This window comes from Mesorhizobium sp. P2_D5, assembly GCF_056404355.1.
In genome coordinates this window covers 1-109,819 of the sequence record NZ_JBFUEE010000005.1, presented here as the reverse complement: position 1 = coordinate 109,819, position 109,819 = coordinate 1, and the positions used below count along the sequence as shown (strand labels likewise).

Below are 109,819 nucleotides of genomic sequence, written 5' to 3'. Positions count from 1 at the left end.
GACAGAGACCAGACTCACCAAGCGCTCGTTACCCGCCCTGCTTGGTGCCGAAATCGACCTTCGGCGTCTGCAGCTTGTCATCGTCGATGGTGAAGTTGGCGAAGGGCTGGTTGCTGCGGAACCAGAAGGTCGCCCACAGCACCGAGGGGAAGGTCTTCAGCGTCAGATTGTAGTCCTTGACCGCCTGGATGTAGTCGCGCCGTGCCACCGCAATGCGGTTTTCGGTGCCTTCGAGCTGTGCCTGCAGCGCCAGGAAATTCTGGTTGGCCTTGAGGTCGGGATAGGCCTCCGATACCGCGATCAGCCGCGACAGCGCGCTGGTCAGCCCCGCCTGGGCATCCTGGAACTTCTTGAGGGCTTCGGGATCCTTCAGCGTTTCCGGCGTCACCGTTATCTGCGTTGCCTTGGCGCGGGCCTCGACCACCGCATCGAGCGTGTCCTTTTCGTGCGAGGCATAGCCCTTGACCGTCTCGACCAGGTTGGGGATGAGGTCGGCGCGGCGCTGATACTGGTTCAGCACCTCGCTCCATGCCGCCTTGGCGTTTTCCTCCGCCGTCGGGATGGTGTTGTAACCGCAGCCGGCCAGCAGCGGCAGCACGATCGCCATCATCAGGAAGGCGGGCAGCGTGCGGAACATGGATGGTGGAGCAAGGCGCTGGGCAAACATGATGGGGTCCCTCGGGAGAAGTTGCATGCGAAGCATTACCACAATCAGCGGGCAAGAAAACCGCCCGACCGGCTGCCGCTTGCCTGGCACGCCCGGTGCCGTTGCAAGGCCCTGTGATTGGCCGCGCGAACGCGATAAGATCTTGACGAAACGGGACATCATCATGGCGGACCGCCAGGACAGCGAGAGGGAATCGCGCCGTATCCTCGAGCGCATCGCGCGCGAGACGGATCCGGCCGGCAATTCGTTTGTGGCGCGCAGCACGAAAGGCATGCGCGACCACGTCACCGCGGCCGATGCCGACCGTGCCGACCCGATCGAACTCTGGGGCACACGCATTGGCCGCACACTCGGCCTGCTGTTGACGCTGGGCCTGATGGTCTGGCTCGTGCTTTACGTCATCCGGGGCAGTTAGGAATCAAAGAACAATGAGCGCCGAAAAAACCGACGCGCCGCGTGCGGTCATCGTCATTTCCAGCCATGTCGCGCGCGGCTCGGTCGGCAACCGCGCGGCTGTCTTTGCGCTGGAAACACTGGGCTTTCCGGTGTGGGCGGTGCCGACGATCATCCTGCCCTGGCATCCCGGCCATGGGCGGGCGACGCGGATCGTGCCACCGCTCGACCAGTTCAAGGCGCTGATGGCCGATCTCGAGCGTGCGCCATGGCTGGGCGAAGTCGGCGCCGTTCTGTCCGGCTATCTCGGCGAGGCCGGCCAGGCCGAGGCCGTCGCCTCGCTGGTCGCCGCGGTCAAGGCAAAGACGCCTGACGCCGTCTATATCTGCGACCCGGTGATGGGCGATTCGGGTGGCCTCTACGTGCCGGAACTGACTGCTGCCGCCATGCGTGATCGGCTGATGCCGATCGCCGACATCGCCACCCCCAACCGGTACGAACTGGAATGGATGGCCGGCGCACCCTTGCCCGACCTGAAATCGGTAATCGCAGCCGCCCTTCACGCCGGGCCATCGACCATGCTGGTCACCTCGGCGCCGTCGCTGATGACCGGTGGCACGGGCAACCTGCTGCTCGACGGCAACCAGGTGCTGCTGGCCGAGCACCGCCTAATCGACAAGCCGCCGAACGGTCTCGGCGACCTGACGGCGGCCGTCTATCTGGCGCGCATCCTGTCCGGCCAGCCGGCGATCAAGGCGCTGCAGTCGACCACGGCGGCGGTCTACGAGATCCTGGCGCGCACCGCCAAGCGCGGCGGCGACGAACTGCAGCTCGAAACCGATGCGCAGAGCCTAGCGAACCCTATGGCGATGGTGCAGCTTCGCCACCTCACGCATCCGGGGAGGGACCGGCGGGCGTGACCCTGGCCACGACCGCCGTGACCGTCGGCGTCGACGGCTGCAAGGCCGGCTGGATCGCAGTACGGCGCGATCCCGGCTCGATACCTCGTTGCCCCGGTTCCACACCCTCTGTCGATGTCTTTGCAAGCTTCACAGCCCTGCTTGCATCACTGCCTGCCGACGCGGTTCTCGCCGTCGACATGCCGATCGGTCTGCCCGAGTTTTCGAGCAAAGGCGGGCGCGGACCGGAAGCGCTGGTGCGGCCATTGCTCGGGCAACGGCAATCCAGCGTCTTTTCGATCCCGTCCCGCGCCGCGCTCTATGCCGATGCGGGCGACTTCACCACCATCGAAGCATGGTATGCCGCGCATCGCCGGGCAAGCGAGGTGGCCATGACCACATCAGACCCGCCGCGCGGCGTTTCGATCCAGGCGTTCGGTATTTTTGCCAAGATCCGCGAGATCGGCGCCTTGCTCATCGCCCGGCCCGAATTGCGTGGCCGCATCTTTGAATCGCATCCGGAAGTCGCTTTCTGCCGGCTGAACGGCGACCAGGCCATGCAGCTGCCGAAGAAGATCAAGGGCAGCATCAATCCGGCCGGCATGGCGGAACGCAAGGCGCTGCTGAGCCGGCACGGCTATGAGATGGGCTTTCTCGATCAGCCGCCGCCGCGCGGTGCAGCCGCCGATGATTTTCTCGATGCGGCGGCGATGATGCTGATTGCCGGTCGCATTGCCGGCGGTGAGGCACGGCCATTTCCCGACCCGCCGGGCCGCGACGGTTTTGGCATCCCCGTCGCCATCTGGGCGTGAACCCAATAGCTCAAGCCATGCGTCTTGGATGGCGATTGGCGGGCAGCCATCTGCAATTCGGCATTGCCCGCAAGAGGCTTTTGCCGTTAGAGGCTCTCTGGAGCAATTCTAGGAAAAGTGTGAAGCGGTTTTCCGTTCGGAATTGCGCCAAAGCAAAACAGAAAGAGCGGTTCGACGTTTCCGTGAAACGGTGACCCGCTCTAGACCGCAACGAGCTGCCGCATCCAACCCGGAAAGGCTCCAGACGCCACCCATGCCCCATCTCCCCGACCACCTTCTCGCCGGCTACCGCAGTTTCATGAGCGGCCGCTATCTCACCGAGAGCGGACGCTATCGCGAGCTTGCCCGCGAAGGCCAGGCACCGGAAACGATGATCGTCGCCTGCTGCGACTCCCGCGCGGCCCCCGAAGCGATCTTCGACGCCGGCCCGGGTGAACTCTTCGTGCTTCGCAATGTCGGCAATCTGGTGCCGCCCTACGCGCCGGACGGAGAGTTCCATTCGACCTCTGCCGCACTTGAATTCGCCGTGCAGAGCCTCAAGGTCAAGAACATCGTCGTCATGGGCCATGGTCGCTGCGGCGGCATCCGCGCCGCGCTCGACACCACGTCCGCACCGCTGTCTCCCGGCGACTTCATCGGCAAATGGATGAGCCTCATCGCCCCAGCGGCCGAGACCGTGTCCTCCAGCACCTTCATGACGGCGTCGGAGCGCCAGACCGCGCTGGAGCGTATTTCGATCCGCTATTCCATCGCCAATCTCAGGACCTTTCCTTGCGTCTCGATCCTCGAAGGCAAGGGGCGGCTGTCGCTGCACGGCGCCTGGTTCGACATTTCGACCGGCGAACTCTGGGTGATGAACAAGGAGACCGGCGATTTCGAACGACCGGAGTTGGCATAGACACATGATCCAGAACCGAAGGAACGCGCCAGCGAAAGGTGACAACCGGCTCTTCGGGTAGCTGATAGCCGATAGGAAGACGGAGGCAGCACATGATGGGAGATCGCCGTTCGATCACTTTCGTCGCGGCAGCGTTGCTGTTTTCGATCATTCCAGTCCATGCCGACGATGGCGCCATCATCAGCCGATGGTATTCGGCCCTCCTGGTCGCCGACCGCACTGAACTGTCCGACCTGCTCGCCGACGACGTCCGCATCAAGCTGGACGACCTCGGCATCGTGCAGAGCAAGCAGGAATTCATCGCCTCGATCGATGAATGGCAAGGCGCCGTCGCGGGTGCGGAGATCCGGCACCGGATCGAAAAAAGCGAAGGCGGCGTCACCACCGTGATCGCCTGCTATGATTTTCCCAACAACGACATGCTGATGCAGGAAACCTTCGCGGTGACCGACAATCGCATCACCGCGAGCTCGCAAGCGGCGATCGCCGAGAATTGCGACGGTTACTGACGAAAACCTGACCGGTGGCACTGTTGCGCGCGGTAAACCTGCGCCCTACATCGGTACCAACTCACCCTGCCCACCGCCTTCACTGGCGCCCGGCCTGCCTTCACCAAGGAAAGATTGTCCATGCATTCCACGAAAGCCGTCGACCTCGCCATCCATCCGCTGACCGCTTGGCAAGGGCCGCTCGGCCTGCCTGATTTCACCCGCATTGGCGACGACGACTTTGCCCCGGCCTTCGACGCGGCGCTGAAGGAGCATGAGGCGGAGATCGAGGCGATCGCCGGCAACAAGGACGCGCCGACCATCGACAACACGCTGCAGGCGCTGGAACTCGGTGGCGAGGCACTCGACCGTGTCTCGTCGATCTTCTGGTGCCGCGCCGGCGCACACACCAATGACACGTTCCAGGCACTGGAGCGCGACATCTCGCCAAAAATGTCCAGACATTTCTCGGCAATCTCGATGAACGAGCGGCTGTTTGCCCGCATCGACGACCTTTACCAGCGCCGGAAAAGCCTGAAGCTCGATGCCGAGACGCTGCGGGTGCTGGAGAAGACCTGGAAGGGGTTTGTACGCTCCGGCGCGAAGCTCAGCGCCGACGGCAAGAAGCGGCTGGCAAAGATCAACGAGGAATTGTCCTCGCTTGGCACGAATTTCGGCCAGAACGTGCTTGCCGACGAGCGCGACTGGGCGCTGTTCCTCGACGCGGTCGACCTTGCCGGCCTGCCGGACTTCCTGAAAAGCTCGATGGCCGAAGCCGCCGAGATGCGCGGCCAGAAGGGCCGCTATGCGGTCACCCTGTCTCGTTCGATCTACGAGCCGTTCACGACCTTCTCGGAACGCCGCGACCTGCGCGAGATCGCCTTCCGCGCCTTCACCATGCGCGGCCAGAATGGCGGCGCCACCGACAACACAATCGTCGTGCGCGACATGCTGAAGCTGCGCGCCGAAAAGGCAAAGCTGCTCGGTTACGGCTCGTTTGCCGCGCTGAAGCTCGACGACACCATGGCCAAGACGCCGAAGGCAGTGCATGCGCTGCTCGATCCGGTCTGGGAGAAGGCAGTGGAAAGAGCCGCCGCTGACCAGAGCGAATTGCAACGGCTGGCGACGGAGGCCGGCAGCAACGAGACATTCGCCGCCTGGGATTGGCGCTTCTACCAGGAGAAGCTGCGCGCCGAAAAGTTCGCCTTCGATGAGGCCGAACTAAAACCCTATCTGCAGCTAGACCGCGTCATCGACGCCTGCTTCGACGTGGCGACAAGGCTGTTCGGCATCACCTTCGAGGAAAAGCAAGGCATTGCCGTATGGCATCCGGACGCACGCGTCTTCGTGGTGAAAAATGCCGATGGCAGCGAGCGCGGCCTGTTCCTCGCCGATTATTTCGCGCGGCCGTCAAAGCGCTCCGGCGCCTGGATGAGCGCGCTCAAGTCCGGGTACAAGCTTGGCCACGGGTCGAAACCGGTGATCTACAACATCATGAACTTCGCCAAGCCGCCGGCCGGCGAGCCGGCCTTGCTGTCGGTCGACGAGGCGAGAACGTTGTTCCATGAATTTGGCCACGCGCTGCACGGCATGCTGACCGACGTCACCTGGCCGTCGGTTTCCGGCACCTCGGTCAGCCGCGATTTCGTCGAATTGCCCTCGCAGCTCTACGAACACTGGCTGACGGTGCCGGCGGTTCTGGAAAAGCACGCGCTGCATGTGAAGACCGGCAAGCCGATGCCCAAGGCGCTGCTCGACAAGATGCTGGCGGCGCGCACCTTTGGCGCCGGCTTCGCCACGGTCGAATTCACCTCTTCGGCGCTGATCGACATGGCCTATCACGCGCGGCCGGATGCGCCAGAATCGCCACTTCGTTTCGAAGCCGAAACGCTTGATAAGCTCGACATGCCGGACACCATCGCGATGCGTCATCGCACTCCACATTTCGGCCATGTTTTTTCCGGCGACGGTTATTCGGCTGGCTATTACTCCTACATGTGGTCGGAAGTGCTCGACGCCGACGCCTTCGCCGCCTTCGAGGAGACCGGCGACCCCTTCAACCCCGGTCTCGCCGAGAAGCTGAGGAAGAACATCTATGCCGCCGGCGGCTCGAAGGACCCCGAAGAGCTCTACACAGCGTTTCGCGGCAAGATGCCATCGCCCCATGCGATGATGGTCAAGCGCGGGCTGGTGTAGCGCCTGCTTCTTCCTTCTCAGGGGGAGAAGGACAGGCCGCGCAAGGTCGCAACACTGGCAAACCCTTATCCCGGCTCTATACCGCCCACGGGTCCGCCACCCTAGGCCACACCGGCCGCGTCAGTTTCTTGTAATCGGTCACCGCCGGATTGCTCGGATACGAACTCGGCGCCGAGACATAGATGATCTCGGCGGCGATCGGCTCGAAGCCGGCGTAGAAATGATTGGTCGACTTGATCAGCAGGATGTCCTTGGCCATCGGATCGACACCGATGTTGGAAAAAATATCCGGCTCGAAGGCCTGCGTGCGATTGGTGTTGAGGATGATGTCGACCTCGGTGCCTTCGATGCGCACCAGCGCCGTCGGCCCGAGCGTCACCCGGCTTGGCCCGAAACTCTGCCAGCCCTCCGGAACGGCCTTCAGCACCCGCACCCGCGCGTCGATCGGCTCGCCGGCCTGCGGGCCGGCCTTGCCGCCGAAACGCAGGTCGATGACGGCACCCTCGCCTGCCGCCAGGCAGAAGGTCACCGCGATCGGATCCCAGATTGTAGCAACGCCGACATTGCTCAGGCCGCGCGACAGCATCTGACGCAGCACGACGGTGCCGTCGCCGGGCACACCGCCGCCGGGATTGTCCCAGATGTCGGCGATGACCACCGGCTTGCCCGGGTTTTCAGTGCGCGCGGCCAGCGCCCGATCGATGCCGTCGGCGGCGCTCAGCATCGTCATCGCCGTCTCTTCGCGCAGCGCGTAGAGTTCTCGCCCCAGCCGTTCCGCCAGCGCATCGCCCTTGGCCTTGTCGTTGTCGGTGACGACCAGGATGCGCGTGCCCATTTCGGCCACGTCGGCCGCCATGAAGCCGTGGACGATCGAAATCGACAGCACGCCATCTCTGCCGTGCAGCGCCTTGATGCGATCGACGAAGGAGCGCATAGGCTCGCGGCTGGTCGGCAGCACCTGGATCATGCGGCAGTCGAAGGTCGAGATGACAGGCCTGATCTCACCACGCGCCGCGGCGAGGCCAAGCTCGACGACATGTTCGCCACGCTCATAGAAATCGGTGTGCGGGAACTCTAGGAAGTAGGTCATGATGTCTGACGCGGCGACACGCTTGGGTGTCAGATGGCTATGCGGATCGAACTCAGAGGCGATCACCACCTTCGGACCCACCATCTCGCGGATGCGCTCGAGCAGGTCGCCTTCGCAATCGTCATAGCCTTGCGCCACCATGGCACCATGCAGGCCGAGAATGACGGCATCGACCGGCAGTGCCGCCTTGAGCTGGCCGAGGATCTCGTCGCGCAGCGCCTCGTAGGTCTGTCGCTGCACCAGGCCCCCGGGCTCCGCCCAGGTGGCGGTGCCCTCGATGACGGTCAGGCCTTCGGCCGCCGCGCGCCGGCGCAGCGCGACCAGCGGCGAGGAACACAGCGTCGGCGTCTCCGGATGCTTGCCGGGTCCGGCATAGAACGCCATCTCGAACGAGGCCCGATCTGTCGGCACCGGCGAGAAGGTGTTGGTTTCCGTCGCCAGCGAGGCGGTGAAGATGCGCATGAGAACTCCGTCGATGCTGCAGCAATTCCAGGAAAAGTGTGAAACGGTTTTCCATCCGGAATTGTGTCAAGACAAAGAGATAGAGCGGTTCTGCGTTTCGGTGAAACGATGAACCGCTCTAGCGGCTATTTGACCGCCCCGAGCGCCAGCCCCCTGACGAGGTAGCGCTGCAGCCAGATGAACAGGATCGCCACCGGCAAGGTCGCCAGCAACGTGGCGGCCATGACGTGGTGCCATTCGATGGTGTAGCGGCCGGCGACCAGCGAAAACACCTGGATCGGCAGCGTGTAGCTTTCCTGGCTGCGCAGCATCGTGAGCGCCACGACGAATTCGTTCCAGGCGTTGATGAAGGTGAAGATGGCGGTCACCGCGATCGCCGGCAGGCAGAGCGGCAGGAACACCTTGCGCAGGGTCAACCAGCGGCCGGCACCCTCCATCCAGGCCGCTTCCTCGAGATCGCGCGGGATGGTGTCGAAATAGCTTTGCAGCATCCACACCGTGAAGGCGACGTTGAAGGCCATGTAGATGAAGCCGAGCGCAGTGGTGCTTTCGACCAGGCCCCAGGCCGCCATCAGCCGGAACAGGCCGAGCACCAGCACGATCGGCGAGATCATCTGCGAGATCAGCAGGAACTGGCGCAAGGCGCCGTAGCCGGAAAAGCGGAAGCGCGACATCGCATAGGCCGCCGGAACCGAGATCAGGATGGCGCCGACGGTGGCGATAACAGACACGTAGAGCGAATTGAGCAGCGCCTGGCCGAAGCCGGTCGCCACCCACATGTCGGAGAAATTCGACCAGCGGAATTCGCTCGGCCACCAGGTCGGCGACAGCACTTCCTGTCTTGGCTTGACCGCGGTCAGGAACATCACCGCAAAGGGAAAGATCGTCACCACGATCAGCGGCGCCAGCAGCAGCCAGGCAATGATCGAACGCTTCAGCTTACTCGTCATCCGCGTTGCTCCCGCATCGCCAGCCGCACATAGATCATGGTGAAGACCAGCAATATGGCGAACATCACCAGCGAGACCGCGGAAGCTTCGCCCAGTTTGCCGATGCGGAAGGCCAGCTTGTAGAGATGCGTGACCAGGATGTCGGTCGAATTGGCCGGCCCGCCCTGCGTCATCACCCAGATGATCGGGAATGAATTGAAGACGTAGATGGTGTTGAGCACGATGGCGATGTTGATGAACGGTTTCAGCAGCGGAAAGGTGATCTCGCGGAACTGCTGCAGCGGTGTCGCGCCTTCGAGTGCTGCCGCCTCGTAGAGGTCGTCGGGGATCGACGACAGGCCGCCGAGGAAGATCGTCGTCGTGAACGGCACCGTCACCAGGATGCCGATCAGCACCTGCATCGGAAAGGCGGTCTCCGCGCTCGCCAGCCACTGGATGTTGTGGTCGATGAGGCCAAGGCCGATCAGTGCCGAATTCAGCATGCCGCTTTCGCCGCTCAGCGCCCAGCGCCAGACCACGGCGGTCATGGTCAGCGACACCGCCCAGGGCAGCATGATGATGACGCGGGCGATGCCGCGACCATAGAAATCGGTGTTGAGAATCATCGCCACCGGGATCGACAGCAGCAGCGCACCACCGACGACCAGCACCGTCCACTGTCCGGTGCGCCAGAGCGCGGCCATGAAATCGGGGTCGGCAGCGAGCGCCGCGAAATTGGCGAAGTCGTTGAATTCGCGAAGCTGGCCGAAGCGGCTGACTTCATGCGTCGAGATCTGGATCAGGTCCCACACCGGCCAGAAGATGACGACAGCCGCCAGGAACAGGCTGGGCAAGGTCAGGAGATAGGGCAAGAAGCGATTTTGCATCGGCTGACCTAGACCAATTCCAGGAAAAATGTGGAGCGGTTTCCGTCCTGGATTGCGTTGAAAACGGAGAGATAGAGCTGTCAGGCGTTTTCTGTTGAACGATGACCCGCTCCGCGGCGAATTCGAAATTCGCCTCGGAAAAGTGTGGCGCGCCCGATCGTCGGGCGCGCCACGGGCGCGGGAGAGACGCCCTATTTCCTCAGCACTATTTCTTCAGCACTGCATTGGCCTTGGCCGCGGCGTCCTTCAGCGCCGCCTCGGGCTCGGCGCTGCCGAGATAGATCTTCTGCATGGCGTCCGACGTGATCTGGGCGACTTCTTCCCAGCCAGGGATGATCGGTGCGAAGCGGGCGTCGGGCAGCAGGGCGGTGAACGCTGCCAGATCGGCATTGTTCACATAATAGTCCATTTTGGCTTCTTCCTTGTTCACCGGCAGGAAGCCTTCGCCTTGCGTGAACTTGGCGCGCTGCTCGGTGGTGAACAGGAAATCGAGCAGCTTCCAGGCCTCGTCTTTGTTCTTGGAGTTCTTGAACATGATGATGGAATCGGTCACGCCATAGGTGCCGCGCGCACCGGTCGGTCCGGCCGGAATGGCCGCCACGCCATATTTCAGCTTTGGCGCCTCGTCCTTGATCTGGTTGGACAGGAAGGGGGCGGTGATCATCATGCCGACCTTGCCCTGCTTGAACAGGTTTTGCACATCCTCGCGGTTGTTGGAGGTGACGCCCGGCTCGGTCAGGCCTTCGTCGATCATCGCCTTGTAGAGCTTGGCGGCTTCGAGCGCGCCCGGCGTGCCAAGGCCGGAAGTGCCATCCTTGTTGAGGATTTCGGTGCCTTGGGACCACATCGCATAGTAGTAATAGACGTCGGTCTCGATCTCCTTGCCCTGCAGGCCGAAACCGAAGGTGCCGGAACCGAGCGCCTTGATCTTGCGCGCGTCTTCCTGCAGCTCGGTCCAGGTTGCAGGCGGATTGGCGATGCCGGCTTTCTCGAACAGCTCCTTGTTGTAGTACAGCGCGCGCGCCGAGGCCGCGATCGGCAGGCCGTAGGTCTTGCCGTCCATGATCGAAGGCGACAGGAAGGTGTCGATGAAGCGGCCCTTGAAGTCGGGCGTGATGTAGCTGTCGAGCGGCGCGGCGACATCCTGCTGGACGAAATCGATCAGCCAGCGCGTGCCGATGATCGACAGATCCGCATTGGTGCCGGCGGTGATGTCGGTGGTCAGCTTCTGCAGCAGCACTTCCCACGGCACCACTTCGAACTTGACGGTGATGCCGGGGTTTGCCGCCTCGAATTCCTTCTTGACGCTGTCGAAATAAGGGCCAGTCTTGGCGCTGTACTCGGCAACGGTGACGCGCACCTCGCCCGCGTTCGCCTGCGCCGCAAATGCCAGCATGCTCATTCCGGCCATCAGGCCGACAGTCCATTTTGCAAGGCTCATTTGATGTCTCCCGTTTTGATTTTGCGCCTGCGCGCCTCTTCGCGACCGGCGCAGAAGATTTATGTTACTTTCCTACATTATCGATGATTACAGGCCTTGCAAGCGGATTATTCTGTTGCTTAATTACATTTCGTGGACTAGGCCGGATACGATTGTCAGAGCTCCCAGAGGATGATGCACCGTGGTTTCGCAAGCCGAATTCGAAGGTAGGGCCAAGTTCGAAAGCAGGGCCGAGTTCGAAGGCAAGACTGTCGTCGTGACCGGAGCTGGCGGCGGCCTCGGCACCGCCATCGTGGCACTGATGGCGCAACGGGGCGCCAGGGTCATCGGTTGCGACCAGTCCGGCGAAGCGTTGAACAGCCCGCACCTTGCCTCCCGCCATGTCTTCGACCTTCTCGATCGGGCTTCGATGGACGCGGCGATCGCCGCGATCCTCGACCGGGATGGCGTGCCGGACATTCTCATCAACAATGCCGGCTGGACGCGTGCCGAGACGCTTTCCGCCCTCACCTCCGACAAGATCGAGCAGGAACTCGACCTCAACCTGACCGGCGTCATGATGTTCGCCGATCCGCTGATCAAGGCGATGACTACCCAAGGCTCCGGCAGCATCGTCTTCATCTCATCGGTCAATGCAATCGCGCATTTCGGCAATCCCGCCTATGCGGCGGCCAAGGCCGGGATCAACGCCTATGCCAAGGCGATTGCCGTCGAGCTCGGCCGCAGCGGCCTGCGCGCCAATGTGGTTTGCCCCGGATCGATCCGCACTGCCGCCTGGGACCATCGCCTTGCCAAGGATCCTGAAATCCTCGGCAAGCTGCAGCGGCTCTATCCGCTCGGCCGCATCGTCAACGCTTCGGAAGTGGCCGAAGCCGTCGCCTTCCTTGCCTCCGATCGCGCATCGGGCGTAACTGGGGTGGTGATGCCGGTGGACGCTGGCCTGACGGCCGGTTGCCTGCCATTCATCGACGACATATTGGGAGCGTGATCATGACCGACGTCGAGTTCCGCGACCTGTCGAAATCCTTCGGCCAGCACAAGATCCTTGAAAACGTCAGCCTCGACATCAAGAGCGGCGAGTTCGTCGTGCTGGTCGGGCCATCCGGCTGCGGCAAGTCGACCCTGCTGCGCATGCTGGCCGGGCTGGAGACGATCAGCTCCGGCGACCTGTTGATCGGCGGCGTACGCGCCAACGCGCTGCCGCCGCAGCAGCGCAACATCGCCATGGTGTTCCAGTCCTATGCGCTGTTTCCGCATCTGAAGGCGTCGGACAATATCGGCTTTGGCCCGAAGATTCGCGGCGAAGCGCGCGCCACGGTCGATGCAAAGGTCAAGAAGGCGTCCGGCGTCCTCAATCTGTTCTCCTATCTCGACCGCTATCCCCGCCAGCTATCCGGCGGCCAGCGCCAGCGCGTCGCCATGGGCCGCGCCATCGTGCGCGAACCATCGGTGTTCCTGTTCGACGAGCCCTTGTCCAACCTCGACGCGCAATTGCGCGTGCAGATGCGCGTCGAGATCAAGGCGCTGCACCAGCGGCTGAAATCGACGATCGTCTATGTCACTCACGACCAGATCGAGGCCATGACCATGGCCGACCGCATCGTCGTGATGGACCGCGGCAGGATCCAACAGGTCGGCGCGCCGCTGGAGCTCTATGACCGACCGGCCAACAAATTCGTCGCCAGCTTCCTCGGCTCGCCTTCGATGAGTTTTGTTTCCGGTTCTCTCAAGACAACGCCTGAGAACACCTGGTTCGAGTCGACAGGTGGCGGGCGGCTCGCGCTTACCGGCAAGCAGGTGTCGGCGGGTAGTGCGGTGGAGGCCGGCATCCGGCCCGAACATTTTGTTATCGGCGAGGCCGCCGACGCGATGGCGATCAAGGTGGATGTCGTCGAGCCGACCGGCTCCGAAACCCATGTCTATGGCGCCATCGGCACCGACACGGTGCGCGCCGTGTTCCGCGACAGGGTGCCGGTCAGGCCGGGCGACGTGCTGCCGGTGAGCGTCGATCCCGGCAACATCCACCTGTTCGACAAGGCGACGGGTCTGCCCGTATGAAAACACGAATATGAAGACGCCGGCCGACATCATCACACGCCTGCAACTGATGTTGCAGGACGGCACGAAGTCGGATCGCAAGCTGGCCGCCTTCGTGCTTGCCGACCTCGATCTGGTCTCCAAGGCGGCCATCTCGGAAATTGCCGCCCGCGTTGGCGTCAGCGAGCCAACGGTGACCCGGTTCTGCCGCAACCTCGGTTGCGAGGGCCTGCGCGACTTCAAATTCTATCTGGCGCAAGCCATCGCCATCGGCGGCCAGTATCTGTCGCCGGAGCCGTTGAGCCGGGATGCCCGCGAACAGCGCATCGCTTCCGCCATCACCGAGGCAGCGATATCAGCCATCCAGCGCGCCAGCGAAAACCTCGACATGACGACGCTGGTCGCCGTCGCCGCGCGCATCGCCGTCTCCGGCAACGTTCTATGTATCGGGTCGGGCGGCATTTCCTCGATGATGGCGACCGAGATGCAGAACCGGCTGTTCAGATTGGGCGTTTCGGTGCTTGCGCAGATCGACGGGCAACTGCAGCGCATGTACGCCGCCGTTGCCACCCCCGATACCACGCTGATCGCCTTTTCGGTTTCCGGCTATGCCCGATCGGTCATCGATGCGGTGCAGGTCGCCCAGCAGTATGGCGCCACCACCATCGCCATCACGCCGCCTGACTCGGCACTCGCCAAAGTCGCCGACACGGTCATCCATTTCCAGTCGCTCGAGGACGGCAACATCTACAAGCCGACATCGTCGCGCTATGCACTGCTGTCGATCGTCGACATGATCGTCACATCCGTCGCCGAGACGCGCGGACCAAAGGTTTTGGAAAACCTGCGCCGCATCAAGCAGAGCGTGAACACGTTGAAAGTCGACGATCCGCGTTTGCCGCTGGGGGATTGAACCGCCAGGGCATCAGGACTGCTGGCCGAGCGCCTCGATGCCTTTCGCCAGCGTCGCCGGGTCGCCTGCAATGCGCACGGTCTTCAGCCGGGCGGTGCCGCCGGCGACAATCGAGACGGCGGACGCCGACACGCCCAGCGCCTTGGCCAGCAAACGCTCAAGCGCCTGATTGGCGGCGCCGTTTTCCGGCACTGCGCGGACGCGGGCCTTCAGGTGGCTTCGCCCATCCGCCAAGGTCTCGATGCCTTCAAGCCTGTCCAGCGCCGCTTTTGGTGTCAGCCGGACGAACAGGTCGATACCGTCATCGCGCAGGCGGAACGGCGTGCTCATGCAGTCATGGGTTCACAAGACCAGAGGCGCCACTGTGGTGAGCAGGAACTGCCGGAGGAAGAACAGGATCAGCAGGAGGATGATCGGCGAAATGTCGATGCCGCCGAGGTCCGGTATGAAGCGGCGGATCGGTCGCAACGCCGGCTCCGTCAGCCGGAAGAGCATGTTGCCGATGCTGCCGACGAACTGGTTGCGCGAGTTGACGACGTTGAAGGCGTAGAGCCAAGAAAAGATCGCCGAAGCGATGATGACCCACCAATAGAGGTCAAGCGCCATGACGATTGTTTGAATGAGGGCGAGCATGCCGGTCTCCAATTGTTGCCGACATGTAGCCATTGCAGGCGAAACCGGCAAGGGCCGCCGTCCTCCGCGTGCTGGCCTGACGACCGGCAGCCGCGGATTTCGGCAAAACGCCGCCTTGACAGGAAAGCGCGGCGCCCGATAAATGCGCCATCCGCTGGACGGGGCTGTAGCTCAGCTGGGAGAGCGCGTCGTTCGCAATGACGAGGTCAGGAGTTCGATCCTCCTCAGCTCCACCAGCGGATTTTGGCGAACCTTTGGCCACAATACTACTCGGAAAAGCCTCGTGTTGTCCGAGGCTTACACCCTTTGCTCTTTGGTTCGGCCGTAACTGAGTCCAGATCTCGAGGCCTTCTGCAGGTGTATTTGCTTCCCGTCTCCCCGGGTCCATTTCCGTGCCCACAATTTTCCAAGGAAGATGCGAAGCAGACCTTTCGACAACCCCCGCAGGCTGCCGGTCACCTCAGTCGAAACTTCTCCTAAACTGGCCCTTTGAATTTGAATCGTAGATCGACCGTCCGCAAGAAGGTTTGCTTCCTCGCTGTTTCATTCCTGGTCGTCATCCATAAGGATTCGCTCGGCCGCCCCGTCGAGATCGTCATACTGTCCTGAACGCAGCGCCCACATGAAGGCGGCGAGCCCTGCAAGGCCCATCAGAATTGCGATCGGCACGAGAACGGACAGGTAGCTCATGATCCTGTAGCCATCGCTTGAATGTTGGCGTGAGTCGATGCGGCTTGCCAGCGGGGCGGTTTTCGAGATGGGCGATTGCTGAGACGAAGAGCGTTGGACACAACGACAATCGAAGACAGCGACATCGCGACCGCTGCCACAAGTGGAGTCACGTGGCCGAGGATGGCGACCGGTACCGCGATGATGTTGTAGCCGATCGCCAGGGTGAAATTCTGGCGAATCAGGATTCCTGCATTGCGCGAGATTTCGAGAGCGTCCGTCACAGCCGAAAGACTCGGGTGCAAGAAGACGAAGTCCGCGGCGTTGCGGCCGACATCGGCTGCCGTCGCGGGCGCCATAGACACGTGCGCGGCCGCAAGCGCTGGAGCATCGTTCAGGCCGTCGCCGACCATCAGAATCGTGCTTCCGGCCTTGCGCAGTTCGGCGATGCGCGCAACTTTTCCGGATGGAAGCAGTTCCGGCATGAAGCTGTCGATCCGGAGAGATGACGCAAGTTCTTCGACGACAAGTCGTCGGTCCCCAGAGAGGATTCCGACAGCAAGGCCTTGCCGCTGCAACCGGCTCACCGTCTCTCGAACATCAGGACGATTGCCGTCCTCGAATACGAAGCTGGCCAACGGCGCGCCGTCTTTCACGAGGAGCGAAACGGAGAAAGCGCGCTCATCGGAAATTGCGGCTTTGCGGCCAAGCGCCCAGTCCGGTCGGCCGATGCGATAGATATTGTTTCCCGCTCGCGCTTCCACTCCACAGCCCGGATGTTCTGAAATCCGGTCGAACTCCGGAAATGCCTGACCGTTTTGTACAGCGTCCGAGATCGCCGCAGACATTGGATGCCTGGAACGGGCGACGATCGCCGCCGCGATTCCCAGGGCATACGGCTCGATGTCGCTGGCGTTGACGAGGCGCGGCTTTCCAAGTGTCAGGGTTCCCGTCTTGTCGAAAAGCACGGTGTCGACTTCCGCAAGCCGCTCCAGCGCCGAGCCGTCCTTGACCATGATACCTTTCTCGAAGAGGCGGCGCGCGGCCACGACCTGTACGATCGGCACGGCAAGGCCCAGCGCGCAGGGGCAGGTGATGATCAGGACGGCTATCGCGATCGTGACCGATGCGTGCCAATCGCCGGTAGCCGATATCCAGCCGAGGAACGACAGCAGGGCCATCACGTGCACCACCGGAGAATAGAGGGCGGCGGCCCGGTCGGCCAGCCGGCGGTAACGCGCCCGTCCGCCCTCGGCTGCCTCCATCATCCGGACCATTTCGGCAATGAATGAGCTGTCCGCACGCGCAATGGTCCTGACCGTCAACGGACCCGTAAGGTTCGTCAACCCTGCCTGGATCATGGTCCCTGGTCCGGCGTGCTTGGGTGCGGCCTCGCCCGAAACCAGCGAGCAATCGAGTTCGGAAGCGCCTTCCGTCACCACCCCGTCGAGCGGGATTCGATCACCAGCGGCAACGAGTAGGGACGCTCCGGGCTCGATCTCGCCAACCGGGACGTAGCGCCGCTGGCCATCGGCTTCGATGATCGTTGCGCCTGCAGGCGCCAGCCTGGCCAGGCCAGCCACCGCCGAGCGGGCCTTTTCACGCATCAAATGGTCGAGTGTACGGCCGATCAGCAGGAAGAACAGAAGCGAAGTCGCAGCATCGAAATATGCATGAGTGGCGTTGTGGACCGTGTCGTAGAGGCTAAGTGCGAAGGCAAGCGTCACACCGACCGAAATCGGCACGTCCATATTGGTCCGTCGCTGGCGAAGCGCAGACCACGCAGAGGCATGGAAAATCCGCCCCGAGTAGATCAAGGCAGGCAGCGCAAGCACCGCCGATATCAAGTGGAAGGCTTGACGTGTGCCCGCATCGGCGCCCGACCACACAGACACGGACAGAATCATGATGTTCATTGCCGAGAACCCGGCAACTGCGAGCGCCCGGATGAGCCGCGAATACTCAGGATCGCGCGGATCGGATTCGATCGAGAATACATGTGCATCGTAGCCGGCGGCGCGCAGAGCCCCGATCAGATCGGGCGAGCTGATTTCCGCCGCACGCCAATTCACCGTGACGCGCTTCATGGAGAGGTTCACGCGGGCAAATTCCACACCGGGCAATGTCAACAGGGTACTTTCGACCGTTGCGATGCAGGCCGCGCAATGAATACCGGGAACCGAAAGAGCGGATTGGCGGGCGCCGTTACCGAGATCACGACTGGCCAGCCGGATTTCCTCCGCCGGGTTCGACCCGGCATCAATCCCGGCGATCGACAACGCGGCCTCCGCACCGGGCGCGCAACAGGTCATGGGTCAGCAGCCTTTTGCGGCCTGAGCATAGCCGACGTCATTTGATTGCCTTGTAGGCGTGCCAGGTAGCGTGCCCGAGCAGTGGAAAGACGACGATCAGGCCGATCATTGCTGTCAGCAGGCCGACCGCGGTCAGCGCAAGCACAATCGCTCCCCAAGCGATCATGACAGGCCGATTGTTCCAGACGCGGGAAATGCTCATGCCCATTGCCGTAAAAGCGTCCGTCCGCTCGTCGAGGAGCATCGGCACCGAGAAAACGCTGATCGCAAAGGAAAACGCCGCGAAAACCCCGCCGACGACGGTGCCCGTGGCGAGCATGGCCCATCCGATGCCCGTGGTGAATAGCATCGAAGCAACATGGTCGAGGCCTGGAAACGGCCGCAAACCGAAGAACAGCGCATAGATAATGACTGCGGCTCGCATCCACAGCAAGGCCAGCCCCAGCATGATGACGCCGGTGAACAGGACCTGGGCGCCGGAGGCCGGCCTGACGAAGATCATGCGCTGCAGCGAAACCGGCTCGCCGGCCTCGATCAGCCGGCTCTTTTCGTAGAGACCTATGGCGACGAGCGGACCGACGACCATGAAGGCAGCGATGGCGGGAAACAGGATGTAGTCGAGACCGAGGAAGAAAAGGCCTCCGACGATCGCGACTGAAACGATGAACACAGCGAGGCCGTAGGCGAGGCTGGAACCCGGCTCTGCCATGAGGTCACGCCAACCGGCGCGCAGCCAGCCGAGGGCGGCGCCGGCTGGAAGATGGCGATTGCGGGCCCCCACGTAGGTAGGGCCATCCGCTGTCAAATCGACATTGCCCATTGTGATGTTCCTTCCTGCCCTGCCTGGTTCATTGCCGTGTTCGCAAGGCCCTAGCAAGCCGGATCGGCGGCTTGGTAGAGGCCTCCCGGAATGGCGGCTCGTGACACCTTGCTGTGTGGAACGCAGTCCGGCTGCGACATGAATGCCACGTAGAGGAAATGCGCGTTTGCAACGGTGAATGTGGCAAGTCCAGCGGCAACCAAGGCGACCGCCAAGGCCTTGCCGCGCGAGAATGCCCGTGGAGCGATCCCTGCTTCTGTTTTTTCAGCGGCGACCGTCACGATCTTTTCTCCGAAAGTGACAGGACATAAAGTGCGAGGATCTTGCGCTGGGTCGTCGAAAGGCGCTGCTCCCAGGACGGCATCTGTCCTTGGTGCCCCGAATAGATCGACGTGTGGATCGACTGGCTATCTCCCCCATAGATCCAATTGGCATCGGTGAGATCAGGAGCGCCTACGTCTTGTTTGCCTTTGGCATCCTCGCCATGACAGGCAACACAGTTCGCGACAAAGACTTCCTTTCCGCGAGAAACGGCCTCAGGCGAAGCGACGGTGGGTTCGGTCGACCCGCCGAGAGACTGAACGTAGGCACGCACATCGTTGATCTGCGCTAGGCTGAGGATTCCGTCACGGCCGAAGGCGAGCATCTGCGAGACCCGTGTTTCGTCATGCGCCGAATTGATCCCAACGCGCAGCGTTTCGACGATCGTCTCTGGATTGCCGCCCCACAGCCATGCGGCTGCCGTCAGGTCGGGAAAACCCTTACCTCCTGTGCCACGAGCTCCGTGGCACGCCGCGCAATTGTCCTTGAAGAGCGTCGCTCCGGCTTCGCGCACGGTTTCCATCAGCGCGGGGTCCGCCCTGATCGCCGGGAAATCCATCTCGTCAATCCGCTTCGTCCATACTGCGCGTTCGGCGGTGGCCTCTTCGACCTGACGTTCGACCGTCGTTTTCTGATCGACCCCAAGCAGGCCCTTCGTGTAGGTCCGCCCCAAGGGCCAAGCAGGCATAAGGATCCAGTATCCCACCGCGAACAGGGTCGTGAGGACGAGAAACAAGATCACGACCCGCGGTACCGGAGTGTAGAGCTCCTTTATGCCGTTCCATTCATGACCCGTCGTCAGCTGCCCGGTGACGGGATCGCGTTCGCCTACTTCCATGGCTTGTCGTCCTCATCGAGGATGTTCTTCTTGGCCGCGTGGAACCGCTCTAAGTTCGAAGGCCAGAAAACATAGATCAGGACGCCAACTGCCATAGCGATCAGGTAGAACAGCCCCCAGCTCTTCGTGAAGCCGACGACGGTGTCATGGTCGAAGTTCATTTTGCAGGCTCCGCGGCTGCCGCCTGTTTGTAGGCAGCGTCGGTGAGATGGCCCATGATCTGGAGATAGGCGACCAGCGCATCCATTTCCGTGATGGTTCCCGGATCGCCGTCAAAAGCCCTGACCTGCGTTGCCTGCCCGTAGCGCTTGACAACGCCGGCGGCGAAATCACCGTCCGGAGCGGCCTGGCCGAGAGCATCCTGGGTCGCGTTGGCAATCATGTCGTCCGTATAGGGAACGCCGACGTCCCTGAGAGCGGCCAAATGCTCGCCGAGGTCGTCGATGCGCAGGGCGTTGCGCTGCAGCCAGCCATATTTCGGCATGACGGATTCCGGCACGACGTCGCGGGGATTGATCAGGTGGGCGACCTGCCAGGCGTCAGAATATTTGCCGCCGATGCGGGCCAGATCCGGTCCCGTGCGCTTTGATCCCCACAACATCGGATGATCGTATTTAGATTCAACGGCGAGCGAATAAGGACCGTAGCGTTCGACCTCGTCGCGCAGTGTTCGGATCATTTGAGAATGGCAGGCGTAGCAACCTTCGCGCGTGTAGATGTCGCGCCCAGCCTGCTCCAGCGGGGTGTAGAGCCGCATGTCCTGCACGTTCTCGACCGTGTCGTCGATCGTGAACAGTGGAGCGATCTCGACAAAGCCGCCAATGCTGGCGACGACGACGATGGCCAGAACGAAGCCCATGGCGTTGCGTTCAATCTTGCGATGAAATTCGGCCATGTCCTACTCCCCCGGCGCGGACGCGAGCCTGGGCTCGGGGAGGTCTGCGGACTCAGAGGCGACCTCCGCCTCGCCACCGATCGTCATCCAGATGTTGTAGGAACCGACGATAGCGCCCATAAGGAACAGAAGACCGCCAAAGGCGCGCGCGATGTAGTAGGGATGCATGGCGACCATGGACTCCACAAAGGAGTAGGTCAGCGTTCCGTTCTCGTTGTAGGTCCGCCACATCAGGCCTTGGATGATGCCCGAATTCCACATCGCGAAGACGTAGATAACCGTTCCGATAATGGCCAACCAGAAATGGACTTCGACCAGCCGCGCTGAATACATACGCTCGCGCTTCCAGAGCCACGGAACAATACAGTAGATCGAGCCGAACGTTATCAGCGCGACCCACCCAAGCGCGCCGGCGTGTACATGTCCGACGGTCCAGTCAGTGTAGTGGGATAGCGAGTTGACCGGGCGAATGGCCAAGAACGACCCCTCGAACGTGGTCAGTCCGTAAAAGACCGCCGCGGCCATCATGAAGCGCAGGGTCGCATCGTCGCGGACCTTGTGCCAGGCGCCGTTGAGCGTGGCGAGTGCGTTTCCGGCCGAAGCCCAGGAAGGTACCAGCAGGATCAGCGAGAAGGTCATGCCTAGCGTCTGAACCCATTGTGGCAACGCCGTGTAAAGCAGGTGGTGGGAACCCGCCCACATGTACATGAAGGTGATGCCCCAGAAACTGATAATGGAAAGCCTGTAGGAATAGATAGGCCGCCCGGCCCTCTTTGGCAGGTAGTAATACATCATGCCGAGAAAGCCGGCCGTAAGGAAGAACGCGACGGCGTTGTGGCCGTACCACCATTGAACCATCGCATCCTGGACACCTGAAAAGACGGAATAGCTCTTGGCGTGTCCGAACGATACCGGGACGGCAAGATTGTTCACGATGTGGAGGATCGCAACAACCAGGATGAAGGCCATATAGTACCAATTGGCGACATAGATGTGCGGTTCCTTCCGCCGCGCCAGCGTGCGGATGTAGATGGCAAAATACGTTACCCAGACGACGACCAGCCAGATATCAGCATACCATTCAGGCTCGGCGTATTCCTTCGATTGTGTCACGCCCATGAAGTAGCCGGTCGCCGCGACCACGCAGAACAGATTGTAGCCGATGAGCACGAACCATGGGCTGAACTGGTCCGGCAGCCGCGCCCGGGACGTGCGCTGGAGAACGTGGAAGGAGGTGGCGATCAGCGCGTTGCCGCCAAACCCGAAGATGACGGCGCTGGTATGGGCGGGGCGCAGGCGGCCGAAGCTCGCCCACGCTGCATCGAAGGTCAGGTCCGGCCACGCGAGCAGGCTTGCGACCCAAACGCCGAGGAACATGCCGACCACCGCCCAGGCCATCGTCAGCACAATGCCGACCTTGCTGGGGTCGTCATAGTAATGCTCCAGCCGTTCTGGAGACGGCTCCGGTGCGTAATACGCGCCGAGCACCACAAAAATGAGACCACAGCAAATTGCCAAAACGATGAAGCCATGCACGCCGATTGGGTCTGCGCGCCCGGCGGCAGCCATGGCCAGCCCTAGGAGGGCGACAAGCGAGAGAACAACGATCGCAAGCTGGCGTTCGCCTGTTGTGAGCTGTGCAACCATATCAAGTGTCCCCCACTTGGTTGAACACAAATACGCCTACGTGCATTTCATATGATCCCCTTGTTACCGCATTGTCCAGAATAGTTTCGGCTGCCCGGCACCACTGGATCGCCCGCCCGTCAAGCTGCCGCTGCCTCATCCGCTTTCATTTGAAGGCGGACCGCACTGCCAACTGATTAGAGCCCAGGACGGTGCGTAATTGAGCGCCCTTCCTTGCCGAGGAGTTACGCGCTATGTTGAGAACCCATAACTGACATCAACAAGGTCGCTCGATTAACGAGCGCTGGCAAAGCGGCGTGAGAACTCCCTCGGTCGTTGCAGTCCAACGCCTCGATGTGGTCGCAGGTCTGACGGCCGCAGCCGTCGTCCTGCCTAAGGCGATGGCCTACGCGACGGTTGCGGGCCTGCCGGTAAGTATCGGGCTTTACACGGCGTTCGTGCCGATGATCGTCTATGCGCTGCTGGGCACATCGCGCGTCCTGAGTGTAAGCTCTACGACCACACTTGCGATCCTCGCCGGGACACAGCTCGGGCTCGCAGTTCCGGACGGTGACCCGGGCAGGCTGATCACCGCGACTGCGACGCTCACCGCGCTGACCGGAGCCCTGCTGATCGGGGCCTCCGTGCTTCGCCTCGGGTTCATCGCCAATTTCATCTCGTCTCCCGTTCTAACCGGCTTCAAGGCCGGCATCGGCCTTGTGATCGTACTCGATCAGGTGCCGAAGCTGCTTGGCGTGCACATTGCGAAGGAAGGCTTCCTCCGCGACATTTTGAGTGTGGCGCACCATTTGCCCGACATGTCGGTGCTCACTCTGATCATCGCCATCGCGGCAATACTCGCGCTGTTGGCCATGGAGCGGCTTTGGCCCCATTCGCCAGCTCCCCTGGTCGTGGTGAGTGCCGGGATCGTGCTTTCGTGGTTCCTTGGCTTGGATTCCTTGGGTGTTGCCACCGTGGGGTTCATTCCACAGTCGCTCCCGTCGGTCACCTTGCCCAGTCTCAGCCTTGTCCAGCAACTCTTGCCCGGCGCTCTCGGCATCGCATTGATGAGCTTCACCGAAACGATCGCCGCCGGCCGAGCCTTTGCCGACCCCGCCGAGCCACCCATCAAGCCCGACCGCGAGCTTCTTGCAACTGGCGCCGCCAACCTGGCAGGCGCTTTGTTCGGCGCCATGCCGGCGGGGGGTGGTACCTCCCAGACCGCCGTGGTCCGCGCGGTCGGCGGACACACGCAGATGGCGTCGCTCGTCACGGCCGCCGCCGCAGCGGCCACCATGCTGCTGCTTGCCCCTCTGCTCAGCCTGTTGCCGCAGTCCGTGCTGGCGGCAATCGTGATCGTCTACTCGATTGGACTAATTCAGCCGGCCGAGTTCATCTCCATCCGCAAGGTCCGGCGAATGGAGTTTCGATGGGCGCTGGCGGCCTTCCTTGGCGTGCTTGCTTTCGGCACGCTCCAGGGCATCGTCGTGGCGATTGTCCTGTCGCTGGCGGGCTTGGCCAGTCAGGCGGCGAACCCAAACGTCTACGTTATCGGCCGCAAACGGGGGGCCGACGTACTCCGGCCGTTGTCGTCCGAGCACCCGGACGACGAGACATTCGAGGGCCTGTTGATCCTTCGGCCTGAGGGACGGCTCTTCTTCGCCAATGCTCAACGGGTCGCGGATCGGATCCAGACCCTGGTCGCCGAGCACAAGCCGCGTGTCCTCGCGCTCGACATGAGCCGGGTTTTCGACATCGAGTATTCAGCCCTCCAGATGTTGATGGAGGGTGAACGCCGCATGACTGCGCAAGGCGTGACGTGTTGGCTGGTAGGGCTGAACCCCAGCGTACTTGAATACATCCGGGCCTCAGGCTTCGCCAATCGGCTGGGACCCGAGCGCCTATTTTCCAATGTACGGGCGGCCATTCAGCATTATACGACGCGTTTCAACCAAGACTAATTAGGCACCCATTGGCGCTTGTGTCAGACATGTCGGTCGCGGTGCCGAGTTACTTCCAGAAGGGGCGGATCTCATCCAGGTTTTCCCACAAGGTTTTTGCGCCGGCCCAGCCGAATTCGGCACGCGCCTGGCTCGCCCCGATCACCCATCCGATGGCGCGTTGCGCGGTCGGATCGCCGGCGCCGTGCGCTTCCGGCCCCGTCAACATGGCTCTGACCATCGCCGCGTCGTTCAGGTCGCCGCAGACCGCCTGAAGTTTCTTCAATTGCTTCAGGAACTGTTCAACACGTTTCGCCGGGTACAAGGGAGAGAAGAACTCAACCGTATAGCGCAGCGTCTTCAGCTCTTTCCGCAGGTCGTGGCGTTGCTCAACCGTCAAGGTCTCAAGTCCGTGCGCGCGCTTGCTAACCTTTTTCCAGCGCTTGCTGAGTGCCTTGCCGGCCAACTCGACGACCGGCGCTGCAAGCCGCTCGGTCTGGCCAAAATCCTGAGGAACGAGCCAGCCTCGCGCCTCCACGAACCGCGCCAGGTCGATCAGGAACGCCTGCACGCGCGCCTCGGGGAGAAGCTTGCGAAGGTGATCACGCTGCCGCCCCGCCTGCTGCGAGAGAGCATCGGCCAGGGGCGGCAAACCCGGTTCATCCACGTGGGCCTCGGCCTCCCGTCGCACGATGTCGTTCGCCACCACGTCGATATCCCTAAGACGCCCGACCTCCTGACCAAGCCAGCGGGCTTCCATGTTGAGCCGCGTCATTTCCGGGCTCTTCAGAACGGAAACGCAGGCAGAGAACGCGCTTCGCAATCGGCGCAGGCCGATCCGCAACTGATGCGGCCCTTCGGGATCGTCCAGCTTCCGGATGACCACGACATTCGTGGCGATCTGCTCGAGGCACTCGCGAAGGACGTCGCGTGCCGCCTGCTCGGCGATCTGAGCCCGATCGAGCGCAACGTCCTCGGCATTGCGGGGCGCGAGCGGCGGGTCGATCCATCCCTGTTCCGCGAGGAGATAGCCGCGCGCCGCCTTGGAAAGGCAGGAGAACCTCAGGCCCCCGTCAGGAAACAGTAGATGCGCGATGTCGAAAAGTCCGCCCAGGCTGCCCTCGATGAGTTCGATCTCGAGTTCACGCAACTCGGCCGAGCGCTCCCCCGCGTGGATTTCGCCGATGTCTATTGCCAGTTCCGCACGCGTGCCGTCCTCAAGGGACAGCTCGCTGACGGAACGCCTGATCACGGTCTCGCAGACGGGCTCAAGCGGCGCGCCGTTCACGCGGCGAATGACCTCCTCCCGGACCGCTGCGTCGGGAATCGCTTCGAGACATGGCCGTCCGCCCGGAGCCGGATTCTCCACCTCGCCAACCTGCGACAAGCCGCCATGCAGCTCTGGCTTGGTCTTGACGGTCTGTATCCAACGTCGCCCGTCGCGCCGGAGTCTGAGCGCGACTCCTGCCTTCTTCAGCGCATGACCAGGGGTGTCGAGATAGATGCTTCTGAGCGTCCTGGTTTTCGGGTGGCCAGTAGCCAGCTTAAGCGCCTTCACGCGCGCGCTCAGTTGGGTCGACGTCGGTTCGTCGAGGAGAAATTTTAACTCGATCTCGCTCATGGCTGATTGTTGTCAGGCCTTTTACAAATCTGTAGACTTAGTTTACGCTAATAAAATTACTATGCCAGCTAAGGATTCAACCCGGTGGGCGTTCGCCTTCCCGTGCCTGCAAGCCTTTCCGGTTATCAACTGGGCTGGCTGCGAAGCGATGTTTCCGCCGGGCTTGCAGTTGCCGCGGTTGGGCTTCCCAGTGCCATCGCCTACCCCGCGATAGCGGGCCTGCCGCCAGAGACCGGCATCTACGCGAGTATCGCGCCGCTGGTGGCCTACGCGATCTTTGGCCCCTCGCGTCAGCTCATAGTCGGCCCGGACGCGGCTACGATGACGGTGCTCGCGGCGGTTTTAGTTGCCGTTACAGCGAGCGTGCCAGTCGGACTCGAAGTGGACCGAACAGCGGTCGCAGCAGTCCTTGCACTTGGCGTTGGGCTGTTGTGCCTGGCGGCGTGGGTGCTTCGGCTCGGCGTTCTTGCGACCTTCCTCTCGCGCCCCATTCTGACGGGGTTCTTCATCGGTATTTCGTTTTCGATCCTGATCGGGCAAATCGGTCGCTTCACCGGAGTCAAGATCGAGGCGGAAGGCCTGCTCGGACCGGTCCTCGAACTTCTGCGCAAGGCCGGATCGATACATTGGCAGTCTCTCCTGCTGGCCATGGGGATGTTCGGTTTGTTGCAGATCGTACGGATCATGCGTTTTCCGGTTCCCGGGCCAGTGCTGGTTGTAGTCCTCGCCGTAGTGCTTTCAGCCGTCTTCGACTTTGAAGGACGCGGCATTGCCGTAGTCGGCGATATTCCGACAGGGTTGCCCTCGTTGTCGTTGCCAGCGATTGCTGGCCTTCCGATCCAGACGCTGGTCCTCGGCGCTGCGGCGATCTTCGTCGTGAGCTACGGCGCCGGCATCATTACAGCCCGCAGCTTTGGGGCAATAGGCGGCTACCCGGTCGATCCAAATCGCGAGCTCATCGGATTTGGCGCTGCGAACATAGGCGCGAGCCTTTTCGGCGCCTTCCCGGTTACGGCCTCCGACTCGCGCACGGCGGTTAACTTGTCCGTTGGCGGACGCTCGCAAGTTTCGAGCATCGTGGCTGCCGCGGCCCTGATCGCGACACTGCTGTTTCTCGGGCAGACCCTAAGGATTATCCCGATCCCTGCGCTCGGGGCGATTCTTGCGGCTACTGCAATCAGCCTGATCGATCTCGCGGCCCTTAGGCAGATTTGGCGCATCAGCCGCATGGAGTTCGTCTTCGCGCTGATCGCGATGTGGGGTCCGATCGGTCTGGGCGTGCTCAACGGGGTCGTCATCGCGATCGGTGCGACGCTCGTCTATGTTCTGCGCAAGCTGATGTTTCCCCGCGACGCCATGCTCGGCCGTGTTCCAGGCCATGACGGCTTCTACAAACTGCATCGAACGCCCGAGGCCCGTCAGGTGCCCGGCCTTGCTGTTTGCCTTGTCCAGGGCAGCCTGCTGTTCTTCAACACCGATTACGTCGCATCGCGGCTGCGGTCCATTGCCGAGGAATTGCCGATCGACACCCGCTGGCTGCTGATCGATGCAAGTGCAATTTCCCAGATCGACAGCTCGGCAGCGGCAATGCTGGAGGAGCTATTTGACGAATTGCGCAATCGCGGGATCAGGTTTGGCCTAGCGGACCTTCATGCCGAAGCGCGGGACATCCTTGTTCGGGCCGGCGTGATCGAGCACATCGGCTCAGACATGGTTTTCGACATTCTCGAAGACGCGTATCATGCGTTCGAGGCCCGCGCATGATAGTTCAAGGAATTTGCACCGTGTGAGTTGTGTTGAAGGGAGGAACCCATGGGTAAGAAGAAGAACAAGTCGGCCGTCGTATCTGAGCATGTGGAGGAAAAATCGGAAGGGAAAAATTATGCGAAAGAACTCGCCCGGTTGCATGTTGAGCTTGCTCACCTTCAGGCTTGGGTGAAGAAGACTGGCGCCCGCATCGCAATCGTTTTCGAGGGCCGTGACGCCGCCGGGAAAGGGGGAGTGATCAAGCGCCTGACCGAGCGGGTCAGCCCGCGGGTGTTCCGGGTCGTCGCGCTGCCGGCGCCGACCGATCGGGAGAAGACCCAACTCTATATGCAGCGCTACTTCGCGCACTTTCCTGCGGCAGGCGAGGTCGTCATATTCGACCGCTCCTGGTACAACCGTCCCGGCGTCGAACGCGTCATGGGTTTCTGCAGCGACAAGCAGGCGCGACGCTTTCTCGAACAGGTGCCGACTCTTGAGGCCGCCATTGTAGAAGGCGGCGTAACGTTGCTCAAATACTTCCTCGATGTGAGTGAGGAAGAGCAGGAACGGCGTTTCCGGCAGCGTGCCGACGACCCCCTTCGGCAGTGGAAACTGAGCCCGATGGATGTTGAGTCATACAATCGTTGGTGGGAGTACACCCACGCCTACAACGAAATGATCCGTGCAACAGACACAAGGCATGCGCCTTGGTGGATCGTGCCGTCGAACGACAAGAAGAGCGCGCGCATCAACTGCATCTCGCACATTCTGAGCTCAATCCCCTATGAGCACGTCGAGTTCGAAAAACCGAACTTCAGCAAACGCCAAAAGCGACCCGACGACTTCGTGGACGATGCAACTCCGCGCAACGTGGTGCCGGACGTGTCCTGACCAGCCACTTCAGAAACCACCACTGGTTTTTATTTGCGTTCCGGCGCCCAATTGAGGAAGAGGCCGATGTCACCAGGAACTCCGCCCGGGAAGTTAATAACCATGGCTTTGAGCTTGTAACCTTGCGGCTTCCCAATGTCCAGGTAGCGCTGGTAGAATTGCTTGGCTTTACCCTGGAGGGTTTCCGTCCATTGCGGATCAGAGCTGTTGATGGCTCGGCCGCTGTCGGTACACAGGTCCGAAGGGAAGCTGTATACTAGTGCTTCGTACTTGCCATTCTTGACAGCGTTCATCACCAGGCGGCGGACCATTGCGATTTCATCGTCGTTCACTTGGTCCTTCAGGAAACTGTTCGTAAACTTCGTGAGTTCCTCATTCTCTCTCGCTCGCAGTTTTTCCTGCTTGTCTACCTCTGCCATCTGCTCCTTCAGAAGAGCCAATCGCAGTTGCTCAGCACTTGGCGGGGCTGCACTTGTGTCTACGTCTTTGGCCATTTGCTCCCTCCACCGAACCGTCCGAGAATTGAACACCAAAGCCGTCGTCGGCCTCGTTCGTTGGGCTCAATTCATGTCACCCAACCGCAAGACGCAAATCAGCATGGGTAGTCGACTAAGGCAGGCTGCCAGCCGCGCGTTTAAGGGGATCGGCCGCCGCGGCAAGAAGTCTTGTCTTCGCAATCAGCTACCATTCCATAATGGCATCTGGGGACATCAAGGTCAATTCGCGACAGGCGGCAGACTGTGCCGCGACAGAGATGCCGCTACGACCGGTCGCTTGATCGTCGACGCGGTGCGCTACGCCATCGAGGTGCAGGCCGCCATGCTCGAACGCAATGCAGGTGTTACGATCGAGCGCCCTATTGAGTTTCGCATCGGAATCCACACAGGAGACGTCGTTGAGGAGAGCGACGGCGACCTCATGGTGACGGCGTCAACATCGCGGCGCGCCTAGAAGGCGTCGTTACCGCGGTTCGAACGCTACCTGCAAGCACAGACCGTTCCTAACAAGGCCGCCGCCAAGCTGATATGCGACTACTTCCGGGTCGATGGAGCTGAACTGTACCGGGATCCCGGTGTCCCCGAGCCCAGGGGGCGTGGCCTGCCGCCAATTTCCGAGAGCCTGTTCCCTCAGATGATCCGCCCTCCCAGTCCATCGATCGCGGGAGGCACCTATTTCGTCTATTTTTTCGATTCCGCACCGCCCCGACCCGTTGATGCGATCGGTGACCTTCGTGCGGCGCGAAGCCGAAACTGGTCACCTTCAGAAGGGTCACCGGACGGTCGGAACGGCGGGGATCGGCATGGGCACAGGCGCGCGGCAACCACCATGGGGAGGCGAACTTGCGTCTGAACTGGATCTATTTCAGCGGCATCAACCGCCGCCAGACTGGCGAGCCGTCGCTGATCTCCGTGCAATAGGCCCCCATCTCCGAACCGACGCTGACGGGCAAGGCCATGCTTCTGACCGAGGCTTGGCCGGCATTCGTGTCCGTCATCATGCGGCGCGACATATCCAACATCCGCCCGAGGCACGCCATCAGCATGGAAAATGTCGTCAGGCTCGGCCATTCGAGCGTCGACCAGCTGGTGGTCAGCCTCACCCGGGACGGGCTAAGCCCTCCCGGCCACGCTGTTTACGCTAAATAAGAATAAAAATGCACCAAAAGAGCGCATACCAACGATTGTCAAACTCTGCATCTGAACAAAATCGATATTTTACACTTAACCGCCAGGAAAGATAAGTCGCAAGACCGCCTTTTGCGCGCTACTTTACTATAATTTTAACAAACCATTAACTCTTTCGACCTTACCTTTCTTGTCGTGGATCCCCGTTTTTAGGGTCTTTCAACGGATCCCATGAGGGTCAAGAAGGGATGAAAATGGCCAAGAAAGCGACCCCCGCTCCGAAGCTGACGATTGCCGCCGGCACGCAGACTGTCTTCTTTTCGCAGGCCGGGATATCGGCCAGAACATGATGCCTGCGGCGACCAATCATGGCCCGTCGGCATGCCCCACCGCCGCGCTCGGTCATTCGGCGATCAACCGCTTGCTTGGTCTCGTTCGCCTCGCCGATGCGCCGATCTATGACCATATCGACACCGCAGACTGCCCACCTCCGGTGGGTCGGTCGATTAATTAGTCGGCTAAATATGTCAGTGACGCGTTCCCTGAGTTCCACCAGATGACAGGAGAAGCACGTGCCAAACCAATCCTTACGTCAGTCGGAGATCGATAGTCTTCAATACATCTCGTCGATGACCAATGAGCTCGTGCAGATGGCTGAAGCAAACCGCTTTCCCATGATCTCCTATCTGCTGGGCATGGCCTATGCCGAAGCCTTCGACGTCCTTCGCGGCGCACGGCCGGCCAGGCATCCGCAGCTCAGCGGCAACCCGCTGCACCCCAAGGCGCAGCCAAAAGACAATCGCGCTCACGCAAGGAGAGCGTAGCCGCATGCAAGCGCCAGCCGCATGCGCGGCGGCAGGTTCGACCCGTTGGGAGACACTGTGCGCGTTGCAAAGCCTGCTGCCGCTGCTGAAAAGAGCCGCCGCAGATCTCGGCAGCGCCGACATGGTCTCCTGGTTCGAACAGGCCGATACCGTGGTCGCCAACATCATCAAGGGCAGGCCGTCCGATGCGGCCGCCATTGCGGCCTTGATTGCATTTGCAGGCCGGCCTCATCTGAATATCAACAGACCTTAGTTGCGCAGGCTGAACACGAATGGTGCCGTGCGGCTTTGGCGCGCGCCAAGTTCCGACGGCGGTGCCGGCACGGTGGCGCCTTGCAACACGGCGAGCGCAGCACGGTCCAGATCGGCATCCCCGGAGGAACGGGTGAGCCTGGCAGACAGGACCCGGCCGGACGAGTCGACCGTGAAGGCGACATATGGCTTGCCTTCCACGCCTCGGGCCTTGGCTGAACTGGGATAGCGCGTGTGCCGCTTGATCCAGGCCCCCAGGCGGGAGTCCCATTTGCTGGAATCGCCGGACCGCGATACCGATTCCGCCGACTTCGGCGCGGCCGTCCTGGCGGCCGGCCTCGCATCGGCGCTGGCGATGCTCGCCGTGTTCGGCGGCGCCGCCGTCTCCTTCCTCGGCCGCGGTTTTGGTCTGTCGACAGGCTTTTTCGCCTTGGCCTCGACCGGTTTCTTGTCCTTGGGGGCCTCGACCGGCTTGGGTTGTGGCAATGGAATAGCCCCGTCGGGTGCGACGGCCTCGACAATATCGGGGACGACCTCATCCGGCGACGGCTGGTCGACCTGTTCAGCCACCTCGGTCCGGGTGGGTTCGGTCTCATCGGGCGGGACGACTTGCCGCTGTTCGACAACCGGCTGTGCCTTCTCGACCAGTTCGGGCGTCGGCTCGGTCTGATCGGGTGTCACCGCGTCCAGCACGGCCACCTGTTCCTCGACCGCCGGCATCACCACCATCGCCGCCATCTCGATCACCTGGGCCGGTGGCGGGCCACCATCGGCTTCGTCAACCATGCTGAAGGTCTGCACGGCATAGGCGACCGCGACATGGGCTCCAAGGACCAGCGCGGCCGCACCCGCCCACAAGCCAAGGTCGCGCCGGCTGAAGCGCGACAACTCGACCAAGGGCAAGGCGGCCACTTGCGTCATGGCACTGCTGCTCTGGTGGTGGCGGGCGCCGGGGCGTCGGCCGCGGGACCCGTTTCCAGGCCGACCAGCGCAATCTTCAGATAGCCCGCTCCGCGCAGCAGGTTCATCGCCTCCATCAGGTCGCCATAGGCCACCGCCTTGTCGGCGCGCAGGAAGATGCGCGTTTGCTTGTCGCCCTTCGTCCTGCTGTCCAACGTGGCGGCGAAAGCCAGGCGCGGGACGCTGTCGTTGCCGATCGCCAGCGTCAGATCGTCCTTCAGCGTCAGGAACAACGGTGTTTCCGGCCGCGGCGCGGGCGTAGCGGTCGAGCCCGGAAGATCGACATTGACATCCACCGTCGCCAGCGGTGCGGCGACCATGAAGATGATCAACAGCACCAGGATGACATCGATGAACGGGGTGACGTTGATCTCGTGGCTTTCCTCGAGATCGTCGTCCATGGTCTGTCGGATTCTGCTTGCCATCGCCTTGCTCCGCTAGCCCGCCGCCATCATTCCGCAGCCAACGCCGTTGCCGGCGCGACAGTGCGGAAGTCGAGGTCACGGCTGACCAGCCGTTCGACACCCGCCGAGGCATCGGCGAGGATCTGCCGGTAGCCGGCTATCGAGCGCGCAAAGACGTTGTAGATGACGACAGCCGGTATGGCAGCGACAAGACCCATCGCCGTGGCCAGCAGCGCTTCGGCGATGCCAGGCGCGACCACAGCGAGATTGGTGGTCTGCGCCTGCGAGATGCCGATAAAGGCGTTCATGATGCCCCAGACGGTACCGAACAACCCGACGAATGGCGCGGTCGAGCCGATCGTCGCCAGCAGGCCGGTGCCGCGCGACATGCGCCGTGACGCCGCCGCCTCGATGCGCGACAGGCGCGAGGTGACCCGTTCCTTCAGCCCGTCTCCCGAGACATGATCGAGCGCTCCGGCCGAGAGTGCGACCTCCTCTTCCGCCACCCGCGCCAGAAGCGCGCCGGGGCCGCTGCTGCAGTCGAGCGCACGGCTGGCCTGCTTCAAGGTGGCGGCATCGCTGATCGCCCGTACGGCATGACGGATGCGCAGCTTGCCGGCGAAAATCTCCAGCGATTTGGCCAGCCATACCGTCCAGGTGACGAGGGAGGCGAAGGCCAGCCCGATCATCACCGCCTTGACGATGATATCGGCCGCCATGAACATGCCCCATGGCGACAGATCGTGCGGCAAGGTCAGTTCCATTGCTGTCGAAGGCCCTCCAGATCGAGCGAAACCGGAGCGAGCAGCGTCCGCTCGCCGACAGCAAAGCGCACCGCGTCGATGTGGAAGGCCGTCTGGGCATCAATTCCAGCCACGGTCATGGCTCTTCTCCAGTACGGCCGCCGCAATTCCAGATACTGGTTGTCGGCAGGCCGATGCCAGGTTAATTATAAAACATGATATTGCTAGTCAACATTGAAGGTGAGTGTAACGATCAATAATTGGTCGCGACCGTCAATATCGGCGCGAAATTCGGATCCGCGCCGCCGGCATCTGGTGTCGTCGCGTTGTTGCAAAGTGCTATGGTGCCGGCCCAAAAACCGGGAGCCAAAGATGATCAAGGCGACGCCCTTCGACTTCCCTTATGACGGCAGGCTGGTCGCCGAAAACACCGCGCTTGTCGTCATCGACCTGCAGCAGGATTTCCTGTCGACGACGGGCTATTTTGCCAGGCAGGGATATGACCCCTCGCCGCTGAGGGCGATCCTGCCGACCGTGGGCCGGCTGATCGCCGCCGCCCGCAAGGCCGGTGTCAGGATCATCCACACGAGGCAGGGTTATCGGGCTGACATGGCCGACATGACGCTTTACGAGAAATGGCGCCGCAAGCGCGCCGGTCTCGAAGGCACCGAGATCCTGCTTCGTTCAGGCCCGGGGTTTCAGATCGTTCCAGAGATCGACGTCGCGCCGCAGGACATTATCGTAGACAAGACCTGCAACAGCGCCTTCACCTATACGGATTTCGAGCTTGTGCTGCGCGCGCAAGGCATCACACATCTGATGTTTACCGGCTGCACGACGGATGTCTGCGTCCACACCACGCTGAGCGAGGCCTGCGACCGCAACTTTCAGTGCCTGACGATTTCCGATGCCTGTGCCAGCGGCGATCAAAAGGCCCATGAGGCAGCGCTTCATATGGTGACGGTCGAGGACGGCGTCTTTGGCGCGCTGGCGGAATCTGCCGCCGTCATCGAAGGCCTGTCGCGGCTGAGTGGCGCGACAGGTTGATGCCAAGGGCGCTTGCTCAGCCCGCTGCACGCACCACTTGCGGCACGCGCGGCGCATATGCACCGGGCTGCGGCACCTCCGCCTCACGACGCGCCAGCGAATTGCGCAGCAGGGCGATCGTTTCACGGCCGGCCGTTGCAATCTCGCGCGGCGTGTCGACGCCGACAATCATGAATTCATCGATCCCGAGAGCTGCATAGGCCAGTAGTGACAGGGCCGCCTGGGCCGACGGCCCGGCAACATCGACCGCCTTGTGGCCGGCGGCGGAAGCGCCCCGGTGAATCCTGACCGGAAGCGCAAAGCGAAGCTTGCCGGCTCGGCCATGTTCGGCTGCGGCGCCCCGCACGCGCTCCATCAGCTGCCGGACCTCGTCGATCGAGCCTGGCGCCAGTTCGAAGACATCAGCATGCCGACCGGCCACCTTGAGCGCCGTTCCGGACTGCCCGCCCATGCGGATGACGAGATCGGCGCCGTGCGGACCCTTGCGCGGCACATAACCGCCCTTGATGCTGTAGAATGCGCCTTCATGGTCGAACGGCCGGTCGTTCGACCACAGCCGCTTCAACAGCACTAGATATTCGTCGATGCGCTGCCAGATGACCGTGTGCCCGACCGGCCGCGTTTCGGCATCGTCGTCGTTCAGCGGTTCGCTGATCATCCTGAGCGCCAGCCGTCCGCCGCTCTTCCTGTCGATCGACGCCAGCTGCCGCGCCGCCACCGTCGGTTCGACCACGCCCGCCCAGTGGGTGAGCACGACTTCCAGCGACGACGTCCGGTCCAGCACCTGGGCTGCAAGATCCATATTGGTCAACAGCCCGGCCGAATCGTCGACGACGATCTTTCTGAAGCCGCCATCCTCGATCAGCCCGAGCTTGGTCGCGGTCTCGGCAAAGTCGTAGAAAAAGGGAACAGCGGCGTCGGCGGTCTTGCTGGGGACATGCGTGAACTCGATCGGCATTGCCATCTCCTCCATCTCTGGAATCACTGATGCTGTGAAATTCGAATCCCAGCCGCGCGAAAGCGCACCGAGGATCCGGTTCATTCAACTCCGATTGCCTGAAAGCGTGGGCGGCTAGTCCCGGTCGATCTGACGACTCAGGGAATGAGGCCCAGAACAACTGCCCCGGTGAACACGAACGCAAGGGCAAAGACGATATAGGCGAAAGCACCGGCATAGGCCGGACGAAAGGCCTGGGCGTTGACCAGCCGCTGGCTGCTGCGATCCGTCTGGGCGTTCTGGATATAGGACATATCGACCTCCGTCTCGCCGGTTAATCTATAAAACTTGTAGACTTTGTCGATTGCTATTTTTCGACCATGGGTAGAATAATTTTCTGACATCTGATCAGGAATTGGTACCGAGTTGCTGGGACTGCGTGCTTTGGCCACAGCTCGACCCGTCACGCCGTGCATTGCTCTTGCCCTGAATGAACCTATGGCCTTGTCCTCGCTGCACCCAAATCATGCATTGGCCGCCCGGAGCGCGCACGATAGCATCGCGCGATCGGCGAACATGAAATCGTCAGACAGGGGAGCAGGAAAATGGGTGCAAGACTGGCCGGCAAGGTCGCCATCATTTCGGGCGGCGCGACGGGGATGGGCGGAGCGGCTTCGGAGCTGTTCGCCGCGGAAGGTGCCAAGGTGGCGATCATCGACCGCAACGGGGAGGCGGCGGCCGCAACCGCGGTGGCGATCCGCGCGCGGGGACACATAGCCGAACACTGGGTCGCCGACGTGTCCGATGAAGCCCAGGTCGAGGCGGCGGTGAAGGGCGCGACCGAAAAACTCGGCCCGATCACCGTCCTGTTCAACCATGCCGGCACCATCGTCATAAAGCCGTTCCTGGAGACGACGGTGCAGGAATGGGACTGGCTGCATGCCGTCAACGTGCGCTCGATGTTCCTGATGACGCGCGCCGTGCTGCCCGGCATGATATCGGCCGGTGGCGGCTCGATCGTCTGCACCTCGTCGATCTCGGCAGTGGCGGCAACACCGATGGAGGTGCTCTACGACACCACCAAGGGCGCCTGCCACATGTTCGCGCGCGCCATCGCCGTCGAGTTCCGCGACCGCAACATCCGCTGCAACGCGGTCTGCCCCGGCTTCATCCGCACGCCGCACGGCCTGCGCGAGGTTGCCGATCTCGGTCGGCTCGGCATCGATGTCTCAGACGCCGCACTGGCCGCGCAGCAGGGCCGTATCGGCGAGCCGGAAGAGGTGGCCAGGGCCGCGCTTTACCTGGCCAGCGACGAATCCAGCTTCGTCAACGGCACGCATCTGTTCGTCGACAACGGCTTTACCGCCATGTGACCAGCTGGACGCTGACAGCCCTTGGCTGTCAGCGCTCCTCGCGACGAAACGGCTTGAGCAGGGCCGACGGCGCCACCGCGTTGCGCGACATGACAGCCATGGCGACTATGGTGAAGATGAAGGGCAGCATCAGGAATGCCTCGTAGGGGATATGCCCCAGCCCGCTCGCCTGCATACGCAGTTGCAAGGCATCGACAAAGGCGAACAGCAGCGCAGCCCCTGCCGAACGCCACGGATCCCAGCGGCCGAACACGACGAGCGCGATCGCCACCCAGCCGCGCCCCGACACCACGCCGAAGGTGAAGGCGTTGAACTGCGCCATCGACAGGAAGGCGCCGGCCAGCCCCATCAGCGCACCGCCGAGGATGACCGCCTGGAAGCGCGTGGCGATGACGCTGACACCGGCCGAATCGGCGGCGCGCGGATTTTCGCCGACCATGCGCACCGACAGGCCCCAGGGCGTGCGGTAGAGGACGAAGGCGGCCAGCGGAATGGCAAGGATCGCCATGTAGACCAGCGCAAACTGGTTGAACACCGCCGGTCCGAGCACCGGAAAGCTGGAGAGGACCGGGATAGGCAGCGTCTCGAACCCCTTGATGCTTGGCGGCACCGATTGCTGGCCGAAGATCAGCCGATAGAGGAAATAGGCGAGGCCCGAAGAGAACAGCGTGACACCAATGCCGCAGACATGCTGGCTGAGGCCCAGCGCCACCGTGAACAGCGCATGCAGCGCGCCCATCAGCATGCCGGTCAGCACGGCGACGAGCACGCCGAGCCACAGGCTGCCGCTGAGGCTGGTGGCGGTGAAGCCGGTCATCGCCGACAACAGCATGATGCCTTCGATGCCGAGATTGAGCACGCCGGCGCGCTCGGAGAACATTTCGCCAAGCGTCGCGAAGGCAAGCGGCGTGGCGATCCGGATGATCGCGGCCAGGAAGCCGACCTGAAAGATCTGTTCGAACACGGCACTCATCGGGTCACTCCGACGCGGCGGATGCGGTAGGCGGTGAACAGCAGCGCCACCAGCATGGCAAGCAATGCGGTGCCTTGGATGACATCGCTGAGGAAGGCCGGCACTCCGGTCGCGCGCGACATCGCCTCGGCGCCGGTCATCACGGCGGCCAGGAAGATCGCCGCCGGCACCACGCCGAGCGGATTGAGCCGCGCCAGCATGGCGACGACGATGCCGGAATAGCCGTAGCCCGGCGAGATGTCGCTCATCACCTGGAAATGCACGCCGCCGACCTCGCCGACCCCAGCGAGCCCGGCCAGAGCCCCGGACAGCAGCGCGGTCGAGATCAGCACCCGCTCGACATGGATGCCGCCATAGCGTGCGGCTTCGGGATTCTCGCCGGTGACCCTGATCCGGAAGCCGAGCGTCGTGCGCACGATCAGGAACCAGATCAATGGCGCCGCCAGCAGCGCCACGACAACGCCGAGATGCAGCCGCGTGCCTTCGAGCAGCACCGGGAAATTCGCCGAATCCTCGATCGGCGGCGAGATTGGATAACCGCTGAAACTGTCTTTCCACGGCCCTTCGATCAGTGCCATCAGCGCATAGTAGACGACCGAGTTGAGCAACAGCGAGCTGACCACGTCGTCAACCTTGAATTTGACCCGCAGTGTCGCCGGCACCAAGGCAACCGCCGCGCCGGCAGCGGCACCGGCCGCCGCCATCAACAGCATGGCGAGCGGCCCCGGCATCGGGATCGCGCCGACAAAGCAGCTGGCCACCGCGCCGGCCAGCAATTGCCCCTCGGCACCGATGTTCCAGAATTTTGCCCGGAAGGCGACCGCCACCGCCAGCCCGGTGAAGATCATCGGCGCGGCACGCACCATCGTTTCGGTGATGGCGTAGCTGTCGCCCAGCGAGGCGGTGAACATCACGCCATAGGCATCGATGACGCCGGCGCCGGCCAACGCAATCAGCCCACTGCACAGGACAAGCGTGGCTGCGATCGCCAGCAGCGGCAGGGCCAAATTGAACCAGGCGGGCGTCGAGGTGCGGACTTCCAGGCGAAACATCAGCTGTGCCCCTCCGCGCCGGTCATCATCAGCCCAAGCCGGGCCACCGTCGCATCGGCGCTGTCGAGCGTGCCGGCGATTCGGCCCTCATACATCACCGCGATGCGGTCGCAGAGCACCAGCAGTTCCTCGAGATCCTCGCCGATGACGATGATGCCGCAGCCCTTGGCCCGCATGTCGAGGAATTTTTCATGGATGAAGCGGGCGGCGCCGATATCGAGGCCCCGCGTCGGCTGCGAGACGATCAGCACCTTCGGATCGAAGGCGAGTTCGCGAGCCAGCAGCGCTTTCTGCAGATTGCCGCCCGACAGCGCCCCGGCGCGGGTCATCGGTCCGGGGCAGCGAATGTCATAGGCCTTGATCTGCGCCTCGGCGAAGGCACGGATCGCATCTGGCTTGAGCAGGCCCCTGCTGCTGAACGCCGCCGTGCCGATGCGCGGCAGCACCATCGAATCGGCGAGCGGCAGGTTGGTGACCAGGCCGGTCGTCATGCGGTCTTCCGGGATGCGGCCGAGACCGAGCGCCTGCACCTCGCGCGGCGAATACACAGACACTTTCTGGCCGGCAATGGTCATCTGGCCTGCATCGGGCACGCGCACGCCGGAGATCACTTCCGCCAGGGCGCGCTGACCATTGCCCGAGACACCGGCAATACCGAGGATCTCGCCAGCGCGGACCGAAAGCGACACGTCGCGCAACGCCGTGCCCGAATGCCGCGATGTCGAAATGCCGTCGAGCGTCAGCACCGCTCCACCGGGGGTCGATGGCCCCCTCGCCGGCGGCACGATCTCGTGGCCGCACATCAGCTGCGCCATTGCGGCAGATGTCGTGTTGGCGGGGTCATCGACACGGCCGGCGACGCGGCCATGCCGCAGCACCGTGCAGCGATGGGTCAGCGCCCGCACTTCATTGAGCTTGTGCGAAATGAAGATGATGCCGAGACCCTGTGCCGCCATCGAGCGCAGCGCCGAAAACAGCCCGTCGACCTCCGTTGGCGCCAGCACCGCTGTCGGCTCGTCGAGGATCAACAGCCTGGCACCGCGAAACAGCGCCTTGACGATTTCGAGCCGCTGCTGCTCGCCGACCGACAGCGCCGACACCGGAAGGTCGGGATCAAGCGTCAACCCATGTTGGCGGCCGATCTCCGCCAGCCGCGCCATCCCGCCGGCGCGGTCGATCCGCCCTGATCGGCCTGATATGCCGATGAGCAGGTTTTCCAGCACAGTCAGCCTCGGCGCCAGGTGGAAATGCTGATGCACCATGCCGATGCCGGCGGCCAGCGCATCGGCCGAACTGGCGATCCGCACCGGCTGGCCCTGGATGAGGATCTCACCTGCATCGGGCGCATAGGCGCCGAACAGCACGTTCATCAGCGTCGTCTTGCCGGCGCCATTCTCGCCCAGAAGACCGAGAATCTCGCCCGGCGCGACGCTGAGATCAACGGCCTCGTTCGCCTTGACGGCGCCGAAGCTCTTGGTGATGCCGAGCATTTCGATGAGTGGGGCGGGCAAGATGGCTCCCGGTGAGATGGCGTTGGCGCAGCTCTTCACCCTCCCCCTTGTGGGGGTGAGAAACGGTCCGCGTAGCGGACGAAAAGCCAATTTCTTGGCTTTTCGAGTTTCGAACGCCCTGAGCCTGCGAAGGGCTGGGCTGATAATTGGCAAGCCCCGCCGGGTCCCCGCTGCTTCGCAGCGTCCGGCGTTCGCTAGCCTTCATCGTGCCACTGGCACGATGAATTCGCCTGCGGCGAACCGGCTGCTCACCCCCACAAGGGGGAGGGTGAGAAAAATCAATCCGAAACCGGCGTATTCTCATCCACATCGACGCGGAAATTGCCTTCGAGGATTTCGGCCTTCTTCTTCTCGACCAGTTCTTTGACGTCCGCCGGCAGCGTCTTGTCGAACTTGTGGTAGGGCGCGAGTTGCGAACCGCCCTTGGCCATGCGCGAGAAATCGCCATAGTCCTGCGCGGTGAAGACGCCGGCCTTGACGAGTTTGATCGCCTGCTGGACGGTCGGATACATGTCCCAGACCGGGCCGGTGATGACCGTGTCGGGGCCGAGGCTCGACTGGTCGGACATGTTGGAGATGGCGAGGATCTTCTTGTCCACCGCCGCTTCGATGACGCCGAAACGCTCGGCATAGATCACGTCGACACCGGCGTCGATCTGCGCGACCGCCGCTTCCTTGGCCTTCGGCGGATCGAAGAAGGAACCGATGAAGGCGACCTTCTTCTTGATGTTGGGATTGACCTCCTTGGCGCCGGCGAAGAAGGCGTTGACCAGCCGGTTCACTTCCGGAATGCCCATCGCCGCGACAGCGCCGATCGTGCCCGACTTCGACATCTTTCCGGCGATCATGCCGGACAGATAGGCCGGCTCGTGGATCCAGTTGTCGAAGACGCCGAAATTGGGTTCCGCCGGTCCGGCGCCGGAGCCGAAGAGGAAGGCGGTCTTCGGGAACTGCTTGGCGGTGCGGCGCGATTCACGCTCGGCTGCGAAGGCATCGCCCAGCACCAGCTGGTAGCCGCCTTGCGCATATTCGCGCATGACGCGGCTGAAATCGGCTGTCTGCACCTTCTCCGACCATTTGTACTCGATGCCGAGTTCCTTCTCGGCCTTCTGCAAGGCGACATGGATCTGGTTGTCCCATGGCTCCTCGATCGGCGTGGCGAAGATCGCCGCTACCTTCAGCTTCTTGTCCTTGCCGAAGGCGGCGCCTGGCAGCATGGCCGCAGCCAGGCCAAACGCGCCCAATTCCAGCACATTGCGTCGCGAAAGCCCTTCGCGTTTTATCTGGATTCTATTCTTCCGGTTTTCCATTGCATTCCCCTCTGTTCGACAGCCGTGTCGAGCCGGCTGTTCGTGAAAATGTCAGACAGGGAACTATGGAACGGGTCCGCACTTTTGTCCACATGGTCAAATTTGCGCACCCGAATCAGCCTCGATCTTAGCCGGCCAAGAAGAGGCTGCCGCTCAGGCCCGTTCGAGCGCGATCGCGATGCCCTGGCCGACCCCGATGCACATGGTTGCCAGCGCATAGCGGCCGCCGCGTTCGCGAAGCTCCAGCGCCGCCGTACCGGATATGCGGGCGCCCGACATGCCGAGCGGATGGCCGAGCGCGATGGCGCCGCCATTCGGATTGACGTGCTGTGCATCCTCGGCGATGCCGAGTTGGCGCAGCACGGCGATGCCTTGCGAGGCAAAGGCTTCGTTGAGCTCGATGACGTCGAATTGCTGCGGCGTCAGCCCAAGCCGCGCGCACAGTTTTTGTGTCGCCGGCGCTGGGCCGATGCCCATGATGCGCGGCGCCACACCGGCCGCGGCGCCACCAAGGATACGGGCAATCGGCGTCAGGCTATATTTCTTGACGGCTGCTTCAGAGGCAACGATCAACGCCGCCGCCCCGTCATTGACGCCGGAGGCATTGCCGGCCGTCACCATGCCGCCTTGCCGGAACGGCGTCGGCAATTTGGCCAGCGCATCGACCGTCGTGCCGGCACGGGGATGCTCGTCCCTCGAGACGACCACCGCATCGCCCTTGCGCTGCGGGATGGTCACCGGCGTGATTTCCTTGGCCAGCCGGCCGTTGGCCTGCGCTGCGACCGCCTTGTCCTGGCTACGCACGGCAAAGGCGTCCTGGGCCGCGCGGGAGATGGCGAACTCTTCTGCCACGTTCTCGCCGGTTTCAGGCATCGAATCGACGCCATACTGCTTCTTCATCAGCGGGTTGACGAAGCGCCAGCCGATGGTGGTGTCATAGATCTCGGCGTTGCGCGAAAACGCCGTGTCGGCCTTGGGCATGACGAAGGGCGCGCGACTCATCGATTCGACGCCGCCTGCGATCATCAGTTCGGCCTCGCCGGCCTTGATCGCCCGCGCGGCGATGGTCAGCGCATCCATGCCGGAGCCGCACAGCCGGTTGACGGTGGAGCCCGGGATCTCCTTCGGCAGACCGGCCAGCAGCAGCGCCATGCGCGCCACGTTGCGGTTGTCCTCGCCGGCCTGGTTTGCGCAGCCATAGAAGACGTCGTCGACGGCTTGCCAGTCGACACCGGGATTGCGCTCGACCAGTGCTCTCAGGGGTATGGCGCCGAGATCGTCGGCGCGCACCGAGGACAGCGAGCCGCCGAAGCGGCCGATCGGCGTGCGGATGTAATCGCAGATATAGGCCTCGGCCATGTTCATGCAGCCTTTGCTTTTCCGCTTCCCTCATGCGCCGCCTTGGTGCGGGCCTGCAGGTCGCGCAATGTCGTCAGTTCGAGTTCGCTTGGCGCCGGCGTTTCGTCAAGCGCCTCCGCGAACTTTACCATCCAGCCACAGGTCTCCTGCACCTGCTGGCGCGTGACACCGGGATGCAACGACACGACCGTGAATTCCTTGGTCACCGGGTCCGATTTCCAGATGGCGAGATCGGTGATCAGCAAGGTCGGGCCCGCAGTGTCGATGCCAAGCCGCTTTCGATGATCGCCGCCCTCGCCGTGGCCGAAGGAGGTGAAGAAATCGATCTTTTCGACCATGCCGCGCCTGGTCTGCGCCATGGTGATGTAGATCTCCTTCGACGACGTCGCGATTTCCGGCGCGCCGCCGCCGCCGGGCAGCCGGGTCTTGGGGTGGAAATAGTCGCCGATGACGGTGGTGTTGATGTTGCCGAACTTGTCGAGCTGGGCAGCACCCAAAAAGCCTATCGAGATGCGGCCGCCCTGCAGCCAGTAGCGGAACATCTCCGGCACCGCGACGGTGGTGACCGCGGTTTCGCACAATTCGCCATCGCCGATCGACAGCGGCAGCACGTCTGGCGCGGTGCCGATCGTGCCGCTCTCATAAATCAAGGTGATGTCAGGTGCATGCGTCAGCCGCGCCACATTGCAGGCGGCGGACGGCGCGCCGATGCCGACAAAGCAGACATCGTCATTCCGCAGCGCGCGGCTGGCGGCGATCGTCATCATCTCGTTGGGGGTGAAGTCCGGATTGTCGCTCATGCCGCTTTCCTCAGATGCTCGACACGGGCCGCGAAATCGTCGGCGCTCTTCTCGATGACATTCGCCTGCATCCACTCCTGGAATTTGTCTCGGTCGGCGGCGATCTCGTCCCATTCGAGATAGGCCGCATTGTCGCGCGCGTAATAGCCATGCGCGTAGGACGGATGCGAACCGCCGGGCACAACGGAGATCGCCGCGATCGTCCAGCGCGGCAGCACCGTTAGATTGGGGTGCAGATCGTCGAAATTGTCGACCACTTCCTCGACAGTCACGACCGCTCGGCTAGCCGCCAGCACCGCTTCCTTCTGGATGCCGACGATGCCTTCGACCAGCACATTGCCTTTCCGGTCGGCCTTCTGGGCATGGATGAAGGTGACATCGGGCCGGATCGAAGGAACGGCTGCCAGCACCTCGCCGGTGAACGGACAGGTCACCGACTTGATGTTCGGATTGACCGTTGCCAGCCCGGCACCGCGATAGCCGCGAAACACCGCGCAGGGCAGGCCGGCAGCACCCGCCTCATAGGCGTTGGCCATGCCGGCATGGCTGTGTTCCTCGATCTCGATCGATCTGGGAAAACCGTTCTCGATGGCGTCGCGGGCGCGCCGCAGCAGGCCGACGCCGGGATTACCGACATAGGAGAAGATGATCTTCTTCGCCATGCCCATGCCGATCATCTGGTCGTAGATCAGGTCTGGCGTCATGCGGATCAGGGTCAGGTCGCGAAACCCCTGGCGGATCGCCTCATGCGCCGCCGCCGTCGGGATCAGGTGGGTGAAGCCCTCGAAGGCGACAGAGTCGCCATTGTTCAGGTTCTCGGCCACAGCCTGTTTGAGCGGCAGGAACTTGACCATCGCATCGGGCTCCCGGGTTCAAAAAGTTCGTATTGCGAACATATGTTTTGTATGTGATACATCTATGCTGAGTGACGGCGTCGAGTCAATCCGGGCAGCGACGGCCGTTGGCGGAGGCGGGATGGACGAAGAGGCGGCTTCCCGCGACCATGTCGGCTCGCTCGAGCGAGGCCTTGCCGTCATGGAGATCCTGGCCCGGCATCCCTCTGGCATGACGCTGACGGAAATGGGCGAGGAGGCGGGCCTGACCCGCGCCGGCGCCCGCCGCTTTCTATTGACGCTTGTCGCCACAGGCTACGCCACCCAGGCCGGCCGCGTCTTTTCGCTGTCGCCGCGCCTGCTGACCATCGCCCGCACCTGGCTCGGCGGCGCCTCGCTATGGAGCTTCGCCGCCCCGACCATGCGGGCAGTGGCGGCTGAGTTGAACGAGGCCTGCTCGGCGGCGATCCTGTCGGGCCAGGATGTCGTCTACGTCGCCCGCATTCCCGGCCGCCGCATCCTCAGCGTCTCGCTCGAGGTCGGTACCAGGCTGCCCGCCTATTGCACCTCGATGGGGCGCGTCCTGCTTGCCGGCCTGACGCCCCAGGAATTGGACGCATTTCTCGGCCAGGCGACGATCGAGAAACGGACGCCAAAGACAATCACCGACACGCGGCTGCTGGCATATGCCATCGGCAAGGCCAAGGCGGATGGCTTTGCCGTCGTCGACGAAGAGCTGGAGCTCGGCCTGCGCTCGATCGCCGTGCCGATCCGCGACCGCGCGGACCGCACGGTCGCGGCCATCAACGTCTCGACCCAGTCCGCGCGTTTCACCGTCGCGGAGATGGAACGGGAAATCCTACCGGCGCTGCTCGAGGCCAAGCAGCGCATCGAGGATTTTTTCGTCGTCTAAAGAGATCTTTGCGAGCTTAGGAATAAGCCCTCATCGTCGGCGCCGCCCCTCATTGCCCTGCCGGGCATTTCTCTCCGTATAGAGACGGGGAGAAAGTAGCTGGCCGCAACGCCGACGCCTTTTTGCGACGCTGGCGATTGGCGAAGCCATAAATGAAAGCGCCCCTCTCCCCGTGACTATACGGGGAGAGGATGCCGGCAGGCAGGTGAGGGGCAGCGCGAACTTCGATGCGTAGCTGCGGCGTACTCACCCTCAATGCTTGATGCGGTCGCGCATCGCATACCACAGCATGCCGAGCACATAGAGCGGTCCGCGCAACGCCGTGCCGCCCGGGAATGGCATGGGCGTGAGCGTCGAGAACAGGTCGAGCCGCGAAGCGTCGCCGGTGATCGCCTCGGCCAAAAGCTTGCCCGACAGTGTCGACAGGATGACGCCTTTGCCGGAATAGCCATGCGCGAAATAGACCTCGCCATAGTGCCCGACATGCGGCAACCGCGACGTCGTCACCGACACCAGCCCGCCCCAGGCGTGATCGATGCGGCAGCCCTGAAGTTGCGGAAAGGTCTTTTCCATGTGCGGCCGCACAAAGCCGGCAATGTCGGCCGGCGGCGACGGCGTGTAGCGCTCGCCGCCGCCGAACAGCAGACGCCCATCGGCCGACATGCGGTAGTAGTTGACGACGAAGCGGGTGTCGGACACCGCGACATTGGCCGGGATGACATTGCGTTTGCCCTCCAGCGGCTCGGTGGCGACGATGTAGTTGCCGACCGGCATGATGCGGCTGTTGACGCGCGGCTCCAATCCGTTGAGCAGCGCATCGCCCGCCAGCACGACGTGTCTTGCACGGACCGAACCCTTGGCCGTCGAGACGCGGATCGATGGCTCGCGCTCCAGCCGCACGGCGACCGAATTCTCATGAATGGTAACACCGGCCGTAACCGCCGCGCGGGCAAGGCCAAGGGTGTAGTTCAGCGGATGCATGTGGCCGCCAAGCGGCTCGTACATCGCACCGTGGTAGGGCGTGTCGACCTTGCGGCGGGCTTCCGCCGCCGACAGGATCTCGGCATGCGGGAACTTCATCACTGTGGCAAGGCACTCAGCCTCTTCCTCGAGGTCTTTGAGGTCGGAGCCGTTGACCGCCCCGACGAGATGGCCGGTCAGCCTGAGGTCGCAATCGATGGCGTGGCGCTCGATGATGTCGAGCACCAGCCCGCGTGCCTCGAAGGCGAGGTCGAACAGGACCTTTGCCCGCTCGGGCCCGTAGAGCTTGACCAGTCCCTTGGCGCCCTTGCGCAGGCCGGGGATCATCTGGCCGCCATTGCGGCCCGACGCACCCCAGCCGATCTTGCCGCCTTCGAGCAGTACCACCTTCAGGCCGCGCTCGGCAGCGTGAAGGGCCGCCGACAGGCCGGTGCAGCCGCCGCCGACGACAACTAGGTCGGCGTCGACATCGCCCTGCAGGGCGGGATGGTCCAGCGACGGATTTGCCGTCGCGACATAGTAGGATTTGCCGATATCCAAACCGGAATTGAAGCCCATCATTACACCTTCAGCAGCAGGTGGTCGCGTTCCCAGCTCGTCACCACGCCCTGGAACAGGTCGAGCTCGACACTCTTGACGCGCAGATAGGTCTGGAAGAAGTCCTCGCCGAGCAGCTCCCGCACTGGGTCGCAAGCGGTGAAACGATCCAGCGCCTCCTCCATGGTTTTCGGCAGCGTGCTTTTGATCTTGTAGGCATTGCCCGACGCCTCGGCCGACCGCGTCAGCTTCTGCTCGACGCCGAGATAGCCCGCGAGAAGCGAACCGGCGATCGCCAGATAGGGATTGGAATCCGCACCCGGCAAGCGGTTCTCCACCCGCCGCGCGGCGCGGCCACCGGCCGGCACCCTCAGGCCGCAGGAGCGGTTGTCGTGCGACCATTCGATGTTGGCCGGCGCGCTGTGGTTCGGCCGGATGCGGCGGAACGAGTTCACGTTGGGCGCAAACAACGGCATGATCTCCGGGACATATTTCTGCAAGCCGCCGATGAAATGGCCGAACATTTCGGTGTCGGCATCGTCGCTGCCTGCAAACAGCGTGTTGCCGGCCTCGTCGATGACCGACATGTGCAGATGCATCGAGCTCCCCGCCTGTGCCGCGATCGGCTTGGCCATGAAGGTGGCATGCATGCCGCTCTGTTGGGCGGCCTGGCGCGTCAACCGCTTGAACAGCAGCACCTTGTCGGCCAGCGGCAGCGCGTCGCCATGCAGGAAGTTGATCTCCAGCTGCGCCGTACCCGATTCATGGATCAGCGTGTCGAGCGGCAGTCCGGATGCCGCCGCATGGTCATAGATGCGGCGGACCACCGGCTCGAACTCCTCCAGTGCCGCCATATCGTAGGGATGCTGCACGCTCTCGGCGCGGCCATTGCCGCCGACCGGTGCCGTCAGAGGCCGGTCGGGATCGGGATTGGGCGCGGTCAGGTAGAATTCGAGCTCCGGCGCCACCATCGCCCGCCAACCGCGCTGACGGTAGAGGTCGAGCACGGCTCTCAGCACATGGCGTGGCGAGGCCATCCATGGCCGGTCGTCCATGTGAAAGGCATCGGCGAAGACATAGGCCTTGCCTGCACCGGCGCCGGGCGCCAGGGTGAGCGTCGAAACATCCGGCACCATGCGCATGTCCGGGTCCGAGTAGGCAAAACCCTCGTCGATCGAACCGGTGTAGCGGCCGTCGATGCTGACCAGAAAGGCGCTGCTCGGCAGGTAGAGCGCGCGGTCCTCCAGCGCCTTGAGGAACTTGGCTGCCGGCAAGGCCTTGCCGCGCAGGACGCCGTTCATGTCAGGCACCAGGCACTCGACCTCGTTGATGCCGTGCTGGGTCAGCCAGGCCTTGGGATCGTTGCCACTGGAGAGGGAAGTATTCGTGTTCATGTCAGGCATTTCGTTCATGTCCGTATCACAGAGAGTATGGCTTGCGCGGCCACATCCGTTCCGGGTTTCAGCGCCATATGGGCTGCATTGTCCCTGAGGCGGGCGCGCATTGCGTCATCGGCCAGCAGGCCGAGAATGGCTTTCTCCAATACTCCTTCGGTCCAGGCATCACGGCCGATATGGTCGCCAACGCCGGTTTCCTCGGCGCGTCGGGCATTGTCGTGCCCGTCCCAGCAATAGGGCATGATCAGCGACGGCACGCCGAAGCGTAGCGCTTCGCAAAAGCTGTTATTGCCGCCGTGATGGATGAACAGGTCGCACTTCGCAACCACCGACGGCTGCGGAAACCAGGCGTCGAGATAGACATTGTCCGGCACAGCGCGATAGGCGTCGCGCAGGCCGCCGGCATTGACGATGAAGCGGGCCGGCAGCCTGTCGAACACGGCCAGCATGCGCTCGATCAGGCCGACATCCATGGCGCCGAGACTGCCGAAGCTCACATAGACAAGCGGCCCGCCATTGCGCGGGAACACAGGCACTGCGAACGGCCCTTCCGAACGCACGCAGCCTTCGAGATAGACGAAGCGGTCCGGGTCGAGCGGCTCGGCGCGATCGCGGCGCACGATCGTCGGCGTCAGCAAAAGGTTGAGGTCTGGCGAGGCTTCGAGAAACAGGCCCTTCGGCAGCGGCGCCAGGCCGGCATCCGTCCGAAAGCGGTTGAAGCGGTCATGCGCCGGCGCCGAGGCTCTGAGATAGCGGGCCTCGAACGCCGCGCGTTGCGGGTCGTCGGCGCCAAGCCCCGACAGATAGGGGGGCACCCGAGCGTCCGGAAGCTCGGTCTCGGCGCAGGAGACCACCCGCACCCACGGGCAGCCGGCGGCAGCGATCGCCGGGAACATGATGACATTGTCGAGCACCACCGCGTCCGGCTTCAGCCGCGCCAGCAATTGGCGCAGCGGTGCTTCGGCGTTGACCGCGGTGTCGACGATCGCCTGCCAGGTCGGCGCGACATAGGTTTCGAGCTGGTCGATCGGGCTCAGCCTGAAATGCGGCAGATGCCTGCGCACGAAGGCCTGCCAGTAGCTCTGCCGCTCGCTGTCGCTCAGCGGCTCGTCGGTCGGCAGCTGGTATTCCTGAAAACCATAGTCGGCAAAGACGCCGGAGAACCCGGCATGACAGATGAAGACAGGCCGGGCACCTTTCGCCCGCAGCGCCTGCGCGATGCCGACGCAATTCAACGCCGCGCCGAAACTCGCTTCGGGAAACAGCGCGATGGTCGGGCTGGCTTTTCGCGTCAATTAATCCTCGTCATTCCGGCCGGCTGATCATGCCGAACAGGGCGGGCGCCCCGCGACTGGCCGCTTGCGGTCGCTGGTTGCGGGAGAGCCGCAGGTGAATGCGAAGCAGATCGGCAGCCACCTCATACTGCCGGCTTTCAAGATGGTCGAGTATGTTCAGGTGCTCACGCAGCGATTGCCGCAGCCGGAAGACGTTGACGCCGGCATAGATGCCCGGCAACCGGCGCAACCTGAGGTGATCGGCCAACGCGTCGGCCACGAACCGATTGGCGGAGCCCTCCGCCAGCATACCGTGAAAATCGATGTCCAGCCGCTGGAACTCGCGTGTGTCGAATGCGGCATCCGGCAGCGCCGACAGCGCTTCCATGCCTTGGCGCAAGGCCGCGGCCCGTGCGCCGTCGAGCCGGAAGCCGGGGGTCAGGATGGCGGCGGGCTCCAGCAGCAAGCGGTACTCATAGCTTTCGCCTTGCGCCTCCGGGTCGTCAGGCGCGCGGCGGAAGAGCCAGGACTGGCCGGGCGCACGGTCGAGCAGATTCTCTTCCGTTAGTCTGTTAAGCGATTTTAGTACCGTCTTGCGTTCAGCATTATACCGCCGCATCAACCCGGCGACGGTCACCGTCTGGTCCAGCCGCCGCGCCGACCGGTCGCGCAGGATCGCCTCGGCGAGTTCGTCCTCCTCGGTAAGCGGCAATTCAGCGGCAACGGCCGGCTGGCTCGTGAGGTCGACGGCAAGGTGATAGCCGGAATCCGCTTCCCAACGCACAACGCCCTGTTCCACAAGCAGGCTAAGCGCAGCCCGCACTGGCGTACGCGACACATTGCACAGCGAGGCGATCTGCTGTTCCGGCAGGCGCGCACCGGGTTCGAAGCCGCGCTGCCGGGCCACATCCAGGATGCGCTGCGCCAGGTCGAGGTGGTTGGTGCGGGGTCGTCGGGCGGCGGCTTGCATGACAATGCTCGTGAACGGACATGACCTATATGCTTTGACCGATCGGCCCCACGGACGCAATCGGCCAGATTCCACGGTCGCTTGGCAAATTATGGATTGACGTACTTTTTTCTGCAATAGTACTGTCAGGACAATCGGCACAAAAAAGACCGAGGGAACAGGATCGAGGCGGCGGCATGGGTCGCAGCCGGCGAATGAATTCGACGATCAACCAGAATGGGGAACCTGTCATGACCGCCACCACTCTCTTGCGGCACCGTTCGCTGAAGATGCCGTCAATCGCACTTGGCCTGGCCTTGGCGCTGGCCGCACCCGCGGCTGCGGCCGACCTGGTCATTTCCAACTGGGACGGCTACATGGCGCCCGACGCCATGGCTGCCTTCAAGACCGCCACCGGCGTCGCCGGCGAAGTGGTTGTTCATGCCACCAATGAAGAGATCATGGGCAAGCTCATCGCCGCCGGCGGCAAGGGCTATGACGTGGTCTTCGTCTCCTCGCCCTTCGCCGAGGTGCTGAATAAGCTCGGCCTGACCGAGCCGATCGACCACGCCAAGGTGCCCAACCTCGCCAACCTCTACCCTGAAGCGACCAAGCTGCCGCATGATGTCGGCAACGCCTTTTCAGTCCCCTACACCTGGGGCACGACAGGCCTCTGCTACCGCTCCGACCTGGTGAAGGTGGCGCCGACCAGCTGGAGCGACCTTCTCGCCCCCTCCGACGACCTCAAGGGCAAGACCACCATGCTGGCGACCGACCGCTGGCTGCTGGCCGCTGGCCAGCTCGACAAGGGTTTTTCGGTCAACGAGACCGATCCGGCCAAGATGGCCGAGGTCAAGGACCTGCTGATCTCGGCCAAGAAGACGCTGCTCGCTTATGACGACACCACCTTCTATTCGAAGCTGGTTTCCGGGGAGGCGCTGATGGTGCAGGCATGGGACGGCTGGTGCAACTACGGCATCGCCGAGAAGCCCGAGATCAAATACGTCATCCCGAAGGAAGGCTCGGATCTGTGGGTCGACACGATGGTGGTGATGAAGGCTTCCGCCAACAAGGACGCGGCCTTCCAGTTCATCAACTTCATGCTCGACGCCAAGAACCATGCCTGGGCGGCGCAGAACATCGACTACAAGGTGCCGAACAAGCCGGCTATGGAAAGCCTGCCCGCCGATTTCCTGGCCAAATTCCCCAACATGGCGATGCCGGTGGCCGATCTCGTCAAGTTCGAGCAGCTGCGTGACGTCGGCGACGCCCAGCGCGACTATTCGAAGATAGTCAGCGAGATCAAGGCCGCGCAGTAAGCGGCGTCAAACCAGACATCACGGCCGGCGGCGCTTCTGCTGCCGGCCTTGAGCGGTACCCGAAGAATTGTCCCAGACCCGACTTCGCTCCTCCTTGCTGATGGCCCCGGCGCTGGTCTGGCTGACCGCGCTGATGGTGGTGCCGTGCGCGCTGGTGCTGGCGCTCGCCTTCTTCCGCCGCGGCATCTATGGCGGCATCGAATACACCTTCACGCTGGAGAATTTCGGGCTGGTTTTCGACCCGCTCTATGCCGGTATCTTCCTCAAATCGGCGCGCATCGCCGGCACGGCGACGCTGATCGCGGTGGTGATCGGCTATGCCGCCGCTTATGCCATATCAGCCGCACCGCGCCGGCTGCAGCCGGTGCTGCTGTTCTTCGCCGTGCTGCCATTCTGGTCGAACTATCTGATCCGCACCTATGCGTGGATCGTGTTGCTCAACCGCGAGGGCCTGATCACCCAGCTGTTGCGCTGGTTCGGCTACACCGGCGAGCCGCCATCGATGCTCTACACCGAAGGTGCCGTCATCGCCGGCCTGGTCTACAACTACCTGCCCTTCGTCATCCTCGCCTGCTACGCACCGCTGTCGCGTCTCAACCCAGAACTCGCCGAGGCTTCGCGCGACCTCGGCGCTTCGGCCATCACCACCTTTCGCCGTGTCATCCTGCCGCTGACCGTGCCCGGCATCGCCGCCGGCGCCGTGTTCGTCTTCGTGCTGTCGATCGGCAACTTCGTTACGCCGGCCCTGCTCGGCGGTGGCCGCTTCCAGATGATCGGCAATCTCGTCTACGACCAGTTCCTGACCGCCAATGACTGGCCCTTCGGCGCGGCGCTCGCCATGATGCTGATCGCCATCATGCTGCTGGTGCTGATGGCTCAGGCGCTGGCCGCCGATCGCGCCTCGGGCCGCGCCGCGCAAGTGAGCGGAGGCGCCGATGGCTGAGCGCTCTCCCGCCACGCGGCGCACGCTCTGGCTCGTACTGAGCCTGGTCTTCGCCTTCCTCTACATCCCGATTGCCGTGCTGGTGGCGCTGTCCTTCAACGAGGGCGGCCTGCCGACCGCATGGTCGGGCTTTTCGCTGAAATGGTATGTCTCGCTGGCCGGCAATTCCGCCATCCTCTCCGCCGCGCTCAACACGCTGATCGTGGCACTGGTTTCGACCGCCATCGCCACGCTGCTCGGCACGCTGCTGGCGATCGGCGTCGAGATACGCCGGCATTATGGCAAGGGTCTCGAAGCGCTGATCTTCGCGCCGATGATCATTCCCGACATCGTGCTGGCGATCGCGCTGCTGTCGTTCTTCTCCATGCTCAACCTGACCATGGGTCTGCACACAATCATCCTTGCCCATGTCGTGTTCAACCTCGCCTTCGTCTGTTCGGTGGTCCGGGCCCGGTTGAAAAGTTTCGACTGGTCGATCGTCGAGGCGTCCACCGACCTTGGCGCCTCCGCAGTCACCACCTTCCGGCGGGTGACATTGCCAGTCATCTTGCCGGCGGTCATCGCCGGCGCGCTGCTTGCCTTCACGCTGTCGGTCGACGAGTTCATCATCGCCTTCTTCACCGCCGGCGCCGGGCGCGCCTCGACCACGCTGCCGATGCAGATCTACGCGATGATCCGATTCGGCATCACGCCGGAGATCAACGCGCTGGCGACCATCGTCATGGCGGTCTCGATCACCGCGCTGACCTTGTCGCAGCGGCTCAATCGAGGGGTCATCGGCCAATGAGCGAACCGCGCACGCTGCTGGCCATCGATCATGTGTCGAAGAATTTCGGCCGCGTGACCGCTGTCGACGGCATCTCCCTCGATATCCGCGAGAACGAGTTCTTTGCCCTGCTCGGGCCTTCGGGCTGCGGCAAGACTACGCTGCTGCGCATGCTGGCCGGCTTCGAGACGCCGAATGACGGCCGCATCCTGCTGGACGGCCGCGACATCGCCAGGACCCCGCCCAACAAGCGGCCGGTCAATCTGATGTTCCAGTCCTACGCGCTGTTTCCGCATATGAACGTCAGGGCCAATGTGTCCTACGGCCTGGAAATGGAGCGTTTGCCGGCTAGCGAAATCCGTTCCCGAGTCGATGCCATCCTGGCGACGACCGAACTCGTCCCCTTCGCCGACCGCAAGCCGGAGCAATTGTCGGGCGGCCAGAAGCAGCGTGTCGCGCTCGCCCGGGCTCTGGTCAAGCGACCCCGGCTGCTGCTGCTAGACGAGCCGCTCGGCGCCCTCGACAAGAAACTGCGCGGCGCCATGCAATTGGAATTGAAGCGCCTGCAGCACGAGGTCGGCATTACCTTCGTCATCGTCACCCACGATCAGGAAGAATCGCTTGTCATGGCCGACCGCATGGCCGTGCTCAAGGACGGCCGGTTGCTGCAATGCGACACCCCGCATGCGGTCTATGAGCATCCGGCCGACCGTTTTGTTGCCGACTTCATCGGCGTGATGAATTTCGTGCCGGGCAAAGCCGCCGCCCATGGCGTGATGGCCGGCAATGGCACGCGGATCGCCGGCAAGGTACCCGCCACGCTTGCACCCGGTGCGTCCGCTGTCGCTTCGGTGCGGCCAGAGCGCATCCGGCTTTTCCCGTCGGTGGAAACCGCCAACCGCACCACCGGCGCGGTCGAGGCATTGGCCTATCAGGGGCTCGACCTGCAACTGCATGTCCGCACCCCCCTGTCGCCGAAACCGTTCCTGGTGCGCGTTACCGCCGATGCCGCGGACCGCCGGCCGGTCTCGTCGGGCGACCAGGTCGAACTCGGCTGGGATGCCGCCGATGTCAGAATTTTCGCAGAGTGAAGGAGAAGCTTGATGGCGCAGAAGACGATCGCGTTTTTTCCAGAAGCGGCCTATGGCCCGGCGCTCAATTCCGTCGGCATCGCCCAGGCCGTCGAAGCGCGTGGACACAAGGCCGTGTTCCTCTCCGATCCCGGCTTCGTCGACGTCTACAAGGGCTACGGCTTCGAAGCCCATCCGGTGAACCTGTCCGAACCGATGCCGCCGGAGCAGATGGCCAAGTTCTGGGAGGACTTCATCAACGGCCACATCCCGAATTTCCGCAAATCGCCCTATGATCAGGTCGACAATTACGTCAAGGATTGCTGGACGGCGATCGTCGACAGCGCCAAATGGGCGCAGAAGGATCTGCCGCGCGTTCTGGCTGACATCAAGCCGGACGTCATCTGCGTCGACAACGTCATCCTGTTCCCGGCAATCAAGCAGTTCGGCAAGCCGTGGGTGCGCGTCATCTCCTGCTCGGAAAACGAGATCGAGGACGAGGACATCCCGCCGCATCTGTCCGGCTGCGGTGAGAACGACCATACCGGCCACCAGCGCTACCGCGACCATTTCAACGCGGTGATCAGGCCGATCCATGACGACTTCAACGCCTTCCTCACCGCCAACGATGAGGCGCCCTATCCGATCGGCCAGTTCTTCGAAGCCTCGCCCTACCTGAACCTGCTGCTGTATCCCGAGGCGGCAAAGTTCAAGCGCCGCCATCCGCTCGACCCGGCAAAATTCCAGTATCTCGAGGGCTGCGTGCGGCAGGAGAAGCCCTACACGGTGCCGACCTTCGCGAAAAACAATGACGGACCGCTGCTCTATGTTTCCTTCGGCAGCCTCGGCGCCGGCGATGTCGACCTGTTGAAGCGCATCATCGCGACATTGGGCAAGACACGCTACCGGGCGCTGGTCAATGTCGGCGGCTACAAGGACCAGTACACGGACGTCCCCGGCAACGTCATCGTCGACGGCTGGTTTCCGCAGCCCTCGGTCATCCCGCAGGTCGATGCGGTGATCCACCATGGGGGCAACAACTCGTTCACCGAGTGCCTCTATTTCGGCAAGCCGGCCATCATCATGCCCTATGTCTGGGACGGCCACGACAACGCCACCCGCGTCGAGGAGACCGGCCACGGCTTCGGCATGCCGCGCTACGACTGGAACGATGCCGAGCTGGTCGCCAAGATCGAAGCCTGTCTGACAGATCCGGCGATGAAGGCCAGACTGGCGAAGACCTCGGCGCAGATGCACGCGCAGAACGGCCCGGAAAAGGCGGCTGGGTTGCTGGAGGCGTTGCTGTGACCTCCTCCGCACCACACCTCCATCAGGCTTCGACCCGCACCGATCTCGTCGACTGGGGCGCCCAGCCGGATGCACTGGACGGCGCGTCCCATTCCACCGGCAGGCTGGTGCACAAGGGGCCGAACAACCAGCCGGAATCCGGCATCTGGGTCTGCACGCCCGGCCAATGGCGGCTGGCGATCCCGCGCGATGAATTGTGCCATTTCGTCGCCGGCCGCGCGACCTACAGGTCGAATGTCGGCGAAGTGATAGAAGTCAGTGCTGGAACCGTGGTCATGTTCCCGGCCGGCTGGGCGGGCGACTGCACCGTGCATGAGACCATGCGCAACGTCTACATGCTGGCCTGATCCTCGGAGCTTCACGATATGCCGACACCGCACTGGCAAAACGCCTCGACAGTGGACCTGGATGATTGGGGCGCGGGCACCAACACGCTCGCCGGCGCGCCGCGCGCCGCGGGCAAGATCCTGTCGCAGAACCCGGACGGATCGAGCGAATGCGGCCTGTGGTCATGCACATCAGGCACGCGGAAGGTCACCTTTCCTGCCGACGAGTTCTGCCATTTCCTGTCGGGACGCGGCAGCTATGTCCATGAGAACGGCGAAGAGGTTCCGGTCGAGGCAGGCACGCTTGTGTTCTTCCCCGCCGGCTGGACCGGCATCTCCATCATCACCGAAACGCTGACCAAGGCCTTCATGTGCCGGTGAGCACCAATGCCACCTAGGGAAAATCGATATGACAACACCGATCATGAAGTCCCCGCTCACTATTACCGACCTCGTCCACTGGGGCGTCATCCCGACCATGATCGAGGGCGAATCCCACACTTCGGGCAAGCTGCTGTACAAAGGGCCTGAAGGCCGTTCCGAATGTGGCCTGTGGGTCTGCACGCCCGGCAAATGGCACTGCCACGTCACCCGCGACGAGTTCTGCCACTTCCTCGAGGGCCGCTGCACCTATGTCCATGAATCCGGCGAGATCATCGAGATCGAGCCGGACACGGCGGCGTTCTTTCCGCAGGACTGGAAAGGCGTCTGCACCGTCCATGAGACCATCAAGAAGGTTTACATGATCCGCTGAGCGGATCTGAGAGGGATGTCCATGCAATTCGCCCCTGACCGGCCGGCCTTCTTCGTCAATCCGAACTACCGGCCGATGACCGCCGCGAACAAACCGGTGATCGATCCGGCAACGCTGGAGACAGTTGGGGCCATCGCGTCGGCCAGCGATGGCGAGATCGACGCCGCGCTCACCGCCGCGACCAAGGCGCAGGCCGCCTGGAAAAGGCTCGACGCCAAGAGCCGCGCCAGGCACCTCCATGCCGTCGCCAATGCCATCGAAGTGGCCGACTTCACGCATTGCGCCGAGCTGATGGTGCGCGAGATGGGCAAGCCCTATCCGGAAGCCATCGGCGAGATCGCCAACTGCGGGCCGATCTTCCGCTATTATGCCGAGATGGCACGCGACGATGCCGGCAAGATCGCCGGCACGACGCAGGCCGGGTCGTTCCAGTATGCGCGCTACGAGCCCTATGGCGTCTCCGTCCACATCATGCCTTACAATTTTCCGATCCTGCTGATGTGCTGGACAGTCGCGGCATCGCTCGCCGCCGGCAACGCCTGCGTCATCAAGCCGGCCGAGGCGACGACGCTGTCGACGCTCGATTACATGACCGTGTTCCGCTCGCTGCCGGAGGGGCTGGTCTCCTGCCTGCCCGGCGGCGCAGTAGCCGCGCAAGCGTTGATCGCTTCCGAGCGCACCCATGCCGTCGCCTTCACCGGCTCAGTCGCCGCCGGCAAGGCAGTGGCGGTGGCCTGTGCCGAACGCATGAAGCCGTGCGTCATCGAAGCCGGCGGCAGCGATCCGCTGATCATCAGCCAACACGCCCCGCTCGATGTCGCCGCGGCCGGCAGCGTCACCGCCGCCTTCCATCTCACCGGCCAGGTCTGCACCTCGGCCGAGCGCTTCTTCGTCGTCGACGCGGTGCATGACCGCTTTGTCGACCTGTTCGCCGAAAGGACACGCGCGCTGCGCATCGGCAACGGCATGGACAAGACCGAGATCGGCCCGCTGGTCAGCGAAGGCGCGCGGGCGAAAGTGATGCGGTTGGTCGACGATGCGATCGTGCATGGCGCCAGGGCTGTTACCGGCGGGCGCATCCCGCCAGCGCACAACACCGGCTGGTTCTACGAGCCGACGATCCTGACCGGCGTCACCCCTGACATGGCCATCGTGCGTGAGGAGTGCTTTGGCCCGGTCGCCGCGATCTGCCGGGTCAGGGATTTCGACGAAGCGATCCGGCTTGCCAATGACAGCCCGTTCGGGCTTGGCGCCTCGGTGTTCACCACCGATCTGGCCGAGGCGCATGAGGCCGCCGAACGGCTCGAGGCCGGCATGGTCTGGGTCAACAACCCGCTGATCGACAATGACGCCTTGCCCTTCGGCGGCTGGAAGGCCTCGGGCCTCGGCCGCGAACTTGGCCGCCAGGGCCTCGACGCCTTCCGCCGCTCGAAGATGGTGATCATCGACCACAAACCGGCGATCCAGGACTGGTGGTATCCCTACCCCGACAGCTGGTTCCGCGAGACCGGCGGCCGCAAGCATGTCTGAAGCAATTCCAGGAAAAGCGTGTAGCGGTCTTCCGTTCGGAATTGCACCAACAAATAGGCCACATCAGCCGATGCTTTCGCCACCGTCGATCACAAGCGCCTGGCCGGTCATGAAGGATGAACGGTCGGAAACGAGGAACAGGATCGCCTCGGCGATCTCTTCTGCGCTGGCCCAGCGCCCCATCGGGATCTTGGTGCGGACATAGCGCTCGATCGCCTCGCGACCGCCCATCTGGGCGGTGAACGGCTCGTTGAACGGCGTGTCGACCCAGCCTGGGCAGAGCGCGTTGACGCGGACATTGTGGCTGGCATAGTCGAGCGACATCTGCCTGGTCATCGCCACCACCGCATGTTTCGACGTGGCGTAGGCGATCATCTCGCGGTCGTAGAACACGCCCGAATTCGAGGCGGTGTTGAGGATGACACCGCCGCCCTGTGCGATCATCGACGGCATGACCAGCCTGGCCGCGAGGAATTGCGCCCGGACATTGACCCGCCACGAGGCATCCATGCCACCGACCTCCACTTCGGTCAGCGTACCGCCGACCTGGATGCCGGCATGATTGTGCAGGATGTCGATACGCCCATGCCTGTCGAGCGTACCGGCAATGAGCTGCTCGACCGCCGCGTCATCCGCGACATCGGTGGCGAGCGCCTCGGCCCGACCACCCGCCGCGCGGATGTCGCAAGCCGTCGCCTCGCCGCTGGCCCGGTCCCTGTCGGCGATGACGACCAGCGCGCCTTCCCTAGCCATGATCATGGCGCCGGCGCGCCCGATGCCGGAGCCGGCACCCGTCACCACGGCGATGCGGTCTTTGAGGATCATGGCGCGACTTTCAGTTGGATGGTTTGCGTTGGCGCAGCTGCCATTGGGCAAGCACCACAAGCAGCACGGAGGCGACGAGCACGATCGTCGCGATGGCATTGATTTCCGGCGTCACGCCGCGCCGGATCGACGCGAAGACATAGATCGGCAGCGTCGTTTGCGCACCGGCGACGAAGAAGGCGACGATGAAATCGTCGAAGGAAAAGGTGAAGGCGAGCAGGAAACCGGCAACCACCGCCGGCATGATCTGGGGAAGGACGATGCTGCGGAACGTCGTCAACGGTGTAGCGTAGAGATCGCTCGAGGCCTCGACCAGGTTGCGGTCAAGGCTGCCGAGACGCGTGCCGACGATCATCGTCACCAGCGCCATCGAAAACAGGCCGTGCGCCGCGATGATCGAGCCATAGCCGAGCGACAGGCGCGGCGGCTGGTCGTCGGGCCATATCGAGGCGAGGAACGGGTTGACGACCGCGAACAGCTGGACGAGTGCGACCAGCGTCGAGATGCCGATGACGACCCCGGGAACGACGATCGCGGCACCCAGAAGCGCATCGAAGACAGCGCGGGTCCGTACACTGACGCGCGCCAGGCCAAGCGCGGCCGCAGTGCCGCACAGCGCCGCCAGCGAGGCGCTGGTGGTGGCGATGAACAGGCTGTTCTTCAACGCTTCGACCAGGAACGGGTTGGCCAGCGCCTTGCCGTACCATTGCACGGAAAAGCCGGTGAACTCGCTCGCATGGTGACCGGCGTTGAAGGAGAACAGCACCACAAGCGCAATCGGCAGGTAGAGGAAGGCGAAGACGGCAATGACGAAGGCGCGCATCAGATCAGATCCACCCGGCGGGCGCCCGAAACCCGGGTCGAGATGCGGTTGGCGGCAATCAGCACCACCACCGAGACCAGCACCAGTGTGATCGCGATAGCCGATCCGAACGGCCAGTTGCGCGACTGCAGGAACAGGTCGACCAGCGCATTGCCGATGAAGAACACCTTGCCGCCGCCAAGCAGCGTCGGGATCAGATACTCGCCGAGCAGCAGGATCATCACCAGCGAGAAGCCGGTCATCACCCCCGGCAGCGACAGTTTCAGCGTCACGCCAAGGAATGTGGAGAGTGGCGTCGCACCGAGATCGGCGGAGGCTTCCAGCAGCCGGCGGTCGAGCCGCTCGAGGCTGACATAGATCGGCAGGATCATCAGCGGCAGATAGCCATAGACGATGCCGAGCAGCACGGCGCCCGGCGTGTTGATCAGCCTGATATCCTCGAAGCCGACATAAGCGAGCAGAGCCGGAATGCCGCGCCCGCCCAGCACATACATCCAGGCATAGGTCCGCATCAGAAGGCTGGTCCAGAACGGGATGACGACGAGCGCGAGCAGGATCAGCCGCCAGCGCTGCGGCGCCTGCAGGGCGAGATAGTAGGCCACCGGATAGGCGACGAGAAGACAGGCGAGCGCGCCCATCGGCGCCAGCATCATGGTGTTCCAGAAGGCGGTCGCCCGCGCCGGAAGATTGGCATATTGCGCCAGCGTAAAGGCCGCCTGGTAGCCGCCTTCCGGCGCCCGCTCGCCGACGCTGAACACGGCGATGGCGATGAACGGCAGCACCAGGAAGACCACAAGCCACGCCGCCGCCGGGCCGAGCAGCAAGGCGGTCAGCAGATTATGACGAAATTTATTGCCGTGCATTGAAACCGCCCCGGTGCCGGCGGACATATGCCCGCCGGTCAATTGTCTGCATCAGGCCGGTCGCTCAGGCCGACTTGAAGCGGGCCATCAGTTCGGCCCGGCCGGGATCGGTCAGTGTAGCCGCTGCGCCGAACTCGAGCGGCGTCAACAGGTCCGCAGCCGGATAGAGGATCGGATTGTCGAGCACCTCCTTGGGCAGCAGCTTGTTGACCCGCGCATCGGTCGACGGCGCACCGTTGGCCAGGTGCTCCTTGACCGCGACCTGCGGGTTCATCAGGTAGTTGAGCAGCGCGTAGCCGGCGGGCTTGTTCGGTGCGTCCTTTGGGATGGCATAGAAATCGGTCCAGATCTCGCCGCCCTCCTTGCCCAGCACATAGGCGATCTCGGGAATGTCGCGATGCAGCTGCGCGCCGTCATTGGTCCAGCACATGGTCATCCAGGCATCACCCGCGCGCATTCCAGGCTGGTAGTCGGATGAGACCGCAAACAGATGCGGCTTCACCTTCAGCAGCAATTCCTCCGCCTTTGCGAGTTCGTCCTGTTTCAGCGAGTTGAACGAATAGCCGTAGTATTTCAGCGCATTGCCGATCGTGGTCAGCTGGTAGTCGTGCACCATGGTGCGGCCGTCGCCCTCCGCCATGGCTGTGTCCCAGAACTCCTTCCAGCTGGTCATCGGCTTGGCCAGCTTCTTGGTGTTGACGGCAAAGCCGGTGGTGCCCCAGTTCTTCGGCACGGCGTAGGTCGTCCCGTCGATCGTGCCTTCCGAGGTGAAGCGCGGATCTTCCTGCGAGCCGTCGAAATTCGGCAGTTTCGCCATATCGAGCGCCTCGATGATGCCGAGCTTCTTGTAGGTCGAGATCGTGTAGTTGGTCGGCACGAACAGGCTCCAGCCGGACGCGCCGGCCTGCAGCTTGGCCAGCATCTCCTCGTTGGAGCCGAACACGTTGACCTCGACGGCAACGCCGGTGTCCTTCTTGAAATTCTCGAATGTCGCCGGGTCATGATAGTTCGGCCAAGTGGCGATCGACATGCGATCGCCGAGGCTTTCAGCGGCAAAGGCCGGCGTCGGCATGATGCCGATCTCGCGCGCCATCACCGCCGTCGCAATGCCGAGGCCGGTGAGGCCGAGGAAGTCGCGGCGGCCGATCGAGCCGCGCTTGAGGCGCATCAGCTGGTCGACGAAGTTTTCAGGGCTTATCGGCAGTCCATCACGATATGATTTCGACATGTTTGGTTACCCTCTGGTTGGTCCCGTTGTTCTTGGGGTCCGGAAACGCCAAGGGCGTTCCGGCGGCAAAGCCGATGGCGACGGGTTCACCCGGCTTGAAGAGATTGCCGTGGCCGATCAGGTGATCGGCCTTGGCGAGCAGCGTTCCGATGCCCTGGACCTCGATCGCGTATTCGGCGGTCGAGCCAAGGAAAATCCGGTTGCGGACGATGCCCTTGAACCGGCCGCTTTCCGGAGCGCCGAGACTGAGCGATTCAGGACGCAGGCTGACCGAGACGGTCTCGCCCTGCCGCAAGGCCGTCCGCTTGCGCGCCGCAATGACGGTGCCGTCGGCAAGCGCGATTTCCACCAGTTCGCCCGAATGTCCGGCGACCTTGCCGCTCAGCAAATTGGTCTTGCCGACGAAATCGGCGACGAACAGATCGGCCGGCTCGTCATAGATCTCACTCGGCTGTCCGAGCTGGACGATGCGGCCGCCGTTCATGACGCAGACGAAATCGCTCATCGACAGCGCCTCCTCCTGGTCGTGGGTGACCAACACGAAGGTGATGCCGATCTCGCGCTGCAGGTTCTGCAGCTCGATCTGCATGTCGGTGCGCAGCTTCTTGTCGAGCGCGGCCAGCGGCTCGTCGAGCAGCAGCACCGCCGGCTTGTTGACCAGTGCGCGCGCCAGGGCGACACGCTGCTGCTGGCCGCCGGACAGTTCGTGGATCTTGCGGCGGCCATAGCCGGCGAGCCGCACCATGGCCAGCGCCTCGCCTGCCCTTGAGGCGATCTCGCGCGACGACAGCCGCGGCCGTGCCTGGCGCAACCCGTAGGCGACGTTGTCCTCGACATCGAGATGCGGAAACAGCGCGTATTGCTGGAACACCATGTTGACAGGCCGCCGGTAGGGCGGCGTGCCGGCCATGTCCTGGCCGCGAATGAACACCTGGCCTTCGCTCGGCTGCTCGAAGCCGCCTATCATGCGCAGGCAGGTCGTCTTGCCGCAGCCGGACGGTCCGAGCAGGGCGACAAATGCGGAAGGCGGGACGGCAAGATCGATGCCGCTGACCGCGGTCACCGCGCCATAGCGTTTGGTGACGCCGCGAAACTCGATGTCGGGCACTGCGGTCAAGGCTGCGGGCTCCAGCAACAGGGCAATTTCAGGACGCTACCAGAGCCAATGGCGGCTAGTATATACCTCGCAGGTGGTATATCTGATCTATTTTCTCGTTTAAGGGGGTATGGATTGTCCCGCAGCGACGAATACGGCCAGCTTGCAACGCTTGTCACCGCGACGCGGGAGACGAGCGGCGACCTCTTCGGCAAGGCGATGGTCGATTGGCTGCGCCAGCATGTCAGCTTCGACCACTGCGTGATCTTCGGCTATCGCGGTGCCGCACGCCCGCCGCTGCTGTTCGAGACCTTTTCGCCGGCCGAAAGCCATGTCTTCGTCGCGCTCTACCAGGAAGGGCCGTATCTGCTCGACCCGTTCCACCATGCGGCGGTGGAGCGCAAGGAAGGGTTCTGGCGCATGCGCGAACTCGCGCCGGACCGCTTCTACGCCAGCGAATATTTTCGCTCCTACTACAGCCAGACCAGGTTGGCCGAGGAGGTCGGCTTCTTCGTGCCTTTGCCGGGAAAGGACGCGCTGGTGTTGTCGCTGATGCGGCTGCGTGCGTCGGGTCCGTTCGGCACCGCCGATGCCAGGCTTCTGCGCGACATGGCTCCGGCGGTGATCAGCTTCGCCAGATTGCGCTGGCCTGCCCTCCCGGCCGACGAACCGCCCGAGACAAAGCAGGACGAGACGATCGCTCCGGTCAACGAGTTCGATCGCGCCCATATCTGGCAGAGCCTGTCGCTGACGCCGCGCGAAAAGCATGTCGTCGACCTGGTGCTGCAGGGGCATTCAACCGAATCGATCGCCAGGGCGATGCGCATCGTGCCTGGAACCGTGAAGGTCCATCGCCGCAACATCTACCGCAAGCTCAAGATCAAGTCGCAGGCCGGCCTGTTCGCGCGCTTCGTCGAGATCATCGACGCACGGGTCCGGTAGTTCCTTAGCCCCCGGTTTCCCAGGAGCCGGTTTCGGCCATCCGCCTGAGCAATGGAGCGACCTTGAATACGTCCTTGCCCGTCCGCTGATGCCAATGGTCGAGCCGCTCGATGAGCTTGGCCGGCCCTTCGAGGCCGGCCCAGAACATAGGCCCACCCTTGCCGACGGGAAAGCCGTAGCCATTGGCCCAGACGACATCGATGTCGGAGGCGCGGGCGGCGACGCCTTCCTCCAGGATCTTGGCGCCCTCGTTGACCAGGGGATAGAGCGTGCGTTCGATGATTTCTTCCGCGCCGATCGCGCGCGGCACGATACCCTTCTCGGCCGCCTTGTCGCGGATCAGCGCCTCGACTTGGGGGTCGGTGACCGGCGTGCGCGCGCCGGCCTCGTAGAGATAGAAGCCACGGCCGGTCTTCTGGCCGAACCGTCCTTGCTCGCACAGCGTGTCGGCGATCACAGCCGTCTGGCCGCGCGCCTTGCGGTTGCGCCAGCCAATGTCGAGGCCGGCGAGATCGCCCATCTGGAACGGCCCCATCGGCCAGCCGAAATCGGTGAACGCCTGGTCGATCTGGCGCGGCGTTGCGCCCTCCAGCAGAAGCGCCTCGGATTCGGCGCCACGCGCCGCCAGCATACGGTTGCCGACAAAACCGTGGCAGACGCCGACGACGACAGCCACCTTGCCGATCCGCCGCGCCAGGTCGACGACGGTAGCCAGCGCATCGGGAGCGGTCTTCTCGGCGCGCACGATCTCCAAGAGCTTCATGACATTTGCCGGCGAAAAGAAATGCAGTCCGAGCACATCCTGCGGGCGTGAGGTCGAGGCAGCGATTTCGTTGATGTCGAGATAGGAGGTGTTGGTGGCGAGGATGGCGCCGGGCTTGGCCACCGCGTCGAGCTTGCCGAAGACCTCCTTCTTGACCGCCATGTCCTCAAACACCGCCTCGACGATCAAGTCGCATTCGGCGAGATCGGCATAGTTGGTGGAGCCCGTGAACTGGGCGAGCCGCTGCCGCTTGGCATCTTCGGTCAATGATCCCCGCGTGACGGAGACGGCATAGTTCTTGTCGATCGTGCCCAGTCCGCGTTGCAGCGCCTCCTGGCTGGTCTCCAGCAAGGTGACGGAATAGCCGCCATTGGCGAAAGCCATGGCGATGCCGCCGCCCATGGTGCCGGCGCCGATGATGCCGATACGCGCGATCCTGCGCTTGATGATATCCTTGCCGGGAACCTTTGCCGCCTCACGTTCGGCGAAGAACAGATGGCGCTGCGCGCGCGACTGGTCGCTGGCGACGAGCTCGACGAACCGCGCGCGCTCTGCCGCCAGCGCCTCGTCGAACGGCAGTGTGACGGCATTGCGCACCGCCTGCGCGCAGGCGATCGGCGCTTCGAGGCCGCGCGCTTTTTTGGCAAGGTCCGCCGCCTCGGCGTCGAAAGCCGCCAGGTCGGTTTCCCTAGGCCCATCATTTCGATCGCGCACCGGCGTGAAGGGACCACCCTTGCGGGCTATTTCCCTGGCGAAGTTCACGGCATGCGTGGTCAGATCGCCTTTGAAGACGGCGTCGACCAGACCGGCGGCATGCGCCTCTTCTGCACCGATCGGCGAGCCGGAAACGATCATCCTGAGCGCCTTCACCGCGCCGACCAAGCGCGGCAGGCGCACCGTGCCGCCGCCACCCGGCAAGAGACCGAGCTTGACTTCCGGCAGGCCGAGTTTGGCGCCGGTGTCGGCGACGCGGAAATGGCAGCCGAGCGCCAGCTCCAGGCCACCGCCCAGCGCGGTGCCGTGGATGGCCGCGATCGTCGGCTTGGCGATGGTTTCCAGCGTCGCCACGATGGCGCGCAGTTCGGGCTGCTGCACCGGCTTGCCGAATTCGGTGATGTCGGCGCCGGCAACGAAGGTTCGGCCGGCACAGACGATGACGATGGCGGCGACCGACGGATCATCCCGCAACCCAACGAGAGCCTGCATCAGCGGTTCGCGAACATGAAAACTCAGCGCATTGACCGGCGGATTGTCGATGGTGACGATGGCGACATCACCGTCGCGGCTGACCTTCAGGAAATCGGACACGCAAACCTCCCAGCATTGGTGAGCGGCTTGCAGCCGCGCGCACGGGATTTACAGCGCCACGACGCCGATGGGAACCGGGTGCCGGCCTGGCACAATGATTACCGGCCTTGACGTGCCGCTGCGCTGCCGGCGGCCTCCGCCGCCGCCACACTGCGCGCCATCGCGACTACCGCAGCGCCTTCTGCCCACCCGCGGCCGTGATGACACCGACGATGATAAGCCCGGTCAGCAGCAACCGCACGCCGGCACTGACGCCGAACGTGTTGAGCATGGTCAAAAGCAGCACCAGGAACAGCGCCGCGCCCCAGACGCCCGGCACATTGGCCTTGCCGCCGGCCACCGAGGTGCCGCCAATGACGACCACGGCGATCGAGGCCAGCAGATATTCGTTGCCGATATCGACATTGGCGCCACGGAAATAGCCGGCGAGCAGCGCCCCGTCGATGCCGCCGAGCGCCCCCGACAGCGTGTAGGTGAGGAAGCGTATGCGGCCGACATTGACGCCGGCAAGCCACGCCGCGCGGATGTTCTGGCCGATCGCCAACACCGAACGGCCATAGATCATGCGCTGCAGCGCGATGGCCGCACCGATGGTGAACAGCACGGTGAGGATCGCCAGCACCGGAATGCCCAGCACCTGCCAGTTGGCGAAATCGGCGAAGCCGGGCGGCGGCTTGATCTGCAGCCCGCGCCCATAGCTGATGTCGATCGACTGGATAATGAAGCTGGCCGACAGCGTGGCGATGATCGGCGGAATGCGCAGCGCCCAGATCAGCAAATAGTTGGCGGCACCGATCGCGGCACCTGTGGCGAGCGCCGCCAAAAGCCCGACCACGATCATGGCATCGTTGCCGTCCATCACCTTCATGGCGACGGCGCTGGCAAGGCCGATATTGGCCGGCAGCGACAGATCGACATTACCGGGCCCAAGCGTGATGACGAACATCTGGCCGACACCGACAATGACGGTGAACACCGCCAGCGACAGTGCTGCGGTGACCATGCCGCCGGCGCCATAGCCGCCGGTGAAGGCGATCGTCGCCAGCCACACCAGCAAGGCACCGAGGAACGACCAGATCCAGGGTTTGGCGAGCAGTGGTCTCAACGCGGCCATGGCTACCTCTCCCTGCGGCTGATCAGGACGCGGGCCGCCAGGACGATGATCAGGATGGCGCCATTGGCGGCCACCTGCCAGTCGGGCGGAATGTGCATGAAGGTGAGCAGCGGCGAGGCGGCCAGCGCCAGCGTAAGCGCGCCGATCACCGCGCCGATCGGCGACACCCGGCCGCCGACGAATTCGCCGCCGCCGAGGATGACGCCGGCAATCGCCAGCAGCGTGTAGCCATTGCCGATATTGGCATCGGCCGAGGTGGTGATGCCAATCAGCGCCATGCCGGACAGCACGCCGAACAGTCCAGCCAGCGCAAACAGCACGATCTTGGTCTTGAGCAGCGACCAGCCGGCGCGGCCGAGGGCGGCCGGATTGCCGCCGGAACCGCGCAAGATCACGCCATAGGAAGTACGCATCAGCCCGAAATGGACGATGAGGCCGATCAGCAGCGCCGCGATGATCGGGAACGGCACGAAAGGCGGCTTGAATGCCATGAACGCCAGCAGCCAGTCCGGCGCCTTGCCGCCGGGTTTGGGCAGGACGAGGATGGCCAGCCCTTGCCAGACGAAGCTCATGCCAAGCGTCACCACGATCGAAGGCAGGTTGCGCAGATGGATCAGCGCGCCGAGCAAAGCATAGACGCCGATCGACCCGAGCAGGATGGCGACACCGATCAGCGGCGCGTCCTTCAGCCACGTCGCGGTAACGCAGCCGACGAAACCGACGAAAGTGCCGATCGACAGGTCGAGTTCATTGCCGGCGATGACGAACATCTGCGCGATCGTCGCCAGGGCGATCGGGATCGCCAGGTTCAGCATCAGGCTGAAGCCGAAATAGCTGATGGCCCGCGGATTGAGCCAAGCGATGGCGAGCAGCACCAGCGCCAGCGACAGCGCCGGCAACAACCCGCGCAACAGGCGGGCACGGGCCAGCGCGCCACGCTCGGCGGAACTCCTGGCAGTGGTGTCGAGGCTGGCGGCCGTCATCTCAGGCCGCATCGCCGAACGAGGACTGGATAATCTTCTCTTCGGTCAGTTCGTCGCGACGCAGATTGGCGACGATGCGGCCGTTCTTGAAGACATAGATGTGGTCGCAATTGTCGAGCTCTTCGGTTTCCGTGGTGTACCAAAGGAAGGTGCGGCCGCGGCGGGCCTCTTCCTGTACGAGGTCATAGACCTCCAGTTTGGTGCCTATATCGACGCCGCGCATCGGGTCGTCCATCAGCACGATCTGCGCGTCCGAGCCAAGCGCCCGGGCAAACAGCGCCTTCTGCTGGTTACCGCCCGACAGCGAGAAGATGTTGTTGTTCATGTCGGGCGTGCGGATGCCGATCTTCTTTTGCCAGACTGCAGCGAGCTCGGCCTCGCGCTGCGGCGAGATCAGCAGCCCGTTGCGCAAACGCGCCAGCGAGCGGATGCCGATATTCTGCGCAATCGACCATTGCGGGAAGATGCCGTCCGACTGGCGGTCGCCGGCCACCAGCGCCACCGGCGCGGTGACCTCGATACCGGCTCGGGCACGCGATGCAGCAGCGAAGATCGCCAGCAACAGGTCGGTCTGGCCATGGCCCGCCAGACCGGCCAGGCCGATGATCTCGCCGGCACGGGCGACAAGGTCGGTGCCGTCCTTCTGCACGGCGGGTCGCGCCCGCACCCGCAGCGCGCTGGCCCCTGGTTTGGCGTCGGCGACTTGCGCCGCGATCTTCTGGCGCGCTTCCGCCCCGCCCATCGCCGTCACCAGCCGGTCGCGGTCGAAGGCACCAGCGGCGTCGGCGACAACCACCTTGCCGTCGCGCATCACCACGATGCGGTCGGCGTTCCGCAACACCTCGCCCAGCACATGCGAGATCAGGATGCAGCTTTTGCCGCCGGCGACGAAGCGGCGCACGAAGGCCAACAACTGTCCTGCCGTGTGCGCGTCGAGCGACGATGTCGGCTCGTCCAGGATGACGAGGTCGAGCCTATCCTGCGTGACCGTGAAGGCGCGCGCCACCTCGACCATCTGGCGCCGGCCGATCGACAGGTCGCCGACGATGTCAGACGCCGAGATGCTGTGACCGGGAAAAATCTCGTCGAGCTTTGTGGCGATCAGTTCGGCCGCCTTGCGCCGCCAGCCGAAGCCGCGCAGCGACGCATGGTTGATGCGCGTGTTTTCGGCGACGCTGAGATTGGGACACAATGACAGTTCCTGGAACACGCAGCGTATGCCCAGTTGCTGCGCCCGCGACACCGAGTAACTATCCTCGATGCCGCCATGCACGCCGATCTGGCCGCTGTCGGGCACCAGTGTGCCCGCAACCATGTGCATCAGCGTCGACTTGCCGGCGCCATTGTGGCCGACCAGCCCGACACATTCGCCGGGACCAACGTGGAAATCCACGCCGCCCAGCGCGCGAACGGCGCCGAAATGTTTTTCGGCGCCGTTCAGTCTGATGATATCAGCGTTCCCTGCAACCATGCTCAACGATATCCGCTCGACGATACGGACGGCAACGCTTCTGCGACACTCACTTGATGTTGGCTTTGATGGCCGCGATCGCGTCCTCTTGCGTGTATTCGTGACTTGCGACGCCACCCTTGACGATCTTCGGCAGTTCGGCCTCGAAATCGTCCTGGGTGAAGGCCAGATACGGCACCAAGAGATCGTGCGGGATGTCGGTGCGGCCGTCGAGCACCTGTTGCGCCACCCAGAATGCGAGCGACGACACGCCCGGCGCGATCGACGCCGACCAGGTCTTGTAGCCGTCCTTGTCCTTCTGTTCCTTCCACCACTGCAATTCGTCCTGGCGGTTGCCCATGATGATGGTCGGGCGTGGCTTGCCGGCGGCGGCGAAGGCCTGCGCAGCGCCATAGCCGTCACCGCCCTGGTCGACGATGCCGACGACGTCGGGCAGCGACGGCAGGATGGTCGCGACCGCCTTCTGCGCCGTGGTCTGGTCCCAATCGCCGGTCACCGAACCGACGATCTTGAACTCGGGATGGGCAGCGACACCTTCAAGGATGCCGGCATGGATGGCGTCGTCGATCGAGGTGCCGGCAAGGCCACGGATTTCCAGCAGATTGCCGCCCTTGGGCTGGAACTTGGCCATCTGCTCGACTTCCTGCTTGCCCATGTCCTTGAAGTCGACGACGACGCGATAGGCGCAAGGTTCGGTGACGGTGCCGTCGAAGGAGACGACGGTGATGCCGGCGTCACACGCCTGCTTGATGGCGCCGTTGAGTGCGTCCGGCGAAGCGGAGTTGATGACGATCGCGTCATAGCCCTGCAGGATCAGGTTCTGCACCTGAGCCGCCTGCGTCGGCACTTCCTTGTCGGCGGTCGTGAAGATATCGGCCGCGCCGACGACCTTGTCGGCGACCGCCTTCTTGGTGACGATGCCATAGCTGTCGAGCATCGCCTGCCGCCACGAATTGCCGGCGTAGTTGTTGGAGAAGGCGATCTTCTTGCCACTGGTGTCGGCAAGTGCGGTGCCCGAGGCGAGCATCGCCGCCAGAGCGCCCAAGACAAACAGTTTCTTCATGTCGTAATCCTCCCAGATGTTTACTGCTGCAGTTCCTGCCGGTTTTGACCCCGGCCTCACTCCCAATCTGATTTGAGCACGGACGGTCCCGAACTCAAAACAGTCTCAATCCCGGCACGCGCACCCGGAGCCGGTACAGCGACGTCGATGCGGCGATGTAGAGGCTTCTCAAATCATCGTCGCCGAAGGTGAAATTCGCGCAGTCTTCCGGCGTCCGGATGACGCCCAGAATGGCACCCGACGCGTCGAAGACATGGATGCCGCCGGGGCCGGTGCAGTAGACATTGCCGCGGCTGTCGATCTTCATGCCGTCCGGCGCTCCCGGCCCGTCGCCTTCGGTCACCGCCCACACCGCGCCGCCGTTGAGGTCGCCATCCGCCTCGACGCCGAACACCCTGATATGTCCGCGTTCGGTGTCGTTGATAAACAGCCGCGACTCGTCCAGCGAGAAGCAAAGCCCGTTCGGCTGGACGAAATCGTCCGCCAGCAATGTCAGCCGGGCGCCGTCGCTGTCGATGCGGTAGACGCCCTGGAAAGACAATTCCTGCGGCCGCGGCACGCCGTAGAATTCCACTCGGCCATAGCCCGGATCGGTGAAGTAGATCGAGCCGCCGGTGGCAACGACGATATCGTTCGGGCTGTTGAGCTGCTTGTCCTGGTGGTGTGTGGCAAGAACGGTGACGCTGCCATTGGGTTCGGCGCGGGTCACCCGGCTCGTCGCATGCTCGCAGGTGACCAGCCGTCCCTGGCGATCCAGCGTATTGCCATTGGCCTTATGGCTCGGCTCGCGGAACAGTTCGATCTCGCCCGCGGGACTGCGGCGATACATGCGGCTTTCCGGAATGTCGGAGAAAACCAGCCACTTTTCATAGGGGTGCCACACCGGCCCTTCGAGGAAACCGAAGCCGCTCGCCAGCGTTTCGATCGTCGCATCGCCGACGACGTCGTCGAAGCCGGAATGGCGAGCTCGCGCCGACACCGACATCACTGGTGCCTGGCGGCGCGAACAGCCGTGCGAATTCGCATGGCGACGAATGGCATGAGCGCTTCCCTGACATGTTTTCTTATTGGGGATCGAAGGTAGTTGCGGCACCGGCGTGGCGATACGGGTCAAAGCGCACGCCCGACTGTGCATTTGCACAGTCGGGCCCAAGCAAAGGAAAAGTGTCAAACGGCTTTCCGAACCGCTCTGGCTGCGATCAGTGATCGGGCGAAGCCTGCGCCAGCCAGGCGTCGAGCCGGTCCTGCTCGCGGCGCAGCGCGTCGATGTTGATCAGGCCGCGCGCCATGGCGAGATAGATCGCCCGCGTCCGCGAGTTGAACACGGATGCATCGCCGGCGCCGTCCTCCGGCGGCACGATACCGAGCTTGTCGTAGACATGCTTGATGCGGCTCTGCGCGCCGCGGATCGACAGGCCGCGGCGTGCGGCGATCGCCCGGTCGGTCAGGCCAAGCGCGATGTCGATCAGGCTTTCATATTCGCCGTCGGTGATTCCTTCGAACTTGTCCTGGACGCGGTGCTGGATGCCGCGAATCTCGCGGTCGATGATGCAGTGACCCTCGCGGAAAACGCCGCGCAAGGCCGAGCGCATGCCTTCCTCCGTTGCCGATTTCAGCACATAGCCATAGACCGAGCCCGGCGGCACGATACGCGCCACACCGCGCACATAGGCCTCGTCGGCGAAGTTCGACCAGAATAGGATGTGCGTGCCGGCGCGGCGGTTCCAGATCGCCCTGGCAACCTCGATCCCGGTCGCCTTCGGCATCTGCAGGTCGAGTACGACATGCGGCGGCTCGCGCTCGGCCGCCAGGTTGATGGCGTCCTCGCCGTCGCTCGCTTCGATCACCTCGACGTCGCCGGGCCACAATTGCTCGACGGTGCGCCGCGCGAAGGTGCGGTGCAGTCCGTCATTTTCGGCGATCATCACAAGCATCATATGGCCTCCGACGCGGCGAGCTGGCCGGGCGCCGCTGCAGCCGCCGCAACCGGCAGCTCCCGCGACGGCCGGCGGTCGATCTCCACGACGACACGGGTGCCGCCGCTCTTGCGGCCGGCCTGCCCGATGCGCAGCCGCGCACCGATCAGCGCGGCGCGCGTATGCATGTGGCCAATGCCGCCATGGGCGGCCGGATCGACAGCGCCGCAGCCCTGGCCGTCATCGGTGACAATCACCCGCAGCACGCTTGCGGTCGACGCCAGCAGCACATCGATGCGGCGCGGCGCGGCGTGGCGAACCGCGTTGTTGATGGCTTCCTGCACGATCCGGTAGAGCGCGGTGCGGACAGGCTCCGGCAGATTGTCGGCGCTACCGTCGCTGGTGTCCGCGATGCGCACGGCGATGGGCGGCTTGGCTCTGGCGACGCTGCGGTTGAGATGCGCTTCGACCGCATCGCGCAGGCCGAACAGTTCGAGCACGCTCGGCCGCATGTCGTCGACGATGTGGCGCAGTTCCGTCAGGCAGCCGGCGACCTCCTGCTCAAGGTCGGCAAGCTGCGCCGCCCGCGCCACGCCCTGGCCGCGCAGGGCCGAAAGCTGGCGTGCGATGCGGGCAAGGTCGGCAAGCGTCTGGTCATGCAGGTCCATCGCCATGCGCCGGCGTTCGCGCTCCATGCCCTCGGTCAGTTGCGAGGCGCCGACCCGCAGCAATTCGACGCGGTTGCGCGCCTCGCTCTCGGCAAGCATGGCGCGGCGCGCCTCCTCGGTCTGGATCAGCGCAAAGATATAAGGCGCGATCAGATCGGCGCATTGCTGGGCGACCGCGACATCGGCAAGCGTGTAGCAGCCGACCTCGTGCCGGCTGATGTTCAGCGCCCCGATGATGCCGCCGCGCGCCCTGAGCGGCACGACGATGCGGCTGCGCAGCCTGGCGGCGAAGATCGGTCCGTCGATGGCCGTGGCGAAATGGAAGCGCTCGTCGCGCAGCGCGTCGTCGGAGAGCAGATATGCCACCTCACCCCACAGCACCGAGCGAATCGGGCTGACTTCGGTCGGCAGCGGATGCTGGGCAAGCTCGCTCCAGCTGGTGTGGAAGCCGGCTTCGTAACAGGCATGCCTGCGCCCATCATGCGACAGCACCGCCAGATCCATATGGTCGTGCGGAATGAGCGTGCCGATCTCGATGGCTGTGGCGCGGAACGCCGTGCCGGGATCGATATGGCCGGCAAGCGCCGCCGAAATCGCCAGCAACCGGTCGATCAGGACCAGGGACACCTCCGGCATGGCTTCGCGATCCTCCCGTGCCGGGAATAGTGGACGCTACGCGCCGCCCCTGTCAACGAGGGCGCCATTGGCCGTGGCGATCAACTTGCGGTGCAATGATTGAAAAGGGTTCGCGTCCTGGTCTAGGGAAAGGGCCAGGAGATCGCAATCGAATGCCAGTGACGCCAACCGTTGCTCCGGGCGCCCCGGGAATCCCGGCTCGCTGGACGTCAAGCGCCAAGAGCGGCGTTGGAACGTCCCTTTCGCCAAACGGCCATATCTGGTTCACGATCAGCCATGGCATTCTCAACGAGATCTACTATCCGCACCTCGACAGCGCCTGCACGCGCGACCTCGGCCTGATCGTCACCGGCCCCGACGGCTATTTCTCCGAAGAAAAACGCGATGCTGTGCACGCCGTCGAGCCATTCGAGGACGGCGTGCCGGCCTACAGGCTGGTCAACACCGCGACTGACGGCGCCTACCGGATCGAAAAGCGCATCCTCGCCGACCCGGCGCGGCCCGCTTTGCTGCAGGAAATTACCTTCACAGCGCTCAAGGGTGCCGCAGGCGACCATCGCGTCTACACCTTGCTGGCGCCGCATCTCGTCAATGCTGGCATGGGCAACACCGCCTGGGTCGGTGACCACAAGGGAAAACCTGTTCTGTTCGCCTCGGGGCGCGGCACCTGCCTGGCGCTGGCATCGTCACTGCCCTGGCGCACCGGCTCGGCCGGCTATGTCGGCGTCTCCGACGGCTGGCAGCAGCTCCACAATACCGGCGAGCTCGATCCGGCCTGCCAACGGGCCGAGGACGGCAATGTCGCGCTGACCGGCGAGATCGGTTTTACCGCTTCGAAGACAACGGCCTTGCTGGCGCTGGGCTTTGGCGCGACATCGGACGAGGCGGCCGAAAATGCCTTCGCCAGCCTGAAGCAAGGCTTTGAGCCCGCCGCCAACGCCTACGTCGAGAGATGGCGAAAGTGGCAAAAGAGCCTGCTGCCGCTGGACCGGCATGGCGAATCCGGGATCAACTTCTATCGCGTCTCGACCGCGGTTCTGTCGACCCACCGCTCGATCGCCATACCGGGTGCGGCGGTCGCCAGCCTTTCGATTCCGTGGGGCTTCAACAAGGGTGACGACGACCTCGGCGGCTACCATCTGGTCTGGCCGCGCGATCTGGTCGAGACCGCCGGTGGTTTTCTCGCCGCCGGCGATGCCGCGTCGGCCCTGCAAATCCTCGACTATCTCAGCTCCATCCAGCAGCCGGACGGCCACTGGCCGCAAAACGCCTGGCTCGACGGATCGGCCTATTGGCCAGGCATCCAGATGGACGAATGCGCCTTCCCGTTGCTGCTGGCCGATGCACTGCACCGCGCCGGGCACCTGCCGCAAGCCAGGCTGCTCGCCTTTCAGCCGATGATCGAGCGCGCCGCCGGCTATGTCGTGCGCAACGGACCCGTTACCGGTGAGGACCGCTGGGAAGAGGATGCCGGCTACAGCCCGTTCACGCTTGCCGTCGAGATCGCGGCACTGCTTGCCGCGGCCGACCTGCTCGACGCCTGCGGCAAGCAGGTCGCCGCGACCTATCTGCGCGAGACCGCCGATGTCTGGAACGACCAGGTCGAGCGCTGGACCTATGTCACCGGCACGGCACTCGGCAGGCAGGCCGGCGTCGACGGCTATTACGTGCGGATCGCTTCACCCGACAGCGCGGAGGCCGGTTCGCCGAAGGACGGCTATGTCCCGATCAAGAACCGGCCGCCAGGCGATAACGACCAGCCGGCCGAGGCGATCGTAAGCCCGGACGCACTGGCTCTCGTCCGCTTCGGCCTGAGGGCAGCCGACGATCCGCGTATCGTCGACACGGTCACGATCATCGATGCGCAATTGCGCTGCGACCTGCCGCAGGGGCCGCTCTGGTACCGCTACAATGACGATGGCTATGGCGAGCATGAGGATGGCGCACCCTTCGACGGCACCGGCCAGGGCCGGCCGTGGCCGTTGCTCGCCGGCGAACGCGCCCATTACGAGCTTGCAGCCGGACGCAAGGACAGAGCTGTAGACCTGCTGGCCGCGCTGGAAGGCTCGGCCGGGCTGGGCGGCCTGCTGCCCGAACAGGTCTGGGACGGCGCCGACATGGCGGAGCGCGAACTGCTGCACGGTCGCCCCTCGGGCAGCGCCATGCCGCTGGTCTGGGCGCATTCGGAGCATATCAAGCTGTTGCGCTCGGTGCGCGACGGCACGGTCTTCGACATGCCACCTCAAGGCGTCAAGCGCTACATCGAGGACAAGACCGTGTCGCCGTTCAGGACATGGCGCTTCAACAACAAGATCCGGACGCTGCCGGCCGGCAAGACGCTGCGCGTTGAGCTCTTGGCTCCGGCGACGGTTCGCTGGAGCAGCGATCACTGGGCGACCGCCGCGGACAGCCAGACGATCGAGAACGCCTTCGGCATCCATCTTGCCGATCTGCCCACCGCCAGCCTCCCCGCCGGAAGCACGCTGATCTTCACTTTTTTCTGGCCCGGAGCCGGCGATTGGGAGAATGTCGACTTCTCCGTCATATCAGGCGATCAGGACAGCCAGTCGATCCTTCCTCGATAAACCCAGTAAATCTCCAGGAAACAGGGACGAAACCATGCAGATCGGAATGATGGGATTGGGCCGGATGGGCGCCAACATGGTCCGGCGCCTGATGCGCGACGGCCACGAATGCGTCGTCTACGACATCAACCCGGCCAGCGTCGCGGCTCTGGTGACCGACGGCGCCTCAGGAACGGCATCCATGGAAGAATTCGTCGGCAAGCTGGTCAAGCCGCGCTGTGTGTGGCTGATGCTGCCGGCGGCGATCACCGGCAAGATCATCAATCAGGTGGCCGCCCTGATGGAACCCGGCGACATCATCATCGACGGCGGCAATTCCTACTATCACGACGCCGTCGACCAGGCCGCGAAACTGGCTGCCAAGGGTATCCATCTTGTCGATGTCGGAACCAGCGGCGGTGTCTGGGGCCTTGAGCGTGGCTATTGCCTGATGATCGGCGGTCCCGACGTGGCGGTGCAGCACCTTGATTCGATCTTTGCCACGCTGGCGCCCGGTGCCGATGCCGGCTCCAATCCGCCCAAGGATGCCGGGACCGCACCCTTTGGCTATCTGCATTGCGGGCCGAGCGGTGCCGGCCACTTCGTCAAGATGGTGCACAACGGCATCGAATATGGCGTGATGGCCGCCTATGCAGAAGGCATGAACATCCTGAAGTCGGCCAATGCCGGCAAGCGGCAACGAACGGCGGACGCCGAGACCAGCCCCCTGGAAAACCCGCAATACTACCAGTTCGACGTCGACCTCCCCCAGGTGGCCGAGGTCTGGCGGCATGGGAGCGTCATCGGCTCCTGGTTGCTCGATCTCACCGCGGGCGCGCTGAAGAATGATCCGGGCCTGGCGAATTTCGGCGGCCGCGTCTCGGATTCGGGCGAAGGCCGCTGGACGCTGAAGGCGGCGATCGACACCGGCGTGCCGGCGCCGGTTCTGTCCTCGGCGCTGTTCGACCGCTTCTCCTCGCAAGGCGAGTCCGAATTCTCCGACAAGCTGCTGTCGGCAATGCGTTATGCCTTTGGCGGCCATGTCGAGAAGCCGAAGTCCGGCTCGTGACGGCGGCAGGGGAGACACGCCGATGAGCCCGGAACGGTCCGACACGCTGGTGCTCTTCGGAGCCACCGGCGACCTCGCCCACAAGAAGATATTTCCAGCCCTTTACCAGATGGTGGCCAAGGGTACGCTCACCGAACCGGTGATCGGCGTGGCGTTCGACGCCTGGGACCTTCAGCAATTGCAGGCGCGCGCCCGCGACGGCATCGTCAATGCGCTCGGCAAGATCGACGAAAAATTGTTCGCCAAGTTCGCCTCCCTGCTGCGCTATGTCAGCGGCGACTACCGCGATCCGGCGACGTTCGAGAAACTGAAAAGCGCGCTCGGCACCGCCCAGCGGCCGCTGCACTACATGGCGGTGCCGCCGACCATGTTCGAGACCGTCGTCCAGGGACTGGAGCAATCGGGCACGGCTCGTGGCGCACGGCTGATGGTCGAAAAGCCCTTCGGCCACGATCTGCAATCGGCGCGCTGGCTGAACCGGGTCCTGCATCTGGTTTTCGACGAACAGTCGATCTTCCGCATCGACCATTATCTCGGCAAGGAAGCGATCCAGAACCTGCTTTATTTCCGCTTCGCCAATTCCTTTCTGGAGCCGATCTGGAACCGCAACTTCGTCGAGAGCGTGCAGATCACCATGGCCGAGGATTTCGGCGTCGAGGGGCGTGGCCGCTTCTATGACAATGTCGGCTGCATCCGGGACGTCATCGAGAACCATCTGCTCAACATCCTGTTGCTGCTTGCCATGGAGCCACCCGTCGGCCGTTCCGCCGACGATTTGATCGACGAGAAGGTGCAGGTGCTGCGGGCGATCCGCACCTTGGCGAAAGACGATGTCGTGCGCGGTCAATTCACCGGCTATCTCGCCGAACCCGGCGTGGCACCGAACTCACCGGTCGAGACCTTTGCAGCGGTGCGTTTCTTCGTCGACACCTGGCGCTGGCAGGATGTGCCGTTCTTCATCCGCGCCGGCAAGAACATGCCGGTGCATGTCACCGAAGTGGTGGTGCGGCTGAAGCGGCCGCCGCTCGACGTCTTCGATCCGATCAAGCCGGCCGACCAGAACTACGTTCGCTTCCGCATCGATCCGCAAGTGGTGATCGCCATCGGCGCCCAGCGCAAGGCGGCGGGCGACGACATGATCGGCGAACAAGTCGAACTGACGGCGCTCGACGACAGCAAGAGCGACATGCCGCCCTATGAGCGGCTGATCGGCGATGCCATGAACGGCAACGGCCAGTTGTTCACCCGCCAGGACGCCAGCGAAATGGCCTGGCGCATCGTCGGCCCGGTGCTCGGCGACACCACGCCGCCGCACGTCTATGAACCGCTCACATGGGGTCCGGCGGACGCGATGGCCGGGTTCGGGCCGCCCAATGGCTGGATCGATCCGGTAAAGTGAGTGGAGGTGGCGCAATGGCCAAAGCGGTGAAGCAACCGGCATCGCACGCTGAGAAGATCGTGCTTGCGATCGACATTGGCGGCTCGCATGTCAAGATCCTCAGCAGCGCCGGCGGCGTGGAGCGGCGCGCCGACTCCGGGCCCGGCCTGACGCCGCAGCAGATGACCGATACGGTAAAGAAGTTAGCCGAGGGCTTGTCCTACGACGTCATCTCGATGGGCTACCCCGGCCCGGTCACCCACAACAGGCCACTCACCGACCCTGCCAATCTCGGCAAGGGTTGGGCAGGCTACGATTTCGCCGCGCAATTCGGCAAGCCGGTGAAGGTGGTCAACGACGCGCTGATGCAGGCCATCGGCAGTTATGAAGGCGGCCGCATGCTGTTCATCGGGTTGGGAACCGGTCTCGGTGCCGCGATGATCGTCGACAATGTCGCCCAGCCGATGGAACTCGCCCATCTTCCCTACAAGAAGGGCAAGAGCTTCGAGGACTATGTCGGCGAACGCGGCCTGGAAAAGCGCGGCAAGAAGAGATGGCGCAAATATGTCTTCGACGTCGTCGATCGGCTCCGCGCCGCCATGCAGCCTGACTACATCGTCATTGGCGGCGGCAATGTCGAGAAGCTCGATGAATTGCCCGCCGACAGCCGGCGCGGCGACAACACACGCGCCTTTGAAGGCGGATTTCGTTTGTGGCGCGACAAAGCGCTGATAGTCTGATATTGTTATTGTTTAATATAGTTGTTCAAAATAACGTGTGCCGCGGCATCAAGTCATTGCGCTGCGCAGATTTGCCGACTAGGAATCCCGCGCCACAACAACGCTGCCGTCCCGTGGATGCACAAAGGACGCCGCAGCATTTTGATTTTGCGCATGATCCTTTCCGGGAATCGAATCCGATTTTCAGGTCATTCGCTTTAGACGGAGAAATAGATTGACCGACGATAACGACAGCGCCCGTAAAGACATCGACCTGCTCGAGCTGACCGCTCACATCGTGTCCGCTTACGTCGAGAAGAACCGCCTGCCCGCTTCTGGTCTCGCCGATCTCATCGCCAGCGTCAGCACTTCGATAAGCGGGCTCGGCCAGCCGGCGGTCCCTGTGGCGGCACCGCTGGTCCCGGCGGTCAACCCCAAGAAATCGGTGACACCGGATTTCATCATCTGCCTCGAGGACGGCAAGAAGTTCAAATCCCTGAAACGTCACCTCGGCGTGCATTTCGGCCTGACACCGGACGCCTATCGCGCCAAATGGGGCTTGCCGGCTGACTATCCCATGGTCGCCCCCAACTATGCCGCCTCGCGTTCGCTGCTGGCGAAGTCGATCGGCCTCGGCCGCAAGGCCGCCGAAGTCGTGCCCGCCAAGGGCAGGGGCAGGAAGAAGGCCTCGGCCTGAGCAATTCGGTCCTGAGCCAACACTTAGGACGACTGGAACAGAAGCCTGCCGGCGAATCCGCCTTGGCAGGCTTCATGTTTTTGTGGCTTGGATGAACCGGACGGTTCTTTGGGGGAAGCCATGAACTACACCAGGATGGTGATCGAGAAAGAGGCGCCGGAAGAGTACGGCTACGACCGGATCCGCTACAATCTTTCCGAAAGTTCGATCGCCGACCAGAAACTCTCCGATATCGGCCTGTCCTTTCCCGATCTCACGCTCTTCTACGGCGAGCATCGCGGTGACAAGGAATTGCGCGCGCAGATCGCCGCTCAGGACGCCGGCGTCTTGCCCGATGATGTGCTGGTCACCGCTGGTGCTGCTGGCGCCCTGTTCATCATCTCGACCTCGCTGTTGTCGCAGAGTGATCATCTGGTCGTCATCAGACCCAACTACGCCACCAACATCGAGACCCCAAGGGCGATCGGCTGCGCCATCAGCTTTGTCGACCTGGCCTTCGAGGACGGCTTCGCCATCGATGTCGGCCAGGTCGCGGCGGCGATACGGCCGAACACCAGGCTGATCAGCGTCACCTGCCCGCACAACCCGACCGGCACGATGATGAGCCGCGCCGACCTCGACGCCCTGGTCGCGCTCGCCGAAAGCAGGGACTGCCATCTGCTGGTCGACGAAACCTATCGCGACCTCTCCTATGGCAAGCGCCTGCCGTCCGCGGCATCGCTGAGCCCGAAGGCGATCAGCGTCTCGTCGCTGTCCAAGGCCTTCGGCATTCCCGGCATCCGCATCGGTTGGCTGATCACCAGGGATGCGGAACTTCAGGAGAAATTCCTCGCCGCCAAGGAGCAGATCGGCATCTGCGGCAGCGTCATCGACGAAGGCATCGCGCGCGGCATGCTGGAGCGGCGGGACGTGTTCCTGGCGACGCTGCTGCCAGAAATGGCCAGGCGCCGCGACATCGTCCAGGCCTGGATCGACCGCGAGCCGCTGGTCGACTGGGTGCGCCCTGAAGGCGGTGTCGTCGGCTTCCCGCGCCTGAACGTCGACCCCGACTTCGACCTCGATCGGTTCTATGTGAACCTGCTGGAAAACCATGGCGCCTATGTCGGACCCGGCCATTGGTTCGAAATGCCGAAGCGCTTCTTCCGCGTCGGTTTTGGCTGGCCGACGGAAGCCGAGTTGAGGAGCGGCCTCGACGCCATCTCCGCGGCGCTCAGGCAATAATGTCCCCATGCAATCAACGGAACAGGGCGAAATTTCGTTGATCCAGCGCTGATTTTGGCGCACATCGCGCTGCGAACTTTGTTAGAAATTCCCTTGGCCGGAACAGCGCCCATCCGGGAAGTGCCCCGCCGGCCATCGCATCGGCCCGAAAATCGGTTCCGATTTTCGGAAAGCACGATGCGAAAACCAAAGTGTTGGAGCGTACTTTGTGCGTCCGATTGGACGCACGTCGCTCCAATGCCATCGCAACGGGGCCTCGATCCATGACTGCCGCACAAACCTCGCCGGACCAGCGCTATGCCGCGTTCCGCCACCGCTCCTTCCTGAGCTATTGGGCGGCGCGTTTCCTCACCACCTTCGCCACCATGATCGTGTCGGTCGCGGTCGGCTGGCAGATGTATGACCTGACGAGGGATCCTCTCGATCTCGGCCTGGTCGGCATCGTCCAGTTCCTGCCGTCGCTGCTGCTGGTGTTGGTCACCGGTGTCGTCGCCGACCGCTTCGGCCGCCGCCTGATCATGGCGCTGGCGGTGGTGATGGAGGCGATCTGCGCGCTGACCCTGCTGTTCCTGACCCTGCATGGCATCAGCGGACCGCTGCCGATCTTCGTCGTGCTTGCCATGTTCGGCGTCGCCCGCGCCTTTTTCGGGCCGGCCTCGGCCTCGCTGTTCGCCAATCTCGTGCCACCTGAGGATTTCGCCAACGCCATCGCCTGGAACTCGTCGGCCTGGCAGACGGCGACCATCGTCGGCCCGGTCGCCGGCGGCCTGCTCTACGGCGTGTCGGCGGAAGTCGCCTATGGCACCGCCGCCGTGCTTATGCTTGCGTCCGGGTTGCTGATCTTCACCATCCCGAAGCCTTCGCAACGCACCGAGACCGAGAAGCCGACGCTGCAGAACCTGTTCGGTGGGTTCAGCTATATCTGGAGCGAGAAGATCGTGCTGGGCGCCATCTCGCTCGATCTGTTCGCCGTGCTTTTGTCGGGCGCCTCGGCACTGCTGCCGATCTATGCGCGCGACATCCTCCAGCTCGGCCCCTGGGGCCTAGGCCTGCTGCGCTCGGCGCCGGGCGTGGGCGCCATCTGCGTCGCCATCTGGCTGGCCGGCCACCCAATCCGCAACCATGCGGGGCTGATCATGCTCGGCTTCGTTGCGGCGTTCGGTGCCTTCACCGTGCTGTTCGGCCTGTCGACCATCACCTGGCTGTCGATCGCAGCGCTCGCCTTCCTTGGCGCTACCGACATGTTCAGCGTCTACATCAGGGAGACTTTGATCCAGCTGTGGACGCCCGACCATGTGCGCGGCCGAGTCAATGCCGTGAACCAGGTCTTCGTCGGCGCCTCCAACGAGGTCGGCGAATTCCGCGCCGGCACGATGGCGGCGTTGATCGGCACGGTTCCGGCCGTCGTGGTCGGCGGCGTCGGCGCGATCGCGGTCGCCGGGCTGTGGATCGTGCTGTTCCCGCAACTGCGCAAGGTGCGCCACCTCAACGGGCGAAACTGACGTCTATCGCAGCGCCGGTTTGCCGAAGATCGTGCGCAGGAATTCATCCAGCCAGCGCTTGAGATGCATGTCCCAGATCAGCCGGCCGCCGAGATGATCGCGGCCGGGCTGCGCCCCGGGCAACTCGAAGCGATGCGCGCCGCGCACCACCCAACGCTGCATCATCGCCCTGGTCAACTCGCCATGGAACTGGATGCCCCAGGCATTGTCGCCATAGCGGAAGGCCTGGTTGGGATAGGTCTCGGCCGTCGCCAGCAGCGTCGCGTCCCTGGGCAGTGAAAAACCCTCGCGGTGGAACTGATAGACCATCTCCGGCCAATGCATCAGGGTCTTGCCGGCTTCGGTCGCCTTCAGCGGATACCAGCCGATCTCGACCAATCCTTCGCCGTGACCTTCGACCTTGCCGCCGAGATGGTTGACCAGCATCTGCGCACCAAGGCAGATGCCTAGGAACGGCCGGTTCTCCTTGAGCGGTACTTCCAGCCAGGCAGTCTCGCGGCGGACGAACTCGTCCTCGTCATTGGCGCTCATCGGTCCACCGAACACCACCGTGCCGGCGTGGCCGTCCAGCGTTTCCGGCAGCGTATCGCCGAGCGGCGGGCGACGGATGTCGAGCTCGAAGCCTTCTTCCAGGAGCATGTGGCCGACACGTCCGGGGCTCGAATTCTCCTGATGCAGCACGATCAGGATTTTTGGCTTCGAACTCGTTTGGCGCGGCATGGGCAGGCGAAATCCGTCTATTCGTCGCTCGATGTTCCGGTGGCGCCGGGTGCCTGCTCCGCCGCCTTGCGACGTGCCTCGATGCGGTCGCGGCGTTCGACGCCGATCAGCTCGGCGACGCGCCAGACCGTGTTGTCCTCCAGCTCGTGCAGCTCGCCATCGGCGTAGACGATCTCCCACATCAGGCCGATGAAGGCCTTGCGCGCCTCAGCATCGAGATGGCGCTTCAAGACACTGGTGAAGGCATAGAGATCGATCGCCTCATTGTCGGCCCGCTCGCCGGCGGCGGCGAGCGCTTCGAGCTCGGCGCCGCTGATCGAGTAGCTCTGGGCCAGCACCGCCTTGAACCGCTCCCACTCGACATCCTGGCGCACGCCATCGGCATTCATGACGTGATAGAGGAGCGCCGAAGCCGCAACGCGCGGATCGTCGCTGCTCGCATGCGTGCCGGCGCCGGCCGGCAAATCCCTCAGAAATGACAGAACGCGTTCAAACATATCCTATTCCTTAGAGCATGATGCCGAAAAGTGTGAAGCGGTTTTCGGACGACATCATGCTCTATCTGCTTGGGTTACAGGGCCCTCACGGCCGGCCCAACTCAAAACAACCGAAACCGACGCGGCGATTTTTCCGCTTCCTCGTCCGGATCGACGCCGGGATCATCCGGCAGCCGCGCATGCTCCTCGGCCGGCTCGACCGCTTCCGCGTTGGTCGGCACCTCGGCGAAGGCGGCGGCCGTGATCGGCCGGACGTGATCTTCCTCGCGGCTTTCAGCCTGCTTGCCCGTCGAAATATCGCCGCCGGCGTCATCGATCACCTCGACCGGCCTCTCGCTCACCGGCTTTGCCAGCGCTTCGATGACCGGAACGGGGGCGGCCGCTGCATCATCATGGTTGTCGATCAGCTGGCCGAGACGCTCCATCGGCGCGCGCCACTCGAAGGCGTCGAGCCGGCCGGTGACCGGCGATACCGGCGCCCACCGCTCCGAAACGACGCCATCGGCGACCCAGGCCGGATCGCGCGGCGCCCGCACCGCCCTGGACAGAAGCTGCCGCACCTTGCCCTGGTCGCCGGTGTCGGCCTCCTCGATGTCGGCCAATAGCAGATAGGCACCCTCGCGGCGGTCCATCCTGATCGCTGCCTCGGCCTCGCGGCGGGCAGTCGAAAAATCCAGCGCATCAAGTGCTGCGCGTGCCACCGTCATCGACGACTCGGCGTGGTTCTTCTTCATCTCCTGCAGCTTTTTCGCCCGGTTGAGGCGGTCGAGCACCGCATCGCCTGGCCGTGCATGGGTATAGAGCTCGGCGATCTCAGGATGCGGCTCGGCCCTCCACGCCGTCTCGAGGATTTTCGAGCCCTTGCGCACGTCGTTCTGCTTGAACAGCGCGGCCGCGGCGGCGACAGCGGCGGGGGCGAAGTCCGGCCGCAGCCGGTTGGCCTCGATTGCCGCGGTTCTGGCGGCAGTCGGATCGCTACCGGCAAGCGCCTGCGCCTTGGCCGTCAACAGCACGGCGCGACGGCGGTTGGCGGCATCGCGTTCGATCTGCCGTGTCGACTTCTGCGCGTCGACCAGTTTCAAGGCACCGTCCCAGTCGCCGCGCGCGGTCAATTCTTCCAGCGTCGATTCGGCCGCCCAGGCCAGTTGCGGCGCCATCACGGCGGCGCGGCCGGCATAGTGCCTGGCGGCGTTGCGGTCGCCGAGCCGTTCGGCCTCGAGATAGAGCCCGCGCAGGCCGAGCAGCCGCATTTCGGGATCGTCGAGCATGCTCTCGAATTTCTGCCGCGCGCCTTCGTGATCGCCTTCGAGCAGCGACGCCTGCGCCTCGAGCAGATGGATCAGCGGCTCCTGGTCGGAGCGGATCAGCTTGGCCGCTTCCTTGGTTTTCTTGCGAGCCAGTGCGCCGTCACCGGCGCCGGCGGCGATCATGCCGGTCGACAGCGCCTGATAGCCACGGTCGCGGCGGCGAACGCGGAAATAGCGCGAGATGGTGTAGGGGCTGTTCCACAGCGACTTGATCAGCCACCAGAAGATCATCACCGCGGCGACGACGGCAACGACGGCCACTGCCGCCACCATCAGGCTGACCTGGTATTGGTAGCCGCTGAAAGTGACGACCATGTCGCCCGGCCGGTCGGCCAGCCAGGCAAAGCCCAGCCCGAGGGCGAAAACGACAATGAGGAAGGCCAAGAGGCGGATCATGGTGTTGCCCTCATGCCTTCATCGCGCCGGAGATCAGCGCGTCAACCTGTGTTTCGACCTCGATGCGTGCTTTCAGTTTGCCGGCAAAGTCGGCACCGGCCGCCTTCACGGCTTCGGGCAGCGCGTCATACTCGCTGAGCGCCTTGGCATAGTCGCCCTGGTTGACCGCTACTTCTATGCGCGCGACGGTTTCCGGCGCACCGGCACCTTCGACGGCGCCGATCGGCCGGACCTTGACCAGCGATTCGGCGCTCGACAAAAGGTTCTGCAGGAAGCCGGCATTCTCATCGACCGGCCTCGCGGCGGCGACCATGGCATTGGCCGCGGCATCCGCTTGCGATGCGATCTCGGCGCGGGTCGGCACGCCTTTTTCAGCGTAGGTGCGCAGTGTCGCGAGTTGCGGCGCATCCGGCGAAATCGCGGCAAAGGTTTCGAGTTCGGCCGAGAATGGCGCGCCACGGTCGAGCGCGGACTTGAGCGCCGACGCGGCGATGGCGAGCGCGATCTTCGGCTGTCCCGCCGCCGCTTCGACCTTGCCGGAAAGCTGCGACACCGACTGCTCCAACGCAGTGAGCCGGCCATCCAGCGCCGTCGTCGCTTCGCCGGCTGACTTCGCCTGCGCGTCGAGACCAGCCAGTTTTTCGTTGAGCGGGCCGAGATCGACCGGTGCCGTGCCGCCGGCCTTACCTAGGGCGGCGACCTCGGTTTCGATCTGCTTGATCTTGTCGCCAAGCGCTGCGAGCCCGGCGGTGTCGCCCGCTCCACCGGATTCGACCGCCGACTTCAGCGCCGCGACATCGGTCTTGACCTGATCCAGCGCCGACGACAGGCCATCGACCTTGGCCGACGCGTCGGTGTTGCCGCCCGTTTCCTTCAGGCCGGCGATTTCGCGATTCAGCGCGGCGATCTCGCTGTTGACGCCGTCGAGCGATACGCCGGAACTGGACCCCGGCGCGGCGAGCAGCCCGGCATATTGTAGGCCACCCGCGCCGAGCAGCGCGATGACGCCGCCTATGATGCCGGCGGCAATGCCATTGAGGCCGCTACGCTTTGCCGGTGGTGTCGGCGCCATTCTGTCGTCCCGTGTCTCGGTTCTCGCCTTGTTGTCGTCGGCCTGGGAGCGCTTCGCCGACGCATCCTCGAAATTGTAGTCGAAGGCTTTGGTTTTGCTGGCCGGCGCCTCGGACGCTCCGGGATAGGCAGGTTCGGCTTCGCTGGCGCCCTTGGCTGCCGCTTCTGCGGCCGTCGCCGCTGGCTGTTCCGATTCGGCCTGGGCGTCCGCATGCTCCCAGGGCTCGAGATCGGTCTGGTCGGCATGCACCGGTTCTTCGGGAATCTCGGCCCGCGAGACGGCCTCCTCCGGCGCCTCTTCGGCGCCGGCCTGGGGCTTGGCGGCGTCCTCGTCGGCGATGCGCGAGACCGCGCCGGGCTCGAGATCGATGGTCACCGGCTCGCGGCGGCCTTTCGAGTGTCGCATCTTCGGCGTCTTGACCATGCTTGGGCTCCGCACAATTCGCTTCGTCTCAACGCCTGGCGGCGCATGATGGTTCAGAAAATGGTCTAGCACATCACCAAGCGGTGAAAAGGGGCGGTGTGATGACGCGGCTCAGGGCCGCGCCCGCAAAAGTGCCAGCAGCGTTTCCTCGTCGGGCCGCACGGCAACGCGGATTCTTTCATTGGCGGTATCGTCAAGCGCTGCCGCGATGCGCGCGGAAAGGGCGAAAAACCTTGTCTTTTCAAGGAGCCCTAGCAGAGCGGTCCGCCTGGCCAGGATCTGCATCGCGGCGGCGGCCTTGGCTGAATAAAGCAGCACCGCGTCGGCGGGTCGGCCGGACAGGCGCTCGAGGATGGCTTCATCGGAATAACCCACCGCGAGCGTGTCATATGTCTCGACGGCATGGACCTGGACGCCTGCTGCTCTCAGCCTCTGTTCGAACACTGGAAAGCGCACGCGTCCGCAGAGATAGACGATGGTCATCCCCGAGAGATGACCGGCAAGACTGGCGGCAAGCGCCTCAGCATCGCCCGGGCCTTCGCTGACCGAGGAGAACCCCGCTTTGCGAGCCGCTTCCGCCGTCCTGGTTCCCACGGCATGGCAGGGCAGACCGGCAAGCGCCGCGATGAGCTCCCTGGAAGCAAGCCGCACGGCATTGGCGCTGGTGATGGCCACCGCGACGGCATCGCCCGGAAACAGTCCGGCATCGACCGGCAACGCCGCCGTTTCGGTCAAGGGCAGAAGGATCGGCTGGAACCCTGTCTCCTGAAGCCGCTGTGCCGTGCGCGAGGCGCCCGGTTCCGGTCTCGTCACCAGGACGCGAAGCATTTCAGAGCCAGCCGTCGAAGAACTTTTCGCCGGCCCTGGCCCGCACGGTCCGGGCGGCTTCCTGGCCGATGCGGCCAGCATCCTGCGCCGGTCCCTGCAGATCGACCGTGTGCGACTGCGTGCCGTCGGGCGAGATGATCAACCCGGCAAAAGACAGCTCTCCGGCCTCGATCGCCGCGTAACCGGCGATCGGCGTGCGACAGGAACCATCGAGCGCCGCCAGAAAGGCGCGCTCGCAGGCGAGCGCCTGGCCGGTCGGCGCATGATGGATCGCCACCAGCATCTTTTCGACGTCGCCATCGCCGATGCGGGTTTCGATGCAGATCGCGCCCTGTCCCGGCGCCGGCGGAAAGATGTCGAGCGGCATCAGGTCGGTGACGACGTGGTCGAGCCCGAGCCGCTTCAGCCCGGCATAGGCCAGGATGGTGCCGGCGGCGACGCCTTCATCGAGCTTGCGCAGGCGCGTCTGCACATTGCCGCGGAACATCACCACGTCGAGATCCGGCCGCATCCGGCGGATCAGCGCCTGTCGCCGCAGCGATGACGAGCCGACTTTCGCTCCATGCGGCAGGTCGGCGATGGTCTTCGCCGCCTTGCCGATAAAGGCGTCGCGCGCGTCCTCGCGCGGCAGGAAGGCGCTGAGTTCCAGGCCGTTGGGCAATTGAGTCGGCATGTCCTTCGACGAATGCACGGCGATGTCGATCCGGCTCGCCAGCAGTGACTCCTCGATCTCTTTGGTGAACAGGCCCTTGCCGCCGGCCTCCGACAGCGGCCGGTCCTGGATGCGGTCGCCGCTGGTCGAGATGACGACGATCTCGAACGCTTCCGCCGGCATGCCATGCGCGGCCATCAGCCGCGCCTGCGTTTCATGCGCCTGTGCCAGCGCCAGCGGGCTGCCGCGTGTTCCGATTCTCAAGATTGTTTGCATGGCGTGCGGTCCGTGATAACCCCCGGGCAGACCGAGGCCTTTCCGGGCTTTCTCCTAATGGGGAAAGCGCCGACAGACAATCTCTAGGGACAGCGACGAATTGATCCGCGTTCTGGGCATTGAAACGAGTTGTGACGAGACCGCCGCCAGCGTCGTGGGGCTGGACGGTGACACTGCGCCAAAAATCCTGTCCAACATCGTGCTCAGCCAGATCGAGGAGCATGCCGCCTTTGGCGGCGTCGTACCGGAGATCGCGGCGCGCGCCCATGTCGAGGCGCTGGACGGTATCGTCGAGGCAGCCCTAGCCGATTCGGGCACAGCACTTGCCGATATCGATGCGATCGCAGCCACTGCCGGCCCCGGTCTGGTCGGCGGGCTGATTGTCGGGCTGATGACCGCCAAGGCGATCGCTGCGGCGGCGAACAAGCCGCTGATCGCCATCAACCATCTCGAAGGCCATGCCTTGACCGCAAGGCTGACCGACGGGCTCGATTTTCCCTATCTGCTGCTCCTGGTCTCCGGTGGCCACACGCAGATCCTCGCCGTGCGCGGCGTCGGCGACTATCAGCGCTGGGCAACCACCATCGACGATGCGCTCGGCGAAGCCTTCGACAAGACCGCCAAGATGCTCGGCCTGCCCTATCCCGGCGGACCCAATGTCGAGAAGGCCGCCCAAACCGGGGATGCGTCGCGCTTTGCCTTTCCGCGTCCGATGAAAGGCTCGGCCCAGCCCGACTTCTCCTTTTCCGGCCTGAAGACCGCCGTGCGCCAGGCGGCGACAGCCATCGCGCCCTTGAGCGACCAGGATGTCGCCGACATCTGCGCTTCGTTCCAGGCAGCGGTGGCCGATGCGCTGGCCGACCGTGTCGCGCGTGCGCTGGCGCGCTTTCGCGAGACGTTTCCCGGAACCAAAAATCCGGCCCTGGTGGTTGCCGGCGGCGTCGCCGCCAACCGCACCATCAAGGCGACGCTGGAGCGGCAGTGCGACGAGGCCGGCTTCACCTTCGTCGCGCCACCGCTGAAACTGTGCACCGACAATGCGGCGATGATCGCCTGGGCCGGCATCGAACGGTTGCGCGAAGGCATGGCGCAGGAAAACGGCTTCGACTTCGTGCCGCGCTCGCGCTGGCCGCTGGACAGCATTTCGACGCCGATGGTCGGCTCCGGCCGGCGCGGAGCCAAGGCATGAATGGCCGGGAGATGAACAGCCAAGACAAGGAAACCCCGGGCAAAAGCGGCTGGCGCGTCAGCGTGCTTGGCGGTGGCGCCTGGGGCACGGCGCTGGCGCTGGCCATGCTGCGCGCAGGCCATTCGGTGCGGTTGTTCGCCCGCGACCCCGAAACCGTCGCCGCGATCGATCGCGGCGAGAACCCGCGCTATCTGCCCGGCATCGCCATCGCACCCGGCATCGAGGCGACGAGCGACATCAAGGCGGCACTCACGCGCGCCGATTGCGTGCTGGCGGTGACGCCGGCGCAATCGCTGCGGGCAACGCTGGCGGTCGCGAAAGGCCATGTGCCTGCCGATATTCCGCTCGTCCTCTGCGCCAAGGGCATCGAGCGCGACACCGGCGCCTTGCTGTCGGCGATTGTTGGCGATATCCTGCCGCAAAATCCGGTCGCCGCTCTATCGGGTCCAAGCTTTGCCACCGATGTCGCCCGGGGCCTGCCGACTGCGGTGGTCGTGGCCGCCCGCGACGAGGCATTGGCAGCGGACCTCGCCGCCCGCTTTTCGGCGGAGAATCTGCGCTGCTATTCGAGCGACGACCTCATCGGCGTCGAGATCGGCGGCGCCTTGAAGAACGTCTTCGCCATTGCCGCAGGTGCTGTCACCGGGGCGGGGCTCGGCGCCAGTGCCCAGGCCGCCATGGTGACGCGCGGCTTCGTCGAACTGCGGCGCATCGGTGCCGCCTTCGGCGCCAGGCCCGAAACGCTGATGGGCCTGTCTGGCCTTGGCGACCTGCTGCTCACCTGCTCATCGACCCAGTCGCGCAACTTCGCCTACGGGCTGGCGCTGGGGCAAGGCAAGCCGCTTGCCGGATTGCCGCTGGCGGAAGGCGTGCCGACGGCGGCGATCGCCGCCCGCATCGCCACCGAGCGAAACATCGACGCGCCGATCATTGCCGCCGTGGCGGCCATACTGGACGGCACCATCACCATCCGGCAGGCTGTGACAGCCTTGATGACCCGGCCGCTGAAGACCGAAACCGACGATTGATCCCCACAACATCGATCCCACGACCAGGAGAAAGACCATGCTGTTTGCTTTGATTTGCAAAGACAAGCCCGGGAGCCTGCAGGTACGCCTCGACACGCGTCCCGAGCATATCGCTTTTCTCGAAGGGTTGAACGGCGACAAGAAACTGGCTTTCGCCGGTCCCTTCCTTGACGCCGAAGGCAAGCCCAATGGCAGCCTCGTCGTCGTCGAGGCCCCGGACCTGGCAGGGGCACAGGCCTTGTCGGCCGCCGACCCGTACGCCAAGGCCGGACTGTTCGACAGCGTCGAAATCCGCCAGTGGAACTGGACGTTCAACAAGCCGGCGGCTAGTTAATTCCGGTCGCTGGCGGACGCACGCCAAGGAGGAGCAAAAGAAATGAACTACTGGCTGTTCAAATCCGAACCCTCGGTCTTCTCCTTCGAGGCGCTGAAGGCGAAGGGCAAGGCCGGCACGCAATGGGATGGCGTGCGCAACTATGCCGCGCGCAACAACATGAAGGCCATGCAGATCGGCGATCTCGGCTTCTTCTACCATTCCAACGAGGGGCTGAACGTGGTCGGCATCGCCGAAGTCTGCGCGCTTGCCCATCCCGACACCACGACCGACGACCCGCGCTGGGAATGCGTCGACATCCGTGCCTTCAAGGACGTGCCGAACCCGCCGACGCTGGAAGAGGTCAAGGCCAATCCAAAGCTTGCCGAAATGGCGCTGGTGCGGCTCGGGCGGCTTTCCGTGCAGCCGGTGACGCCGGCGGAGTGGAAGGAAGTCTGCCGCATGGGCGGCCTGACACCCGCTCCGTGACGGCGCTCACACCAGACAGCGCGAAACAATTCATCCTCGACAACACGGCGCTGATGGCGCCACCGCATGTGCCGGAAATCCTGCTTCATCTTGCCGACGAGGCGCATGATTTGTGGCAGCGGACGGAGGATGAGCTGGTCGAGATCGGCCTGCCGCCGCCCTTCTGGGCCTTCGCCTGGGCCGGCGGCCAGGGCCTTGCCCGCTACATCATCGACAATCCAGCTATGGTGCGGGGAAAGCGTGTGCTCGACTTCGCTTCCGGCTCCGGCCTTGTCGCCATTGCTGCGGCCAGGGCCGGTGCTGCCGGCGTGATCGCAACCGACATCGATCCTTTCTGTGCGACCGCGATCCGCCTCAATGCGCAAGCCAACGATGTCGGGATCGAGTTCCTCGGCACCGATTGCATCGGCACCGATGCCGGCTGGGACGTGATCCTGGCAGGCGACGTTTTCTACGACAATTCCTTCGCCGTCCGGCTGATGCCGTGGTTCGCAACGCTGAAGGCGCGCGGCGCCGAGATCCTCGTCGGCGATCCCGGCCGGTCGTATATGCCGAAGGCAGGGCTGGAACCGCTTGCGGTCTATGAAGTGGCCGTCACCCGGGCATTGGAGGATTCACTGGTCAAGCGCACCACCGTCTGGCGGTTTGCTTGACGCCTTCGCCGAACAGGCGTTCCATCCGATCGGCATCGGAGGGGGACGCATGGATTTTCAAGCAGTGAACTGGCTGGCGGTGATCGCCGCCGCCGTCGTCGCATGGTTGTTCGGCGCCGCCTGGTACATGGGCCTGAGCAAGCCGTGGCTGAAGGCCGCCAGGCGCGATCCCGCAACAATGAAGAAATCACCGCTGCCCTTCGTCATCAGCTTCATTGCCGAACTGATCATGGCCTACATAATGGCCCTGGTGGTCGGCGCGATGACCGGCGGCGAGCCGACATTGCTCGCCGGACTTGTCTTCGGCTTCGTGCTTTGGCTGGGCTTCGTCGCCACAACGCTCTCGGCCAACCATCGCTACCAGGATTTCGGCTGGGACCTGACCCTCATCGACGGCGGCCACTGGCTCGGCGTGCTGCTGATCATCGGCGGGGTCATCGGCTGGTTCGGCGCGGCGGCAGGCTGAATGAAAAGGGAATAGGGCAGTAAGGCAGTAGGGGGATAGGGGAAGCGAAGGCGGTACCGACGCCTATCCCTACTTGCTGCCTTACTGCCTTACTGCCCTATTCCGTGATTCACGTCTTTGCCACTTCCTCGATAATCCATTCGCGAAAGGCGGCGATGCGCGGATCGTCGGCGGTGCTCTCGGGATAAACCAGGAAATAGGCGAATTCGGCTCCCACCCGCAGGCCGAGTTCAAAAGGCTGCACCAGCCTGCCTTCGGAGAGGTCGTTTGCCACCATGGCGAAATCGGCGAGTGCGACGGCATTACCCTCGATCGCCGCCTGAACGGCATCGGTGGAGTTCCTGAACACGATGGTGCGGCTGTCGTCGAAATCGCTGATGCCGGCCGCCGCCATCCACATCCGCCAGTTCGGCCATGTCACGCCTTGCCGCGCCCATTCGATATGGGCAAGCGTGTGGTTGAAGAGGTCACGCGGCTCGCGCAGCGGCGGACCGGACGTCAGCAGGCCCGGGCTGCACACCGGGATGATGATGTTGTCGAACAGGCGATGGGCGCGGAGGCCCGGGTACTTCCCGACGCCGAACCGGATGCCGACATCGACGTCGTCGAGGTCGAAATCCCGCACTTCGTAGGCGATGTCGAACCTGAGCTCGATATTGGGGTGATGCCTGCGAAAATCGTCGACGCGCCGCATCAGCCATTTTGAAGCGAACTGCGCGTCGAGCGTTACCTTCAGCAGTGTCGTGCCACGGGTCAGCTTGCGTGCTCGCGAGACGGCCCGGCCAAGCAGGTCGAGTGCATCGATCGATGCCTCGAACAGCACCGTGCCCGCCGCAGTCAGCCGGATGGTGCGGCTGGTGCGGGTGAACAGCACGATGCCCAGTTGATCCTCGATTTCCTTGATCTGATGGCTGACCGCTGCCGGCGTCAGGCCGAGCTCGTCGGCGGCACGCGTGAAGTTGAGGTGCCGGGCGGCGGCTTCCAGCGTCCTCAGCGCTCGCGTTCCAGGCAGCAGGCGGGACATGCCGTCCTCAAATAAAACTTGACGATCTCGAAAGAACTACTCGTTTCTCATTTAAATTTCAATGCGGCATGATCCAGCCATCGCAACACCATCAAACCGGATTTGATATCCGGATGAAACGGATCACGCCATGTCCCACATTGTCTTGAATGCGCCGGCATCCACGCCGGCCTGGCTTAGCGCGGTGCTTGACTGGTTTCGACATGCCAGGGTCGCCATCCGCCTCGCCCGCCACGATATAGCCCACCAGAACGTCGAGAACCTCTCCGATCGCCAGCTACGCGATATCGGCGCCGAGCGCCGTAACGTCGCCCGCGCCGTGGACAGGGAAATGGGTCGGCTGGGCCTGCTCGACATCGGCTGGCAGAAGCCAGGCAGGCGATTAGGGGAGTAAGGAAATAGGGCAGTACGGCAGAAGGGGGAGTTAAGACAGCACCGACACACATGCCCTACTGCCCTACTTACCGCATCACCCTCATCACCGTCCTATCCGACAGCAGTGGCAGCAGCCGCGCCATCGTGCGTGCGGTCACCGCCACGCACCCTTGAGTCGGCGTGAAGCCGGGCCGCGCCAGATGGAAGAAGACGGCGCTGCCGCGCCCACGCCGGCGTGGCGCCAGATTCCAGTCGAGCACCAGGCAGGCGTCATAGAGGCGGTCGTCGCGCCGCATGCGTTCGTGGCTGGCGCCATAGGGAATCTTGACCGGCCTGTTATAGTTGCGGTCGTCAGGCACTTCGCACCAGCCCAGATCAGGCCCGATCGGCGTCATCGCCAAACGGGTCTTGCGACCGCTGGAGAACTGATCTCCTCGGAAATAGCCTGACAGGATCCGCATCGGGCCGAGCGGCGTGGCGCCGTCGCCCTCACGCTTGTCGGCCGAGATGCCGCCCCGCCCCAGCGCACACGCAAACACCGTTCTGCCGGCCTGCAGCAGACCCTGGCTCGGGTTTCCGGGCCTCGCCCGCACGGTCAGCACGCGCAGCCCTTTTCGCAAAATTGCGCCGGCTGCATTGCTATCGCGTTTTTTCTTGTATGATCGTGCCACGGAACAAATCACTGTGATCGGCTGTTGTGCTGGTCAGCTTCCGCATAAAGAGACAGCGGTCAACTGAATTTTCTTTTCAAAACAACGGATTGATCCATGACTTCACGCACCATTCTAATCGTCGACGACGATGACGACCTGCGCGGCACTCTGGTCGAGCAATTGTCCCTCTACGAGGAATTTGACGTGCTGCAGGAATCCACTGCGGCAAAAGGCGTCGCGACCGCGCGCGGCGGCCTCATCGATCTGCTCATCATGGATGTCGGGCTGCCCGACATGGATGGCCGCGAAGCGGTGAAGATCCTGCGCAAGGGCGGCTACAAGGCGCCCATCATCATGCTGACCGGCCACGACACCGATTCCGATACGATCCTTGGTCTCGAGGCCGGCGCCAACGACTATGTGACGAAGCCGTTCCGCTTTGCCGTGCTGCTGGCGCGCATCCGGGCGCAATTGCGCCAGCATGAGCAGAGCGAGGACGCCACGTTCTCGGTCGGGCCCTACACCTTCAAGCCCAGCCAGAAACTGCTGATCGACCCGCGCGGCGGCAAGGTGCGGCTGACGGAGAAGGAGGCCTCGATCATCAAATATCTCTATCGCGCCGACCAGAAGGTAGTGACACGCGACGTGCTGCTCGAGGAGGTGTGGGGCTACAATTCCGGCGTCACCACGCACACGCTGGAAACCCACGTCTACCGGCTGCGCCAGAAGATCGAGCGCGATCCTTCCAATGCGGAAATTCTTGTGACAGAAAGCGGTGGCTACAAGCTGGTTCCTTAAACATTTCATTATCCAATCAGCGGCCGGGCGGGACCGCATTCGGGTACGATCCATTTGGAGGGGGTTGTGGATCGTATCGCAGGGGAGGGAATGGACTGACCGTTCGGGGACACAGCTAGATGGCGTTGGATGACGACATTCGCATCCTGTCCGCCGTGAGGCTCTTCGAGGGCTTCACGCAGGAACAGTTGCGTCTGCTCGCCTTCGGCGCCGAGAACACAATATTGCTTGCCAACCACAAGCTTTACCGCGAGGACGACGAGGCCGATTCCGCCTATGTCGTGGTCAGCGGGCGCATCCTGCTCTATCGAGAGCAGAACGGCGAACGCATCCCGATACGTTCGGTCGGCCCCGGCGCGATCCTGAGCGAACTGGCATTGATCGCCGACAGCAACCGGCTGACCAGCGCGTCGGCCGAAATCGATTCGGAAGTGATACGGCTCAGCCGCAAGATGTTCCGCCGCATCCTCGAAGAATATCCGGAAATCGCGGTGAATCTCCACCAGCGTATCTCCGAGGAATTTCAGACACTGATCCGCCGTATCGAGGAACTGGCGCCCCGCTTCTCTGACTAGCGGCAGCGATGAGCTGGTCATCCCGCTGCCAGGACCTTAGGGGTAAGGTCTGGCCGCGACGTAGCTTTAATCGAGATCGAAGCGCGCTATGACCGGCACATGGTCCGACGGGCGCTCCCAGCCGCGCGCCAGGCGCAGAATCTCATAGCCGGCAAAATCAGCCACCAGATTTGGCGACGACCAGACGTGATCGAGCCGCCGGCCACGGTCAGAGGCCTGCCAGTCCTGCGCGCGATAGCTCCACCAGGTGTAGAGTTTCTGCTCCTGCGGAATATTGAGCCGCATCAGGTCGACCCAGTTGCCGGCCAGCCGCATCGCCTCGAAGCTTTCCGTTTCGACCGGCGTGTGGCTGACCACGTTGAGCAACTGCTTGTGCGACCAGACGTCGTGTTCGAGCGGGGCGATGTTGAGGTCGCCGACAAGGACCGAGCCGGACACCTCGTCATGCTCGGCACGGATGGCATTCATCTCGGCGACGAAATCGAGCTTGTGCCTGAACTTCCTGTTGATGACAGGATCCGGTTCGTCGCCGCCCGCCGGAACGTAGAAATTGTGCAGCAGGATGGCCTTGCCGCCGGCTCGCACCGTCACTGACAGATGCCGGCTGTCCTCGATCTCGCAGAAGCGGCGCCTTTCGACCACCTCGATCGGCCGCCGCGCCACTGTGGCGACGCCGTGGTAGCCCTTCTGGCCGTGGAAGGCGATGTGCTCGTAGCCGAGCTTGCGGAACGCCTTTTCGGGAAACAATTCGTCCGGAACCTTGGTCTCCTGCAGGCAAAGCACATCCGGCGCATGCTCGACAAGCAGGCGTTCGACGATCGGCATGCGCAGGCGAACAGAGTTGATGTTCCAGGTGGCAATGGAAAAGGGCATTCGGCAATCCAGGACAGCGTATGGCCAGCCAAAACCGACAGGCCCTGGCGGGAAAGACGCCTTTTGACGGAGTCAGTCCGGGAAACTGCCAGCCGCAAGCCGCAAAGACAAGCCGGCCCCCGCCCAGCGAGGCGCGACCCAGGGCTTTCCACAGCTATTGACGCGATTGGTCCTGGGGCGGTTCATCGTTTCACGGAAACGCAGAACCTCTCTATCTCCTTGTTTTGACGCGATTCCCCCAGGGAAAGCACTACGCGCCTTTCCCGGGAAAACCGTTTCACACTTTTCCTGGAATGCTCTACCGCGCCTTGGTGTTGACTTCGCGATTCGCGCTGTAGTCGATGGCGAAGGTGTCGGCGGCGAAGCTGACGCCTTCCTTGACGTTGAAGATCATCACCGTCGTGTCCTTGCCCTGTGCGTCGGTGATCGTCCACTGACGCAGCTCGTAGGATTTGGGATCGAACATCATCGTGATCTTCGAATTGCCGAACACCGATTTGTCGGCGAGCTGGATGGTGGTGAGGTCGTCTTCCTGCTTGACGCTTTTGACGCGGTCGCCGGAGAGATCGATCTTGTCGTCGAGCAGCAGCTTCAGCGGCGTCTTCGACAGCGGATAGAGATCGGAGGTGTTGAGCCTCTTGTTGAGGATGACCACCGACTTGCCGTCTGAAATCACCCGGAAATTTGACGCGCCGTCATAGTTGAAGCGGATCTTGCCCGGCCGTTCGAGGAAGAACTTGCCACCGGTCTGCTCGCCCTTGGGGCCGAACTGCACGAATTCCCCGCTCATCGATTTGACCGAGGAAAAATGGTCGGCGATCTTCTGTGCGGCCGGCGGCACGGCCGCTTGCGCCGAAGCCAGCAACTGGAAGCCGGGCATCACGTTGAAGGCCGCCGCCCCTGCAAACCCCAGGCCCAGCCCGAGCAACTGGCGCCGGGTGGGAGCAAAACTGCGGAGCGCTGAAGGATCGTTTTTCATGTCGGTCACTCTCATCTGATTCCTGAGTTGCCCTAGTGCTTGGACCCCCAGTTGGGCTGAAGTTTGGCGGGTCAGCCGCGCCTCATTCGCTTCAACGCCCTGAGCGGTTCAAGGTTGCCCACAAGGTCAGAACTTGTCCTCTTCGGTCGGCACCAGGATCTCGCGCTTGCCGGCATGGTTGGCCGGGCCGACGATCCCTTCCTTCTCCATTTTCTCGATGATCGAGGCGGCGCGGTTGTAGCCGATGCCCAGCCGGCGCTGGATGTAGCTGGTGGAAGCCTTGCCGTCGCGCAGCACCACGGAAACCGCCTGATCGTAAGGATCATCGGAATCCTCGAAATTGCTGTTGCCGCCGCCACCGCCCGAACCGCCCTTGCCCGACGGCTCGTCGTCGTCCTCGCCGTCGTCCTCGGTGATGGCGTCGAGATACTCCGGTACGCCCTGCAGCTTCAGATGCGCGACGATCTTCTCGACCTCTTCATCGGCGACGAACGGGCCATGCACGCGCTGGATACGGCCGCCGCCGGCCATGTAGAGCATGTCGCCCATCCCGAGCAGCTGCTCGGCGCCCTGCTCGCCCAGGATGGTGCGGCTGTCGATCTTCGACGTCACCTGGAAGGAGATGCGGGTCGGGAAATTGGCCTTGATGGTGCCGGTGATGACGTCAACCGAGGGACGCTGTGTCGCCATGATGACGTGGATGCCGGCGGCACGCGCCATCTGCGCCAGGCGTTGCACCGCACCTTCGATGTCCTTGCCGGCGACCATCATCAGGTCGGCCATCTCGTCGATGATGACGACGATATAGGGCATCGGCTCGAGGTCGAGATTCTCGGTCTCGTAAATCGCCTCGCCGGTCTGGCGGTCGAAACCGGTCTGCACGGTGCGCGAGATCTTTTCTCCCTTCTTGTCGGCTTGCTGCACTCGGGCGTTGAAACCATCGATGTTGCGCACGCCGACCTTCGACATCTTGCGGTAACGGTCCTCCATCTCGCGCACGGTCCATTTCAGCGCCACCACCGCCTTCTTCGGATCGGTGACCACCGGCGTGAGCAGATGCGGAATGCCGTCATAGACCGACAGTTCCAGCATTTTCGGATCGATCATGATCAGCCGGCAATCCTGCGGCGTCAGCCGATAGAGCAGCGACAGGATCATGGTGTTGATGGCGACCGACTTGCCCGAGCCGGTGGTGCCGGCGACCAGCACGTGCGGCATCTTGGCGATGTCGACGATGACCGCCTCGCCATTGATGGTCTTGCCCAGCGCCAGCGCCAGTTTGGCCTTCGTCGTTTCAAAGTCGCGGCTGGCCAGAATCTCGCGGAGATAAACGGTTTCGCGCTTGGCGTTCGGCAGTTCGATGCCGATGGCGTTGCGGCCGGGCACCACAGCGACGCGGCAGGCGATGGCGCTCATCGAGCGGGCGATGTCGTCGGACAAGCCGATGACGCGCGAGGATTTGATGCCGGGCGCCGGTTCGAGCTCATAGAGCGTGACGACGGGACCGGGGCGGACGGCGATGATCTCGCCCTTGACGCCAAAATCCTCCAGCACGCCCTCGAGCAGGCGGGCATTCTGTTCCAGCGCGTCCTTGGACAGGCTGGCATCCCGCACCACGTTCTTCGGTTCGGACAGGAAATGCAGCGACGGCATCTCGAATTTTTCTGAGCCGATCAGCGATGTCTGCGCCTCGCGCTGGACGCGGGCGCCTGGAGCCGGACGCGGCGCCGGCGCCTCGACGCGGGTGGCGGCATCGGAGCGGAACTGCTGCACCCTCGCGGTCGGCGCCGAACGGCGTTGCACGACGGGCTCATCGTCGAAATCGGCATCTTCGCCATTATCGAAGCGATCGCCGAAGACATCGTCATCATCCAGATCGACCGAAACACTGCGGTCATTGACCATGGCGGCGAAGAATTCGGGCTCAACGCGGGCGCGACCGTCCGGGCTCATCCGCGATTCGGCGAACTCGGCCGATTCGACCCGTTCGGCGGCGCGCCGCCAGCCGCTCGCGCGCGGCTCCATCTCCGGCTCGTACTCCTCCCGCTCCTGCCTGCGGCGCACGGCGCGGCGGTGCATCCAGGCGCGCAGCGACAGCCACCAGTGGGTGATGGCGCCAAGCGCCAGAATGCCTTCGTCGCCTTCATCCTCGTCATTGTCGAACAAAAGGTCGTCCTCACGCGGATCGACGGCAGGCTCGTCCTCCATCACGGCGAAGCCGTTCTTGCGTCCGATCAGCGCCGAACCGTGGGCAAAGAGCCACAGCGCGGGTGCGGCCAGCAAGATGGCGATGATGCTGGCGAACAGGCCGGTCGGATAGCCGCCGATCACAATCCCGGGGATCTTAAGCACCATGTCGCCGAACACGCCGCCGAGGCCGGTGGGCAGCGGCCAGGTCTTGGGCGGCACCACGCAGCCGGCCATTGCCGCGGCGAGCAGGGCGAAGCCAAACCATGAAAGCCCGCGCCTGGGCAACCTGTCGACGCCGCGCGCGGAAAACAGCAGAAAGCCCCAGATCACGGTCGGAACCAGCGCAGCAACCGCGGCAAGGCCGAAGAACTGCATGGCCAGGTCGGAGAACACGGCGCCGGCATAGCCCATGGCGTTGGTGACGGTGTTGTTCGTCGCGTGCGAGAAGCTCGGATCGGCGACATTCCAGGTGGCAAGGCTGGCGACGCCGAATGCGGCCAGCACGAACAGTCCGGCGCCGACCAGCCGCCCGACCTGGCGCCGCGCGAACGCCTGGATGCCGTGCCCCGTATCGGCCAGCGCGAGCGGTGCTGAAGCCCCTGAACGCATGCTCATCCTCGTCTGTCATTGCTTCGTGCGGGTGCGTGGCGCACTCCGGCAGATTCGGGTCTCAGACTATCGGCGGGAAGGTTAAGGGCGCATTAACTATAAGAGGTTGAGATGATCAAACCTCGTTACCGCCGGTTGAGCCGCTTGCTGCCCGAGGAAAGCGACCTGAGAAAGGGCAGTGACGTTGCCGCAGGGCCACCAATTTGGGTAGAGGCATGCAATCTGTCATCCTTCGCGTGGCGGTTCTGGGCTGGGCAGGGCTCAGTCTCCTGCTCGCTTTGCACTGGTTTGTCGAACTCGGCATGGTGGGCTTTCCGGATGGCTACGTGACGCCCTTTGCCAGGGCGACCAGCCCGCTGCTGCACACCCTCGCCACCGCCTGTCTGATGCAAGGCCTGTATTTTTTGTACAGGGGTCTTTTCGGCAAGGGATTTGGGTTGCTGGGGCTCGGCCTGCAGATTTTCATCGCGGCCGTCCTGACGGTGGCGCCTGTGATGATCGTCAGGAACTGCCCTCATTCCCAGTCATGCAGCAGGGCCTATGAGACGCTGACAAACACCATGATGGACGACGGCGCCGGCGGATAGGGCTGCCGCCGGAACGGTTTGTCGGGAGATCCTGCTTAAGCCCTGTCCACGCGCGGCCTCGCAACGGGCACAGGGCACGCCAGAAAAGATCGAACCTCGGCTCGATCAAGACGCCTGTCGGCGTGGTACCAAAAAAGAGGCCCGGAACGTGTCCGGGCCTCAATGCGTGACCTCCTTTCGGGAGCGTCACGACGGGATCTTTCAAGGCAATTCCAGGAAAATGTGCGGTGGTTTTCCGTTCGGAATTGCGTAGGCAGGTAAGGGGGCCGGCGGGAGGAGGGTTCCACCGGCCCCTTGGCTAAGCTGGCCTTACGGCACCACTTCGCCATGCTGGGAGATGTCGAGGCCCTCGACCTCTTCCTGGGTCGTCGGACGCAAGCCGACGAGCGCCTTGACGATGTAGAGGATCACGAAGGTGGCGATGGCCGTCCACACGATGGTGACGGCGACGCCGTAGATCTGCTTGCCGAGCGAAGCACCCGACGACAGGCTGTTGATCGCCGGATCGGCGAGCACGCCGGTGAGCAGGGCGCCGATGATGCCGCCAACGCCGTGCACGCCGAACGCATCAAGCGAGTCGTCATAGCCGAACATGTGCTTGACCTTGACCGCCGAGAGATAGCAGACGACGCCGGCAACGATGCCGACGATGAAGGCGCCGGTCGGGTTGACGAAGCCGGAAGCCGGCGTCACCGCGACCAGGCCGGCAACGGCACCCGAGATGATGCCGAGCACGGAGGGCTTCTTGGCGACGATCCATTCGGCGAACATCCAGGCCAACGCTGCTGCTGCGGTGGCAACCTGGGTGTTGAGCATGGCGGCACCGGCGAGGCCGTCGGCAGCCAGTTCCGAACCGGCGTTGAAGCCGAACCAGCCGACCCACAGCAGGGAAGCACCGATCACCGAGTAGACCAGGTTGTGCGGCGCCATGTTGGTGGTGCCGTAGCCTTCGCGCTTGCCGAGAACCAGCGCGCAGACCAGACCGGCGACACCGGCGTTGATGTGGACGACCGTACCGCCGGCGAAGTCGAGCACGCCAGCCGTGCCGAGGAAGCCGCCACCCCAGACCCAATGCGCGATCGGCACGTAGACGACGAGCAGCCAGAGCGCCATGAAGATCAGCAGCGCCGAGAATTTGAAGCGTTCGGCGAAGGCGCCGGCAATCAGCGCCGGGGTGATGATGGCGAAGGTCATCTGGAACATCGAGAAGACGAATTCAGGAATGTTCGCGACGCCCGGCAGCCACAGCGAGGCTGTGGTGATGCCGTGATGGAAGAATTTCGAGGTGCCGCCGAGGTAGGCATTCATGCCGCCACCGTCGGAGAAGGCCAGCGAATAGCCGAACATGAACCAGAGCACCGTCACCAGGCAGGTGATGGCAAAGCTCTGCATGATGGTGGCGAGCACGTTCTTCTTGCGCACCATGCCGCCGTAAAACAGCGCCAGGCCCGGAATGGTCATCATCAGCACCAGCGCCGTCGAGGTCAGCATCCAGGCGGTGTTGCCGGTGTCGAGCACCGGGGTGGGGGCAGCAGCCGGTGCAGCCGCGGCCGCGGCGGGAGCGGCTTCCTGCGCGAAGGCGGCGACCGTGCCCCATGCTGCGAGAGCGAGCGACCCTAAAAGGGCGGCGCGTCCCGTCGTCTTCAAGGTGGAAGGAATATTCATTGAACTCTCCATTGGAATACGTGTTCGCCGCTCAGAGCGCGTCGGTGTCTGTTTCGCCGGTGCGGATGCGCACCGCCTGATCGATGCCGAAAACGAAGATCTTGCCGTCGCCGATCTGGCCGGTCTTGGCGGCCGCGGTGATAGCCTCGACGGCCTTGTCGACCACGTCGGCACTGACCGCGACTTCGATCTTGATCTTCGGCAGGAAACTGACCGCGTATTCCGCTCCGCGATAGATTTCCGTATGTCCCTTCTGACGCCCGTAGCCTTTGACTTCGGTGACGGTCAGGCCCTGGATGCCGACGGCGGTAAGCGCTTCACGCACCTCGTCGAGCTTGAACGGCTTGATGATTGCCATCACGATTTTCATAAGGTTTCACCCTTTGCTGTTGCGGTCCCCCGCGTTTGCACGACTTCACCGAACCCAAAGAGCCGGAGAGTGCCCGACAGGATTCAAGCTCCGTGCCAATTGCCGAAGCAGGGTGTTAACCTGTTGTAAACAAAGGAATTGAGGCCGCCAAAGCGACGACGTGCCCGCAACAGCGGCAAACCGACTGCTTAAAAATTAGGCAATTTTCTCAAAATGCCTACTCTGCAGGCGATCGCTTGAGACGGATCAGCCCTTCCTGGGCAACCGAGGCGATCAGCGTGCCATCGCGGGCAAACAGCGAGCCCCGCGTAAAGCCGCGCGACCCCTGAGTTGAAGGGCTGTCTTGCGTGTAGAGCATCCAGTCGTCGAGCGGATGGCTGCGATGAAACCACATGGCGTGATCGAGGCTTGCCGCCTGGATGTCGCGATCGAAAATGGCGCGGCCATGCGCGAAGGTTGACGTGTCGAGCAGCGTCATGTCGGAAAGATAGGCCAGCACCGCCGCCTGGATGGCGCGATCCGCCGGCACCGGACCGGTCGTGCGGATCCAGATGTTCTGCTTCGGCTCCAGCTTTTCGCGACTGGTGTAGTGCTTCAGCATGACCGGCTTCATCTCGATCGGCCGGTCGCGCTCCCAGTAGCGCTTGATGCCTTCGGGCACCGCCTCGCCGAACTTGCCGAGCAATTCGCGCTGCGACAGCAATGTGTCTGGCGCCGGGACGTCCTGCGGCATCGGCACCTGGTGTTCGAGGCCGACCTCGTCCTGCTGGAACGAGGCTTCTAACGAAAAGATCGCCTGGCCATGCTGGATCGCCACCACGCGGCGCGTGGTGAAGGAGCCGCCGTCGCGGATCCGGTCGACCTCGTAGACGATCGGCACCTTGGTGTCGCCGGGCCGCATGAAATAGCCGTGCAGCGAATGCACGTGGCGATCTGGGTCGACTGTCCGCTGTGCCGCCACCAGCGCCTGGGCGATGGTCTGCCCGCCGAACACGCGCTGCCAGTCCAGCAAGGGGCTGCGACCACGATACAGATTGTGTTCCAGCTTCTCGAGGTCGAGAATGCCGAGAAGCTCGTCCATGGCAGCCGTCATTTTTTCGCACCCTTGCCGCAGAAGTGTTATGGCGGTTTCCGACAGGACGGACAGGCAGTCAAGGGCGCAAGCCCGGTCGGCGTGGAAGGAGCGAAGAAGATGGAACGCAAGACCGACGCAAAAAACAGATTCGGGCTTGATGTTCTGGTCGCCGGTGCCGGCTATGTCGGCTTGGCCAGCGCCGTCTCGCTGAAGCAGGCGCGTCCGGGCCTTGCCGTCGCTCTGGTCGATGCCGCACCCGCCGGCGCCTGGCAAAGGGATGGCCGCGCATCGGCCATCGCCGCCGCCGCCTGCCGCATGCTCGACCAGCTCGGCGTGTGGGCCGAGATCGCGCCGCAGGCCCAGGCGATCACCGAGATGATCATCACCGATTCGCGCACCTCCGATCCGGTGCGCCCGGTCTTCCTGACCTTCGACGGCGAGGTCGCACCGGGCGAACCCTTTGCCCATATGGTCGCCAACCGGGTACTGAACGGCGCCTTGCGGGCCAGCGCCGAGAAACTCGGCATCGACATCATCGAAGGCGTCGCCGTGCAGGGTTTTGAGACCAACGGCGCCGGCATCACCGTGCATCTTGCCGACGGTGCGACGCTGAAGACCCGGCTGCTGGTTGCCGCCGACGGCGTCAACTCGAAGCTGCGCGACATGGCCGGCATCAAGACGGTGAAGTGGGAATATGGCCAGTCCGGCATCGTCTGTACGGTGGCGCATGAACGCCCGCACAATGGCCGCGCGGAAGAACATTTCCTGCCGGCCGGCCCGTTTGCCACGCTGCCGCTCAAGCCCGGCGAGGACGGCACCAACCGTTCGTCGATCGTCTGGGTCGAGCGCACGCCCGATGCCGAGAAGCTGGTTGCCGGTGACGATCTCGTCTTCGAGCACGAACTCGAACAGCGTTTCAGCCTGAAGCTTGGCGAGATCCGCGTCGCGGACAAGCCGCGCGCCTGGCCGCTCGGCCTGACCATCGCGCGCGCCTTCGTCGCGCCGCGCATAGCGCTGGCCGGCGACGCCGCCCACGGCATCCACCCGATCGCCGGCCAGGGCCTCAATCTCGGCTTCAAGGATGTCGCCGCTCTGGCCGAAGTGATCGTCGAGGCCGACCGCCTCGGCCAGGACATCGGCGCGCTCGACGTGCTCGAACGCTACCAGCAGTGGCGGCGCTTCGACACCGTGCAGATGGGCATCACCACGGACGTGCTGAACCGGCTGTTTTCCAACGACATCGGCCCGCTGCGCGCCGTCCGTGACATCGGGCTCGGCCTGGTCGAGCGCATGCCGCGACTGAAGGAGTTTTTTATCCGCCAGGCATCGGGATTGTCCGCCGGGACGCCAAGACTTTTGAAAGGCGAGGCAATCTGAGCCGTTTCACGGACGTGCCAGGGTGTGTTGAGATTCAGGTCAGGCCGAGCCGAGAATGGTGAGTTCCGAGAACCGGAGCGGAGCGTACTTTTGGGTACGTGAGCACCGGAAGCGCAGGAAGTCGCCGTTCGCAGGCCGGCCTCACCTGAATATCAGCACACCCTAGTTGACCTCGAAGCCCAGCTTCTGCCGCAGCCGCAATATGCGCTGGTCGGCGATCTCAAGGCGTTTCTCGCCACCTTGCGCAGCGCGGTTGACCATCTGCAGCAGATCGTTTCGCTCGGCCACATCGAGCCGTTCGCGCAACAACGGCGCCAGCTTGTCGATGACGATCGTCGTGTCGTCGATCTGTGACGCGGCCCATTTGGCGTAGATCACCGCCTCGTCGGTCTTCTTCTTGTCGGCGATCTCGGAAATCACCGCGCGAATGACCGCCTCGCGCTGCGGTAGCACAGGCCCATCCTCGGAAACGATGGCGGTGATCAACGTCGCGGCCGCCACCACCGGATCGTCGATCGCCGTCAGCGGCGACAGGGCGGCCTGCTTGCGCAGCTTCTTGCGGCGCACGGAGCCCTGGACCCGACCGATGACATCGGCAACGTCACGCGCCGCCTCGTTCATCGCCTTCATCCGGTACCACCAGAACGCCGCCGCGCCCAACACGCCAAGGATCGCAATCAGGAAAGGCATGAAGAATCCCCCAAAATCCCGGTGACGATAGGAGAACTCTTGCCTTGCATCAACGCGCAAAAGTTGCGAGCGAAATCGAGACGTTCGCTCGACCGAACGCCTTGGTTTCGAAATGGCCGCAACGCATGGCAGGCATCTATGACCCCGGTATGTCGTAGATGGCGCGGACCTCGATGGTCCCGAGTTCAGCCAGCGGAATACCGGCGGCGATGTCCAGCGCCTCGTCGATATCCTTTGCCTCGACCATGACGAAGCCGAGCAACTGCTCCTTGGTCTCGGTGAAGGGCCCGTCGGTGACCAGCCGCTTGCCCTGGCGCCGGCGCACGGTTTTGGCTGACGTAACCGATTGCAGCGCCTCGGCGACGATCAGCAGGCCTTTCTCCTCGAGCGATCGGTCATAGGCCAGCGAATCGGCGTTGAGCTTGGCCGACCCTGCCGGGGTCAGCGCGTGAAGATCCTTTTCCTCACCATAGACCAGGCAAACATATTTCATTTCGAGCTCCCTTGCTGTGTCGAGGCGACGAGCGTGTCGGCCCGGCCCTTGCCCGCCGCAGCGTGGTCGAGAATGCACACCGCAACCCCGATGATGGCAACCGCTGCCAGAAACCGGCCGAACGCCGGCGCGGGCTGGTGCATCCAGTCGGCTTCCTGTCCACCGCCTCCGCGGCCGGCTTTTTTCTTCCAATGCGCACAAAACAGCATATCCATGTGATCCTCCATCCGGCCATCAAACTTGGGTGGCCGCCCGCAGGACGGGCGAGGCGGATCAAAGTCGACATTTCTGCACGCGCATTTTTTCAAAAAGAATCGAGGCAACCGCGGTCGACACCCGTGTAGTGGTCCAAAGAGCGCAGTGGCCTTCGCGTCCGCACGCGCTATAGTTGACCGGACGCCGGCCCCAACCTCGATCACAAGCCCGGCAACCCACCACCACAGCCCACCACGACAACCAAGGAGGAATTCATGGACCGCACCGCAAACGCCGTCTGGAAAGGCAATCTGAAAGAGGGAAACGGCACGCTCGATACGCAGAGCGGGGCCCTGAAGGGCACGCCCTATTCATTCAAGGCGCGCTTCGAGGACGAGAGCGGCAAATCCGGCACCAATCCGGAAGAGCTGATCGCCGCGGCGCATGCCGGCTGCTACGCCATGCAGTTCTCGCACTTCCTGGCTGAAAACGGCACGCCCGCCACCGAGCTCGACGCCAAGGCCGTGGTGACGCTGGTTCCCGGCACCGGCATCACCGGCAGCGCCCTCACCGTGGTCGGCAAGGTGCCGGGCATCGATGCGGCGAAATTCAAGGAACTGGCCGAAAAGGCCAAGGCCGAATGCCCGGTCTCCAAGGCACTCGGCGCCATAAAAGTGTCGCTCGACGCCAGCCTTGGGTGAGAGCTCGGGTTCGATACAGAAACGCCGGCTCAAGGGCCGGCGTTTTGCATTTTGTAGAAGCATCTTTCGCAACGCCGGCGCCGGGTCACCCCCTCTGCCCTACCGGGCATCTCCCCTCATGGGGGGAGATTGGCAGCTTTGCCGTCCTGCGTCATTCAGCGTCGGAGATTGGCGAAAGTCGAGGTGACGTCCAATCTCCCCCCCAAGAGGGGGAGATGTCCGGCAGGACAGAGGGGGGCGCTGTCCCGCCAGCGTCTCGAATGATTGTTAGCGGCCTTCGCCGGTCAGTGCCTCGATGAGGGCGCGCAGCCTCGCAACTTCTTCCTCGAGGGTACTGACGCGCTCTTCGAGGCCGGAGACCGATGAGGCGACCGACGGCGCCTGGTGCATGGCGACGGGCGCGACCTGCACCGCGCCGCTCAGCAGGTGCATAAAACGCTCCTCGCGCTGGCCGGGGCCGCGCTCGATCAGAACCACCAGCGGCGGCCTGCGGCCGATCAGCAGGTCGAGGTCGGTGCGGAGCGCCTCGATCGACGAAAACCGCGCCATGCGCTCGGTTCGCGCCAGCAATTCATGCGCCGTCTGCGCGCCGCGCAACAGCATCAGGCCGATCAGCGCGATCTGCGCCGTGGTAAGCGAGAAACGCTGCGCCACCTGATGCTCGTAGCGCTCGACGCGCGAGGCGAAGACCTGCCGGACCAGGCCCTTCTGCTCCAACTGGCTCAGCGCCCGCCTGACCTCGACAAGCTCGACCGCCATCACCGGCTCGCGCGCCGTCTTCTGGTTGGCCGCGGCATGCGCGCCGTTGAGCGTCAGCGGATAGACATCCGGCGTCAGCTCCTTCTTCTCGATCAGGCAGCCGAGCACGCGCGCCTCGACAGGGGAGAGAATGGGAAGGTCGGTATCTGTCATGGCGTCGCTATCCTTCTGAGGCCGGC

Annotated in this window: 112 protein-coding genes, 1 tRNA gene and 1 pseudogene; 48 read left to right on the top strand and 66 right to left on the bottom strand. The window is 63.6% G+C overall.

Going from position 1 to position 109,819, the window contains the following annotated elements:
- Nucleotides 1-28: 28 nt before the first annotated feature.
- On the bottom strand, nucleotides 29-667 hold the full coding sequence (locus tag AC1DYW_RS21915) for a LemA family protein (RefSeq protein WP_095084414.1): 639 nt from the start codon (nucleotides 665-667) through the stop codon (nucleotides 29-31).
- 163 nt (nucleotides 668-830) lie between these two features.
- On the opposite strand from AC1DYW_RS21915, the gene AC1DYW_RS21910 reads away from it, so the two are divergent.
- The 6 genes from AC1DYW_RS21910 (at nucleotide 831) to AC1DYW_RS21885 (ending at nucleotide 6,353) form a co-directional block, all read left to right on the top strand.
- A complete protein-coding gene (locus AC1DYW_RS21910) occupies nucleotides 831-1,082 on the top strand; it encodes a hypothetical protein (protein WP_457150633.1) in 252 nt (83 codons plus the stop codon).
- A 13-nt stretch (nucleotides 1,083-1,095) separates the two neighbouring features.
- Nucleotides 1,096-1,980: a pyridoxal kinase PdxY gene (pdxY, locus tag AC1DYW_RS21905; protein ID WP_457150620.1), complete on the top strand. Its 885-nt coding sequence runs from the start codon at nucleotides 1,096-1,098 to the stop codon at nucleotides 1,978-1,980.
- Nucleotides 1,977-2,771: a DUF429 domain-containing protein gene (locus AC1DYW_RS21900; RefSeq protein WP_477227607.1), complete on the top strand. Its 795-nt coding sequence runs from the start codon at nucleotides 1,977-1,979 to the stop codon at nucleotides 2,769-2,771. The genes pdxY and AC1DYW_RS21900 overlap by 4 nt, the downstream gene beginning before the upstream one ends.
- Before the next feature lie 253 nt (nucleotides 2,772-3,024).
- Complete coding sequence (locus tag AC1DYW_RS21895; protein ID WP_457150622.1) at nucleotides 3,025-3,669, top strand: carbonic anhydrase; 645 nt, start codon at nucleotides 3,025-3,027, stop codon at nucleotides 3,667-3,669.
- 95 nt (nucleotides 3,670-3,764) lie between these two features.
- Nucleotides 3,765-4,178, top strand: a complete 414-nt coding sequence (locus AC1DYW_RS21890; RefSeq protein ID WP_477227832.1) for a nuclear transport factor 2 family protein — start codon at nucleotides 3,765-3,767, stop codon at nucleotides 4,176-4,178.
- 120 nt (nucleotides 4,179-4,298) lie between these two features.
- A complete protein-coding gene (locus AC1DYW_RS21885; protein WP_477227606.1) occupies nucleotides 4,299-6,353 on the top strand; it encodes a M3 family metallopeptidase in 2,055 nt (684 codons plus the stop codon).
- A 76-nt stretch (nucleotides 6,354-6,429) separates the two neighbouring features.
- Here AC1DYW_RS21885 and AC1DYW_RS21880 read toward each other — a convergent pair whose 3' ends face one another.
- The 4 genes from AC1DYW_RS21880 to AC1DYW_RS21865 all read right to left on the bottom strand — a co-directional run bounded on the left by AC1DYW_RS21880 (nucleotide 6,430) and on the right by AC1DYW_RS21865 (nucleotide 11,162).
- Entirely contained in the window at nucleotides 6,430-7,905 is a 1,476-nt protein-coding gene (locus tag AC1DYW_RS21880; protein WP_477227605.1) for a M81 family metallopeptidase, read from the bottom strand.
- Between the two features lie 125 nt (nucleotides 7,906-8,030).
- Nucleotides 8,031-8,855, bottom strand: coding sequence for a carbohydrate ABC transporter permease (locus AC1DYW_RS21875; protein ID WP_477227604.1), 825 nt, complete (start codon nucleotides 8,853-8,855; stop codon nucleotides 8,031-8,033).
- Nucleotides 8,852-9,721, bottom strand: coding sequence for a carbohydrate ABC transporter permease (locus AC1DYW_RS21870; RefSeq protein WP_477227603.1), 870 nt, complete (start codon nucleotides 9,719-9,721; stop codon nucleotides 8,852-8,854). Before AC1DYW_RS21870 ends, AC1DYW_RS21875 begins: the two co-directional genes overlap by 4 nt.
- A 205-nt stretch (nucleotides 9,722-9,926) precedes the next feature.
- Complete coding sequence (locus tag AC1DYW_RS21865) at nucleotides 9,927-11,162, bottom strand: ABC transporter substrate-binding protein (protein ID WP_477227602.1); 1,236 nt, start codon at nucleotides 11,160-11,162, stop codon at nucleotides 9,927-9,929.
- A gap of 181 nt (nucleotides 11,163-11,343) precedes the next feature.
- Here AC1DYW_RS21865 and AC1DYW_RS21860 point away from each other — a divergent pair, with 181 nt between their 5' ends.
- Genes AC1DYW_RS21860 through AC1DYW_RS21850 form a run of 3 tightly spaced genes read left to right on the top strand, consistent with a single transcriptional unit; the run spans nucleotide 11,344 to nucleotide 14,112 of the window.
- A complete protein-coding gene (locus tag AC1DYW_RS21860; RefSeq protein ID WP_477227601.1) occupies nucleotides 11,344-12,150 on the top strand; it encodes an SDR family oxidoreductase in 807 nt (268 codons plus the stop codon).
- 2 nt (nucleotides 12,151-12,152) lie between these two features.
- Nucleotides 12,153-13,220: an ABC transporter ATP-binding protein gene (locus AC1DYW_RS21855; RefSeq protein ID WP_457150629.1), complete on the top strand. Its 1,068-nt coding sequence runs from the start codon at nucleotides 12,153-12,155 to the stop codon at nucleotides 13,218-13,220.
- A 10-nt stretch (nucleotides 13,221-13,230) separates the two neighbouring features.
- Nucleotides 13,231-14,112 (top strand): MurR/RpiR family transcriptional regulator, encoded by an 882-nt coding sequence (locus tag AC1DYW_RS21850; protein ID WP_457150630.1) that lies wholly within the window; start codon nucleotides 13,231-13,233, stop codon nucleotides 14,110-14,112.
- 12 nt (nucleotides 14,113-14,124) lie between these two features.
- Here the strand turns inward: AC1DYW_RS21850 and AC1DYW_RS21845 are convergent, their stop codons facing one another.
- Complete coding sequence (locus AC1DYW_RS21845) at nucleotides 14,125-14,442, bottom strand: DUF167 domain-containing protein (protein WP_457150631.1); 318 nt, start codon at nucleotides 14,440-14,442, stop codon at nucleotides 14,125-14,127.
- Between the two features lie 12 nt (nucleotides 14,443-14,454).
- Complete coding sequence (locus AC1DYW_RS21840; RefSeq protein WP_095084411.1) at nucleotides 14,455-14,745, bottom strand: YggT family protein; 291 nt, start codon at nucleotides 14,743-14,745, stop codon at nucleotides 14,455-14,457.
- Between the two features lie 160 nt (nucleotides 14,746-14,905).
- Between AC1DYW_RS21840 and AC1DYW_RS21835 the strand changes: the two genes are divergently transcribed.
- Nucleotides 14,906-14,981: transfer RNA gene (locus AC1DYW_RS21835), tRNA-Ala, on the top strand.
- A gap of 307 nt (nucleotides 14,982-15,288) precedes the next feature.
- Here the strand turns inward: AC1DYW_RS21835 and ccoS are convergent.
- Genes ccoS through ccoN form a run of 8 tightly spaced genes read right to left on the bottom strand, consistent with a single transcriptional unit; the run spans nucleotide 15,289 to nucleotide 22,247 of the window.
- Nucleotides 15,289-15,435 (bottom strand): cbb3-type cytochrome oxidase assembly protein CcoS, encoded by a 147-nt coding sequence (ccoS, locus tag AC1DYW_RS21830; RefSeq protein WP_095084125.1) that lies wholly within the window; start codon nucleotides 15,433-15,435, stop codon nucleotides 15,289-15,291.
- Nucleotides 15,432-17,726, bottom strand: coding sequence for a cation-translocating P-type ATPase (locus AC1DYW_RS21825; RefSeq protein WP_457150632.1), 2,295 nt, complete (start codon nucleotides 17,724-17,726; stop codon nucleotides 15,432-15,434). Before AC1DYW_RS21825 ends, ccoS begins: the two co-directional genes overlap by 4 nt.
- A gap of 37 nt (nucleotides 17,727-17,763) precedes the next feature.
- A complete protein-coding gene (locus tag AC1DYW_RS21820) occupies nucleotides 17,764-18,546 on the bottom strand; it encodes a DUF2189 domain-containing protein (protein WP_095084123.1) in 783 nt (260 codons plus the stop codon).
- A 50-nt stretch (nucleotides 18,547-18,596) separates the two neighbouring features.
- Complete coding sequence (locus AC1DYW_RS21815) at nucleotides 18,597-18,827, bottom strand: hypothetical protein (protein ID WP_245331065.1); 231 nt, start codon at nucleotides 18,825-18,827, stop codon at nucleotides 18,597-18,599.
- Nucleotides 18,824-19,705 (bottom strand): cytochrome-c oxidase, cbb3-type subunit III, encoded by an 882-nt coding sequence (ccoP, locus tag AC1DYW_RS21810; protein WP_477227600.1) that lies wholly within the window; start codon nucleotides 19,703-19,705, stop codon nucleotides 18,824-18,826. The genes AC1DYW_RS21815 and ccoP overlap by 4 nt, the downstream gene beginning before the upstream one ends.
- On the bottom strand, nucleotides 19,696-19,866 hold the full coding sequence (locus AC1DYW_RS21805; RefSeq protein WP_095084121.1) for a cbb3-type cytochrome c oxidase subunit 3: 171 nt from the start codon (nucleotides 19,864-19,866) through the stop codon (nucleotides 19,696-19,698). Before AC1DYW_RS21805 ends, ccoP begins: the two co-directional genes overlap by 10 nt.
- Nucleotides 19,863-20,600 (bottom strand): cytochrome-c oxidase, cbb3-type subunit II, encoded by a 738-nt coding sequence (ccoO, locus tag AC1DYW_RS21800; protein WP_095084120.1) that lies wholly within the window; start codon nucleotides 20,598-20,600, stop codon nucleotides 19,863-19,865. Before ccoO ends, AC1DYW_RS21805 begins: the two co-directional genes overlap by 4 nt.
- A gap of 3 nt (nucleotides 20,601-20,603) precedes the next feature.
- Nucleotides 20,604-22,247: a cytochrome-c oxidase, cbb3-type subunit I gene (gene ccoN / locus AC1DYW_RS21795; protein ID WP_477227599.1), complete on the bottom strand. Its 1,644-nt coding sequence runs from the start codon at nucleotides 22,245-22,247 to the stop codon at nucleotides 20,604-20,606.
- A gap of 296 nt (nucleotides 22,248-22,543) precedes the next feature.
- On the opposite strand from ccoN, the gene AC1DYW_RS21790 reads away from it, so the two are divergent.
- Nucleotides 22,544-24,187, top strand: coding sequence for a SulP family inorganic anion transporter (locus AC1DYW_RS21790; RefSeq protein ID WP_477227598.1), 1,644 nt, complete (start codon nucleotides 22,544-22,546; stop codon nucleotides 24,185-24,187).
- A gap of 49 nt (nucleotides 24,188-24,236) precedes the next feature.
- Here AC1DYW_RS21790 and AC1DYW_RS21785 read toward each other — a convergent pair whose 3' ends face one another.
- On the bottom strand, nucleotides 24,237-25,787 hold the full coding sequence (locus tag AC1DYW_RS21785; protein ID WP_477227597.1) for a CYTH and CHAD domain-containing protein: 1,551 nt from the start codon (nucleotides 25,785-25,787) through the stop codon (nucleotides 24,237-24,239).
- Between the two features lie 84 nt (nucleotides 25,788-25,871).
- Between AC1DYW_RS21785 and AC1DYW_RS21780 the strand changes: the two genes are divergently transcribed.
- Together AC1DYW_RS21780 and ppk2 are read left to right on the top strand one after the other, a co-directional pair.
- Nucleotides 25,872-27,551, top strand: a complete 1,680-nt coding sequence (locus AC1DYW_RS21780) for a SulP family inorganic anion transporter (protein ID WP_477227596.1) — start codon at nucleotides 25,872-25,874, stop codon at nucleotides 27,549-27,551.
- Nucleotides 27,552-27,599: 48 nt separating this feature from the next.
- Nucleotides 27,600-28,424 carry a polyphosphate kinase 2 gene (ppk2, locus tag AC1DYW_RS21775; RefSeq protein ID WP_457154169.1) on the top strand — a complete coding sequence of 275 codons (825 nt, stop codon included), beginning with the start codon at nucleotides 27,600-27,602 and terminating at the stop codon, nucleotides 28,422-28,424.
- A 29-nt stretch (nucleotides 28,425-28,453) separates the two neighbouring features.
- Here ppk2 and AC1DYW_RS21770 read toward each other — a convergent pair whose 3' ends face one another.
- Nucleotides 28,454-28,918 (bottom strand): histidine kinase, encoded by a 465-nt coding sequence (locus AC1DYW_RS21770; protein ID WP_425352276.1) that lies wholly within the window; start codon nucleotides 28,916-28,918, stop codon nucleotides 28,454-28,456.
- A 277-nt stretch (nucleotides 28,919-29,195) separates the two neighbouring features.
- Here AC1DYW_RS21770 and AC1DYW_RS21765 point away from each other — a divergent pair.
- Nucleotides 29,196-29,392, top strand: a pseudogene (locus AC1DYW_RS21765) (adenylate/guanylate cyclase domain-containing protein); the annotation flags it as partial.
- 389 nt (nucleotides 29,393-29,781) lie between these two features.
- Here the strand turns inward: AC1DYW_RS21765 and AC1DYW_RS21760 are convergent.
- The gene (locus AC1DYW_RS21760) at nucleotides 29,782-29,922 is read right to left on the bottom strand and encodes a hypothetical protein (RefSeq protein ID WP_457153731.1); all 141 of its coding nucleotides are present in this window, start codon (nucleotides 29,920-29,922) and stop codon (nucleotides 29,782-29,784) included.
- A 699-nt stretch (nucleotides 29,923-30,621) separates the two neighbouring features.
- On the opposite strand from AC1DYW_RS21760, the gene AC1DYW_RS21755 reads away from it, so the two are divergent.
- Nucleotides 30,622-30,873 carry a hypothetical protein gene (locus tag AC1DYW_RS21755; RefSeq protein ID WP_457153733.1) on the top strand — a complete coding sequence of 84 codons (252 nt, stop codon included), beginning with the start codon at nucleotides 30,622-30,624 and terminating at the stop codon, nucleotides 30,871-30,873.
- Nucleotides 30,874-30,937: 64 nt separating this feature from the next.
- A complete protein-coding gene (locus tag AC1DYW_RS21750; RefSeq protein WP_457153734.1) occupies nucleotides 30,938-31,126 on the top strand; it encodes a hypothetical protein in 189 nt (62 codons plus the stop codon).
- On the opposite strand, the gene AC1DYW_RS21745 is transcribed toward AC1DYW_RS21750, so the two are convergent.
- The 4 genes from AC1DYW_RS21745 to AC1DYW_RS21730 are packed head-to-tail and all read right to left on the bottom strand — an operon-like array spanning nucleotide 31,123 to nucleotide 33,372.
- Complete coding sequence (locus tag AC1DYW_RS21745; protein WP_457153735.1) at nucleotides 31,123-32,046, bottom strand: TonB family protein; 924 nt, start codon at nucleotides 32,044-32,046, stop codon at nucleotides 31,123-31,125. The genes AC1DYW_RS21750 and AC1DYW_RS21745 overlap by 4 nt on opposite strands.
- A complete protein-coding gene (gene exbD / locus AC1DYW_RS21740; RefSeq protein ID WP_457153736.1) occupies nucleotides 32,043-32,510 on the bottom strand; it encodes a TonB system transport protein ExbD in 468 nt (155 codons plus the stop codon). Before exbD ends, AC1DYW_RS21745 begins: the two co-directional genes overlap by 4 nt.
- Before the next feature lie 26 nt (nucleotides 32,511-32,536).
- The gene (gene exbB / locus AC1DYW_RS21735) at nucleotides 32,537-33,253 is read right to left on the bottom strand and encodes a tonB-system energizer ExbB (RefSeq protein ID WP_457153737.1); all 717 of its coding nucleotides are present in this window, start codon (nucleotides 33,251-33,253) and stop codon (nucleotides 32,537-32,539) included.
- On the bottom strand, nucleotides 33,244-33,372 hold the full coding sequence (locus tag AC1DYW_RS21730; RefSeq protein WP_280952795.1) for a hypothetical protein: 129 nt from the start codon (nucleotides 33,370-33,372) through the stop codon (nucleotides 33,244-33,246). Before AC1DYW_RS21730 ends, exbB begins: the two co-directional genes overlap by 10 nt.
- Before the next feature lie 232 nt (nucleotides 33,373-33,604).
- On the opposite strand from AC1DYW_RS21730, the gene AC1DYW_RS21725 reads away from it, so the two are divergent.
- On the top strand, nucleotides 33,605-34,279 hold the full coding sequence (locus AC1DYW_RS21725) for a cysteine hydrolase family protein (protein WP_477227595.1): 675 nt from the start codon (nucleotides 33,605-33,607) through the stop codon (nucleotides 34,277-34,279).
- A 16-nt stretch (nucleotides 34,280-34,295) separates the two neighbouring features.
- Here AC1DYW_RS21725 and AC1DYW_RS21720 read toward each other — a convergent pair whose 3' ends face one another.
- Complete coding sequence (locus tag AC1DYW_RS21720) at nucleotides 34,296-35,237, bottom strand: LLM class flavin-dependent oxidoreductase (RefSeq protein WP_477227594.1); 942 nt, start codon at nucleotides 35,235-35,237, stop codon at nucleotides 34,296-34,298.
- 137 nt (nucleotides 35,238-35,374) lie between these two features.
- The gene (locus AC1DYW_RS21715) at nucleotides 35,375-35,530 is read right to left on the bottom strand and encodes a hypothetical protein (protein ID WP_095084108.1); all 156 of its coding nucleotides are present in this window, start codon (nucleotides 35,528-35,530) and stop codon (nucleotides 35,375-35,377) included.
- A 291-nt stretch (nucleotides 35,531-35,821) separates the two neighbouring features.
- On the opposite strand from AC1DYW_RS21715, the gene AC1DYW_RS21710 reads away from it, so the two are divergent.
- The gene (locus AC1DYW_RS21710) at nucleotides 35,822-36,589 is read left to right on the top strand and encodes an SDR family NAD(P)-dependent oxidoreductase (protein WP_457154248.1); all 768 of its coding nucleotides are present in this window, start codon (nucleotides 35,822-35,824) and stop codon (nucleotides 36,587-36,589) included.
- Nucleotides 36,590-36,617: 28 nt separating this feature from the next.
- Here AC1DYW_RS21710 and AC1DYW_RS21705 read toward each other — a convergent pair whose 3' ends face one another.
- From AC1DYW_RS21705 to AC1DYW_RS21675, 7 genes are all read right to left on the bottom strand, one after another.
- A complete protein-coding gene (locus AC1DYW_RS21705; RefSeq protein ID WP_457154249.1) occupies nucleotides 36,618-37,562 on the bottom strand; it encodes an ABC transporter permease in 945 nt (314 codons plus the stop codon).
- A complete protein-coding gene (locus AC1DYW_RS21700; protein WP_477227593.1) occupies nucleotides 37,559-38,614 on the bottom strand; it encodes an ABC transporter permease in 1,056 nt (351 codons plus the stop codon). The genes AC1DYW_RS21705 and AC1DYW_RS21700 overlap by 4 nt, the downstream gene beginning before the upstream one ends.
- Nucleotides 38,614-40,125, bottom strand: coding sequence for an ABC transporter ATP-binding protein (locus AC1DYW_RS21695; protein ID WP_457154251.1), 1,512 nt, complete (start codon nucleotides 40,123-40,125; stop codon nucleotides 38,614-38,616). The genes AC1DYW_RS21700 and AC1DYW_RS21695 overlap by 1 nt, the downstream gene beginning before the upstream one ends.
- 278 nt (nucleotides 40,126-40,403) lie before the next feature.
- Nucleotides 40,404-41,435: a BMP family protein gene (locus AC1DYW_RS21690; RefSeq protein WP_457152151.1), complete on the bottom strand. Its 1,032-nt coding sequence runs from the start codon at nucleotides 41,433-41,435 to the stop codon at nucleotides 40,404-40,406.
- Between the two features lie 153 nt (nucleotides 41,436-41,588).
- Nucleotides 41,589-42,794 carry a 3-oxoadipyl-CoA thiolase gene (pcaF, locus tag AC1DYW_RS21685; protein ID WP_477227831.1) on the bottom strand — a complete coding sequence of 402 codons (1,206 nt, stop codon included), beginning with the start codon at nucleotides 42,792-42,794 and terminating at the stop codon, nucleotides 41,589-41,591.
- 2 nt (nucleotides 42,795-42,796) lie between these two features.
- On the bottom strand, nucleotides 42,797-43,594 hold the full coding sequence (locus tag AC1DYW_RS21680) for a CoA-transferase subunit beta (protein ID WP_457152150.1): 798 nt from the start codon (nucleotides 43,592-43,594) through the stop codon (nucleotides 42,797-42,799).
- Nucleotides 43,591-44,448: a CoA transferase subunit A gene (locus AC1DYW_RS21675; protein WP_457152149.1), complete on the bottom strand. Its 858-nt coding sequence runs from the start codon at nucleotides 44,446-44,448 to the stop codon at nucleotides 43,591-43,593. Before AC1DYW_RS21675 ends, AC1DYW_RS21680 begins: the two co-directional genes overlap by 4 nt.
- A gap of 121 nt (nucleotides 44,449-44,569) precedes the next feature.
- On the opposite strand from AC1DYW_RS21675, the gene AC1DYW_RS21670 reads away from it, so the two are divergent.
- Complete coding sequence (locus tag AC1DYW_RS21670) at nucleotides 44,570-45,340, top strand: IclR family transcriptional regulator domain-containing protein (RefSeq protein WP_457152148.1); 771 nt, start codon at nucleotides 44,570-44,572, stop codon at nucleotides 45,338-45,340.
- A gap of 252 nt (nucleotides 45,341-45,592) precedes the next feature.
- Here the strand turns inward: AC1DYW_RS21670 and AC1DYW_RS21665 are convergent, their stop codons facing one another.
- The 4 genes from AC1DYW_RS21665 to AC1DYW_RS21650 are packed head-to-tail and all read right to left on the bottom strand — an operon-like array spanning nucleotide 45,593 to nucleotide 50,499.
- A complete protein-coding gene (locus AC1DYW_RS21665; RefSeq protein ID WP_477227592.1) occupies nucleotides 45,593-46,882 on the bottom strand; it encodes an NAD(P)/FAD-dependent oxidoreductase in 1,290 nt (429 codons plus the stop codon).
- On the bottom strand, nucleotides 46,882-48,261 hold the full coding sequence (locus tag AC1DYW_RS21660) for a glutamine synthetase family protein (RefSeq protein WP_477227830.1): 1,380 nt from the start codon (nucleotides 48,259-48,261) through the stop codon (nucleotides 46,882-46,884). The genes AC1DYW_RS21665 and AC1DYW_RS21660 overlap by 1 nt, the downstream gene beginning before the upstream one ends.
- A gap of 5 nt (nucleotides 48,262-48,266) precedes the next feature.
- Nucleotides 48,267-49,550: a nucleotide disphospho-sugar-binding domain-containing protein gene (locus AC1DYW_RS21655; RefSeq protein WP_457152146.1), complete on the bottom strand. Its 1,284-nt coding sequence runs from the start codon at nucleotides 49,548-49,550 to the stop codon at nucleotides 48,267-48,269.
- Nucleotides 49,551-49,560: 10 nt separating this feature from the next.
- Nucleotides 49,561-50,499, bottom strand: a complete 939-nt coding sequence (locus AC1DYW_RS21650; RefSeq protein ID WP_457152145.1) for a GntR family transcriptional regulator — start codon at nucleotides 50,497-50,499, stop codon at nucleotides 49,561-49,563.
- Between the two features lie 230 nt (nucleotides 50,500-50,729).
- Here AC1DYW_RS21650 and AC1DYW_RS21645 point away from each other — a divergent pair, with 230 nt between their 5' ends.
- The 9 genes from AC1DYW_RS21645 to AC1DYW_RS21605 all read left to right on the top strand — a co-directional run bounded on the left by AC1DYW_RS21645 (nucleotide 50,730) and on the right by AC1DYW_RS21605 (nucleotide 58,494).
- Nucleotides 50,730-51,797, top strand: coding sequence for a polyamine ABC transporter substrate-binding protein (locus AC1DYW_RS21645; RefSeq protein ID WP_457152144.1), 1,068 nt, complete (start codon nucleotides 50,730-50,732; stop codon nucleotides 51,795-51,797).
- Between the two features lie 100 nt (nucleotides 51,798-51,897).
- Nucleotides 51,898-52,740 (top strand): ABC transporter permease, encoded by an 843-nt coding sequence (locus AC1DYW_RS21640; protein WP_457152152.1) that lies wholly within the window; start codon nucleotides 51,898-51,900, stop codon nucleotides 52,738-52,740.
- Nucleotides 52,733-53,527 (top strand): ABC transporter permease, encoded by a 795-nt coding sequence (locus AC1DYW_RS21635; protein ID WP_477227591.1) that lies wholly within the window; start codon nucleotides 52,733-52,735, stop codon nucleotides 53,525-53,527. Before AC1DYW_RS21640 ends, AC1DYW_RS21635 begins: the two co-directional genes overlap by 8 nt.
- Nucleotides 53,524-54,597 (top strand): ABC transporter ATP-binding protein, encoded by a 1,074-nt coding sequence (locus AC1DYW_RS21630; RefSeq protein WP_477227590.1) that lies wholly within the window; start codon nucleotides 53,524-53,526, stop codon nucleotides 54,595-54,597. Before AC1DYW_RS21635 ends, AC1DYW_RS21630 begins: the two co-directional genes overlap by 4 nt.
- Nucleotides 54,598-54,609: 12 nt before the next feature.
- Nucleotides 54,610-55,884 carry a glycosyltransferase gene (locus AC1DYW_RS21625; protein ID WP_477227589.1) on the top strand — a complete coding sequence of 425 codons (1,275 nt, stop codon included), beginning with the start codon at nucleotides 54,610-54,612 and terminating at the stop codon, nucleotides 55,882-55,884.
- Nucleotides 55,881-56,231 (top strand): cupin domain-containing protein, encoded by a 351-nt coding sequence (locus AC1DYW_RS21620; RefSeq protein WP_477227588.1) that lies wholly within the window; start codon nucleotides 55,881-55,883, stop codon nucleotides 56,229-56,231. The genes AC1DYW_RS21625 and AC1DYW_RS21620 overlap by 4 nt, the downstream gene beginning before the upstream one ends.
- 18 nt (nucleotides 56,232-56,249) lie before the next feature.
- Complete coding sequence (locus AC1DYW_RS21615; RefSeq protein ID WP_477227587.1) at nucleotides 56,250-56,591, top strand: cupin domain-containing protein; 342 nt, start codon at nucleotides 56,250-56,252, stop codon at nucleotides 56,589-56,591.
- Between the two features lie 28 nt (nucleotides 56,592-56,619).
- Nucleotides 56,620-56,964: a cupin domain-containing protein gene (locus tag AC1DYW_RS21610; RefSeq protein WP_477227586.1), complete on the top strand. Its 345-nt coding sequence runs from the start codon at nucleotides 56,620-56,622 to the stop codon at nucleotides 56,962-56,964.
- Nucleotides 56,965-56,985: 21 nt separating this feature from the next.
- Nucleotides 56,986-58,494, top strand: coding sequence for an aldehyde dehydrogenase family protein (locus AC1DYW_RS21605; protein ID WP_477227585.1), 1,509 nt, complete (start codon nucleotides 56,986-56,988; stop codon nucleotides 58,492-58,494).
- Nucleotides 58,495-58,557: 63 nt separating this feature from the next.
- Here the strand turns inward: AC1DYW_RS21605 and AC1DYW_RS21600 are convergent, their stop codons facing one another.
- The 5 genes from AC1DYW_RS21600 to AC1DYW_RS21580 form a co-directional block, all read right to left on the bottom strand.
- Nucleotides 58,558-59,319 carry an SDR family NAD(P)-dependent oxidoreductase gene (locus tag AC1DYW_RS21600; RefSeq protein ID WP_477227584.1) on the bottom strand — a complete coding sequence of 254 codons (762 nt, stop codon included), beginning with the start codon at nucleotides 59,317-59,319 and terminating at the stop codon, nucleotides 58,558-58,560.
- A 10-nt stretch (nucleotides 59,320-59,329) separates the two neighbouring features.
- Nucleotides 59,330-60,142 (bottom strand): ABC transporter permease, encoded by an 813-nt coding sequence (locus AC1DYW_RS21595; RefSeq protein WP_457150211.1) that lies wholly within the window; start codon nucleotides 60,140-60,142, stop codon nucleotides 59,330-59,332.
- Nucleotides 60,142-61,005 (bottom strand): ABC transporter permease, encoded by an 864-nt coding sequence (locus tag AC1DYW_RS21590; protein ID WP_477227583.1) that lies wholly within the window; start codon nucleotides 61,003-61,005, stop codon nucleotides 60,142-60,144. Before AC1DYW_RS21590 ends, AC1DYW_RS21595 begins: the two co-directional genes overlap by 1 nt.
- A 64-nt stretch (nucleotides 61,006-61,069) precedes the next feature.
- On the bottom strand, nucleotides 61,070-62,233 hold the full coding sequence (locus AC1DYW_RS21585; protein WP_477227582.1) for an ABC transporter substrate-binding protein: 1,164 nt from the start codon (nucleotides 62,231-62,233) through the stop codon (nucleotides 61,070-61,072).
- Nucleotides 62,214-63,350 carry an ABC transporter ATP-binding protein gene (locus tag AC1DYW_RS21580; RefSeq protein WP_477227581.1) on the bottom strand — a complete coding sequence of 379 codons (1,137 nt, stop codon included), beginning with the start codon at nucleotides 63,348-63,350 and terminating at the stop codon, nucleotides 62,214-62,216. The genes AC1DYW_RS21585 and AC1DYW_RS21580 overlap by 20 nt, the downstream gene beginning before the upstream one ends.
- Nucleotides 63,351-63,464: 114 nt before the next feature.
- On the opposite strand from AC1DYW_RS21580, the gene AC1DYW_RS21575 reads away from it, so the two are divergent.
- Nucleotides 63,465-64,271, top strand: coding sequence for a helix-turn-helix transcriptional regulator (locus AC1DYW_RS21575; protein ID WP_477227580.1), 807 nt, complete (start codon nucleotides 63,465-63,467; stop codon nucleotides 64,269-64,271).
- Between the two features lie 4 nt (nucleotides 64,272-64,275).
- On the opposite strand, the gene AC1DYW_RS21570 is transcribed toward AC1DYW_RS21575, so the two are convergent.
- The 8 genes from AC1DYW_RS21570 to AC1DYW_RS21535 form a co-directional block, all read right to left on the bottom strand.
- Complete coding sequence (locus tag AC1DYW_RS21570) at nucleotides 64,276-66,342, bottom strand: 3-hydroxyacyl-CoA dehydrogenase NAD-binding domain-containing protein (protein ID WP_477227579.1); 2,067 nt, start codon at nucleotides 66,340-66,342, stop codon at nucleotides 64,276-64,278.
- A gap of 166 nt (nucleotides 66,343-66,508) precedes the next feature.
- The gene (locus AC1DYW_RS21565; RefSeq protein WP_457150205.1) at nucleotides 66,509-67,456 is read right to left on the bottom strand and encodes an ABC transporter permease; all 948 of its coding nucleotides are present in this window, start codon (nucleotides 67,454-67,456) and stop codon (nucleotides 66,509-66,511) included.
- Nucleotides 67,457-67,458: 2 nt separating this feature from the next.
- Nucleotides 67,459-68,439 carry an ABC transporter permease gene (locus AC1DYW_RS21560; RefSeq protein ID WP_167392052.1) on the bottom strand — a complete coding sequence of 327 codons (981 nt, stop codon included), beginning with the start codon at nucleotides 68,437-68,439 and terminating at the stop codon, nucleotides 67,459-67,461.
- 1 nt (nucleotide 68,440) lies between these two features.
- Nucleotides 68,441-69,910 carry a sugar ABC transporter ATP-binding protein gene (locus AC1DYW_RS21555; protein ID WP_477227578.1) on the bottom strand — a complete coding sequence of 490 codons (1,470 nt, stop codon included), beginning with the start codon at nucleotides 69,908-69,910 and terminating at the stop codon, nucleotides 68,441-68,443.
- Nucleotides 69,911-69,959: 49 nt separating this feature from the next.
- Nucleotides 69,960-70,973 carry a substrate-binding domain-containing protein gene (locus AC1DYW_RS21550; RefSeq protein ID WP_095084081.1) on the bottom strand — a complete coding sequence of 338 codons (1,014 nt, stop codon included), beginning with the start codon at nucleotides 70,971-70,973 and terminating at the stop codon, nucleotides 69,960-69,962.
- Nucleotides 70,974-71,067: 94 nt separating this feature from the next.
- The gene (locus tag AC1DYW_RS21545; RefSeq protein WP_477227577.1) at nucleotides 71,068-71,958 is read right to left on the bottom strand and encodes an SMP-30/gluconolactonase/LRE family protein; all 891 of its coding nucleotides are present in this window, start codon (nucleotides 71,956-71,958) and stop codon (nucleotides 71,068-71,070) included.
- 214 nt (nucleotides 71,959-72,172) lie between these two features.
- On the bottom strand, nucleotides 72,173-72,907 hold the full coding sequence (locus tag AC1DYW_RS21540) for a response regulator transcription factor (RefSeq protein WP_095084079.1): 735 nt from the start codon (nucleotides 72,905-72,907) through the stop codon (nucleotides 72,173-72,175).
- Complete coding sequence (locus AC1DYW_RS21535) at nucleotides 72,907-74,193, bottom strand: sensor histidine kinase (protein WP_477227576.1); 1,287 nt, start codon at nucleotides 74,191-74,193, stop codon at nucleotides 72,907-72,909. Before AC1DYW_RS21535 ends, AC1DYW_RS21540 begins: the two co-directional genes overlap by 1 nt.
- Nucleotides 74,194-74,345: 152 nt before the next feature.
- On the opposite strand from AC1DYW_RS21535, the gene AC1DYW_RS21530 reads away from it, so the two are divergent.
- The 7 genes from AC1DYW_RS21530 to AC1DYW_RS21500 all read left to right on the top strand — a co-directional run bounded on the left by AC1DYW_RS21530 (nucleotide 74,346) and on the right by AC1DYW_RS21500 (nucleotide 83,343).
- On the top strand, nucleotides 74,346-76,778 hold the full coding sequence (locus AC1DYW_RS21530) for a glucan 1,4-alpha-glucosidase (RefSeq protein ID WP_477227575.1): 2,433 nt from the start codon (nucleotides 74,346-74,348) through the stop codon (nucleotides 76,776-76,778).
- A 34-nt stretch (nucleotides 76,779-76,812) separates the two neighbouring features.
- Nucleotides 76,813-77,826: a phosphogluconate dehydrogenase (NAD(+)-dependent, decarboxylating) gene (gene gnd, locus AC1DYW_RS21525; protein WP_477227574.1), complete on the top strand. Its 1,014-nt coding sequence runs from the start codon at nucleotides 76,813-76,815 to the stop codon at nucleotides 77,824-77,826.
- Nucleotides 77,827-77,848: 22 nt separating this feature from the next.
- Nucleotides 77,849-79,225 (top strand): glucose-6-phosphate dehydrogenase, encoded by a 1,377-nt coding sequence (gene zwf / locus AC1DYW_RS21520; RefSeq protein ID WP_477227573.1) that lies wholly within the window; start codon nucleotides 77,849-77,851, stop codon nucleotides 79,223-79,225.
- A gap of 14 nt (nucleotides 79,226-79,239) precedes the next feature.
- Nucleotides 79,240-79,944, top strand: coding sequence for an ROK family protein (locus AC1DYW_RS21515; RefSeq protein WP_477227572.1), 705 nt, complete (start codon nucleotides 79,240-79,242; stop codon nucleotides 79,942-79,944).
- Between the two features lie 214 nt (nucleotides 79,945-80,158).
- A complete protein-coding gene (locus AC1DYW_RS21510; protein ID WP_477227571.1) occupies nucleotides 80,159-80,620 on the top strand; it encodes a Ros/MucR family transcriptional regulator in 462 nt (153 codons plus the stop codon).
- Nucleotides 80,621-80,740: 120 nt separating this feature from the next.
- Nucleotides 80,741-81,841, top strand: a complete 1,101-nt coding sequence (locus AC1DYW_RS21505) for an aminotransferase class I/II-fold pyridoxal phosphate-dependent enzyme (protein ID WP_477227570.1) — start codon at nucleotides 80,741-80,743, stop codon at nucleotides 81,839-81,841.
- A gap of 263 nt (nucleotides 81,842-82,104) precedes the next feature.
- Entirely contained in the window at nucleotides 82,105-83,343 is a 1,239-nt protein-coding gene (locus AC1DYW_RS21500) for an MFS transporter (RefSeq protein WP_457150194.1), read from the top strand.
- A gap of 3 nt (nucleotides 83,344-83,346) precedes the next feature.
- Here AC1DYW_RS21500 and AC1DYW_RS21495 read toward each other — a convergent pair whose 3' ends face one another.
- The 6 genes from AC1DYW_RS21495 to hemC all read right to left on the bottom strand — a co-directional run bounded on the left by AC1DYW_RS21495 (nucleotide 83,347) and on the right by hemC (nucleotide 89,514).
- Nucleotides 83,347-84,063: a glutamine amidotransferase gene (locus tag AC1DYW_RS21495; protein ID WP_457150193.1), complete on the bottom strand. Its 717-nt coding sequence runs from the start codon at nucleotides 84,061-84,063 to the stop codon at nucleotides 83,347-83,349.
- Between the two features lie 17 nt (nucleotides 84,064-84,080).
- Complete coding sequence (locus AC1DYW_RS21490) at nucleotides 84,081-84,560, bottom strand: tellurite resistance TerB family protein (protein ID WP_095084069.1); 480 nt, start codon at nucleotides 84,558-84,560, stop codon at nucleotides 84,081-84,083.
- A gap of 101 nt (nucleotides 84,561-84,661) precedes the next feature.
- Nucleotides 84,662-86,263 (bottom strand): heme biosynthesis HemY N-terminal domain-containing protein, encoded by a 1,602-nt coding sequence (locus AC1DYW_RS21485; protein WP_477227569.1) that lies wholly within the window; start codon nucleotides 86,261-86,263, stop codon nucleotides 84,662-84,664.
- Nucleotides 86,264-86,273: 10 nt separating this feature from the next.
- Complete coding sequence (locus AC1DYW_RS21480) at nucleotides 86,274-87,758, bottom strand: COG4223 family protein (protein ID WP_477227568.1); 1,485 nt, start codon at nucleotides 87,756-87,758, stop codon at nucleotides 86,274-86,276.
- Between the two features lie 111 nt (nucleotides 87,759-87,869).
- Entirely contained in the window at nucleotides 87,870-88,586 is a 717-nt protein-coding gene (locus AC1DYW_RS21475) for a uroporphyrinogen-III synthase (RefSeq protein ID WP_477227567.1), read from the bottom strand.
- Nucleotide 88,587: 1 nt separating this feature from the next.
- Complete coding sequence (hemC, locus tag AC1DYW_RS21470; protein WP_477227566.1) at nucleotides 88,588-89,514, bottom strand: hydroxymethylbilane synthase; 927 nt, start codon at nucleotides 89,512-89,514, stop codon at nucleotides 88,588-88,590.
- A 103-nt stretch (nucleotides 89,515-89,617) separates the two neighbouring features.
- Here hemC and tsaD point away from each other — a divergent pair, with 103 nt between their 5' ends.
- From tsaD to AC1DYW_RS21440, 6 genes are read left to right on the top strand one after another with little or no spacing between them, the layout of a single operon-like run.
- Nucleotides 89,618-90,703 carry a tRNA (adenosine(37)-N6)-threonylcarbamoyltransferase complex transferase subunit TsaD gene (gene tsaD, locus AC1DYW_RS21465; RefSeq protein WP_477227829.1) on the top strand — a complete coding sequence of 362 codons (1,086 nt, stop codon included), beginning with the start codon at nucleotides 89,618-89,620 and terminating at the stop codon, nucleotides 90,701-90,703.
- Nucleotides 90,700-91,731 (top strand): NAD(P)H-dependent glycerol-3-phosphate dehydrogenase, encoded by a 1,032-nt coding sequence (locus AC1DYW_RS21460; RefSeq protein ID WP_477227565.1) that lies wholly within the window; start codon nucleotides 90,700-90,702, stop codon nucleotides 91,729-91,731. The genes tsaD and AC1DYW_RS21460 overlap by 4 nt, the downstream gene beginning before the upstream one ends.
- 37 nt (nucleotides 91,732-91,768) lie before the next feature.
- Nucleotides 91,769-92,065 carry a YciI-like protein gene (locus AC1DYW_RS21455; RefSeq protein WP_095084062.1) on the top strand — a complete coding sequence of 99 codons (297 nt, stop codon included), beginning with the start codon at nucleotides 91,769-91,771 and terminating at the stop codon, nucleotides 92,063-92,065.
- A 42-nt stretch (nucleotides 92,066-92,107) separates the two neighbouring features.
- Nucleotides 92,108-92,533, top strand: a complete 426-nt coding sequence (locus AC1DYW_RS21450) for an EVE domain-containing protein (RefSeq protein ID WP_095084061.1) — start codon at nucleotides 92,108-92,110, stop codon at nucleotides 92,531-92,533.
- Nucleotides 92,534-92,586: 53 nt separating this feature from the next.
- Nucleotides 92,587-93,186, top strand: coding sequence for a class I SAM-dependent methyltransferase (locus AC1DYW_RS21445; protein ID WP_477227828.1), 600 nt, complete (start codon nucleotides 92,587-92,589; stop codon nucleotides 93,184-93,186).
- Between the two features lie 49 nt (nucleotides 93,187-93,235).
- A complete protein-coding gene (locus AC1DYW_RS21440; RefSeq protein ID WP_477227564.1) occupies nucleotides 93,236-93,652 on the top strand; it encodes a DUF1761 domain-containing protein in 417 nt (138 codons plus the stop codon).
- 109 nt (nucleotides 93,653-93,761) lie between these two features.
- Here the strand turns inward: AC1DYW_RS21440 and gcvA are convergent, their stop codons facing one another.
- Nucleotides 93,762-94,676 carry a transcriptional regulator GcvA gene (gene gcvA / locus AC1DYW_RS21435; RefSeq protein WP_477227563.1) on the bottom strand — a complete coding sequence of 305 codons (915 nt, stop codon included), beginning with the start codon at nucleotides 94,674-94,676 and terminating at the stop codon, nucleotides 93,762-93,764.
- 130 nt (nucleotides 94,677-94,806) lie between these two features.
- On the opposite strand from gcvA, the gene AC1DYW_RS21430 reads away from it, so the two are divergent.
- Nucleotides 94,807-95,070: a hypothetical protein gene (locus AC1DYW_RS21430; RefSeq protein WP_477227562.1), complete on the top strand. Its 264-nt coding sequence runs from the start codon at nucleotides 94,807-94,809 to the stop codon at nucleotides 95,068-95,070.
- A gap of 67 nt (nucleotides 95,071-95,137) precedes the next feature.
- On the opposite strand, the gene AC1DYW_RS21425 is transcribed toward AC1DYW_RS21430, so the two are convergent.
- Nucleotides 95,138-95,674: a L,D-transpeptidase family protein gene (locus AC1DYW_RS21425; protein WP_477227827.1), complete on the bottom strand. Its 537-nt coding sequence runs from the start codon at nucleotides 95,672-95,674 to the stop codon at nucleotides 95,138-95,140.
- Between the two features lie 144 nt (nucleotides 95,675-95,818).
- Here AC1DYW_RS21425 and AC1DYW_RS21420 point away from each other — a divergent pair, with 144 nt between their 5' ends.
- Nucleotides 95,819-96,502: a response regulator transcription factor gene (locus tag AC1DYW_RS21420; RefSeq protein ID WP_023760937.1), complete on the top strand. Its 684-nt coding sequence runs from the start codon at nucleotides 95,819-95,821 to the stop codon at nucleotides 96,500-96,502.
- A 119-nt stretch (nucleotides 96,503-96,621) separates the two neighbouring features.
- Nucleotides 96,622-97,077: a Crp/Fnr family transcriptional regulator gene (locus AC1DYW_RS21415; RefSeq protein WP_095084055.1), complete on the top strand. Its 456-nt coding sequence runs from the start codon at nucleotides 96,622-96,624 to the stop codon at nucleotides 97,075-97,077.
- Between the two features lie 66 nt (nucleotides 97,078-97,143).
- Here AC1DYW_RS21415 and AC1DYW_RS21410 read toward each other — a convergent pair whose 3' ends face one another.
- The 3 genes from AC1DYW_RS21410 to AC1DYW_RS21400 all read right to left on the bottom strand — a co-directional run bounded on the left by AC1DYW_RS21410 (nucleotide 97,144) and on the right by AC1DYW_RS21400 (nucleotide 101,728).
- Nucleotides 97,144-97,950, bottom strand: coding sequence for an exodeoxyribonuclease III (locus AC1DYW_RS21410; protein ID WP_477227561.1), 807 nt, complete (start codon nucleotides 97,948-97,950; stop codon nucleotides 97,144-97,146).
- 298 nt (nucleotides 97,951-98,248) lie between these two features.
- Nucleotides 98,249-98,929, bottom strand: a complete 681-nt coding sequence (locus tag AC1DYW_RS21405) for an outer membrane lipoprotein carrier protein LolA (RefSeq protein WP_477227826.1) — start codon at nucleotides 98,927-98,929, stop codon at nucleotides 98,249-98,251.
- A 126-nt stretch (nucleotides 98,930-99,055) separates the two neighbouring features.
- On the bottom strand, nucleotides 99,056-101,728 hold the full coding sequence (locus tag AC1DYW_RS21400; RefSeq protein WP_477227825.1) for a DNA translocase FtsK: 2,673 nt from the start codon (nucleotides 101,726-101,728) through the stop codon (nucleotides 99,056-99,058).
- 215 nt (nucleotides 101,729-101,943) lie between these two features.
- On the opposite strand from AC1DYW_RS21400, the gene AC1DYW_RS21395 reads away from it, so the two are divergent.
- A complete protein-coding gene (locus tag AC1DYW_RS21395; RefSeq protein ID WP_477227560.1) occupies nucleotides 101,944-102,315 on the top strand; it encodes a hypothetical protein in 372 nt (123 codons plus the stop codon).
- Nucleotides 102,316-102,624: 309 nt separating this feature from the next.
- On the opposite strand, the gene AC1DYW_RS21390 is transcribed toward AC1DYW_RS21395, so the two are convergent.
- The 3 genes from AC1DYW_RS21390 to tesB all read right to left on the bottom strand — a co-directional run bounded on the left by AC1DYW_RS21390 (nucleotide 102,625) and on the right by tesB (nucleotide 105,443).
- Nucleotides 102,625-103,980, bottom strand: coding sequence for an ammonium transporter (locus AC1DYW_RS21390; RefSeq protein WP_477227559.1), 1,356 nt, complete (start codon nucleotides 103,978-103,980; stop codon nucleotides 102,625-102,627).
- Nucleotides 103,981-104,011: 31 nt separating this feature from the next.
- Nucleotides 104,012-104,350 carry a P-II family nitrogen regulator gene (locus tag AC1DYW_RS21385; RefSeq protein WP_095084051.1) on the bottom strand — a complete coding sequence of 113 codons (339 nt, stop codon included), beginning with the start codon at nucleotides 104,348-104,350 and terminating at the stop codon, nucleotides 104,012-104,014.
- Nucleotides 104,351-104,567: 217 nt separating this feature from the next.
- Complete coding sequence (gene tesB / locus AC1DYW_RS21380; RefSeq protein ID WP_477227558.1) at nucleotides 104,568-105,443, bottom strand: acyl-CoA thioesterase II; 876 nt, start codon at nucleotides 105,441-105,443, stop codon at nucleotides 104,568-104,570.
- 99 nt (nucleotides 105,444-105,542) lie between these two features.
- Between tesB and AC1DYW_RS21375 the strand changes: the two genes are divergently transcribed.
- Nucleotides 105,543-106,802 carry a ubiquinone biosynthesis hydroxylase gene (locus tag AC1DYW_RS21375; protein ID WP_477227557.1) on the top strand — a complete coding sequence of 420 codons (1,260 nt, stop codon included), beginning with the start codon at nucleotides 105,543-105,545 and terminating at the stop codon, nucleotides 106,800-106,802.
- A 162-nt stretch (nucleotides 106,803-106,964) separates the two neighbouring features.
- Here AC1DYW_RS21375 and AC1DYW_RS21370 read toward each other — a convergent pair whose 3' ends face one another.
- The 3 genes from AC1DYW_RS21370 to AC1DYW_RS21360 all read right to left on the bottom strand — a co-directional run bounded on the left by AC1DYW_RS21370 (nucleotide 106,965) and on the right by AC1DYW_RS21360 (nucleotide 108,200).
- Nucleotides 106,965-107,492, bottom strand: a complete 528-nt coding sequence (locus AC1DYW_RS21370) for a hypothetical protein (RefSeq protein WP_477227556.1) — start codon at nucleotides 107,490-107,492, stop codon at nucleotides 106,965-106,967.
- 136 nt (nucleotides 107,493-107,628) lie between these two features.
- The gene (locus tag AC1DYW_RS21365; protein WP_477227555.1) at nucleotides 107,629-107,985 is read right to left on the bottom strand and encodes a YciI family protein; all 357 of its coding nucleotides are present in this window, start codon (nucleotides 107,983-107,985) and stop codon (nucleotides 107,629-107,631) included.
- Nucleotides 107,982-108,200, bottom strand: coding sequence for a hypothetical protein (locus AC1DYW_RS21360; RefSeq protein ID WP_095084396.1), 219 nt, complete (start codon nucleotides 108,198-108,200; stop codon nucleotides 107,982-107,984). Before AC1DYW_RS21360 ends, AC1DYW_RS21365 begins: the two co-directional genes overlap by 4 nt.
- Before the next feature lie 255 nt (nucleotides 108,201-108,455).
- Between AC1DYW_RS21360 and AC1DYW_RS21355 the strand changes: the two genes are divergently transcribed.
- Entirely contained in the window at nucleotides 108,456-108,881 is a 426-nt protein-coding gene (locus AC1DYW_RS21355; protein WP_477227554.1) for an OsmC family protein, read from the top strand.
- A 267-nt stretch (nucleotides 108,882-109,148) separates the two neighbouring features.
- Here AC1DYW_RS21355 and AC1DYW_RS21350 read toward each other — a convergent pair whose 3' ends face one another.
- On the bottom strand, nucleotides 109,149-109,793 hold the full coding sequence (locus tag AC1DYW_RS21350; protein ID WP_477227824.1) for a YceH family protein: 645 nt from the start codon (nucleotides 109,791-109,793) through the stop codon (nucleotides 109,149-109,151).
- Between the last annotated feature and the right edge of the window lie 26 nt (nucleotides 109,794-109,819).

Excerpts from the sequence above, each read along its gene's own strand:
- AC1DYW_RS21370 (WP_477227556.1), bottom strand. The coding sequence starts at position 107,492 with ATGCCTTTCCTGATTGCGATCCTTGGCGTGTTGGGCGCGGCGGCGTTC.
- AC1DYW_RS21605 (WP_477227585.1), top strand. The coding sequence starts at position 56,986 with ATGCAATTCGCCCCTGACCGGCCGGCCTTCTTCGTCAATCCGAACTAC.
- AC1DYW_RS21885 (WP_477227606.1), top strand. The coding sequence starts at position 4,299 with ATGCATTCCACGAAAGCCGTCGACCTCGCCATCCATCCGCTGACCGCT.
- AC1DYW_RS21915 (WP_095084414.1), bottom strand. The coding sequence starts at position 667 with ATGTTTGCCCAGCGCCTTGCTCCACCATCCATGTTCCGCACGCTGCCC.
- AC1DYW_RS21545 (WP_477227577.1), bottom strand. The coding sequence starts at position 71,958 with ATGTCGGTGTCGGCGCGAGCTCGCCATTCCGGCTTCGACGACGTCGTC.
- AC1DYW_RS21845 (WP_457150631.1), bottom strand. The coding sequence starts at position 14,442 with ATGAGCACGCCGTTCCGCCTGCGCGATGACGGTATCGACCTGTTCGTC.
- AC1DYW_RS21385 (WP_095084051.1), bottom strand. The coding sequence starts at position 104,350 with ATGAAAATCGTGATGGCAATCATCAAGCCGTTCAAGCTCGACGAGGTG.
- pcaF (WP_477227831.1), bottom strand. The coding sequence starts at position 42,794 with ATGGCCGAGGCCTATATCTGCGATTACATCCGCACGCCGATCGGCCGC.
- AC1DYW_RS21855 (WP_457150629.1), top strand. The coding sequence starts at position 12,153 with ATGACCGACGTCGAGTTCCGCGACCTGTCGAAATCCTTCGGCCAGCAC.
- AC1DYW_RS21895 (WP_457150622.1), top strand. The coding sequence starts at position 3,025 with ATGCCCCATCTCCCCGACCACCTTCTCGCCGGCTACCGCAGTTTCATG.
- AC1DYW_RS21665 (WP_477227592.1), bottom strand. The coding sequence starts at position 46,882 with ATGATGGGCTTCAATTCCGGTTTGGATATCGGCAAATCCTACTATGTC.
- AC1DYW_RS21705 (WP_457154249.1), bottom strand. The coding sequence starts at position 37,562 with ATGAGTGCCGTGTTCGAACAGATCTTTCAGGTCGGCTTCCTGGCCGCG.
- exbD (WP_457153736.1), bottom strand. The coding sequence starts at position 32,510 with ATGGCAAGCAGAATCCGACAGACCATGGACGACGATCTCGAGGAAAGC.
- gcvA (WP_477227563.1), bottom strand. The coding sequence starts at position 94,676 with ATGTCCCGCCTGCTGCCTGGAACGCGAGCGCTGAGGACGCTGGAAGCC.
- AC1DYW_RS21670 (WP_457152148.1), top strand. The coding sequence starts at position 44,570 with ATGGACGAAGAGGCGGCTTCCCGCGACCATGTCGGCTCGCTCGAGCGA.
- AC1DYW_RS21505 (WP_477227570.1), top strand. The coding sequence starts at position 80,741 with ATGAACTACACCAGGATGGTGATCGAGAAAGAGGCGCCGGAAGAGTAC.
- AC1DYW_RS21715 (WP_095084108.1), bottom strand. The coding sequence starts at position 35,530 with ATGTCCTATATCCAGAACGCCCAGACGGATCGCAGCAGCCAGCGGCTG.
- AC1DYW_RS21350 (WP_477227824.1), bottom strand. The coding sequence starts at position 109,793 with ATGACAGATACCGACCTTCCCATTCTCTCCCCTGTCGAGGCGCGCGTG.
- AC1DYW_RS21600 (WP_477227584.1), bottom strand. The coding sequence starts at position 59,319 with ATGATCCTCAAAGACCGCATCGCCGTGGTGACGGGTGCCGGCTCCGGC.
- AC1DYW_RS21880 (WP_477227605.1), bottom strand. The coding sequence starts at position 7,905 with ATGCGCATCTTCACCGCCTCGCTGGCGACGGAAACCAACACCTTCTCG.
- AC1DYW_RS21415 (WP_095084055.1), top strand. The coding sequence starts at position 96,622 with ATGGCGTTGGATGACGACATTCGCATCCTGTCCGCCGTGAGGCTCTTC.
- zwf (WP_477227573.1), top strand. The coding sequence starts at position 77,849 with ATGAGCCCGGAACGGTCCGACACGCTGGTGCTCTTCGGAGCCACCGGC.
- AC1DYW_RS21420 (WP_023760937.1), top strand. The coding sequence starts at position 95,819 with ATGACTTCACGCACCATTCTAATCGTCGACGACGATGACGACCTGCGC.
- AC1DYW_RS21500 (WP_457150194.1), top strand. The coding sequence starts at position 82,105 with ATGACTGCCGCACAAACCTCGCCGGACCAGCGCTATGCCGCGTTCCGC.
- AC1DYW_RS21610 (WP_477227586.1), top strand. The coding sequence starts at position 56,620 with ATGACAACACCGATCATGAAGTCCCCGCTCACTATTACCGACCTCGTC.
- AC1DYW_RS21405 (WP_477227826.1), bottom strand. The coding sequence starts at position 98,929 with ATGAAAAACGATCCTTCAGCGCTCCGCAGTTTTGCTCCCACCCGGCGC.
- AC1DYW_RS21635 (WP_477227591.1), top strand. The coding sequence starts at position 52,733 with ATGGCTGAGCGCTCTCCCGCCACGCGGCGCACGCTCTGGCTCGTACTG.
- AC1DYW_RS21390 (WP_477227559.1), bottom strand. The coding sequence starts at position 103,980 with ATGAATATTCCTTCCACCTTGAAGACGACGGGACGCGCCGCCCTTTTA.
- tesB (WP_477227558.1), bottom strand. The coding sequence starts at position 105,443 with ATGACGGCTGCCATGGACGAGCTTCTCGGCATTCTCGACCTCGAGAAG.
- ccoS (WP_095084125.1), bottom strand. The coding sequence starts at position 15,435 with ATGAGCTACCTGTCCGTTCTCGTGCCGATCGCAATTCTGATGGGCCTT.
- AC1DYW_RS21530 (WP_477227575.1), top strand. The coding sequence starts at position 74,346 with ATGCCAGTGACGCCAACCGTTGCTCCGGGCGCCCCGGGAATCCCGGCT.
- AC1DYW_RS21875 (WP_477227604.1), bottom strand. The coding sequence starts at position 8,855 with ATGACGAGTAAGCTGAAGCGTTCGATCATTGCCTGGCTGCTGCTGGCG.
- AC1DYW_RS21720 (WP_477227594.1), bottom strand. The coding sequence starts at position 35,237 with ATGCCGATCGAGTTCACGCATGTCCCCAGCAAGACCGCCGACGCCGCT.
- AC1DYW_RS21490 (WP_095084069.1), bottom strand. The coding sequence starts at position 84,560 with ATGTTTGAACGCGTTCTGTCATTTCTGAGGGATTTGCCGGCCGGCGCC.
- AC1DYW_RS21745 (WP_457153735.1), bottom strand. The coding sequence starts at position 32,046 with ATGACGCAAGTGGCCGCCTTGCCCTTGGTCGAGTTGTCGCGCTTCAGC.
- AC1DYW_RS21630 (WP_477227590.1), top strand. The coding sequence starts at position 53,524 with ATGAGCGAACCGCGCACGCTGCTGGCCATCGATCATGTGTCGAAGAAT.
- AC1DYW_RS21400 (WP_477227825.1), bottom strand. The coding sequence starts at position 101,728 with ATGCGTTCAGGGGCTTCAGCACCGCTCGCGCTGGCCGATACGGGGCAC.
- AC1DYW_RS21840 (WP_095084411.1), bottom strand. The coding sequence starts at position 14,745 with ATGCTCGCCCTCATTCAAACAATCGTCATGGCGCTTGACCTCTATTGG.
- exbB (WP_457153737.1), bottom strand. The coding sequence starts at position 33,253 with ATGGAACTGACCTTGCCGCACGATCTGTCGCCATGGGGCATGTTCATG.
- AC1DYW_RS21485 (WP_477227569.1), bottom strand. The coding sequence starts at position 86,263 with ATGATCCGCCTCTTGGCCTTCCTCATTGTCGTTTTCGCCCTCGGGCTG.
- AC1DYW_RS21825 (WP_457150632.1), bottom strand. The coding sequence starts at position 17,726 with ATGACCTGTTGCGCGCCCGGTGCGGAGGCCGCGTTGTCGATCGCCGGG.
- ppk2 (WP_457154169.1), top strand. The coding sequence starts at position 27,600 with ATGGGTAAGAAGAAGAACAAGTCGGCCGTCGTATCTGAGCATGTGGAG.
- AC1DYW_RS21355 (WP_477227554.1), top strand. The coding sequence starts at position 108,456 with ATGGACCGCACCGCAAACGCCGTCTGGAAAGGCAATCTGAAAGAGGGA.
- AC1DYW_RS21495 (WP_457150193.1), bottom strand. The coding sequence starts at position 84,063 with ATGCCGCGCCAAACGAGTTCGAAGCCAAAAATCCTGATCGTGCTGCAT.
- AC1DYW_RS21560 (WP_167392052.1), bottom strand. The coding sequence starts at position 68,439 with ATGACGGCCGCCAGCCTCGACACCACTGCCAGGAGTTCCGCCGAGCGT.
- AC1DYW_RS21515 (WP_477227572.1), top strand. The coding sequence starts at position 79,240 with ATGGCCAAAGCGGTGAAGCAACCGGCATCGCACGCTGAGAAGATCGTG.
- pdxY (WP_457150620.1), top strand. The coding sequence starts at position 1,096 with ATGAGCGCCGAAAAAACCGACGCGCCGCGTGCGGTCATCGTCATTTCC.
- AC1DYW_RS21850 (WP_457150630.1), top strand. The coding sequence starts at position 13,231 with ATGAAGACGCCGGCCGACATCATCACACGCCTGCAACTGATGTTGCAG.
- AC1DYW_RS21450 (WP_095084061.1), top strand. The coding sequence starts at position 92,108 with ATGAACTACTGGCTGTTCAAATCCGAACCCTCGGTCTTCTCCTTCGAG.
- AC1DYW_RS21440 (WP_477227564.1), top strand. The coding sequence starts at position 93,236 with ATGGATTTTCAAGCAGTGAACTGGCTGGCGGTGATCGCCGCCGCCGTC.
- AC1DYW_RS21785 (WP_477227597.1), bottom strand. The coding sequence starts at position 25,787 with ATGAGCGAGATCGAGTTAAAATTTCTCCTCGACGAACCGACGTCGACC.
- AC1DYW_RS21365 (WP_477227555.1), bottom strand. The coding sequence starts at position 107,985 with ATGAAATATGTTTGCCTGGTCTATGGTGAGGAAAAGGATCTTCACGCG.
- AC1DYW_RS21725 (WP_477227595.1), top strand. The coding sequence starts at position 33,605 with ATGATCAAGGCGACGCCCTTCGACTTCCCTTATGACGGCAGGCTGGTC.
- AC1DYW_RS21710 (WP_457154248.1), top strand. The coding sequence starts at position 35,822 with ATGGGTGCAAGACTGGCCGGCAAGGTCGCCATCATTTCGGGCGGCGCG.
- AC1DYW_RS21675 (WP_457152149.1), bottom strand. The coding sequence starts at position 44,448 with ATGGTCAAGTTCCTGCCGCTCAAACAGGCTGTGGCCGAGAACCTGAAC.
- AC1DYW_RS21680 (WP_457152150.1), bottom strand. The coding sequence starts at position 43,594 with ATGAGCGACAATCCGGACTTCACCCCCAACGAGATGATGACGATCGCC.
- AC1DYW_RS21375 (WP_477227557.1), top strand. The coding sequence starts at position 105,543 with ATGGAACGCAAGACCGACGCAAAAAACAGATTCGGGCTTGATGTTCTG.
- AC1DYW_RS21555 (WP_477227578.1), bottom strand. The coding sequence starts at position 69,910 with ATGGTTGCAGGGAACGCTGATATCATCAGACTGAACGGCGCCGAAAAA.
- AC1DYW_RS21410 (WP_477227561.1), bottom strand. The coding sequence starts at position 97,950 with ATGCCCTTTTCCATTGCCACCTGGAACATCAACTCTGTTCGCCTGCGC.
- AC1DYW_RS21540 (WP_095084079.1), bottom strand. The coding sequence starts at position 72,907 with ATGCTTGTGATGATCGCCGAAAATGACGGACTGCACCGCACCTTCGCG.
- AC1DYW_RS21590 (WP_477227583.1), bottom strand. The coding sequence starts at position 61,005 with ATGCACGGCAATAAATTTCGTCATAATCTGCTGACCGCCTTGCTGCTC.
- gnd (WP_477227574.1), top strand. The coding sequence starts at position 76,813 with ATGCAGATCGGAATGATGGGATTGGGCCGGATGGGCGCCAACATGGTC.
- ccoP (WP_477227600.1), bottom strand. The coding sequence starts at position 19,705 with ATGGAAGTAGGCGAACGCGATCCCGTCACCGGGCAGCTGACGACGGGT.
- AC1DYW_RS21870 (WP_477227603.1), bottom strand. The coding sequence starts at position 9,721 with ATGCAAAATCGCTTCTTGCCCTATCTCCTGACCTTGCCCAGCCTGTTC.
- AC1DYW_RS21730 (WP_280952795.1), bottom strand. The coding sequence starts at position 33,372 with ATGACCGTGGCTGGAATTGATGCCCAGACGGCCTTCCACATCGACGCG.
- AC1DYW_RS21565 (WP_457150205.1), bottom strand. The coding sequence starts at position 67,456 with ATGGCCGCGTTGAGACCACTGCTCGCCAAACCCTGGATCTGGTCGTTC.
- AC1DYW_RS21460 (WP_477227565.1), top strand. The coding sequence starts at position 90,700 with ATGAATGGCCGGGAGATGAACAGCCAAGACAAGGAAACCCCGGGCAAA.
- AC1DYW_RS21865 (WP_477227602.1), bottom strand. The coding sequence starts at position 11,162 with ATGAGCCTTGCAAAATGGACTGTCGGCCTGATGGCCGGAATGAGCATG.
- AC1DYW_RS21690 (WP_457152151.1), bottom strand. The coding sequence starts at position 41,435 with ATGGAAAACCGGAAGAATAGAATCCAGATAAAACGCGAAGGGCTTTCG.
- AC1DYW_RS21910 (WP_457150633.1), top strand. The coding sequence starts at position 831 with ATGGCGGACCGCCAGGACAGCGAGAGGGAATCGCGCCGTATCCTCGAG.
- AC1DYW_RS21645 (WP_457152144.1), top strand. The coding sequence starts at position 50,730 with ATGACCGCCACCACTCTCTTGCGGCACCGTTCGCTGAAGATGCCGTCA.
- AC1DYW_RS21480 (WP_477227568.1), bottom strand. The coding sequence starts at position 87,758 with ATGGTCAAGACGCCGAAGATGCGACACTCGAAAGGCCGCCGCGAGCCG.
- AC1DYW_RS21430 (WP_477227562.1), top strand. The coding sequence starts at position 94,807 with ATGTCCCACATTGTCTTGAATGCGCCGGCATCCACGCCGGCCTGGCTT.
- AC1DYW_RS21700 (WP_477227593.1), bottom strand. The coding sequence starts at position 38,614 with ATGTTTCGCCTGGAAGTCCGCACCTCGACGCCCGCCTGGTTCAATTTG.
- AC1DYW_RS21890 (WP_477227832.1), top strand. The coding sequence starts at position 3,765 with ATGGGAGATCGCCGTTCGATCACTTTCGTCGCGGCAGCGTTGCTGTTT.
- AC1DYW_RS21550 (WP_095084081.1), bottom strand. The coding sequence starts at position 70,973 with ATGAAGAAACTGTTTGTCTTGGGCGCTCTGGCGGCGATGCTCGCCTCG.
- AC1DYW_RS21395 (WP_477227560.1), top strand. The coding sequence starts at position 101,944 with ATGCAATCTGTCATCCTTCGCGTGGCGGTTCTGGGCTGGGCAGGGCTC.
- AC1DYW_RS21585 (WP_477227582.1), bottom strand. The coding sequence starts at position 62,233 with ATGTCGAAATCATATCGTGATGGACTGCCGATAAGCCCTGAAAACTTC.
- AC1DYW_RS21475 (WP_477227567.1), bottom strand. The coding sequence starts at position 88,586 with ATGCTTCGCGTCCTGGTGACGAGACCGGAACCGGGCGCCTCGCGCACG.
- ccoN (WP_477227599.1), bottom strand. The coding sequence starts at position 22,247 with ATGGTTGCACAGCTCACAACAGGCGAACGCCAGCTTGCGATCGTTGTT.
- AC1DYW_RS21760 (WP_457153731.1), bottom strand. The coding sequence starts at position 29,922 with ATGATGACGGACACGAATGCCGGCCAAGCCTCGGTCAGAAGCATGGCC.
- AC1DYW_RS21660 (WP_477227830.1), bottom strand. The coding sequence starts at position 48,261 with ATGCCTGACATGAACACGAATACTTCCCTCTCCAGTGGCAACGATCCC.
- AC1DYW_RS21360 (WP_095084396.1), bottom strand. The coding sequence starts at position 108,200 with ATGGATATGCTGTTTTGTGCGCATTGGAAGAAAAAAGCCGGCCGCGGA.
- AC1DYW_RS21640 (WP_457152152.1), top strand. The coding sequence starts at position 51,898 with ATGGCCCCGGCGCTGGTCTGGCTGACCGCGCTGATGGTGGTGCCGTGC.
- AC1DYW_RS21445 (WP_477227828.1), top strand. The coding sequence starts at position 92,587 with ATGGCGCCACCGCATGTGCCGGAAATCCTGCTTCATCTTGCCGACGAG.
- AC1DYW_RS21625 (WP_477227589.1), top strand. The coding sequence starts at position 54,610 with ATGGCGCAGAAGACGATCGCGTTTTTTCCAGAAGCGGCCTATGGCCCG.
- AC1DYW_RS21595 (WP_457150211.1), bottom strand. The coding sequence starts at position 60,142 with ATGCGCGCCTTCGTCATTGCCGTCTTCGCCTTCCTCTACCTGCCGATT.
- AC1DYW_RS21455 (WP_095084062.1), top strand. The coding sequence starts at position 91,769 with ATGCTGTTTGCTTTGATTTGCAAAGACAAGCCCGGGAGCCTGCAGGTA.
- AC1DYW_RS21650 (WP_457152145.1), bottom strand. The coding sequence starts at position 50,499 with ATGCAAGCCGCCGCCCGACGACCCCGCACCAACCACCTCGACCTGGCG.
- hemC (WP_477227566.1), bottom strand. The coding sequence starts at position 89,514 with ATGCAAACAATCTTGAGAATCGGAACACGCGGCAGCCCGCTGGCGCTG.
- AC1DYW_RS21805 (WP_095084121.1), bottom strand. The coding sequence starts at position 19,866 with ATGAACTTCGACCATGACACCGTCGTCGGCTTCACGAAGAGCTGGGGG.
- ccoO (WP_095084120.1), bottom strand. The coding sequence starts at position 20,600 with ATGGCCGAATTTCATCGCAAGATTGAACGCAACGCCATGGGCTTCGTT.
- AC1DYW_RS21820 (WP_095084123.1), bottom strand. The coding sequence starts at position 18,546 with ATGGGCAATGTCGATTTGACAGCGGATGGCCCTACCTACGTGGGGGCC.
- AC1DYW_RS21770 (WP_425352276.1), bottom strand. The coding sequence starts at position 28,918 with ATGGCCAAAGACGTAGACACAAGTGCAGCCCCGCCAAGTGCTGAGCAA.
- AC1DYW_RS21535 (WP_477227576.1), bottom strand. The coding sequence starts at position 74,193 with ATGCCGGAGGTGTCCCTGGTCCTGATCGACCGGTTGCTGGCGATTTCG.
- AC1DYW_RS21615 (WP_477227587.1), top strand. The coding sequence starts at position 56,250 with ATGCCGACACCGCACTGGCAAAACGCCTCGACAGTGGACCTGGATGAT.